A 115,343-nucleotide genomic window follows, 5' to 3' on the forward strand; every position below is an offset into this window, starting at 1 on the left:
AGTATCTTTGTCGATTACAGAGTGCACACTACTCCAACCTGGCTCCGCCAATGGCAGTACGGTAAGACTTCTTAAAACGGGTAATATTTTACCAATTTCTTCAATTTTATTGTTAGGAACGTTCATCAAAATGTATTTTGACTTTCTGGCTCTCAAAACAGATTCAATTCTGAATTGAAGTGTATTGATTATTTTTTGAATTTCCGGAGTAACTTTAGGAGAAACAGCCAAAACTGCTTCACTTTTTAAAATTACCTCTACTTCTTTAAGGTTGTTTTTAAATAAAGTACTTCCACTTGAAACGATATCAACAATCGCATCTGCTAACCCAATGTTTGGAGCAATTTCTACCGATCCTGAAATTTGGTGAATATCTACTGTTAATCCGAAAGAATTAAAATATTGATTAACGGTATTAGGGTAAGAAGTAGCGATTCGCATACCGTCTAAATCCTGAATTGATTTGTAATTAAATGTTTTTGGTACCGCAACCGATACTTTACATTTGGAAAAGCCTAGTTTTTGGGCTACTATGATATTTTTTCCTTTTTCGACCAGAAGATTATCACCAACAATAGCAATATCTACAACTCCATCGATTAAATATTGAGGAATATCAGAGTTTCTAAGGTATAAAACCTCTAATGGGAAATTAGTCGCTTCGGCTTTAAGTTGATCGTTTCCGTTGTTGATAGAAATACCACAATCTTTAAGTATTTGGATGCTTTCTTCGTTTAAGCGTCCTGATTTTTGAATTGCAATTTTTAAAGTACTCATTTTTTAGTTTTTTTGTTTAAGTTGTTTTGGTTTGAGTACAACGGATAAGTAACAAAAAACCCGTTTGATGTACTCAAACGGGTTTTAAAATATGATGATTTACATGCATACCATTAACACATCGCTTGAGAGCAATAATGAGAATGATGGTGATGTAATTGAATTGATAACATAATTTTTATTTTGATAATCCCTTGATTTCGTTTGCAAAGATAGGGGATATTTTCATTAAAATGCAATTTTTAATTTAACTTATCGCTGCGAAATTGTTAAAAAACGATTTAAAAATTAAACATCTTCCACTAATGTTATGAGGACATTAGTAAAAGATGCTTAAACCAACATAATATTTGAATCTAACTTAAAACAGCTTCTAAAGAAGGTCCTGCAGCAACTAAGCGTTTTCCTTCTTCAGTATCTGTATATTGTTCAAAGTTTTTGATATATCTCGCTGATAAATCTCTTGCTTTTACTTCCCATTCTTTGTCATCTTTATAAGTGTCTCTTGGATCAAGAATTCCATCACTTACATTTGGTAAAATGGTAGGAATTGTCAAATTCAAGTAAGGAATAGTTCTAGTAGGAGCTTCATCTATTTCACTACTGATGATTGCATCAATAATCGCTCTTGTGTTTTTAAGCGAAATTCTTTTTCCTGTTCCGTTCCAACCTGTATTAACCAAGTACGCTTTTGCACCATGTTCTTTCATTTTACCGATTAGCGTTTGTGAGTATCTAGTTGGGTGTAAAGTCAAGAAAGCTTCACCAAACGCTGGAGAAAATGATGGTTCTGGAGATGTAATTCCTCTTTCAGTACCAGCTAATTTAGAAGTATATCCGCAAAGGAAGTGGTATTGTGCCTGATCTTCATCTAAGATTGATACTGGAGGCAATACACCAAATGCATCAGCAGAAAGATAGATAATCTTTTTAGCATGTCCCGCTTTAGAAGGCAATACAATTTTGTTGATATGATATATTGGATAAGAAACTCTAGAGTTTTCAGTGATAGAATGGTCAAAGTAATTGATTTCACCATATTCATCCACAATAACATTTTCCAATAAAGCATCTCTTTTGATTGCTCTCCAAATGTCTGGTTCATTTTCTTCTGTTAAATCGATAACTTTTGCATAGCAACCACCTTCGTAATTGAATACTCCATTGTCATCCCAACCGTGTTCATCATCACCAATTAAGTATCTTTTTGGATCTGCAGAAAGTGTTGTTTTTCCTGTTCCAGAAAGACCAAAGAATACAGCAACATCTCCTTTTTCACCCACATTTGCAGAACAGTGCATAGATGCCATTCCTTTTAATGGTAAGTAGTAGTTCATCATTGAGAACATCCCTTTTTTCATCTCTCCACCATACCAGGTTCCACCGATGATTTGAATTTTTTCAGTAAGGTTGAATAATACGAAGTTTTCTGAATTTAATCCGTGCTCTTTCCAATCTGGATTAGTAGCTTTTGATCCATTCATAACAATAAAGTCAGGCTCTCCAAAGTTTTCCAATTCATAAATAGAAGGTCTGATAAACATATTGGTTACAAAATGTGCTTGCCAAGCCACTTCCATTACAAAACGAACTTTTAATCTTGTATCTGCATTGGTTCCACAAAATGCATCTACTACATATAATTTAGGAGAAGTAGAAAGTTGTTTTAAAACCAATTTTTTTAAATCATGCCAAACCTCTTTTGTAGTTGGGAAATTTACTTTATCATCCCAATAGATTGTATCTCTTGTAATATCGTCTTTAACAATATATCTGTCTTTAGGTGAACGTCCTGTGAAAACACCAGTTTTTACAGCAACAGCACCGGTATCAGTTAATGCACCTTTTTCATATCCTTTTCTTTTATGAGAAACTTCTGCTTGGTATAGTTCTTCGTAAGAAGGATTATATGATACTTCGTGATAACCTGTAATTCCTAAATCATGTAATTCCTGGATAATTTTAATGTTTTTCATCGTATTTAATTTTAAAAATTCTTGTTATTTAATTCTATTCAAATTTATGTTTGTTAATTAAAAAAAAACCTGACTTTTATCATGAAAAAGAAAAAGTTGCGCAAACGTTTTCGTTGTTTTACAGGGGTTTACGCGTTTTTTTTTAATTTTAAAAAGAATAAGAATTCCATTTTTATAATTTAAATTTACAAACAAATTTACCTGATTTTTATCATATAAAAGTAATAAACTATTTTAGTAATTTGTTATCAAATTTTAACAATATTAATTTAACTACTAAATTGTAACATTATGTTTGATTGGTTTAACACATTATTTTCGCCCAATAGTGAGCCTGACATTACTCAGTCTTTAATTGTACTTTTAATTGCTATAAGTGTAGGTTTTTTTGTGGGAAGAGTTCGTTTGGGCAGCATTTCACTCGGAGTTTCAGCAGTTATGTTTGTGGGGCTTTTTTTAGGACATTACGGATATCGTGTAGATGAAAGTATATTGCATTTTGTGCGTGATTTCGGTTTAATTCTTTTTGTTTATGGAATCGGAATTCAAGTGGGGCCTTCATTCTTTTCATCCTTCAAAAAAGATGGCTTAACCTTTAATTTACTTGCTGTTGGTGCAGTTCTTTTAGGAGGTACAATTACTTATTTGATTCATTTTATTACTAAAATTGATATAGAAAATGCAGTAGGTTTAATGTCAGGTTCAGTTACGAATACTCCTGGACTTGGAGCTGCTAAATCAACATTGCAAGAGATTCAGAACCAATTTCCTGAAAAAGTTTTCAGCGATCCGACCGTTGCTTATGCCATTACATATCCTTTGGGTGTTTTTGGTATCATTTTAACCATTATTGTTTTGAGAACAGTTTTGAAAATTGATTTAGTTAAAGAAAGCCTTTCCCTTAAAATGAAAGCCACCGACAAGGAGAATGTAATTATTCATGAAAAATGTAGAATTACAAATCCGGATTTGTTTGGAAAAAGCATTTATCAGATTTATAAAGAGTTAGGTATTCATGATATTATTATTTCCCGCTTAAAAAACAGCGGTTCCAAAGTAGTTTATTCCCCTTCCCTAGACACAAAAATTAATAATAAGGACGTTTTAATGGTGGTTGGGAATCAAAAAGATGTAGCTCATTTTATTGGACTTGTAGGGAAAGTTTCTACTGATTTATTTATCGAATCAGAAGAGGATGTGGTTTCAAAATACATTTTTGTGACTACCAAATCCGCTACTCACAAAACATTGGCAGAACTTGATTTACACAACAAATTTGACTTAAAAGTGACTCGTGTTATTCGTTCCGGATTAGAATTATTGGCCCAACCATCCTTAGAACTTTTTTATGGGGATAAATTGTTGATCGTTGGTAATAAAGAAGCCATTTCTGAGGTAGAAAAAATCATTGGAAACTCAGAAAAACATTTGTTAGAGCCTGATTTCTTATCGCTTTTTGGAGGCCTGATAATTGGTATCATCATTGGCTCTATACCGATTTTCATTCCTTCCTTGCCGGTTCCTTTGAAATTAGGATTTGCTGCTGGCCCTCTACTTACTGCCTTGTTTATCAGTAGATATGGTGGTGTTGGAGCTATTCATTCTTATATAAATAATGGTGCCATTTATTTCATGAAAGATCTCGGGATTTGCTTGTTCTTTGCAGCGGTAGGGATTCATGCAGGTGCTGCTTTTTATGAAAATTTCATCAAATTTAATGGCTGGCTTTGGATTTATTATGGTTGTTATATCACTTTCATTCCGTTGATTGTTATGGCATTATTGGGTAGATTCGTTTTCAAATTGAATTTCTATCAACTGGTTGGGGTAATGAGTGGCGCTTATACTGATCCTGCTGCATTGGCATTTAGTACTAAATATTTAGATTCTGAAATACCTAATCAATCCTATGCAACGGTTTATCCTATGGTAACGATTTCCAGAATATTTATCGCTCAGTTACTTATTTTGTTATTTGCCAGTTAGTTAGCAAATAGGTTTTAGACCAAAAAAAAGAGGATACTATTGGATATATCCTCTTTTTTTTGGTCTAAAATACAACTAATCACCATGTTCTTCTCCCGCTTTTTCAGTACCAACAGGAGCTGTTGCGGTTGCATTAGCCCTGATTTCTGTATGACGAATTTCGCCTCCGGATGTACCTACTTTTTGTATTAAAAAAAGACCGGCAGTTGCAAGACCAACGACTAAAAAAGAAACTACTTTTTCTTTCGAATTCTTTTTAAAATTTAAAAATAAAGCCAGCAGAGAAAAAGCACCTAAAACGTACAATAATAAAGCTAATTTTTCTGCCAATTCTTCATGTTCATGGATGATTTGTTTTCCAATATTAGGCATGTCTTCTACTAATTCCTCTGCTCCTTCTCCAGTTGCCATGCTAAATGCTCCAAAAATAGCAGCAACAATAAATAAAACATAAGCAGTACTTTTTACGGAATTATTTTTTAAAATCAATCCCGTAATTAAAATTCCAAGAGCCAAAATTGTTCCAATAATAGGAAAATGGTTCACAATCATGTGTAAATGTGCATCGTTCATAATTTTTTTGTTTTAGGGACAAGTTTGTGATTTGTCCGTTCGATTAATAATAATATTTATATTTAGTATTTATTTTTAATTATCCGGCTAATGAAACACCGATTAAAGAACCAATGCCATAGGTTACAGCTGCGGCAGCTAATCCGAAAGCAACTTGTCTAAAGCCGGAAAACAAAATACTTTTCCCGGTTAACAAAGTAATTGCAGCACCAATTCCAAAAAGTCCAATGATACTGCTGCCTACACTCAGCAAAATGGCTTTATTTCCATCTAAAAACATAAATGGATACAAAGGAATGATAGCTCCGATGGCAAAAAGCACGAAAGATGCTATTGCCGCTTCCCAAGCAGAACCGCCTAGTTCTTCTTTATCTATACCTAATTCTTCAGTTATTATAGCATCTATTGCAGTCTCGTGGTTTTCAAACGCTTTATCAGCCAATTTTTGCGCTTCTAAAGCATTCATTCCTTTTGCTTGGTACAAGAGTACTAATTCCTTTTTTTCTTCTTCAGGAGACGCTTGTAATTCTTCTGTTTCCAAGTCAATTTGGCGTTGGTTTAATTCTCTTGAACTTTGTACCGAAAGCCATTCACCCAAAGCCATTGAAATCGCTCCGGCCAAAAGTCCCGCAATTCCAGTCAAAAGAATGGTGTCATTAGAAACTGCAGCACCGGCAACTCCCATTACCAAACTCATATTTGAAACCAATCCGTCATTAGAACCCAGAACGGAGGCACGTAACGCATTTCCGCCAACAGATTTATGGCGACTTTCAAATTTTGATAAAAATCCGCCAGAAACATTTAAAGCGGCATTGTTGTTTACGGCTTCAATGATATTAAGATGATTGTGTTCAAATCCTGTTGGTTTCCCCCCACTTTCAATTTTGTTTTTTATTGCATTGAGGGCAAATTGTTTCTCTGTATTCGCAAGGCTGCTGATAATGGAACCATATCCAAAAAACTTACCCAGTTTTAATTGAAATTTAGCCCTAGATGAAGGCAAAGGCATTTTGTAATTACTTTCGAGGGTCAATATTTTATCAAGCATATGTTTAGCATGTCCTTTTTCAATATCAGCTAAACTTTTTAAAACTCTTGATAAATTTTCATCAGACTGTATGACTGCAATATTATCGTACAAAAAGGCTGTGTCAACCTCAGTCTGCAACTGGTTTTTTAATTTGTATAAATCCATGTTTCATCTAATTAGTTACATCAAATACGCCTTTTGTTAGTATCTTGGAAGAAGTATTTATTTCACTGTTAGGCTTTACTTCTACAATTTTTTCCGACTTTTCAACGATTTCAACTGCCGCTTTTTTGAAAGTATAGACATTGTTTTTGTTTTGGTGTAATAAAAGTACAAAAGTTTTATTGTCTTCCGTAATTAAAGCATCCAGCGGAATAGCCAAGCCTTTTTTAGAGCCAATAATAATTTCTGCTTCTACAAACATTCCTGTTAACAATTTTTGTTTAATAGCGTCGTCTAAATGCCCGTGAACATTGATGGTGCGATCATTTCCTTCAATTGATTTTCCTACTAAATGCACTTCGGCATTGAAAATTTCTTTTGAAGCTTCGGGGACTTTGAAATTAATTTTCTGACCTATTTTTACTTTTAAGATATCTTTTTCAAAGACCGCTAATTCCAAATGCAAATGATCGGTATCCACAATCTCCAAAATGACGTCAGAAGGAGCGATATGCATTCCCACATTGGCATTCATGATAACTATATCACCGCTAATAGGCGAATAAATAGTAATAACAGATGTTAATTTTCCTTTTTCAACATTGGTTGGATTAATATTTAGCATCATTAATTTTTCTTTTAAACTTTGATGCGTTGCTTTTGCTCTTCGGTAATCACTTTCTGCTTTTAAGTAGTTTTTTTGCGAAGTAATTTTTTCATTATAAAGGGTTTTTTGGCGCTCATATTCAGATTTTAAATAGCTAATCTGCTCCGCTACCTCAAGATAATCTTTTTGAATATCAAGGAATTCTGTGTTTTCTAATGTTAACAATGGCTGGCCTTTGGATACCCTATCTCCAACTAAGAGTTTCGTGGATTTTACATAGCCGCCGATAAAAGTGGTTACTTTGGCTCTGTTTTGAGGAGGAACATCAATTTTTCCTGAAGTTTTAATAGTTATATCAAAATCCTCTTCTTTAGGACTGGAAATTTCCATTCCTGAAGATTGAAATTGTGTGCTCGTAACCGAAATTAGACCATCATCTTTTGGAGCAGTTTCTTCTGTTTTAGTGTCTTTGCATGATAAAAACAAGAAAGAGAAAGCTACTGTATATAGAAAATTTTTCATTTGTAACGTGTTAAAAATTAATGTATTGTAAGTCTAATTGAACTTTGTTAAACTCGAGAACTGTATCTAAATGCTCTACTTGAATAGTTGTGGCATTTTCTAAACTTTGAATATATTGAAAAAAATCAATTTCGCCATTTTTGTAACTACTGTTCGCTACTTTTATAATTTCTTCGGATAGTTTTTTTCCGTATTGATTATAGTAGTTAATAGCTTCTTGATTTTTAGCTAATTCATTATTTTTTTGGGTAATATATTTGTCTATTTTTTGCTCTTCATTTTGTTTTTGTTGTTCCCAACTTTGTAATTCGAGTTCAGCTACTTTTGTTTTTGAAACATTTCCTGAAAACAATATTGGAACTGCCAATCCTACCTGAAATCCATACAAGGATTCTGATAATCCGGTATTTTTTCCTTGAAAATAATCTAGATTCACATCAGGTAACCAATGTTGTTTTTGTAATGAAATTTGTGATTTGTAATTTTTAGTAATACTCTCTAAATAAGTATTATATAATAATCTACTTGAGGTATTTGTTAAGTTGTTAAGTGGTTCGATTTGAATCTTTTTTACTTCGATTTTTTCTTCTGATTGTACTAAAGAATTTAAAATTTCATACTGCGATTTTTTCTCCATATCGATCTGTGAAAGCTTCGATCTGATTTGTCTGAATTTAGATTGCGCGGTAATTTTTTCTAAGTAATTAGTCTCACCTAATTCAAATCGTCTGTCGCTTGCCTTGGAGAAATTTTGGTACAAACTATCCAAATAATGATACAGTTTTTCTTGATGTTGCAAATAGACAATATGCTCATATACTTTTGACACTTCTAATGAAAGTTTATTTTTTTGAATATCATAATTCGCTTTTTCTCTTTCATATTCAGAGGCGTATACATTCTTTTGGGCTCCATACACTGTGGGGAAAGCAAATCGCTGCTGTACACCAAATACTTTTAAAGGGACATTATTTGTGGCAAGATTATTTTGATCATAACTGTAATAAATATTGGTTTTATCAAATGTATTGGCCGTTTTTATGGTTGCTTTTACTTTTTCAGTCTGCAGTTGAGCTGCTTTGATTCCTTTATTGTTTTCTAAAGCTTTTGTAATCAAACTTTCCAGTTCCGGATTTGTATTTTGTGAAAAAGAAAAGGACGTACTTAACAGGAACAAAATGATATAAGATGATTTCTTACGCGATTTGAATTTTGGTTTTTTGAATTCTTTTTCGGCCAAAACTTTAAATAGAATGGGTAGAACAATCATGGTTAATATAGTTGCTGTGAATAATCCCCCGATGACAACGGTTGCCAGTGGTCTTTGCACTTCAGCTCCAGCCGAAGAAGAAATAGCCATTGGTAAAAATCCCAAAGCTGCTGCTGCCGCTGTTAATAAAACAGGACGTAATCTGTCTGTCGTTCCTTTTAAAATTAATTCATCCATATCTGTCATCCCTTGATGTTTGAGTTCTTTAAAATGTTCGATTAGCACAATTCCATTTAGAACTGCGATTCCGAAAAGAGCAATAAATCCAACACCTGCCGAAATACTGAATGGTAAATCTCGTATCCATAAAAACAATACACCACCAACTGCTGAAAGTGGTATGGCAGAGTACACCATCAAAGCTTCTTTAATAGAGCCAAAGGCAAAATGCAATAAGATGAATATCAAAAATAAAGCAATTGGAACAGCTATCATTAAACGGGCTTTGGCACTTTGAAGGTTTTCAAACTGGCCACCATATTTCACGTAATAACCTGCAGGAAGTTTAATTTTTGTATCTACAATATTTTGGATGTCGGTAACAACACTTTGTAAATCACGGTTTCTTACATTGATTCCAACAACAATTCTTCTATTGGTGTTGTCCCTTGATATTTTGGCAGGTCCTTCTGTGTACTCAATTTTAGCCAATTCACTTAACGGAATTTGTTCCCCATTTGGAACTGAAACATATAAATTTTGAAGGTCTTCAATATCACGTCGGTTCGTTTCATTCAAACGAATAACCATATCAAAACGTTTTTCCCCTTCAAAAACATTTCCAACAGTCTTGCCGGCAAAACTAAGTGCAATCATTTCGTTTAAATCAGCAATATTAAGTCCATATCGCGCTATTTTGGAACGGTCGTATTGAACAAACATTTGTGGCAGTCCTTCCGTTTTTTCAATAATAATATCTGAAGCACCTGGTACATTTTTTATTGCTTCTTCTATTTCGTGTGCTTTTCGGGCTAAAACATCCAAATCTTCTCCAAAGATCTTAACGGCTACATCTGAACGGGTTCCGGATATCAATTCGTTGAAACGCATTTCAATGGGCTGCGTAAACTCAATTTCCATATTTGGAATCTGGGCTTCAATTGCAGCCTTGATTTTATCTGCTAATTCGTCTTTGCTGGCCGCCGAAACCCATTCGGATTTTGGTTTAAGTTTCACAATAATATCACTTTCTTCCATTGACATAGGATCTGTTGGCACCTCCGCTGCACCTATTCTGCTGACAACCTGTTCAACTTCAGGGAAATTTTTCAGGATAATTTTCTCAATTTTGGTGGTTGTAGCGATAGTTTTAGATAATGAAGTCCCTGTTTTAAGAACGGGCTGGATAACAAAATCCCCTTCATCAAGTGTTGGGATAAATTCACCCCCCATAGTGGTAAATAATCCAACAGCCAGTAGTAATAATCCCAAGGCACCGTATAGTACTTTTTTTGTGTTTTTTAATGCCCAGGAAATTATAGGCAAATAGAAATTATTAAGTTTATTGATTAGCTTGCTTGAAATTGAATTTGGATTTTCCGCCTTTGGTTTCAAAAATAGAGACGAAACAACAGGGACATATGTAAAACAGAAAATCATGGCTCCGACCAAAGCAAAACTAAATGTCATAGCCATTGGTTTGAACATTTTTCCTTCGATTCCCGTTAGAGAAAGAATCGGAATAAAAACAATCAAAATAATCAATTGGCCAAAAATAGCCGAATTCATCATTTTAGAAGCACTTTTATAAGTGATCTGGTCAATTTCCAGCTGACGTTCCTCTTTGGGAAGATCGACTAAATGATCCGATTTACTGGCAATCTGAAAAGCGATAAACTCCACGATAATTACAGCACCATCAATGATAATCCCAAAATCGATAGCTCCCAAACTCATTAAATTAGCATCGATGCCTAAAATATTCATAAACGAAATCGCAAACAACAAACACAGCGGAATGACAGAAGCGACTACCAATCCTGAACGCCAGTTTCCTAATAATAAAACGACTACGAAAATTACGATTAAACAACCTAAAATTAAGTTTTCGGCCACTGTGAAAGTAGTTTTTCCAACTAATTCGCTGCGTTCCAGAAATCCATTGATATAAACACCTTCAGGAAGTGTTTTTTGAATTTCGGCTACCCTGTCTTTAACGTCATTAATTACTTGTTTCGAATTTCCCCCTTTAAGCATCATAACTTGACCAAGCACTTTTTCTCCTTCACCATTTCCGGTAATTGCGCCAAAACGATTGGCATGTCCATAACGAACTTGAGCTACATTTTTGACATAAACAGGTAATCCGTTGGTGTTTTTAACTACAATGTTTTCAATGTCTTGCAGTGAATTAACTTTTCCTTCCCCACGAATGAAATAACTTTGATTTACTTTTTCGATATAAGCCCCGCCGGCAATACTATTATTTTTTTCCAAAGCGGTGAAAACGTCGGTCATAGTGATGTTCATCGCTTTCAAACCAGAAGGATTGATGGCGATTTCATATTGTTTTAAATAACCGCCCCAAGTATTGATTTCTACTACGCCTTTTATTCCTGATAATTGACGTTTTACCACCCAATCCTGGATGGTTCGCAAATCGGTTACGGAATAATTATTTTTAAATGCAGGTTTGACCTCTAATGTATACTGATAGATTTCTCCCAATCCAGTTGTAATCGGACCCATTTCAGGTGTACCAAAACCCTGTGGTATCTTCTCAGAAGCTGCCTTTATTTTTTCGGCGATAAGTTGTCGTGGTAAATAAGTTCCCAGATTTTCGTCAAAAACAATGGTTACCACTGATAATCCAAATTTAGAAACAGATCTAATTTCTTGTACTCCTGGTAAATTGGCCATTTCAATTTCAACAGGATAGGTAATAAATTGCTCAATGTCCTGTGTAGAAAGATTACGGGAAGTAGTAATAACTTGAACTTGATTGTTCGTCACATCAGGAACGGCTCCAATCGAAATTTGGAACACTGAAAACAAACCAAAAACCAATACTCCAAGAGTGAAAAGCAATATGATAAGTTTGTTTTTTAAACTGAAAGCGATGATTTTTTCGAGCATTTTGACCTTATTTTGTTTATACCAAAAGTAAAGTATAAATATAAGGATTATCTTAAGAACTCCTTAAGGTGTGCTTAATCAAAGCTTAAAATAATTGTTGTGCCCTTATTGATTTCGCTATGAATTTCAAATTTAGTATTAAGCAATTGTGCTAATCGTTTTACTATTGATAAGCCCAAACCGGAACCTTTAATTTCAGGATGATTGGTCGCGTTGGAACGATAGAATGGATTAAATATTTTATCTAAATCATCTTTTGAAATCCCGATTCCGTTGTCTGATATGGTGCAGATGGTTTTGTCGTTTTTATGGGAAAGAGTGATCGAAATTTTGCCATTTTCATTAGTATATTTTATGGCATTGGAAATAATATTGCTGATAATAATCGATACCAGATAATTATCAGAGTTAATGTAATAATTATCCGAAAAAGAATGCTTTAAATTTATTTTTTTTGCATTTAATTTTCCGGAATAAAGTGTTAGAATATCTAAAATTAAGGCATTCAAATATACTTTTTCAATCTTTAAACTTTGCTTTTGGTTTTCGAACCTGGCTAATAACAATAATTGATCAACGAGATTATTTAATCGGTTGACTTCAGAGATACAAAAGTTGATTTTATCTTCGTATTCCGATTGGCTACGGGGTTTTCTAATCAGTACTTCAAGTGTTCCCTTCAGAACGGTCAGTGGTGTTCTAAGCTCATGGGAAGCATCTGAAGTAAACTGTTTTTCTCGCTCAACTGCGTTTTCAATACGATCCAATAAATCATTTATTGTTTTGGAAAGCACATACAATTCGTCTTTATTTTGAGGTAAAACAATCCGGTCTTTGAGATTATCCCTAGTTATTCTGCCTGAAGTTTCAGTTATTATGGCTACAGGTCTGATACTTCGGCCTGCAATTAATCGAGCAATCAAAAACAAAACAATCAGAATTAAAGGAAAAGCAACAAAAAGAGTGTTTCTCAGATTCGTTAGAATCATGGTCGCATCATCCAGAGACATAGCTACAAAAAGATGGCCTACTACTTTTTTATTATCAAAAAGAGGAACTTGTATTTGACGGATTGGTTTACTGTTTAAGTAGGTGTCAATAAATGAATTATCTAATTTTTCATCATACATTTTGAGCTGAAGCCCTTTAAGATTTGGGGATTTATCAATCAGTTTATTATCAATATCAAAAAACTGGACAAAAACCGGATTCACATTTACGGTATTATGTTCTCTCGCCCGCCATTGATCTACCTGAATCAAATAGGTATTGTTTCTGTCGATTTCAATTTCTTCAAGGTGTTTTTCAACTTCCGCTTGGATATCATCATTGATATGTGTGTTGACACTGAAATCAATTATTTGATAAATTACAAAAAAGACCACAGAAATCAATAATCCTGTGCTCAGGATGTAATTGAAAGCGATTCTGTTTTTGTATGAAAATGAGAACATATCTTAGTTTAAGTCATTAGCAATATACCCGACTCCTCGAATAGTCTTGATAAGCTCTACTTCCTTATTGAGGTTTAGTTTTTTTCGAATGGCATTCATAAAAACATCAATTACGCCAGTATCATATTCGAAATGAATGTCCCAAACATCCTCTATAATTTGGTTTCGAGTACAAACTTTCCCCTTGTTTTTTATGAGGTAGACTAATAATTCGAACTCTCTTTGCGTAAATGTTATTTCTTGATTATCAACAAGAATTTGGTGTTTCGATTTAATGATTTTGATATTTCCAAGACTCAACTCATCGTTTTCATTTTCATTTCTGAAATGAATTTTAATGCGCTCCACCAATTCATCAAAACTGAAAGGTTTTTTCATATAATCATTGGCCCCTGCTTTCAAACCTTCAATTGTTTCCTGAACCGTATCTTTTGCGGTAAGAAAGATAATTGGAGTTTTTGAATCTGTTTTTCGGATTGATTTACATACTTCAATTCCTGTCATTTCTGGTAAAATCCAATCCAGAAGAATTATATTTACTTTTTGGCTTAAAGCCAATTCATAACCGGTTTTACCATCGTTGGCAACCAAAACCTCATAACCTTCTTCTTCTAAACCTTGTTTAAGAAAATTAGCGATTCCTATTTCGTCTTCAACTATTAGAATTTTCATTATTTATTGCATTATAAACTTGAAGCCAATAGTGGCAATGTTTGCAGTTAAATTATCGCTTCTTTGGTAGTGGTTGAATCTGAAATCAACATTTTTCAAGCCAAATTTCCAAACTTTTCCTCCAGTAAAAATATCCGTATAACTGACTCCAAAACCATACTGATTGGCATCAAATTCAGCTAAATCAGAGTCGGATGTGTAAAATTCTTCCGTTGATAAATGGGTTTCATAAGGCGCATAATATTTTGATGCGATTTGAGTGTAATAGCGATACATTGGAAAAATGGTAAATCTGTCCGATATCTTTACCGGGAGTTCTATACTGGCTGTATGCGATTGAACATCCCAATTATCTGAATAAAAGCGATAATAGGTTCTTAATACGACTCTTTCGTTCATATAATAATTCAATCTTGCCCCCAAAGGTATTTTAAAACGGGTATCCGGTAATCTTTCGATATCATCCGCCAGTTTATAAACCCCTGTATTACTTGGACTTTCATAATTGTCTATATATTGTGGTTGTCCGATATAGTAATTTTCTTTGTCGGCAAAATAAATTCGATGATAGGGTGTGGACAATAATCCTTGTTGCTGTAAGACATCAAAAAATACTGAAAATTGTAGTTTTTTTGTCAGCACTTGCGAAAGACCAAATGAAGCGGAATAGGAATTTCTATTTACTTTAGAAACGGTTTCGAACGCAGAGGGTAAATAATTGGTTGTTGATTGTCCGTTTTGATTCCAAACGGTCACGCCATTAAAATATCCCTGATTCAGGAAATCAGAACCATAAATGGAATACTCATGTAGTTCAGTTGGATAAATGGGTCTCCATTGATCTAAATATACATTAGCTTTTACACTCAATTCGGTGTTTTTATCATTGAAAAGAGAAGCGATTCCACCACCAAAACCTACTGATGTATAATCGTATTCATTTGAAAAAGAAACATCAGCATTCCAGATAAAATTTCTCGAATCACTGCTGTGGCTGTAATTGGCCGTCAGAGCCACTAGCTGATCACTTTTGGATGCGCCGGAAGATGCCTGCCACGGAGTTCCATAAGGTTCTGTTGAGCCATTTTGTCCTGGATCATCATCTTCTCCGCTGCCAGATGCGCCTGTAGCATTAAATGGATTTATATTACTAGAAGAAGCAGATGAATAAGCGGATATACCCAAATCTATTGTCAATACATCATCATCATTCATAGGCATGGCTACCACTATGTTTGAAGTGATATCCGTCAGTTCTTCAGAACCAATTCCACCCGAAACCGCAGAATGATCTCCATCCTGTTTGTAATAACTGGCCAAAAAATCAACTTCGGTACTTTCTAAGACTCTTTTTTTAAAACCTGCTAAAGAATCACCCTCTTGGGCAAAAGCCATAGCGCTGAAGAGTAACGAAAGCAATGCAATTTTTATTTTCATTTTAAATGTAATTGGTATTAGATTTTAATTTTTTGGTTGCCGATAACTTAATTACAACCGCATCCCCCACCCGATTTTCCTCCATTGGCACCAGCAGCCGCTTCTCTGTATACTTGAAAAGCAGTTTCATATCTTTCGGTGGTTCTGGCAGACAGTTTCATGTCAGGATCATTAATGGCGACTTTTTCGTATTCTTTTACTGAATTGCAAGATTGTAAGGACAACAGTATCAAAAACACAAAAGCTATTTTTTGTATCATTTTAGTAATGGTTTTATTGTTCATATTTCTTAACGTCTATTCCTTTTGAAGAATGAATTTTGCCTTTGTCATCAACTATAATGCATTCAATTCCTTTTAATTGATTTACCAAATCCAAACCAACATCGACTCCCAGTACAAAAATACCGGTAGCTAAGGCATCGGCAATCTCAGTTTGTTTAGCAAAAACAGATACACTGGCAACACCGGTAGCCGGATATCCTGTTCGGGTATCAATAATATGAGAATAGCGTATTCCATTAAAAACAACAAATTTTTCGTAATTGCCGGATGTTTCAACAGAGCTGTTTTCTAATGGAAATGTGGCGAATATTTTATTTTTGTTCAATGGATTTACAATACCTACTGTCCAAGGTTTTCCATCAGGTTGTTTTCCCCATGCATTAATATCCCCTGAAACATTTATTATTCCGGATGTGCAGCCTTTAGCAGCCAATAGTTCCTTTACTTTATCAGCAATAAATCCCTGACCAATACCGCCAAGCCCTAATTTCATCCCTTCTAATTTAAGGAAAATGGTTTGTTCTTTTTTGTCTAAAATGATATTCTTATAACCAATCTTGGCAACTGATTTTTTGATGGCTTCTTCTGTTGGCATTGCTTTCATACTTCCGTCAAATTTCCAGATTTTGTCCATTGATGCATAAGAAATATCAAAAGCACCGGAGGTAATTTCGGAAATCTTAATGGAGCGTCCAACCAAGTCAAAAACTTCGGCATCTACTTTGACTGGTTTTATACCTGCGTTTCGGTTGACTTCTGAAATTTGTGTGGTAGGAATCCAATCAGAAATTAAGTTTTCTATTCTTTTTACTTCAGCTACAGCCAAATCTATATATTCATTTGCCTTTACGGTGTCATTTGCGACAACGGTAACCTCAAATGGACTGCCTAACATGGACAATTTTCTTTTATGGGCAATTTGTCCAAACGAGTTGAATGTGATTAGCAGAAGGCCAATTAGTGCCGCTTTTTTCATTATTTCTCGAATGAATGAATGAGTTGAATATATTCTGCCGCAGAAACATTTTTAAATCCCGTCATACCGATTACTTTTCCTGTTTTGTCCAAAAGAACAACTAATGGGAAACTACCGTTTTTATTGTATTTTTCAGCTAACTTCTTATTGCTCTCGGTTAGTTCAGCAGATAATTGATTGGCTTTCTTTTTTGGAAAATCAGCTTTATAAATAACCCATTTTTTTTCAGATTCTATTTTGAATTCTTCTGATTTCCAAACGTTTTTATCTAATTTCATGCAAGGTGCACACCAGTCTGAACCTGAAAAGACCAGAAGGATGTTTTTATTTTCTTTGATTGCTTCTGCTTTTGCATCATCAAAATTAACTTTCCAGTTTTGGGAATAAGAAAATGTTGCTATAAAGAGAAACAGGACAATTATTGATTTTTTCATGGAAACTTTAGTATTTAAAACATTCGGGTAAAATTATTCATTTATTCCCTAAACTAAGAATTCATCAATATATTTTAAGCGAATTTTAATTTTGGTTTAAATTAAGCAAATCTTAAAAAACAATTGTGAATAATGCAGTTACATTTGTCCTCCAATAAAAGAAATATGCAGTTGTTTAAGAAAATCTCTCCTTTTTATAATCTTACCCTTTTTTACATTTCGGTTAGTCTGATTCTTAGAGTTGTTCTACTCTTCCATCCTATTACACAATCGTCATTTGTTTGGACAGATACAATTAAAATTTTTGTATTTGGAGTGCTATCCGATTTCTTTGTTTTCATGGTGGTTAGCGGTTTTCTATGGCTGTATCTTATTTTTATATCCGATTCAAAGTACCTGAAGCCGACGGGCTATATAATTTTCGGACTGTTAGTGGCTTTACTGTTATATGTTTCTTTTGGGAATACTATTCTCAATGAGTATGGAGGCGCTTTACCGAAAATTGGAACGATTTTTATCTCTGTAAAAACACTTCTCTTTGGTTTGTTACTATTTCTTCCAAAATACCGAGCCAAGATTAGATCTTGGTTATTCACTTTCGTCATTTTCCTTTTTGTTGTTCTTATTTTGCAAAATGCAATAAGTGAATATCTTTTCTGGAACGAGTTTGGTGTGAAATATAATTTTATTGCGGTGAACTATTTGGTTTATTCCAATGAAGTTATTGGAAATATTATGCAATCTTATCCGGTAATCCCTTTATTTTCAGGCTTATTTATTATTGCCGCTTTTGTAACTTATTTTATTGTAAAACAATCAAAAAATTATATCGAGAACATTCCTTCTATTGTTGAAAAAATTAAAATTTCGGGAATTTATTTGACTCTATTCGCAGTTTCTTTTTTGGCGATTCCTTTTTTAGCAGACAAAGAAAATTCACAAAATAGTTTCGCTAATGAATTACAATCCAACGGTGTTTACAGATTCTATTTCGCATTTATCCATAGTGAGTTGGATTATTTTAAATTTTATAAAACGATTCCCAATACTGAAGCTTACGCTGTGCTAAGGCATCAAATACCGGCTATTTCGGGAGAAAACACGACAAGAGAAATAAACTATGATGGTGCCGAAAACCACAAAAATGTAGTGTTGATTACGATTGAAAGTTTCAGTGCCGATTTTATGAAAATGTATGGAAACGAGAAAAATCTAACTCCTTTTTTAGATAGTTTAGCGACAAAAAGTTTACAGTTTACTAATTTTTATGCTGTAGGTAATCGGACTGTCCGAGGCCTTGAGGCGGTCACTTTATGCTTGCCTCCTACCGCAGGTGAAAGCGTAGTGAAAAGAGAGGATAATAAAAACAAATGCTCTACCGGGAATGTATTTAGACAAAAAGGATACAATGTGAAATTTTTATATGGTGGAGATGCTTTCTTTGATAATATGGAGGATTTCTTTTCCGGAAATGGATATGATATCGTTGATAAGAAAACGTTTCAACCAAACGAAATTACTTTTGATAATGTTTGGGGTGTTTGTGATGAAGACATGTATAATAAAGCCATCAGGGTGATGAATCAAGAATCAAAAGAAAACAAGCCTTTCTTCAATCATATTATGACGGTAAGCAATCACAGGCCTTTTACATATCCTAATGGGAAGATAGATATTCCGGGTGATATCAAATCCCGTGATGGCGGTGTAAAATATACTGATTTTGCGATTCGAAAATTCTTTGAAATGGCCAAAAAACAACCTTGGTTTTCTAACACTGTTTTTGTTATTCTTGCTGATCATTGTGCTTCCAGCGCTGGAAAATCAAAGCTTCCTGTTGATAAGTACAGAATTCCTGCCTTAATTTACAGCCCAGGTTTTGTAACGCCTCAAAAATACAATACACTTATGTCACAAATAGATATTATGCCTACCTTATTTGGACTATTACATTTTGATTATCGAACTAAATTTTACGGTCAGGATGTTTTTAAAACAGATTATAAACCAAGGGCATTAATAGCTACTTATCAGGATTTGGGATTGATAAAAGATAATGTTTTAACGGTTATTTCGCCAAAACAACAAGTGAAACAATTTCAATTGAGCATGAAACCAGATGTGGCTAAAAATAATGATTTTCAGATTTATTACGATCAAAATCTTTTACTGCACGAAAGACCTGATTTAGTGAAGGAAACTATATCCTATTATGAAACGGCTTCAGATATGTTAAAAAGAAAGAAAGATCAAATGTAATAATCCTTTTTGTATATGGTTTTTAGTACATAATATGTTGTAAATTTGATTTATAAATTATTGCTATGTTTCGCCATCAAGGAAAAAACAGGACTTTTATTCATAATTTACGATTAGCAACTTTGTTATCCTTTGTGGCAGGTATTGTTAATGTGACCGGAGTTTTATCTATAAAAACATTAACGACCAATGTTACTGGTCACTTTGCTTACTTTGCCGAAGAAATAATAAAAAAAGATTATGCGGCGGCCATCACTTTTTTTGTATTTACCATTTTCTTTTTGATCGGTTCTTTTACGTCTAATTTTTTGGCGGAATTAATTTCAAAAAAGCATTCCGATTTATCACATGTTATTCCGATTTCATTGGAAATTTTGATTTTGATTGGTGTTGGTTTCTTTGGAACCCAGTCGGAATTATCAAGTTTTGAAGGCAAAAGTATTGCTTTTTCGATGCTTTTTTCGATGGGAATCCAAAACTCATTGGTGACAAAAATTTCGCAATCAACAGTTCGAACAACACATTTAACGGGACTTTTTACCGATTTAGGAATAGAATTATCACAACTGTTTTTTTATAAAAAGCCTGAAGAGACCAAAAAACTAAAAACCAGTATTTATTTGAGATTGTCCATTATTACCTTCTTTTTTGTTGGCTGTTTCTCGGGAGGTTTTCTCTATGGGATATTAGAAATCAAAACGCTTTTTATTGCCGCCTTTTTTCTGTTGATTGCTCTTTTATACGATTATATTCGGTTACAATTTCACGTTATCAAAAGAAAACAATGGAAACGTTTATCAAGAACTCCTGATAAATGGATTTAATTATAAAGATAAAAGATTGAAACCAAAGTGAGGCCAGCAATAAGCAGCCAAAGTAAACTGCCTTGAAATAAAGGTTTGATTCCAATAGATTTCAGAACATTTCTATTTAGCCCCGCCCCTATTAAGAACAAAGTAAGACTCAGACCAATTTTAGCAATGCCAACTAAATACGGTGCCACAATAGCGGTTTGCGGGACAAACGTATTCAAGACCATCGCCAAAATAAATAAGCCAATGAAATAAGGAATTTTTATTTTACTGGATTTATTTTTAAAAAGAAAAGCAGTAATCAGCGCCACCGGAATAATCCATAATGCTCGCGCCAGTTTTACAGTTGTGGCGACTTGTAATGCCTCCGGTCCATATTTACTGGCTGCACCAACCACTGAACTGGTATCGTGAATCGCAATGGCACACCATAATCCGAATTGGTTTTGCGATAAATTCAAATAATGCCCGATTACCGGAAACAAAAACAAAGCAACTGAATTCAGAATAAATATAACTCCCAAAGCAACTGAGGTTTGATTTTCATTCGATTTGACTACAGGCGCAATAGCAGCAATGGCACTTCCTCCACAAATAGCGGTTCCGCAAGAAATCAAATGGGATGTTTTTTTCTCGATTTTTAACCATTTGCCTAAAAAAGCTCCCAAAACCAAAGTACTGATTATGGATGCAACGGTAAACAGAAAGCCGTCTTTTCCTGCTGAAATAGCACTATAGACATTCATTCCAAAGCCCAATCCAACCACAGAAATTTGTAAAAGGACATTCGTTGCTTTGTGATTCAAATGCAAAAAAGGATGCCCGAAAAGATTGGCTATAATTAATCCCATCAATAAGGCTACCGGTGGGAAAACATAAGAACTCATGCAAAACAATATAAGCGCTATAAAAATGATTTGTTGTCCACTTTTATTTATTTCGAAAAGGGTAAATGGGCTTTTCTGAAGTATTTTTTGATTTGGTTCCAATGTATAGTCGTTGAATTATTACTATACAAAGGTCAGTTTATAAATTGATTTTAACCAATTGTAAAATATAATCTACTATAACTTTAGGTTATAATAACTAGATATGTTTCTAATGAACAATTCTGAAAGGGCATCTGCTTTTCCTTGCAAAGTTATGATGTAAAAAAAACGTTCCATACTTAAATCATTGACATCAAGAATAATCATTTCCTGATTTTTCAGTTCTTTTTCTATGGCATGAATTGAAATAAACGCCACACAATCAGAGTTCATTAAATAGGATTTAATACTTTCGGTACTTCCCAATTGCATTTCAATTTTTAATTGAGAAAGTTTAATATCAAAAGGTTTCAAAGCATATTCAATAACTTCAAGTGTTCCAGACCCTTGTTCTCTTAGTACAAATGACATGGATTTAAGATCTTCGGGACTAATTTCTTCTTTATGGGCTAATGGATTTTTACTGCTGCAGACCAAAACCAATTCATCTTTTAAAAACTCTGTGTATTTAATAGCTGGGTTTTTGGATTGCCCTTCCACAATTCCTATTTCAATTTCTTTCTTTAATAAAGCGTTTTCAATTTGTTCCGTATTCCCGTTAAGAAGATTCACCTTGATATCTTGCAGTTTTTGGTGAAAACGTGCCAAAAGAGGCGGAATGATATATTGTGAAATAGTTGTACTGGCACCTAAGCGCAAGAGCCCTTGTTGTTGATTGATTAGTGCACTCATATCAAAATCAATCTCCCGATAAATTTCAAATATGTTTTTAGTATGTTTTAGTAAAACTTCGCCAGCGTTTGTCAAAGCAATTCGAGAACCATTTCTTTCAAAAAGTTTGATTTTGTATTGCTCTTCCAATTCTTGAATGTGTTTTGAAACAGCCGGTTGTGTGATAAACAATTCTGTCGCAGCTTTTGTAAAACTTAATCGGGCGGCTACGGTGTAAAACACTTTAAGTCTAAAATCCATAGGTGTGATTTTTGTATGAAATGGAATTTAAATTTACAACAATCCATTGTATTTTCGGATAAACCACTCTGTTGAAAGTAAAACAGCAATAAAAATTAGTAGCCAAACCCAATCTATTAATGGTGTTTTGGTAACAATATCTTTTTGAATGGCTTTGTATTCTTCGTTTTCCACAAGTGTTTTTATCAAAGCATCCACTTGGTCCGGATAATATGCTTTTCCCATTGTTTGGTCTGCCAATTGCGTCAATTTTTCTCTGTCCGGATTTACAAATTGTTTTTCAATATCAAAATCCAAAATTTCAAAATGCCCGGAATAAGTGGTTTTTGAATTCAATTCTTTTACATAAAAATTATAACTTCCTGCTGCGAGTCCGTCTAAATTAACTTTATAAGAATTTGTTCCTCTAAGTAGATCGTAATTTTTAGTCTGCTTGGTTTTGATGTTGGTTAAGGCAATCGTTAAACGTGCTTTGTCGTCAAACTCGTAATTTTTGTTAAAATATTGCGCCAGAATTTCGATTGCTTCTCCTGAATTATAAAAGTTTTCATGTTCAACAATCAAAGACTTTTTAGAACTGTTGGAAGCCAAAAACTGAATAGTTTTATCCATGAATACATCAAACTTTACAAAAGACTGATTATCGATATGGCTTTGCAAACGCCATTTCCAACTATTCTCACCTAAAAGAAAAGCAGTCCGTTTGCCTTTATTTTCGGTAAAAGCCAGCAAAGGAGCATTCGTATCTATATTTCTGATTTTTGACGAAAGTAAAACAGATACATCACCATTCGTACTTACCGTACCAAAAGCATTCTGTAAAGGAGGTAAATTTTCAAAACCGATATTGTCAATTGCAAAGAGATTAAATTGGGGATTAAATCCAGCTAAATAATCTTCTTTTTGCCCACTCATTTTAAAAACCAAATTATTTTGCTGTTGGTTTAAAAATGTAAAATCAGTATTGGTTCCAGTGATGATAAAGGTGTTAATCCCTGCTGTTGCGGCATTTTCAAAAACGGATTTAAAAGCAGCTGTTGGTTGATAGAATACAAGAATATTATAATCTTCTAACGAACTGATTGATTCGGGTTTAACTATCGTTACTTTTCGTTGAACATTAGATTCTATGGATCGCTTCAAAGCACCAATATCGGGGTGATTTATTGCCGATACAATAGCTATATTTGTCTTTTGATCAATTACTTCAACCGCAAAATTTTTGGTATTATTATAGGTATTTTTCTCTTTTTCATTAGATGAAACAGTTGCCTTAAACAGTTGCAATCCTATTTGATCTGCTGGTAAAAGAGTATTGATGATTACTGATTTTTTTGCCGGTGATAATGCAACACTTTGCTTACTCAAAACAGAATTCCCTTGTGAAATACTAAAATTAGCTGTTATGTTTTTGTTTCCGGAGTACTGAATAAATATTTCTGCAGGGAATTTATTTTTGTGGAATGCATATTTATTGACATTTATTTGATCAATTTTTAAATCCAGTACCGTTGCGGTATCGCCTACAATAATCGGATAGACTTTATTATTAGAATCAAAACTGTACACATAATCATTACCGGTTGTTTGGTTTCCGTCTGTAATGATTACCGTAGGGAAAGCTACATTTTTGTTGATTTTTTTTAAATCTTGTCCAATTTTATCCAGATTGGTTTGTGTTCCTTTAAAATCAAATTGCTCTGATTGTTGAAATTCACTGTCAAATCGATAGGATTGAATATCAAATTTTTCTTGTAAAGCTTTATTAGAAGAGAGCTTTTCATAAAGTTCCAATGTCTTTTCTTTCGCATTCAAAAAAGCTATCGAGCTCGAATTATCCATTACTAAAGGTAAAGGAGTTTTGATAGTTTCAAATGTGTTTCTATTGATTATTGGATTAATTAAAAGTAATAAAATTCCAAAAATGAATAAAAAACGTAAAAAAGCCAAAAACAAATTGAGTTTCGATTTGTTTTTGGCTTTATAAAAATATTGATAAAATGACAAACCACCTGATACTAACAAAGAAAGTAGAATTAATAGAATGGTGTTTGTTGTCATTTATTTTTGATTGAAATATTTAAAAATTAAAGGATTAAAAGACTGATAAACTGTTCAGAAATCTTTAAATCTTTGAATTTTTAATTCCTTTAATTAAATATTAAGTAAGCATTCCTCCACAAACATTTAGAACTTGACCGGTAACGTATGCACTCATATCTGAAGCGAAGAAAAGACAAGCGTTAGCAACATCATCTGTCGTTCCGCCACGTTTTAATGGAATTCCATCTCTCCATCCTTTCACGACATCTTCGTTTAATTTGGCTGTCATTTCAGTTTCAATAAACCCTGGAGCAATAACATTACAACGGATATTACGGGAACCTAATTCAAGTGCCACTGATTTAGAGAAACCAATAACTCCAGCTTTAGAAGCAGCATAATTAGTTTGTCCAGCATTACCTTTTACACCCACAACACTACTCATGTTGATGATAGAACCCGCACGTTGCTTCAAGAAGGTTTTTTGAATCGCTTTGGTCATATTGAAAACCGATTTCAAATTCACATCAATTACTTGATCAAAATCAGCCTCAGACATTCTCATTAATAGATTGTCTTTAGTAATTCCGGCGTTGTTGATTAGGATGTCAACTGTTCCGAATTCAGCTAAAACAGCATCCACGAATGTTTGTGCTTCATTGAAATCAGCTGCGTTGGATTGGTATCCTTTGGCTTTAATTCCAAGAGCATTCAATTCATTTTCCAATGCCAAAGCTGATTCTACTGATGAGCTATAAGTAAAGGCAATATTTGCTCCGTGTTTTGCAAAAACTTCCGCAACACCTTTTCCGATTCCGCGACTTGCGCCTGTTATGATGGCTACTTTTCCTTCTAGTAATTTCATGTTTAAATAATATTTTTTTTATGGTTATATGTATTTTGCATAAAACTGAATTGGTTCTTACATCCATTTTCAGTGATGCTCATTTCATATTATTGTTTGGGCTTGTTCATTTTCTGAGGTACAAATATAGATTATTTAGGCGTTTTATAAAATTTGTAGTATAAAAAAAGCCTTACCAAAGTAAAGCTCTTATATAGTTTATTCTAAAATTTATTTAGAAAGCCACATTCCATCTTGGCAATCTTCCATTGTCATCCAAAGAATTTTGTAAAACTTGTCCTGTCAAAATTGCTTCTTATAACTTGATTTTTTTATAAAGGCTAAATGAAAAAAATTGTATCTTTAGTTTCACTTTGCTCAAAACAATGTCTTTTGACTTAAAAATATTATTCAATATTTAATTGCTATATCTCATTTATTCTTTGTTTACCAGTATTTTAAAAATACTAAGTGTAATTAATAATGTGAATTATGAAGCAAATAGAAGATTACGAAGTAAAAAATGTGAGAGCAATTGCCAGTGCTTTTTCTAGGCACCCATGGCAAATTAATAATTTTCTTGAGTCTGATGCTGAAATAATTGAGTTTAATAATAAGTCAATTCAATATTTAGTATTAAAAATTGATGGTATCCATGAAGAAATAAATAAAAAACTTTATGTTGACCCATTTCTTATTGGATGGATGTCTATTACCGTAACTATAAGTGATTTGGCAGCTGTTGGAGCTTTACCTTTTGGAATTTTACTTTCAATACAAATACCTTATGAAATTGATAAGGTATGGTTTAGACATTTTCAAAAAGGGATTAATAATGCCTGTAAAATCTATCAGGTAAATATTCTTGGTGGAGATACAAATTATGATTCTTCAATAGCAATTGTCACGACAGGGATTGGTACAATCGCGGATAGAGAAAAAACTTTGTTTAGAAAAAAAATGACGGCCGGCGAGATGTTATACTCAACGGGAAAGTTAGGTTTAGGAAATGCATTTGCTTATGCCCAATATTTTGATAATTCAATTAAAATAAAATATCAACCAACCGCCAGACTCAGAGAAAGCAAGTTAATAAGCGATTATGCGACCGCATGTATGGATACAAGCGACGGTTTATTTCCAGCACTTTCCGTTTTATCCGAAATTAACCATGTTGGGTTTAATTTGGTTGGATCCTTACAAAACATTGTGCATGATGAAGTCTTAAAAATAGAAAAAGCATCAAAATTGCCACTTTGGATATTCCTCGCTGGTCCACATGGAGAATATGAATTGTTATTTTCTATACCGGTAAGCAAACAAAAAGAATTTGAGGATGCATGTAGGGCTGATAATTGGACACCTATTTTTATTGGCGAAATTGTATCAAATAAAAAAATTCAATTTATTTCAAATAATAAAACGATCAAATGTCAACCAGCTGTAATACCAAATCTATTTCATAAATGTAATAGTAACATTCAATTGTATTTTGATTTGTTAATGAAACAAGATGCTAATTGGTAAGTAAACATTTTTATTATGTTAGAACAAAATCAAAATCGTCAACGGATTCAATTATTGGAAAGAAACCAAAAATTGGAGGATAGGGTTTCTAATTTTAATGAGTTATTGGTAACAGAAAAACTTACCTATTTGAGAAGCATTCTTTCAGCATCTGATAGAGAAGTGACTATAAAGGATCCATTTACAGGTAAACAACGTAAGATGCTTATGTTTGCTTCTAATAATTATTTGGGCTTAGCAAATCACATTCATGTAAAATTAAGAGTAAAAAAAGCTGTTGATGAGTACGGTTGCGGAATTGGGGGTCCCCCTCTTTTAAACGGGTATGTAAAATTAATAGAGGAAACAGAAACACAATTATCCTTATTTAAAAATCAAGAAGCGACGATGTTATTTTCTTCAGGGTTCATGGCTAATTTGGCTCTTGTTGGTACTTTGGCGCAACAACATGATTTAATACTTTATGATGAATTAAGTCATATTTCATTTTATGACGGTCTTAAACTCACAAAAGCAAAATCAGTAAAATTTTCACACAACAATATTCATGAATTAGAATTGGAGCTTATTCAAAATTATCAAAAAATAATAGGTGATATTTATGTTTGTGTTGAAGGTGTTTATTCTATGGATGGTGATTTGGCTAAGTTAGATGAAATAGCAAATTTATGTCAAAAATACAATGCGAAACTTATTGTTGACGATGCCCATGGAACAGGGGTTTTGGGTAAAAATGGAAGTGGGACTGCCTCACTTTTTGATTGCAGTGATTCTGTGTTTTTGAACATGGGGACTTTCAGTAAAGTGTTTTCAGTTTGTGGAGGCTTTCTGACCGGAGCTCAAGATGTAATAAATTACCTTCGATTTCATGCACATCCGTATGTGTTTTCGGCATCTATTCCTCCGACTGTTGCGGCTGCAGTATTAGGAGGATTAGAAGTCATGAAAAAAGAACCACATCTACAATTACAGCTATTGGACAATGTAAAATATGCTGTTGAAAAATTAAAAGATTATGAGTTTTGTGCCCAACCAGAGGCTGCGATAATTACGCTAAAATTACCAGTTAAAATGAATATACGAAAAGCAGCATATTTATTTCATCAAAAGAATATTTTCATAAACGCAATCGAATACCCGGCAGTAGCAATAAATAATCAGCGTTTCAGGATAAGTTTTATGGCAACACATACAAAAAAAGACATTGATAAATTAATCATGACTATTATGGAAGTTTGGAATAACAAGGAATGTTATCTTTAATTTATTATGATATATTATTCTCATGTAAACGAAGATAATTCTATAGAAAGACAATTACTACAACAAGAAAATTACCCTACGGTAATAGCCATTGCTGGAAGTGGTGAACGTGTATTGGCTTTATTAGATAATGTTTTTGTTAAAAAAATGATCATTGTAGATTCAAACATTGAAGCGATCTTCCTATTACAATTAAAATTAGCAGTGTTAACCAAATATTCAACCGATGATTATTTAAAATTTATAGGCCATGATAAGGTTCAAAATAATATTAGGAATACTTATTTTGAATCTATAAAAAATGAATTAACAAGTAGTTGTAGATTGTATTGGGAGAACAATAAATCCATTATTGAAGAAGGAATTTTAAATGTAGGGCATTTTGAAAAATTTTTGAATCGAATTAGACCAATTCTAACCTTTTTTTTAGGTGAAAAATTTTATTTAATTTTTAAAAATGAAAATTTTCAATCAAGACATTTTCCAAAATTACTATGGAAAATGATTGCCTATTTTTTTTCTCAAAAATGGATCTATCGATTATTTGGCAATAGAGATTCCGCATTTATTAGTGCAGATGCCAGAAACAAAAAGATACCTGAAGCAATAACAAAAATAATAATGGAAGGAAAGGTCGCTTCAAATTTTATGATGCATCTTATTTTTAAAGGAAGTTTAAAGGAAATGAAAGAAGAACATCTACCTCCTTCATTGCAAAAAAAAATAATAAATAATATTCAAAATCGTATAGTAAATGAAGAAATCGAAATTGAATATTGGCATGGTGATTTGCTTGAATTGATTAAAAGTAATAATAAAAAATTGGAGTGTCCAATTTTTTATTCCGTTTCCGATATTTTAAGTTTTGAATCATTTCTATATCTAGAGAAATTAATTGAATATTGTATGGAAGACAAAAGCAATAATATTGTTTTTCGCAGTTTTTTACGAAACTCATTGACCAATGAGGAGCTTGTGAAATTATCAAAAAAAGATTGGGAAATTAAACTGTATGATGAGCGGGAATCTACTAAAATGTATCATGTTTTTTCAGTAAGAAAGTTGTAGAAAAGGGAAATTAAAATAGTTTTTTATGAATATAAAAATTATTCCATACGATGAAATTTATGATGAAAACGTCAATCAATTAGAAAGGATTGTTTTTCAAGGAAAAAGTATTCAGTTAAGAATTTTAAAAAAACATTTTTTAGATAGAGCTATTGTTTTCAAAAAATATTATCCCATTTTGACAATTGATGAAAGGGGGATCGTTTTAGGAACTTGTATAGCAGCACAAACTACTTTAAAAGTAAATGATGATATTTTTTTTGCAGGAATTGGTTTTGATGTGAAAGTACACCCAAATTATCGTAGTTCAGGAATTGGTAGAATGATGGCAAAATTCGTTTATAAAAATTTCTTTAAGCCGGAAAACTTAATTAAAAACTTCATAACACTTAAAAACAATAATAATCCCGTAATACGTTTACTCTCAAAAGTTAATGATGAAATTAACTTATATGATTTTGTCTACCTTACGATTTCTACAAAATCACGAATAGAGTTTTCAAGTGATTTAAAAGTTTGTCAACAACTGTTCTATGTAAAACTTTATGACAGAGAAGAAATAGATTCATCTTATTATAAAGTATTTACCAATGGTCTTGGTTATTTCAATACTCATAAGATGTATCAACTTGAAATTTTAAAGATTAGTTGGATTTACAAGTTAGGATTTGCTTTTTTTAGAAAAATTAAATCTAAAAGAAAAATCCATTTACCTGAAGAAGGTGAAAAAATAACATTTTCAACTCTTTTCAATCATACAGCTGAGAATATAACACATATAAATGATGTTTTGAAGGAATTAGAAGATGCTGGCATAAAATATCTGATGGTTTGTTGCAAAAAAAATGATATGGTTTTTAATGCTTTAAAAAAAAACGCAATAAATTGTACTGATTATTATATACTTAGCGATTTTACTTTAAATAAAACGGACAGGATCACAATTGATGTACGTTGTCTTTAAACAAGGATTATGTTCGGCAAATGGATATCAAAATATAATTCACTTATCCTCTTAATCACATTTTTTTTATGTGGTTGGGCCATTTTTTTGTTTCCTACATTAAAGACTGATGTTGACTTCAAACAGTTTTTTCCAAAAGGAGAACCTGCCTTAGCAAATTATGAAAAATTTACAAAAACAATGGGATCATCAGAGAATATACTCGTGATTGCCATTGAGAATAAGGCTTCAATTTTTGATTCTCTTTTTTTAAAAAAAATTGTCTTATTGCAAAATGGTATTGATGAATTTAAAGAAATCAAAAACTCTGTTTCAATTCTTTCTCTGAAAAAATATAAAAGTTATGGTCAGGGGTTTATTGAAAAAAGATCTTATATCGAATCCTATGAACCCCAAAAAATGCGATATGACAGCATTCAAATATTTCGTGATTTTGAAGTTACACAGCATTTCATTACAAAAGATGCTAAAAGCATAAAAATAATACTTCAACTTTCAGATAACCTTTCTCTGATTCAAATGGATGCCCTGGTAAAAAAAGTTGATAATTTAGTGAATAAGCTAATGTTGCAAGACCAGCATTATTTTGGGCGGAAATATTTAGAATCAGAATATAAAAAATTAGTAAATGAGGAATTAAAAATATCTTTGATTCTTAGTTTTACTTTCGTTTTTTTTATTTTATTCTTGATTCATCGATCAATAATTGGAGCTCTATTACCTTTAATTTGCATGGCTGTTTCATTAATCATGTTATATGGTTATATGGCTTTGTTTAATAGATCTTTAACAATAATGTCAAATCTTTTTCCCACTATTGTTTTAATTGTGGGGATTTCAGATGTGATTCATATTAGCAATAAATTCGCATACGAATCAATCAAGAATGATTCTGTTTTTGCAATAAATAAAACAGTAACTGAAATTGGTCTTACTACTTTTATCAATTCTTTCACGACAGCAATAGGATTTCTTACTTTGTTAACAATGAGCATGGAAACTATGCAATCCTTTGGAGTTGATGCCGCTGTTGGACTGATGATTTGTTGGGTAAATTCTATCATTCTATTTCCAGCTATTTTACTGAAATTTAATCTTGCAAAATCCTTCCGAAAACCTGTTATGTCACATGAATGGAATACAATTTTAACTAGAGTTTTAGAATTTACTTATTTGCATTCGAAAAAAATTATTCTTGCTTTTTTGATTATAACACTTGTTTCAATATATGGCATATTTAAGGTAAACACAAATAATTATATTCTATCCAGTCTTCCAAAAAATAATAGATTATTTAATGATTTTAGGTTTTTTGATAATAATATGGGAGGTGGTAGAACTTTTGAATTAATTATAAATACAAAAAATAACCATTCCTTACATGATAAAAAAGTAATTCAAAATATTGAAAAACTGGAAAATTATCTTAAACATGATATTGGGGTTTCAGAAATTATTTCGCCTGTCCTGATGTATAAATGGATAAACGAGTCTACCAGCAGAAATTCTAATTGGCAGCTCCCAACATCACAAAAGGATTTTGATAGATTGTATTTATATTCAACCGCGAGAGAAAATGATTTTCCTATAGCAATTATTGACAGTACCAACAAAACAGGCAGGTTGATTGGTCGTATCAAAGATATTGGTCGAAATAAAATGGAAAAGAAAGAAGAGCTAATAAAAAAATGGGTAACTCGAAATATTGATTCTTCAAATGTAAGTTTTGAATTTACTGGACCGGATTATATGACGGATATTGGTCACCAGTTAAGGATTAACAATACTTTAGATAGCTTTATGTTCGAAATACTGATAGTATCACTTATTATTGGTTTAATATATAGGTCATTGATTATGATCATTATTTCGTTTGTGTCTAATATTATACCTATAATAATAATTGGAGGTTTTTTGGGGTATTCAGGTATAGAATTTAGAGGAGCGACCACAATAATATTTGCAATCGGTTATGTAATTGCTGTTGACGATACTTTACATTTCATCAATAGGTTTCAATTGGAAAAAAGGAATGGTTTGACAACTCAATTTGCTTTAGAGAAAACCTATCTCCATACCGGAAGAGCAATGATTATGACTTCTTTAATTCTCTTGGGAGGTTTTATTATATTATTGCATTCTTCTTTCAATGATGTTTTCATCCATGGATTATTAATGAGTCTGATCATAATAGTTGCATTAGTAACGGAATTTCTTATTACTCCAATATTGATAACTTCTTTTTATAAAAATAAACTATGAATAATCAAGTCATTATTATTATCAATCCTTATTGTCATCAAGGTCGAGGGTGGCAAAGATGGCTTAGTATAAAAGAAGATGTGCTAAAAATTTTACCCGATAACACAATTATAATTGTCATAAGCAAAGATATTCAACTCAAAGAAGTTTTAGCTCCATTGTTCAACAAGACACAGAAAAATTATATTATTTCTGCAGGAGGTGATGGCAGTATTAATTACATTTTAACCATTTTATTGCAAAATCATGAGATTGATTTAAGTAATATTACCCTTGGTGCTATAGGATTGGGTTCAAGTAATGATTTCCTGAAACCAAATGGTCAATCAATTAAAGGGATTCCAATTCGAATTAATTATTTAGGTAATGAACTAGCAAGTGATGTTGGCTTAGTAAAATATTTAGATGAAAATAATGAAGTTAAAATCCGGTATTTTATTGTGAATTCAAGTTTTGGAGTTACTGCACAGGCGAATTTCAATTTTAATAATCCAGATAAAATTTTACGCTTTTTAAAATCAAAGTTTGTTTCTGGAGCGATTCTATACGCGGCCATTTCAACAATTTTTAGATATAAAAATATTCTATGTCAGATACATTTCAATGAAGAATATAAAACTATTATGGTTTCAAATATTAATATTTTAAAAATCCCATATGTATCCGGAAGTTTCCATTATAAACAAGAAATATTGCCGGATGATGGTAAATTAGCATTGAATATTTGCTTGAATATGACAAAGTTAGAACTTATTTCTACTTTAATCCAACTTGCAACAGGCAAATTTAAGTATAGTAATAAGCGTATATCCTACTTTATTACTGATTTTAATCTTAGTTCAAAAGATCATTTTGTTTTTGAATATGATGGTGAAACTATAAAAACAAAACAGGTTGGAATAACATTACTTTCAAGGAAAATAAATGTACTTACAAATTAATATAAATCATGAATAAGCTAAATCCATATCCTATTTATTCATTAAAATTTTGGAAAGCATACATAATACAAATGAGGCCCTATCTATTGTTTGTTTCTAGTATCGCAGGAACTACGGGAATAGCGATGGCTAGTCAGTTTAATACAGATTATTTAAGGATTGGTGTATCATCAGTTATTTTTTTTATGGGATATGGTTTTGGTCAGGCACTTACCGATTGTTTTCAAACGGATACTGATAAATTATCAGCCCCATATCGTCCATTATCAAAAGGGATTATAACTATCAATGCTACTTTAACAGTTAGTATTATTGGATTATTGTGTAGCGCAATAGTCTTGCTTCTAGTAAGTCCAATAAGTTTTGTACTAAGCCTATTCGCCGTTTTTGGATTAGCTACCTACTCTATCATTAAAAAAAAGTTTTGGTTTGCCGGCCCTCTTTATAACGCATGGATTGTAGCATTATTACCAATTATGGGTTTTTTTGCTATTATTCCGAATGGCATAACTTATTTCTTTGCTCATTTTGGCAATTATATCGCAATTAGTTTTTTTTCATATGCAAATTTTGTACTAATAGGCTATTTAAAAGATATTGATGCGGACAGAGTAACGGGATATAAAACATTTCCGGTAGTTTTGGGTTGGAAAAAAACCGTATTATTAGGAGACATATTTGCTGTAATAGTCTTTGTTTTATTTTGGACTAGAAACGAAATGAATGAAATTGAAATTTTATTTGGATTACTTGGAACTATCTTGTTGATTTTGGGTTTGATAAAAGGGCATTTAAATAAAACCGAAAATGTAGAAGAAGCTATTTTTCCAATTTTGTCAACAGTTAGAAGTTTTATTTTATTTCACATTGCCATAGTATTACATTATCAACTGAAATGGTGGATCCAAATGTCTATTTTTTATTTCATATTTGAAATAGCTTTACACTTTAGACCTTGCCGATACCAAGTCTAAAAGTTTTTTAATTAAAGCAAAAAAAAATGTCTCAGAATAAACTGAGACACTTTTAAATTATTTATAGATTCTTAGAAAGCCACATTCCATCTTGGCAATCTTCCATTCTCATCCAAGAAGTTTTGTAAAACCTGTCCTTCTACGGCGGTTGGAATTGCTTTTACATCTGAATTGAAAGTTTCATACCAAACTACTTCTAATTTGTCGATATTTTCTAATTTCATTTGTGCTGGCCAAGAATATTTTCTTCCTGTTTTTGCAAATTGATGTCCTTCTACTATTTTATCAGCCAGACCACCATTTTTAGTTTTCAAAGTTCCGTCATTTTGAACAGTTCCTGTAGAACCAACCATAATTAACTCTTTTTCGTCCCCTACAGAATAAACCAAGAATACTCCAGATCCTTCTGAAGCATTACAAACTTCTTCTAAACTATCGTCTGTTGTAAATGAAAACTGGTTGCTAACTTTGAATTTTTTTAACTCTTTGTACATGTTATTTTATTTTTATTTGAATTGGCTTTGGCAAAAAAATACCCCACAAAATCGTGAGGTCCACTAAAAACCATTCGTTTATGTTTACTCTTATTATAATTTAGTCTGTTAAAACAGATACATTTAATAAAGTGCAAAGATATTTCTTTAATTCAATTATTAATAAAAAAGCCTCACAAATTGTGAGGCTTTTAAAATATTTAATTTAGGTTAGATTATCCTAAAACTTCTTTTACTTTTTTTCCAATTTCAGCAGGAGAATCCACAACGTGAATACCGTTCTCTCTCATGATTTGTTTTTTAGCTTCTGCAGTATCATCAGATCCACCAACGATTGCACCTGCATGTCCCATTGTTCTTCCAGCTGGAGCTGTAACTCCTGCTATAAATCCAACAACTGGTTTACGGTTACCATCAGCTTTGATCCATTTAGCAGCATCTGCTTCTAATTGACCTCCGATTTCACCGATCATAACGATACATTCTGTTTCTGGGTCATTCATCAATAATTCTACAGCTTCTTTTGTTGTAGTTCCAATGATTGGATCTCCACCAATTCCAATTGCAGTAGTGATTCCTAATCCTTGTTTTACTACTTGGTCAGCAGCTTCATAAGTTAATGTTCCTGATTTTGAAACAATACCAACAGTTCCTTTTTTGAAAACAAAACCTGGCATGATACCTACTTTTGCTTCTCCTGGAGTAATTACACCAGGGCAGTTTGGACCAATCAATCTTGCGTTTCTGTCTTTAACATAACTATTTGCTTTAATCATGTCTGCTACAGGGATTCCTTCAGTAATTGCAATAATTACTTTAATTCCAGCATCAGCAGCTTCCATAATTGCATCAGCAGCAAAAGCCGGTGGTACAAAGATAATAGTTGTATCTGCTCCAGCTTGATCTACAGCATCTTTAACTGTATTAAAAACAGGTCTGTCTAAATGTGTCGTTCCTCCTTTTCCTGGAGTTACACCACCAACAACGTTTGTACCGTATTCAATCATTTGTGAAGCATGGAACGTTCCTTCGCTTCCTGTAAATCCTTGAACAATTATTTTGGAATCTTTATTAACTAAAACACTCATGATATATTTTTTATGTTGTTTTTAAAATTGTGATGCAAAAGTATAAAATAGTAAGCAGTAATTGGTATTCAAAATTCAGTTTTTTACTGCTTAATTTATGATATTTGACTCATTTGATAACCTCTGTATAATTTATTGTCTTTTATTTGCCAAATTGCTATAAAATGTGCCAAAAGCATTTCTTCTCTTGGGTTTTCAATTGTTTTGACAAAATGGGAATAACGAACAGAAATCAAGTCGTTTTCAGAAACAATGTGGCTAATTCTAACTTTTGAACGAACATAGGCTTTGTGCAATTGATCTGTCAAATTCATTAACGAATCATAATTTAACTGAATAAAACCTGTAGTGCTATTCCAATCTACAATAATATCCGGGTGCAGAAATTCTTTCATGACTTCGCAATCAATTAGTGCATCCGATTTGTAAAATTTTTGGACAATTTCTTTTGGAGACATCTTACTTGAGTTTATTTAGAATTTCAGGAATTTTTTTGATATTGGCCAGTTGTTTCAGTTTTTCGCGGGATTCTTCTATTGGTGTGCCAAAATAAGATTTACCTCCCTCCACGGATTTAGTAACTCCTGTTTGTCCTAGAATGACAGCCTTTGCTCCTATCGTGATTCCACTCGTGGTTCCTACTTGCCCCCAAATGGTAACTTCATCTTCGATAATTACACAACCAGCTATTCCTGTTTGAGAAGCAATCAGACATTTTTTACCGATTACCGTATCGTGACCTACATGTACCTGATTGTCTATTTTTGTTCCCTCTCCGATAGTCGTATCGCCGGTAACGCCTTTATCAATCGTACAAAGAGCACCAATGCCAACATTGTTTTCAATGACAACTCTTCCTCCTGAAATTAACTGATCAAAACCGTCAGGGCGTTTTTTGTAATAAAAAGCATCAGCTCCCAGAACAGTACCTGCGTGAATAATTACATTATCACCAATTACAGTATAATCATAAATTGAGACATTAGAATGGATCAAGCAATTTTTTCCAATGACTACATGATTACCGATAAATGTATTTGGCTGTATTATGGTACCTTCTCCTATTGAAGCAGAAGGAGCTATTGATACGTTTGAAAATTGAAAAGGCTTGAAATGATTTGTCAATTTATTAAAATCCCTGAAAGGATCGTCAGAAATTAATAATGCTTTTTCATCAGGACAATCTACGTTTTTATTGATTAAAACAATAGTCGCAGCTGAATTTAGTGCCTTGTCGTAATATTTAGGATGGTCTACAAAAACAATATCGCCAGGTTCAACAACATGAATCTCGTTCATGCCGGATACTGGAAAATTTTCATCACCAACATATTCACAGTTGATTAGGTCAGCAATCTCTTTTAAGGTATGTGTTTTTGGAAATTTCATTTGGTATTTTTAGTTGTTGGTTGATGGTTGATGGTTATGAAACGATCAACCATCAACCATTAACTAAATCTATTCTTTTACTCGCTCCATGTAAGAGCCTGTAGTGGTATCAATTTTAATTTTATCACCTTCATTGATAAATAAAGGAACATTTACAGTTGCTCCGGTTTCAACAGTAGCTGATTTGGTTGCATTGGTAGCTGTATTTCCTTTAACTCCCGGTTCTGCATAAGTAACTTCCAATACTACAGAAGCAGGCATATCCACAGAAAGAGGCAAGTCAGTTTCAGTATTAATACTGATCATTACGTTTTCACCTTCTTTTAATAATTCAGGAGAATCCAAAACATTTTTGTTTAAAGAAATTTGTTCAAAAGATTCCACATTCATAAAGTGAAATAAGTCACCTTCTGGGTATAAAAATTGAAATTTATGGTTTTCAACACGAACTTCTTCAATTTTATGTCCAGCTGAAAAAGTATTGTCTAATACCTTTCCATTAGTTAAACTTTTTAGTTTTGTTCTTACAAAAGCAGGTCCTTTCCCAGGTTTTACGTGAAGAAATTCGATGATTTTATAAATATCATTGTTGTATTTAATACACAATCCGTTTTTAATATCTGATGTAGATGCCATTTTAATGTTTGTTTGTTGATTCGTTTTATTTGTTGATTCGTTATATTTTGTTAAATCGGTTAACCGATTTAACAAATAAACGATTAACCGACTTATTTTTAGTAATTTCCAGTGTAACCTTTCATTACTCCTCTTGATGAATTTCTGATAAAATCCAAAATTTCGTCGCGCTCTGGTGTTGCTTCCATTTCGGCTTCTATAATACCGATAGCTTGAGTTGTATTGTAATTTTTTTGATAAAGAATTCTGTATATATCTTGGATTTCTTTGATTTTTTCAGTTGTAAAACCTCTTCTTCGTAATCCGATTGAATTAATCCCTACATAAGACAAAGGCTCTTTAGCTGCTTTTGTAAATGGCGGAACGTCTTTTCTAACTAAAGATCCACCAGATATCATGGCGTGATCACCGATATGAATGAATTGATGAATTGCTGCCAGACCACCAATAATGGCGTACTTACCAACAGTAACATGACCGGCTAATGCCACTCCGTTTACTATAATGGCATTATCTCCAATATGACAATCATGTGCAATATGTGCTGTAGCCATAACAAGACAGTTGTTTCCAAGTGTAGTTTGGCCAGAAGCAATAGTTCCTCTGTTAATGGTTACGCATTCTCTAATGGTGCAATTGTCTCCAATTATAGCCAAAGAATCTTCCCCTCCAAACTTTAAATCTTGTGGAACTGCTGAGATTACTGCCCCAGGAAAAATGTTGCAGTTTTTTCCAATTCTTGCGCCTTCCATAATGGTGACATTTGAACCTATCCAAGTTCCATCGCCAATCACAACATTGTTATGAATGGTTGTAAAAGGTTCTATGACAACATTTTTGGCGATTTTTGCGCCGGGATGAACATATGCTAACGGTTGATTCATCTGTTTTTTTTTATTGTTTTTGTTAATTAGAAACAGACTATAGATATAAGTTCTACAGTCTGATTTCTAAATCTATTGTTTTTTTGCAATCTGAGCCATTAATTCTGCTTCAGCCACCAGTTTACCATTGGCATAAGCGTTGGCCTGCATATGGCAGATTCCTCTTCTGATTGGTGTAATCAAATCACATTTGAAAATTAATGTATCACCAGGAAGTACTTTTTGTTTGAACTTAACTTTGTCAATTTTCATAAAGAAAGTCAAATAATTATCTGGGTCAGGAACTGTACTCAACACCAAAATCCCTCCTGTTTGAGCCATCGCTTCAACAATTAAAACACCTGGCATAACTGGAGCATTCGGGAAATGTCCAACAAAGAAATTTTCATTCATTGTCACATTTTTCATTCCCACTACATGACTATCAGACATTTCTATGATTCTGTCAATCAATAAAAAAGGAGGTCTGTGAGGAAGAACAGCCATGATTTTATGAATGTCCATCAAAGGCTCTTGATTCAAATCATAAACAGGAACATAATTACGTTGTTCAATTTTTATGATTTTTGACATTTTTTTTGCAAACTGGGTATTTACAAAATGACCTGGTTTATTGGCGATAACCTTACCTTGAATTCGGGTTCCGATTAAAGCTAAATCACCCACAACATCAAGTAATTTATGTCTTGCAGCTTCATTTGGATAATGTAGAGTAAGATTATCCAAAATTCCGTTTGGTGTAACTGTAATTTTTTCTTTACCGAAAGCGACTTTTAAATTTTCCATCGTCGCATCGGATATGTCTTTATCTACATAAACGATAGCGTTGTTTAAATCGCCTCCTTTGATTAAACCATTTTCCAACAATGCTTCTAATTCATGTAGAAAACTAAATGTTCTGGATTCAGAGATTTCAGTTTTAAAATCCGCAAGATTTTTCATGTTTGCGTTTTGTGTGCCTAAAATTTTAGTCCCAAAATCAACCATTGCAGTAACGCAATAATTATCGTGTGGCATTACCAATATTTCACTGCCTGTAGCCTCATCTGTAAAAGAAATTACTTCTTTAACCACATAAACATTTCGCTTAGCATCTTGTTCTTCAACTCCTGCTTTTTCGATAGCTTCAACAAAATACTTTGACGAACCATCCATTATAGGAAGTTCCGATGCATTTAATTCAATAATTATATTGTCTAAATCGCAACCAACCAATGCCGCTAAAACATGCTCAGGTGTCTGAATTTTAACGCCCAGTTTTTCTAAATTGGTTCCTCTTTGTGTGTTTACAACATAATTAGCATCAGCTTCAACTATAGGTTGCCCTTCCAGATCTACTCGAACAAAAGTAAAGCCATTATTGACTGGCGCAGGTTTGAAAGTCATTGTTACTTCTTTTCCTGTGTGTAATCCAACTCCTGTTAGCGAGATTTCTGTTTTGATGGTCTTCTGTTTAACCATTGTTTCTGTTTTTTTGGTTTAATATTTCTTTTTTCAATTCTTCTAATTCTGCAACAATTTTAGGCAAATTCTTAAAATGAACGTATGATTTACTAAAATCATTGTATCCAAATGTTGGACTTCCTTGTAAAGTCTCATCATCTTTTATATTTCTTCCCACTCCCGATTGTGCCTGTATACGGACATTATCGCCAATTATCAAATGACCCGAAATACCAACTTGGCCACCAATCATTCCGTTCTTTCCTATTTTTGTAGAACCGGCGACACCTGTTTGCGCTGCAATCACGGTATTTTCTCCAATTTCTACATTGTGGGCAATTTGAATCTGATTGTCCAGCTTTACTCCTTTTCGTATAATGGTTGATCCCATTGTAGCCCTGTCAATTGTTGTACAGGAACCCACATCTACATTATCTTCTATTACTACATTTCCAATTTGTGGAATTTTATTATAAGTTCCGTCTGAATTTGGTGCATAACCAAAACCATCAGCACCTATTATTGCTCCGGAGTGAATGGTACAATTATTACCTATAACAGTCTCCGAATAAATTTTGGCACCAGCAAAAATAATCACATTATCGCCTAAAACAACATTGTCACCCAAGAAAGAATTAGGATAAATTTTCACATTGTTTCCGATGACTACATTTTGCCCCACATAACTGAAACTACCTAAATATAAATTAGTTCCATGTTTAGCACTTGGCGAAATAAAAGAAGGTTGTTCAATACCGCTTTTATTTAATTTAACCTGATTGTAAAATTCTAATAATTTTGAAAAGGACGCGTAGGCATCATCCACTTTGATTAGTGTAGTGGTAATTGGTGATTCTGGAACAAAAGTAGTATTAACAATGGTTACAGATGCCTTGGTCGTATATATATAATTAAGATATTTAGGATTTGCTAAAAAAGTAAGCGATCCTTCATGCCCTTCTTCGATTTTAGATAACTGGAAAACTTCGACATTGGGATTACCAACTACTTCCCCGTCCAAAATTCCCGCTATTTGTTCTGCTGTAAATTTCATTGCGACAAAAATATAAAAAATAGATTTTAATATGGTGTTTTTATAATAGTTGTTTTGGGAAACAGATATAATATTTAGTAACCAATTTTGATAATGACTTCAAATTCAGTTGATCAGAGGCCTCAACCACATCTTCAATAGATCTGTCTTTTTTCAAAATCCGAATAGGTTCCGCTTCTTTACTATAGGCCTGATTTTTAATTTTACCTCTAAAAATAAAGTAATTTGTTTCCAATAACGTTATGTTGTTTTCGGTAGCAAAGCGTTCTTTCAGAGGAAGTAAGTCCTCTAATGCCACTTTATCACTGGTCAATTTTATTTTTAATAAATCACGATTTACAATCATTTTACTTAAAGAGGATAATATAAAATCATCTTGCTTTTGCCAAGCTTTTAAAGCGCTAATAATGTCAAAATCGTCCAGTTGTGAAAACAAATCCAAAGTTTCTGCATCAAAAAGATCCAAGGTGATTTTGTTTTGCATAAAAAACTGCAAAGGTTCACTACACGGTAATTGGACTCCTTTTAGCGTCAACTCTTTGGCGCGTTTTAAGACTTTCGTCAAAATCAACTCTGCCACTAGACTCGTTTTATGCAAATAGGCCTGCCAATACATTAACCGTCTGGACATCAGGAATTTTTCTACCGAATAAATTCCTTTTTCTTCAATTACCAACACATCATCCACTACATTCATCATTTGGATTAAACGCTCGGAATTGACATTTCCTTCTGCCACTCCCGAATAAAAACTGTCGCGTTTTAGATAATCCATACGGTCCATATCCAACTGACTGGAAATCAACTGCAACATGAATTTTCGGTCATATTCTCCTTTAAAAACCTGAATCGCCAAACTCAACTGTCCATTGAATTCTACGTTTAACTGGTTCATAAAAAGAAGTGATATGGCTTCGTGATGCACATCTTCAACAATACTTTTTTCCATAGCATGTGAAAACGGGCCATGACCTATATCGTGTAATAAAATAGCTATGTACAAAGCATTTTCTTCTTCAGGAGATATAGCAACTCCCTTAAAACGCAATACATCAACTGCCTTTTGCATCAGGTGCATACAACCTAAGGCATGGTGAAAACGGGTGTGATTGGCTCCAGGATAGACTAAATAAGATAGTCCCATTTGTGAAATACGGCGCAATCGTTGAAAATAAGAATGCTGAACTAAATCGTAAATTAAGGCATTGGGCAAGGTAATAAACCCATAAATAGGGTCATTGAATATTTTAAGCTTATTGATTTGACTCACAATAGATTTTTTGGTGAACAAATATAAGGAATTTAACATTTAGAATTAAAAACGATTCTCGATAACATTTTGGTTGTTTTTTATCACACAAAAAACAGTTGAATCGAAATATATAATTTTGCTATCCAAAGTTTGTAGTCAAAATGATGAAATAAAAAAGGAGCGTTTTGATCGCTCCCTTTTTAGTTTCTTATAGCTTTCTAATCCAGATATTTCTGAATTGATTTTTACAATCGTGATCTTGCAACGAAATAACATCTTCGCCATGGGCCGAAGGATAATTGTGCAAACCTATATAAAGAGTTAATCCATTGATAGTAGTGTTGTTTTGTACCAAAACACCATTGTGGAAAACAGTGATTCTTGCCGGGCTGTCTATTTTTCCATCTGCTTTGAAACGAGGAGCTGTATAAACCACATCATAAGAATTCCATTCAGCTGGACCATTCATCGCATTAACCAATGGTGGATGATCTTTGTAGATACTTCCTGCCTGTCCATTGCTGTAGGTTCTGTTGTTATAGGAATCTAATACTTGTAATTCATATCGGTTTTGGAAAAACACTCCACTGTTACCTCTCCATTGGCCTCCGTCTAGAACTTCGTCCGGTGCGCTCCATTCGATATGCAATTGGCAATCTCCAAATTGCATTTTAGTTTGAATAGCTCCTGTGCCGGGAACTACTTCCATATATTCTTTATTTACAATTTTCCAGCCTGCTGGTTTGCTGATATCTTTTTGACTCACCCACTGGTCCAAATTTTTACCGTCAAATAAAATAATGGCATCCGAAGGAGCATCTCCTGTTTTTTTAGCGGGTGTGACTACTTTTACTTGCGGTTCCCAAATCTCTGTCATTTCAGGTTTCATGGGCATTGGGGATACTTCGGGAGGCGTGTTGACATAATTATGTTGCGCCATGGCAACAGTAGCTGAAAATACAGCTATTGCTAAAAAAGATTTCTTAATGTTTTTGGATTTCATAGTTAAATAGTTTGGTTTGGAAAAGTATAAATTTATAATAAAATCGTTCTGTTTTACATTTCATTGCAAAAAAAATGCTTTTCAGGTTAGTAAAAAGCATTTGTAAATAATTTAATTAATTGATTTTAAGCACTATATGGTCATAATGAAATTGTGTTTAAATGACACATTTGTAATGGTTTTAGATTTGATTTGTTTTTATTATCGTAGGAACAACTCGCGCGTTGTCCGTACTGATATTGAAGAATCAATGTTCATTGCCTTGATAAATCCACATAGGTTCTGTTTTTCCGGCACGTTCGAATCCGTTTTTTCTATAAAATTCTATTGCTTTTCCATCTGCGGTTAACATTTGCATATGAAAATCACGATACTTCTCCTGCATTTTGTCAAAAATCATTTTACCAATGCCTTTTCCTTGATATTCGGGAAGCACTAATAAATGAGGATAGTAAACCGTTAAATAGCCATCAGAAATGGCGTTTCCCAAACCTATGAGTTTGCTACTGTCCCAAGCTGTAATTAAGGTTTCTGAATTCAGAAGACCATTGTATAATTGGTTTGGTTTATTGGCAGAACTCCATTCGTTTGCTTTATATAGTACTAATATCTCTTCAATGTTTATTTCCCGGGTTTCTGAAATTGTTATGTTCATTCTGTTATATTTTTATCCTTTCGATTTTATTTTGAAAGTTCAGTTTCAATTATTTTGTTCAACAAATTACTTCTTTCATTAGCTGTATACGAAGGTGTGTTCGGTTTTATATTTTATCAAATGTATTGATTTTTTCTTACAAATTTATATTGGTTTTTATTCTTGTAGGGACAATTTGCGAGTTGTCCCTACGAGCGAGTTGTCCGTACTATAGCGAGGGGAAATATTGCACGAAAAATTATCATAATTTTAGTAAGCATCCTTTGCAAAAAGCACTAAATTGGCACTTTTCTTTTTGTACTTTTGAACTCTTGCTTATAAAACTATGGATACTATAAAAATACTTTGGGTTGACGACGAAATTGATCTTTTGAAACCACATATTCTGTTTCTGGAAAAGAAAAACTACAGCGTCACCACCTGTAATAACGGTCGGGATGCGATAGACGTTTTTGAAGATAACAATTTTGATATTGTTTTTTTGGATGAAAATATGCCCGGTATGAGCGGCCTGGAAACCCTTTCGGAAATGAAGGAAAAGAAATCAGCTATTCCTATCATTATGATTACCAAAAGTGAGGAAGAATTTATCATGGAGGAAGCGATTGGTTCTAAAATTGCCGATTACCTTATTAAGCCCGTGAATCCAAATCAGATTTTATTAAGCCTGAAGAAAAACTTGGATCATTCCCGACTGGTTTCGCAAAAAACAACCTTAGATTACCAAAAAGAATTCCGAAAAATAACCATGGAAATGGGAATGGTGAACTCTTTTGAAGACTGGATTGAATTGTATAAAAAACTGATTTTTTGGGAACTGGAACTCGAAAACATCGATGATCAAAGTATGTTTGAAATTTTGGAATCCCAAAAAGTGGAAGCCAATTCGCAATTTGGAAAATATATTGAACGCAATTATGAGGATTGGTTTGAGCCCAAAGCAGACAAACCGATTCAGTCCCATACCCTATTCAAAGAATTAGTGGTACCCGAAATTAAGAAAAAAGACAAACCGATTCTTTTTATTGTAATTGACAACTTGCGTTACGACCAATGGAAAGCTTTTGAAAATGTGGTCAGCAATCACTATAAGCTGGAGAAAGAAGTACCCTATTATGCTATTTTACCAACGGCTACCCAATATGCCCGAAATGCAATTTTCTCAGGTTTAACGCCGCTTGAAATGGAAAAACAGTTTCCGCAATATTGGAAAAATGATCCTGAAGAAGGAGGAAAAAATCTGTATGAAGCCGAATTTTTAACCGCACAGTTGAAACGACTGGGATTGAATATCAAAGAAGATTATTTTAAAATTACCAATTTGGCCGGTGGGAAAAAGTTGGTAGAAAATTTCAAATCTTTAAAAAACAATGATTTGGTTACGGTTGTCTACAATTTTGTGGATATGCTTTCCCACGCCAAAACTGAAATGGATGTAGTTAAGGAATTGGCACCGGATGACAAGGCTTATCGTTCCTTGACTTTGAGCTGGTTCAAGAACTCTCCATTGTTGGAAATGATTCAGCAGGCACAAAAAATGGGTTTCAAATTGATTCTAACTACTGACCATGGAACCATAAATGTGAAAAATCCGTCGAAAGTGGTGGGTGACAAAAATACGAGTCTGAATTTGCGCTACAAAACAGGACGCAGTCTGACTTATGAGCAGAAAGATGTTTATGCAGTAAAAGAACCTAAAAAAATTGGTTTGCCTGCAATAAATATGAGTAGTTCGTATATTTTTGCAAAAAATGATTTGTTTTTGGCTTATGTCAATAACTACAATCATTATGTGAGTTATTATAAAAACACGTATCAGCACGGTGGTATTTCGTTGGAAGAAATGATTGTGCCGTTTTTAGTTTTTAATCCAAAATAAAAAAAGTGGTCAGTTTACAGTGGTCTGTTTACGGAAATCCGAGATAACTGAACACTATCCCTGAACACTGAATATTTAAATTATGAATGTTATTTTTTCACTGAATCAACTCGAAGAAGTTGCCCAAAAAATTATAGACCAAAACCCAAAAAAAGTGATTCTTTTTCATGGCGAAATGGGGGTTGGAAAAACTACTTTAATCAAACAATTGTGTAAAAGTTTGGGTGTTACAGAAGCGACAAGCAGTCCGACTTTTTCGTTAGTTAATGAATATCAAGCCAAAGACAATCAGCTAGTTTATCATTTTGATTTCTATAGATTAAATCGAGAGACTGAAGCTTTGGATATGGGGGTCGATGATTATTTGTATTCCGGTAATTGGTGTTTTATCGAATGGGCAGAAAAAATCCCAAACCTGATTCCCGAATCCCATTCTGTCATCACTATTGAGCTGCTTCCTGACGGAAAACGTTCTCTTGAATTAAGTTAATCAGTCAACAGATGCATTTAGAAAATACCGTAGAAATAATTCCTTTTTCGGCCGATTTAAAGGAGCCTATAAAAACATTGAATATTGAATGGCTCAAAAAATATTTTAAAGTAGAGCCCAAAGATGAGCTAGTGCTTTCCAATCCACAGAGTGAAATTATAGACAAAGGGGGATTTATTTTTTATGCTAGGTATAATAATGAAATTGTTGGTACGATTTCATTATTAAAAATAGACAATACGACCTACGAATTAAGCAAAATGGCTGTTACCGATAGTGTTCAGGGGCTTGGAGTTGGTAAAAAAATGATTGAATATTGTTTTGATGTTGCCCGAGAGAAAAACATTAAAAGACTTTTTTTATACTCGAACAGAAGTTTGCTTTCGGCAATTCATCTGTATGAGAAATACGGATTTGTAGAGATTCCTTTAGAAGAAGGAGTTTATGAACGAGCCGATATAAAAATGGAAAAAATTATGGATTGATTTATCTCCAATCGTTAATGCGCTTATCTACAAGCTAATTACTTATTTTTTAAAACTTTTTGCGTAAATTGTGCCACTAATTTCAAAAGACCAATGCCAATATCTTTAAGTCCATTCACAAAACAACAGCTTTTGCCTCAAGAAGAAAAACTTGAGATAGGGAGACAAAAAAGCGAGCTTTTTATTGGTATTCCAAAAGAAACCAGTTATCAGGAACGTCGCATTTGCCTTACTCCTGATGCAGTCAATTCCTTGACTTACCATGGGCATAGAGTAATGATTGAGTCGGGTGCTGGAGAAAGTTCAAGTTATTCGGATAAAGAATATAGTGACGCTGGAGCTGAAGTGACTAAGGATACTAAAAAAGTCTTTGGCTGTCCGATGATTTTGAAAGTAGAGCCTCCAAGTATTGCTGAAATTGGAATGATGAATCCCAAAACGATTCTGATATCGGCAATCCAAATAAAAACCAGAAAAAAAGCCTATTTTGAAGCTTTAGCCAAGAAGAAAATTACCTCATTGGCCTTTGAATACATTAAAGATGAAGACGGATCTTATCCAGCGGTTAAGTCCTTGAGCGAAATTGCGGGTACAGCATCGATTTTAATTGCTGCCGAATTGATGATTGCCAATGAATTTGGGAAAGGGCTCTTATTTGGAAACATTACGGGAGTCCCTCCTACTGATGTTGTTATTCTTGGCGCGGGAACAGTTGGTGAATTTGCTGCAAAAACAGCCATTGGTTTGGGAGCAAATGTGAAAGTTTTTGATAATTCGATTACTAAACTACGTCGTTTACAAAATAAATTAAGCCAGCGTATTTTTACATCTACCATACAGCCTAAATCTTTATTAAAGGCTCTCAGACGTTGTGATGTAGCTATCGGAGCCATGCACGGCCAGGATCGTTGCCCTGTTGTAGTTACAGAAACTATGGTGGAGCACATGAAAAAAGGGGCTGTAATTGTTGATGTCAGTATTGATACAGGCGGTTGTTTTGAAACTTCGGAAGTGACTTCCCATGAAAGACCGACTTTCATTAAGAGTAATGTTTTGCATTATTGTGTTCCCAATATTCCCTCCCGATATTCAAAAACCGCTTCTCTTTCCATTAGTAATATTATCACTCCCTATCTGATGCAAATCGCTGAAGATGGCGGTATTGAAAGTGCCATCCGTTGTGATAAAGGGTTGAAAAACGGAGTGTATATGTATCACGGAATCCTAACTAATAAAGCCATTGGGGAATGGTTCGATTTACCGGACAGTGATATTAATTTAATTGTTTTTTAACTAAACTTTCATTTACCTTTGCCAAAAAATTAATTCATGAAGTTTGTACATCGTTTTGCCTATTATTTTGTTGGTTTAATCATAGGAATGTTTTTTGTGGCTATGGTTTTCAGTGGAAAAGATACTCGTTGCAATTATTTTCCAAATGCCCGAGTTTTGAATGATTTAAGAAACAAGCCTTTCAATTATTCTGACAAAGCTTCTAAAATATTAGCCGAAAGCTGGATTGACACCACAGATATAAAAAATACCCTGAAATTTGGTGATGTTGATTTTGATCAAAGTAATGTTGAATTTGAAAAAGGCAAGCTATATGTAATTGAAGGAAAAACGGTAAAGAACCAGGAAATCACTCTTAAAGTGATTAATTATTCGGATAAGGCTGTTTTACATGATATTATAAAAAAACAGTAATTTATTTGTCACGTATTTTAAATGCTTTTTAGCGTAAAAAATACGGATTTTGAGTGGTTTCTTTTTATGTTGTTGAAAATCCGTGTGACTCTATCTGGTTTATTAGCTTTTAAGTTTAAATTACTTTCTCAATCCATTCTATAGGCTGTAAACCATTGTTTTTCAGATACGCATTTGTTTTGCTGAAATGTTTGTTTCCAAACCATTTTCCCTGATTAGCACTCATTGGTGATGGATGTCCGGATTCCAGAACTAAATGTTTGTTTCTGTCGATTTTAAGTCCTTTTTTATGGGCAAAACTGCCCCAAAGCAAGAATACGACATGCTCTTTTTTATCTGAAATTTTCTGAATTACGGCATCGGTAAAAACATTCCACTTTAAGTGTTTGTGACTATTTGGATTGTCTGCTCTTACAGTTAAGGATGCGTTTAGAAGTAAGACGCCTTGCTTAGCCCAGGCTTCAAGATTTCCAGAGGTTGGAAAAAAAAGAGTTTCCAAATCATCACACATTTCACGAAAAATATTTCGCAATGATGGAGGAATTCGAACGCCATCATTTACGGAAAAACACAAACCATTGGCCTCGCCTTTTCCGTGATACGGATCCTGACCAATGATAACAACCTTTATATCGTTGAAACTACAATAATTAAAGGCTGAGAAAATCAATTCTTTTGGAGGATAGCAAGTATGGTTCCGGTATTCTTCATCAACCGATTCTATTAGATCCTGAAAATAGGGTTTCTGAATTTCATCTAATAAAATGGATTGCCATTCCGAATTGAGATTGATTTGCATAGTATATATTTTATCGCAAAGTTCGCAAAGTTTTTCGCAAAGTCCGCTAAAAAAAAATTATCGTATTTCACTCTGAAACTTTGTAACTTTGAACCTTTACAATTTAGATTAAAAAATGATATCAATCACCGAAAAAACATTACAAGATTTACAATTTCCAACCGTTCTTGAAACCATTTCGGCAATTTGCAATACCGATATTGGTAAGCAAAAAGCATTAGAAATTACCCCTTTTAAAGACAAGGAAAGTTTGATGGAAGCCTTAATGCAAACATCAGAGTATGTTTCTTCTTTTCAAAATAACAATGCCATTCCTAATCATGGTTTTGATGCCATCACTCACGAAATTAAGTTTCTGGCTATAGAGGACAGTTTTCTTGAAGTGGGAAGTTTCAGAAAAATAGCGACCATATCTGAAACGACTAATTTTTTGTTGAATTACTTCAAGAAATTTGATGATTATTATCCGAATCTGAATGTGAAAGCATCTGCAATTCCTTTCACCAAGGAAATTAGCAGTTTAGTTGATGCTGTAGTGGATAAATATGGTGAGATAAAAGATAATGCTTCTCCGGATTTACAGAATATCCGTCGTGATATGAATTTGGTTCGCGGTAAAGTAAACCAAAGCTTTGGAGTGGCACTGACTCAATACAATTCGCTTGGTTATTTAGATGATATCAAAGAAAGTTTTGTGCAAAACCGTAGGGTTTTAGCGGTTTTAGCAATGTACCGCCGCAAGGTCAAAGGATCAATTTTAGGCAGTTCCAAAACAGGGAGTATTGCTTATATAGAGCCAGAAACCACCTTAAAATACTCAAGAGAACTGAGTAATTTAGAATACGAGGAAAAAGAGGAAATTACCCGTATTTTAAAACAGTTGTCAAATCAGATTCGTCCTTTTTTACCTTTGCTGGTTCAATATCAGGATTTTTTGAGTGATATTGACGTAATAGCCGCAAAAGCTAAATATGCCAACAGGATAAATGGAATTTTACCAACAATTACGGAGAACCGCCGACTTTATTTTAGAGATGCTTACCATCCTATTTTGTATCTGAATAACAAACAAAAAAACGAAGTTACACATCCGCAGACGATTGAATTAGGTCAGGAAAACAGAATTATTGTAATTTCGGGACCTAATGCAGGAGGAAAAACGATCTCCTTAAAAACGGTCGGTTTGCTGCAATTAATGTTGCAATCCGGCATGCTGATTCCGGTACATGAACGTAGCGAAACCTTTTTGTTTGATCGTATTCTTACTGATATAGGTGATAATCAGTCAATAGAAAATCATTTAAGCACATACAGTTATCGTTTAAAGAACATGAATTATTTTCTGAAGAAATGTAACAGAAAAACCATGTTCCTGATTGATGAGTTTGGTACGGGATCAGATCCTGAGTTGGGTGGTGCTTTGGCAGAAATTTTTCTGGAAGAATTCTACCATAGAGAAGCTTTTGGAATTATTACAACACATTATTCCAATTTGAAAATATTAGCAAATGAATTGCCTTTTGCGACCAACGCCAACATGCTTTTTGATGAAAAGACATTGGAACCCATGTATAAATTGGTTTTGGGACAAGCCGGTAGTTCCTTTACTTTTGAGGTAGCTCTTAAAAACGGTATACCTTTTAGTTTAATCAACCGGGCGAAAAAGAAAATTGAAGTAGGAAAAGTTCGTTTTGATAAAACGATTGCTACTCTTCAGAAAGAGCGTTCCAAACTGGAAAAAACTTCGCAAACCTTGAAAGAAGAAGAATCCAGAGCGCGTGAGGAAGGCAAGAAAATGGAAAACATCAATGTAAAGATTAAGCAAAAATTGGAAAGCTATCAGGAATTGTATGACAGCAATCAGAAAACAATTTACATTGGTCAAAAAATAGAAGACATCGCGGAGAAATATTTTAATAATAAAAACAAGAAAGACCTGATTGGAGAATTTTTGAAAATTATTGAAATTGAAAATTCGAAACGAAAAAAAGCAACCCCAAAGGAGACAAAAGCTCAGGTCGAAAAGAAAAAGGAAATTATTCAGGAGGTTACTGTCAAAGTGGAAGAAATCCGCAAGGAAAAGAAAGAGAAAAAATTAAAGGTAGTTGTTGAAAAACCTAAACCGATATTAAAAGTGGGTGATCGCGTACGAATGGCTGATGGTAAAGCTGTGGGAAGCATTGACAGTATTGAAAAAAATAAAGCAACAGTCAATTATGGTATGTTTACTTCAAAAGTCAGTTTAGATGTCTTGGAACTAGTGGAAGCGGTTAAGAAGTAATCGGTTTTCAATCTCAGCTCAGTTGTGCAGTTTTAAACTTTAAATATTTTCAAACCCGAATCGTAAAATGCTAAATTTACCCAAAGACAAAAAAATCGTTCTCTTTGACGGAGTTTGTAATTTATGCAACACTTCCATTCAATGGATCATTGAGCATGACAAAAAAGATGTTTTCAGATTTGTAGCACTTCAATCTGATTTGGGACAGGAAATTATTAAGTACATAGGTATTGATATCAAAACCACAGACAGTATTGTTCTTTATCAGCCCGGAATTGCTTATTATTATAAGTCGGAAGCTGTATTCGAAATTTCAAAAGAATTGGGAGGTCTTTTTTATTTTGTAAGTTTGTTTTCTATTTTACCTGATTCGTTCACCAATTCCATTTATGATTTTGTTGCTAAGAACCGTTACAAATGGTATGGAAGAAAAGAAAGCTGCATGATTCCAACAGATGCATTAAAATTAAAATTTTTGCAATAAATTGAGCAATCATGATATTTATCATGTACTATTCTTTACAGTAGTGTTAAATTTGACTAATCTTAAAATCTTAATTATATGAGTAATTTATCACTATACTCTTGGGGAAACGGTTCGTTTATAATGATAGTTGTTTTTGGTTTGGTAATAATTGGTTTGGTAGCCGCCGTTTTAATGATGATGAATTCTGATAAGAAGAAATAAGAGCATAAAAAAAAGAGGATGATACAGACATCCTCTTTTTTATTTTAATTAATAATCAAATTATTGGATGATTATTAACTTCTGATTAATTTTCTGTATTTAAGACGTTTTGGAGTCAAATCACCACCCAAACGTTTCTTTTTGTTTTCTTCGTAATCAGAGAAACCACCTTCAAAATAATATACTTCAGAGTTTCCTTCAAAGGCCAAGATGTGTGTACAAATTCTGTCTAAGAACCATCTGTCGTGAGAAATAACAACAGCACAACCTGCAAAATTTTCCAAACCTTCTTCTAAAGCTCTTAGGGTATTGATATCCAAATCATTCGTAGGCTCATCCAGTAGAAGTACGTTACCTTCTTCTTTCAAAGTCATTGCTAAGTGCAAACGGTTTCTTTCTCCACCGGAAAGCATTGAAACTTTTTTGTTTTGGTCGCTTCCACCAAAGTTAAAACGAGACAAATAGGCTCTTGAATTTACTTGTCTTCCTCCCATCATAATTAATTCCTGACCGTCGGCAAAGTTTTCCCAAATAGATTTATTTGGATCAATATTCGAATGGGATTGGTCAACATAAGCTATTTTAACGGTTTCCCCAATTAAAAATTCCCCTGCATCTGGTTTTTCTTCGCCCATAATCATCTTGAAAATAGTTGATTTACCAGCACCATTTGGTCCAATAATTCCAACGATTCCCGCTTGAGGCAATTTAAAATTCAAGTTATCATATAATAATTTTTCTCCAAATGCTTTGGCAACATTTTTAGCTTCAATAACATTAGTTCCTAAACGAGGTCCATTAGGAATATAAATTTCCAGATTTTCGTCTAATTGTTTTTGATCTTCATTTAACAATTTATCGTAGTTCTGTAAACGTGCCTTTTGTTTGGTTTGACGCCCTTTGGCACCTTGACGAACCCAGTCCAACTCTCGTTCCAAGGTTTTTCTGCGTTTTGAAGCTGTTTTTTCTTCCAGGGCCATACGACCTGATTTTTGTTCTAACCAAGAAGAATAGTTTCCTTTCCAAGGAATACCCTCTCCTCTATCCAATTCTAGAATCCAACCTGCTACATTATCCAAGAAATAACGGTCGTGCGTTACAGCAATTACAGTTCCGGCATATTGTGCTAAATGTTGCTCTAACCAAAGTACACTTTCTGCATCCAAGTGATTCGTAGGCTCATCCAAAAGTAAAACGTCTGGTTGTTGTAATAACAAACGACATAAAGCTACTCGACGACGTTCTCCTCCAGATAAATTTTTGATTGGTGTATCACCTTCAGGAGTTCTTAAGGCATCCATTGCAATTTCCAGTTTGGTATCAATTTCCCAAGCTCCAAGTGCATCAATTTTATCCTGTAAATCGGCTTGGCGATCCATTAATTGTTGCATTTTGTCTGCATCTTCATAGACTTCCGGCAAACCAAACATATCATTGATTTTGTTGAACTCATCCAACACAGCCATAGTTTCAGCCACACCTTCCTTTACAATCTCAATAACAGTTTTGCTGTCATCTAAAATAGGGTCTTGTTCTAAATATCCTACCGTATAGCCCGGAGCAAAAACAACATCACCTTGATAGTTTTTATCAACACCGGCAATAATCCTTAAAAGAGATGATTTACCCGAACCGTTTAAACCTAGAATACCAATTTTAGCTCCATAAAAGAAACTCAAATAAATATCTTTTAATACTTGTTTATTACTGCTTGAGTAGGTTTTACTCAGTTTTGACATTGAGAAGATTACTTTTTTATCGTCAGCCATATAACTATGAATTTATTTTATTAATGAACACAAAGATAGTATTAAATAAAAAGAATAGAAATCATCACTACTGAATAATTATAAACGAAAGTCCAATTTTAAATGAAAAGTAATCGGTTTAAGAATGAAGGCAATTTATTTCTGGTATTCTGTGTCTGTCAAAGTTTTCATAAATGCGATTAATGCTTTTTTCTCTTTTTGGGTTAAGTTTAATTTTTCCGCAGGTAATGTTTGGTTTTCTATGGCAATTCCAAGACCGATCCCACCACCTGTATCGTAGAAATCGATAACTTCTTCTAAAGTCGAAAATACACCGTTATGCATATAAGGCGCAGTTATAGCAACATTTCTTAACGATGGTGTTTTGAAAGCATTTCTTAATTGTGGCATTTGGTATTGTTTATACCTTCCTAAATCAGGGCTAATTTTGTTTCCCTTCTTTTTATCTGGCGTTCCAATCACCTCTTGCTCTGTTTTTTGAAAGTTAGGTGGTACTGTTCCGTTAAACAAAGGAATAAAATGACAAGTAGCGCATTTAGCTTTTCCTGCAAAGAGGTTAAATCCCAGTTTTTCTTCGATACTAAAATTTTCCAAATCACTTTGCATATAAATATCAAATTTACTGTCGAATGCATTCAGGGAACGAATGTAACTTGCCAGAGAATTTTGAATTTGCCACTCTTCTATCTTTTTTGATTGTGGAAATGCCAATTGAAACAATTTCTGGTATGCCTTATCTCTATCTAGTATTTGGATAGCATTCGAAATATTACCATGCATTTCATCTTTATTTTGAATGACATCCAAACTTTGTTTTTCTAAATCTAATTGTCGCATATCCCAAAATTGTGCATTTTGTAAAGAGGCATAGGTTAAAGTTGGGGTATTTCTATTCAATTGATCACCGTCTAAAGATTGATTTGTTTTCAAATTATCAGTAAATGCTTTATCTGGATTATGACAGGATGAGCAACTTCTGGTTTTATTTTTGGAAAATGAAGTCTCATAAAACAATTTCTTTCCCAACGCGACTTTTTCCTTAGTATATAGGTATTCATCCGATGGAATAAATGCATTTACATTAAAAGCTTTTTTTTCAAAAATTGTGGCAGTATTTGGATTTATGACACTATTTGTATTTGCATTTTTAATCGTATTCGCTTTTTGAAAGACCAGTAGATTTTTACTAATAGGATTTAAATATTTTTTAATAAAGTAAGCTCTGTCGAAAGTATTAAAATCAGGATGTGACTGACAGTACTGTTCTCCTCGATTGATTAAATCCAATATTTTTTTTTCGGATACATTCGATTCATTAGTATTGTTACTCATTTTTGGGAGTAAAAATTTTAAAGATCCAAGACTAATTTTTGCTTCAGGAACTGCATGTAAGGCTATTGGAGAATCAAAACCCGTTATTCCAAGAGCGAGAATTCTGTTTATTTCCATTTTAGAAGCGTCTAAAACATAGTTATTTGAAATAGTAATAGCACTCAAATGTTGTTTTACCTGATTCAAATTGCCTTTGAGTATTTTGATTTCCCTAATTAGATTTGTTTTATTTTCAATAGAATAATTAGGAAAAAGAAGTTCTTCGATTACTTGAAAACCATTAGGAGAAAAAAATGTATTTTCTGCTACTTCTAATTCATCCAAAGCGGGACCATTAATAAATCGTGCTGGATCAGGTGTGAAATATTCAACTGCCCATTCTATTTTTTTATAAGATAATCGTGTGGACTTGAATGCATCCTGTATTTTTTTTTCATTATTGCTTTCTTCTACAATAGTTTGAAAATCATTTATTTTTTGATTTAACACTTCAATATCAGAAATAAGCTCCTGTTGTATTGTTATTTGACTGTATTTGTTTTCACATCCAAATAATAAAATAATAAAAGTAAAATTCAGAATCAGGAAAGTCTTTTTACTATAATTGCTTTTGAAAAATTTCATTTTTTTAGTAGATAAAAACAAAAAACAACCCTGATTAGGGCTGTCTTTGTTTATTAGTGTCAGAAATTATTTTTGTACATTTCTTATTATGACGGTTTGCCCTCCTTCTTTATTCGTGTTAACGCCACTTCCATCTGCATTTAAGAAAGCATCTTTTTGCCAAGTGTGAGGATGAACATTGAGTATAAATGTATTTGGTACCCCAATAATTTCAGAGATATCTTCCATAGCACCGTATTCCCAACTTCCAAAACGTGTCTCGCCGGTTTGGTTATAAGTTGCATTCCAAGTAGCATCAGTTCGTTTATGATTCATGGTCATCCAAGGTTTATTACTTTTGGCTGCAATATTGTATTGCCAGATATAAGAATCATGTTTAGCCGCCGTATAGTAGGAATCACCATCTTCTTGAATGTAAACATAGTTTTCAGTCACACATATGTTATCCGGATTTATGATACCGGTACCTGGAGTAGAGTCTCCTTCAACTACTAGTTCTAATTTACCAAGTAAAGGGTTGTTATCGTTTAAAACTAATTTATAAACTCTTCCCCACATGGTGTATCCAGTTACTGGTGCATTGTTGCTTGCTTGACCTGTTGCTGTAAAATAAATCTCTTTGTTGTTTTTAGAAGAGCCTTTTCTGTAGTCTACATCTTCTACTCTAGAAAAACGGATTGCCCCTAAATTATTTACCGTTGTATTTATTTCTTTTCCAGTCAAATTTTTTGCATTTGGAATTTCAACAAAAGATACATCAAAGGAAGTCCCAACAGTCATAGTAGTCTCAACTTGTACTCCATCATTTCTTTTAAGAGCGTACAACTTACCATTAGTAAGATCTCCAACAACATCACTTACATACATAATTACTTGTCCGGCACTAATATGTGAGGTTGAATACGATTGATCTTCACCAATTAAAATTACTGTTTTACCTGAATAGGCTGCTTTTGGGAGCGGAACAGCGTTTTCCATACTCGCTTTTCCTAAAGCAGGTAAAACTCTATCAGTTCTGCTTTTTTGGCTTGTAAGGCTAAAAGGATCGATTCCGTGAACCATACTTTCTTCACCACTTTCCCCTGCTGTTAAAAACATCGGACCAAATCCGTGAGTACCCGGAGTAGCCAAAGTTGCAGAGCATAATCTGGTTAAACCTCCTATACCGTCAACAATGTATTCTCCTTTTGTAGCTTTTAATGTTTTGTCAAAATAAACTCTTGAAACAGATTTCAAGATTTCATGGTTTGTAATCATTATATACCCATCACTATTCGGATCTTTCATGAATCCGGCGCCATCCGGTTGCGCACCATAAACAAAACTCGGAGATTGTGGCAATACATCTGGACTACTGATTAATGAAGTAATCATCAAATTTTCAAAACCTTCTTTAGCCGTCACTAAAGCCGGAACTGAGGAGGTATTATTAAAATCGATTTCAGGATTTACTTTGTCCCCATTGTCATCATTTTGACAGCTGATAATTGCTAAGCCCAAAACGGATAATAGACCTGCTTTTTTTAAGTAATTCAATTTCATGATTTTTTTTTAAGATTATATTCACAAAATTATGTTCAAAAAGTTTTAGGGAGGTTAACTGATTTTATTGAAATGATGACTAATTGGTTAAGAGTTTTTAACCAAAAACGGTAAAAGTTAATTTTGAGTAAAGTTTATTACAGATGTTTTGGAATGTTTTTTTTGATTGTATTTTTAGGAATAATCGTACTTAAAATTAATATAAAAAAAGAAAAGGCCACTGTTTTTACAGTGACCTTTTTATAAATTAACTATTATTTCTAAAGTGTTTTTTATTACTATACTCTACCTTTAAGGGAACTAAAAACCCAAGCATTGGCTAAAAACCCAACGCCTACAGCTGCGAATCCCCATCCTGCTACGTCATCGTATCTAAAAGCGCCTAATCCGATAAGCAATAATCCCATTAGAATCATTATTAAAGTGGCCCATCCTAAGATTGTATTTTTATTCATTCCCATAATTGTGGTATTTTTATATTTTAGAGCTGCAAATATCGGAAATTTAGCTACTAATTAAATATTTTATAAAGCATTTCTCTTAATAAATCCGATTGAGATAAGGCATTTGCTCCAACACCTTTACTTTTTACGTCAATATCTCGTAAGGAAGCTACGATTTGGCTCACTTTTTTCATCGGATAATTCTTTAAAGCCACATCATAATCTTTTAAGAAAAAGGGATTAACACCCAGGACAGCAGCAACATTTTTTGGGTTACGGTCTTTTAATCCATGATATTTCAGCAATTGAATGAAAAATCCAAAAACCAAACCTGTTGTTACAACCATTGGATTGTCTTTTGGATTTTGCGCAAAGTTTTCGGCTATGGTATAAGCTTTTAATTGGTTGCGTTCTCCAAGTGCTTTTCGTAATTCAAAGACATTAAAATCTTTACTGAATCCAATATTTTCCTCAATATGTTTGGGATTGATTGTACTTCCTACCGGTAAAATAATTTGTAATTTTTCGAGTTCATTGTTTATTTTACTCAAATCGGTTCCCAGAAATTCAACCAGCATAGAAGCTGCTTTGGGTTCAATCGAGTATTTTTTACCGGATAAAACACGTTTGATCCAATCCCCTACTTGGTTTTCATATAGTTTTTTGCTTTCGTAAACAAGACCGTTTTTAGCTAATAGTTTGGTTACTTTTTTACGTTTGTCCAAGGTTTTGTATTTATAACAAAAAACCAAAACCGTTGATGGCATCGGGTTTTCGGCATAACTTTCGAGTTTGTCAATGGTACGGGTCAATTCTTGCGCTTCCTTTATAATAACGACCTGACGATCCGCCATCATTGGGTACCGTTTGGCTGTTGAGACAATGTCTTCTATAGTAACATCTCTACCATATAAAACTGTCTGATTAAAGCCTTTCTCTTCTTCCGATAGTATATTTTGTTCAATATATTCGGATAATTTGTCAATATAATATGGCTCTTCCCCCATCAGGAAATAGATAGGTTTGATTGTGCCACTTTTTATATCATTAACAATTTTTACTACTTCGTCCATGTTTTTTGGTTTAAAGTTTAAGGTTTAAAGTTTGTCGCATCGTGTGCAACTTTAAACCTTAAACTTTAAACTAAATAACTATTTTTGCTTCATGCAAAAACTCAATTTTCAAGCCTATAACTTTCGCTTCAAAAATAGCGAAAATAAAGTCTCAATTTTTGATGAAATCAGGAAAAAATTTATCATTCTCACTCCTGAGGAATGGGTAAGACAACATGTGGTCCAATTTCTTTTGGCTGAAAAAAAGTATCCGAAGTCATTAATAAATGTAGAAAAAGTTTTAAAAGTCAACGGTTTACGAAAACGTTATGATGCAGTAGTGTATAACCCAGATGGTTCGATTTTTATTTTAATTGAATGTAAAGCACCTGAAGTTAAAATTACACAGGCCACCTTTGATCAAATTGCCCGTTATAATATGACGATGAAGTCCCAATTTTTGATGGTGACCAATGGTTTGAATCATTACTTTTGCCAAATGGATTTTGAAAATGAAAAATACCAATTCCTGCAAGAATTACCGGATTACAGCTTAAATAATCAATATATATAATAGTCAGAAATGAAATTAGCAGTTGTCATACTCAATTGGAATGGAATAAAATTATTAGAACAATTTTTACCTTCGGTGGTAAAATACTCTCCGGAATCGACAGTATATATTGCTGATAATGCTTCGACAGATGACTCTATTTCATATATCAGAACATTTTTTCCTTCGGTAAAAATTGTAAAAAACGACTCAAATCTGGGTTTTGCCGGGGGCTATAATGAAGCTTTGCAGCATATTGATGCTGATATTTATGCTTTGGTCAATTCTGATATTGAAGTGACCGAAAACTGGTTGCAACCTATTATTAAAACTTTTGAAAGTGAACCAAAAACGGCCATCATCCAACCTAAAATATTAGATTATAAAAACAAGGAATACTTTGAGTATGCTGGCGCTGCCGGAGGATTTATAGATCAGTACGGATATCCGTTTTGTCGAGGCCGCTTATTTGATACTTTAGAAAAGGATTATGGACAATACGATGATAATTGCGAGATCTTTTGGGCTTCGGGTGCCTGTTTTTTTATTCGAACTGCCGTTTACAAGGAATTAGAGGGGTTTGATGGAGGATTTTTTGCTCATCAGGAAGAAATTGATTTGTGCTGGCGCGCTTTTAATAAAGGGTATACAATAAAGTACAATTCAGGGTCAGTTGTGTATCATGTTGGCGGGGCAACTTTACACCAAGGACATCCCAAAAAAACATTTTTGAATTTTCGAAATTCATTATTGATGCTTACTAAAAATCTTCCAAAAGATAAATTGTATTGGATTTTATTCTGCAGAATGATTTTGGATGGAATCGCCGGACTTCAATTTCTTTTAAAAGGAAAACTAAACCATTTTTTGGCAATAGTAAAAGCACATGGTTCCTTCTACAAATTTTATAGTGTTAATTTTAAGAAAAGAGGAGAATTTCAAGTAGCCAAATACTATACCGTGAAAAGTATCGTTTATCTATACTTTATCAAGAAGGTTAAGACATTTAAGAATATTTTGACATTCTTGTAAACTATAATAAACTAAATTTGTAATTCACGTTTAATTAAAATTAATATTTATGAAAAAAGTAGTAATTGCTTTATCAGTCCTGGCACTTTTGACTTCTTGTGTTTCTAAAAAGAAATACGCGGATTTAGAAGCCAAAAACAAAGAAACACAAGATTTATTGAATACTGCAACAGTAAAATTAAATTCTTGTTTGGAAGAAAAAGCAGGACTTACAGCTACTGTCGCCGGTTTAAAAGAGCACAACCAATCTTTGATAAATACTTCCAAAGATATGACTGTGTTAACAACTAAGGGAGCTGAAAATATTGAAAAAGCCCTGGAAACAATCAAAGAGAAAGATTTGAAAATAACTAGAATGCAAGATGCTTTAACCAAAAAAGACAGTGTAACACTTGCTTTGGTTACCAGTTTGAAAAGCTCTGTAGGGATTTCTGATCCGGATATTGAAATAAATGTTGAAAAAGGAGTAGTATTTATCTCTATTGCAGATAAATTATTATTCAAAAGCGGTAGCTATGAGGTAACTGACAAAGCAAAAGGAGTTTTGGCAAAAGTTGCAAAAGTGGTAAATGACAAGCCAGACTTCGAATGTATGGTTGAAGGACATACAGATACTGATCCATTAAAAGGAAATGCTGTTTTACTTGACAATTGGGATTTGAGTGTTAAACGTTCTACTGCAATTATCAGAGTATTGACTAAAGATTTAGCAGTAAATCCAGCACAGTTAATCGCTGCGGGTAGAAGTTCATACATTCCATTAGTTCCTAATGACACTGCTGAAAATAAAGCAAGAAACAGAAGAACACGTATTGTTGTTTTACCAAAAATCGATCAATTCTATGATATGATTGAGAAAGAAATGAAAAAACCACAACAATAAATCGTCTTTGGTTTTAGATTATATGAAAAACGTCTTGAGTAATCAAGACGTTTTTTTATGGATTATAATGAAATGAAAATTAATCTAAAGAATATCCAAGCTTCCTTTACCTTCTCTGACAACGATAGGCTCATCGCCCGACAGGTCAATAATGGTGGATCCTATATTATCGCCATACCCCCCATCAATAACCACATCAACAAGATTTTGCCATTTCTCAAAAATGAGTTCTGGGTCGGTAGTATATTCTATCACATCATCTTCGTCACGAATGGAAGTAGAAACAATAGGGTTGCCTAATTGACGAACGAGCTCTAATATTATTGAATTATCCGGTACACGAATACCAACAGTCGTTTTCTTTTTGAATTCTTTAGGTAAGTTGTTGTTTCCTGGCAAGATAAAAGTGTATGGACCCGGTAATGCTCTTTTCAAAATTTTAAAGGTCGCTGTGTCAATTTGTTTGACATAATCAGATAAATTGCTCAAATCATGACAAATGAACGAAAAGTTAGCTTTATCCAGTTTTACACCTTTGATTTTGGCAACGCGTTCTAATGCTTTTGTGTTCGTAATATCACAGCCCAAACCATAAACAGTATCTGTTGGATAAATAACCAATCCTCCGTCTTTTAATACCTTTACTACTTTGGCAATAGCCGCTTCGTTGGGTTTGTCTTCGTATATTTTTATAAATTGTGCCATTTTATATTTAGTCTAAAGTTTTAAAGTTCAAAGTTCGCGGCATAAACAACTTTAAACTTTAAATAAATTTTTACCCGATTACATTTAATTTTGCAAAGCGCAACAGCAATTTTTTGATTCCGCCTACTTCAAAACGAATTTCCGCTTTCTTGTCTGCTCCGGCTCCCTCTAAGTTAATGATTTCTCCTTTACCAAAGCGCTCATGCATAACAATATTTCCGGCAACTAATTTATTATCGAACAAATTAGCACCAGCAGAAGCCACTGAATTACTGGAAACGGGTTTTAATTTACGTAAATTAATATCCGGTTTAGGTTCACTGTCTGTTATGTATTTTGGTGGTGTTCCTGCAGCAGGTTTTGCTAAACGTAATTTGGATTTATCCACATCGCCAAAAATATCACTGTCAATCTGTGGTTTATAACGGTAATTCGTTTCTGCCGGAGTTAAATATTCCAAATATTGACTGTCGATTTCCTCAATAAAACGCGAAGGCTCACTGTCAGTCAATTTTCCCCAACGGTAACGTGATTGCGCGTAAGTCAGATAGGCCTGATGTTCTGCACGTGTCAATGCCACATAAAACAAACGACGTTCTTCTTCTAATTCAGATCGGGTACTCATACTCATGGCACTCGGAAATAAATCTTCTTCCATTCCGACCACAAAAACATGGGGGAACTCTAGTCCTTTTGCCAAATGTATCGTCATCAACGCCACGCGATCTTCATCACTGGTATCTTTGTCTAAATCAGTTGCCAAAGCCACGTCTTCCATGAATTCTGAAAGAGCACCTCGAGCACCATCAATTTCTTTTTGGCCTTCGGTGAAATCCTTGATACCGTTTAATAATTCCTCGATATTTTGAATTTTTGCCATTCCTTCCGGTGTAGCATCTTTTTTCAATTCCTGAACCAACCCTGTCTTTTTAGAAACATGATCAGTAATATAAAAAGCATCCTGGTTTTCATTAATTACCTGAAAACTTTGAATCATAGTCACAAAATCATTCAGTTTTTGCTTGGTTCCCGAATTCAGTTTCAAGTCAATTTTGTCAATATTCTGCATGACTTCCCATATGGAACGCTTGTAATGATTGGCTGCAATTGTCAATTTTTCGACAGTTGTATCTCCAATACCACGTGCTGGATAATTTATCACACGAATCAATGCTTCCTCGTCTTTTGGATTAATCACTAATCGCAAATAGCATAAAACATCCTTGATTTCTTTCCTTTGATAAAATGACAAACCACCATAAATTCGGTACGGAATATCTCTTTTTCTCAAGGCATCTTCCATGGCTCGGGACTGTGCATTGGTACGATACAAAATAGCAAATTGACCATTCATCATTTGGTTTTGCATCTTTTGTTCGAAAATGGTGCTGGCAACAAAACGACCTTCTTCGGCATCCGTTAAACTGCGGTGCACTTTTATTTTTGGACCAAAATCATTGGCTGTCCAAACGATTTTATCGAGTTTGGTTTTGTTTTTATCGATGATGGTATTAGCCGCTTCCACAATGTTTCTTGTTGAACGGTAATTTTGTTCCAATCGAAAGGTTTTTACCCCGTCATAATCTTTTTGGAAATTCAGGATATTATTGATATTGGCTCCGCGGAAAGCATAAATACTTTGCGCATCATCACCTACCACACATATATTCTGAAACTTATCTGATAAAGCCCTAACAATCAAATACTGTGAATGATTGGTATCTTGGTACTCATCCACCAAAATATAACGGAAACGGTTTTGGTATTTAGCCAAAACTTCCGGAAAACGAGTAAGTAATTCGTTGGTTTTTAGCAATAAATCATCAAAATCCATGGCTCCGGCTTTGAAACAACGATCGACATACTGTTGATAGATTTCGCCTAAACGTGGCTTTTTGGCCATTGCATCCGCTTCTTGTAATTCCGGATTATTGAAATAGGCTTTAACCGTTATCAAACTATTTTTATAACTTGAAATTCGGCTTAAAACCTGTTTGGGTTTATAGACATCCCTATCCAATTGCATTTCTTTAATAATTGAAGAAATTAATCGGACAGAATCTTGTGAATCGTAAATGGTAAAATTGGAAGGATAGCCCAAATGGTCTGACTCCGAACGTAATATACGGGCAAAAACCGAGTGAAAGGTCCCCATCCAAAGATTTTTGGCTTCACTTGCTCCTACGATTTGCGAAATTCGGTGTTTCATTTCGCGTGCCGCCTTGTTGGTAAATGTAAGCGACAAAATATTGAATGAATCAATTCCCTGACTCATTAAATAGGCAATTCTTATGGTCAACACACGTGTTTTACCGGAGCCTGCACCTGCAATAATAATCATAGGTCCGTCTTTTTGGAGAACGGGTTCGCGTTGGGCTTCGTTGAGTTGATCGATATACTTCTGCATGTAATTTTTAAATTATTGTATGCAAAAATAAGGATTTAAGAATGAAATCCGAACCCCCATAGTTATTTTACCAGACACAAATTCTGTTATTTAGACTAAAGTAAGAAATCGCTATTAGTAATAGTATTTAATTTTGATTTTATCATACACAAACCATTGTTTCAAATTACCTAAAGGTCCGTAATAAGGGTCTTTATATACCAGAAACATTTGTTCAATAATCAGATGTTATGCTGTTTGATAAAAAAAATTCTGTGGATTTGTGAAGTTTTACTCCTGCTTATCCAATAGAAAAACTTGTTTCAGGTGTAAATCCGGTTGACTCTGTACTTTATGCAAACCAAAACTATAAATCACCTTTATCTCCTTCTAGCCATCTCTTCATCATAACTCTTTCGGACGGAGGCTGATGTGTTCCACCGGCTAAAATATCTAGAAACTTGTCCCAAAGATCTTTTTTCTGACTAAATTCTTTTTTAAAATCCTTAAAAGCTTTCATATAGTCTTTTTCGTATGAATCGGCTTGTTCAAAGTCAAAATTTTCCGGGATATGATCTAGGATAATTTGAGTGATATCATGAATCTCTTTAGGCGTATATTTTTCCATCATTTGAAGTTCTATTTTACAAGCTTTAGCGTGCGAAACAATTAATGGTAAAATAGTGTCTTCAAAATTGCATACATCTTTTTTCCAATGTATATGTTGGCTTTCAGGAAGTATTTCGAATCCAAAATCTTCCAAACTTTTGTTCATTTTTTTCAAATTACTCAAATGCAAGTTGAAGTTCTTCCATAACGCAGATGAATCAGATCTGTCATGGTTTTTCACTTTTTCTTTTACAGAATTGAGTACTTCGTTTATAGCTTTCAAGGAACTATTCATTTTCTTCAGGCCGTCCTTCCATTTTTCCTGTGATTCAACTGAACTATGAGCTTCAATTATTGCTAAAGCATTTTTATGGAACTCTTCCAATTTTTTCTCTATTTCCAGCATTTGTGAATAATGCTTTTCCAAAGCGCTATTAAAATTTCTTATTGACAGTAGGGCTCTGAGTTCTGAGTGATAATCTTCATTTTTCATGGGTTCCTCCGCTTTTAATATTTTGCTAACTGATTTTTGTTTCAACTATCAAAGATACGCAGAAAATAAAAAATAAACTCCTGATTATTAGAATATTATGGTGTATTTGCTCGATTTTTTACGACAAAATTTGTTATAGAAATAGATACTTAGCTGGTCTCTCCTTTTACTGTTTTTTATTTGTAAAACACATCATAAGCAAAGCGGATTAAGGTTCCGATAACAACCACCAAAAAGAATATTCGAATAAAACTGTTTCCTTTGTTGATCGCTAATTTTGCGCCGATCCAACCTCCCAATGCATTACTGGCCGCCATTGGTAAAGCAATTGCCCAAATGATTTTTCCTTTCAAAACAAACAAACAGATAGAACCAAAATTAGTCGCAAGATTCACCATTTTTGCATTGGCGGAAGCATGAAGAAAATCAAATCCCATCAAAGCAATGAACGCAACCACTAAAAAACTGCCTGTGCCGGGACCAATAAATCCATCATACAAACCAACCACAAAACTGATGGTGATGGCATTGACGATTTGTCTTCTGTGGGTCATGTTTTTTTCAATATGTTGTCCAAAATTCTTCTTGGCGTAGGTATAAATAACTAGAAAGGAAAGTACCACAAGCAATAAGGGTTTCATAAAATCATTACTCACATAAGTCAGCAAGGTAGAACCTAAAAAGGCCGATGGAAATGCCAGAGCCATCATGATAGCCAATAGTTTCCAGTTCATATCTACTTTTTTGAGGTATTGATAAGCTGCAAATGAAGTCCCACTAAACGCTGGAACTTTTAACGTACCAATTACAGTAGAAACCGGAAGATTAGGAAGTAAAATCAATCCCATGGGAGTTTGAATTAATCCACCTCCGCCAACAATAGCATCAATAAATCCTGCGGCAAAAGCGGCTAAACAAAGTAAAATTAATATATAAGTTTCCATAGCAATCAACAATTTGAAATATTCCAGTTTGGATGGGCAAAAATACTATTCGAATTGATTTATTGCTATTAAATTGGAATTGATTTGTTATTAAAAAAGTATATTTTTGCCTTTTATAAATCGAAATCAAGGATGGACGGAATAAAAATACTAGAATTAGCCAGTTATACTTTACCGGCAATAATTACAGGACTTGTAGCTTATAATTTTTTTAATCTGCATACTAAAAACGAAGAAGGAAGACGTCGTTATTTACTAAATAAAGAAGCCCAAAAAGAGGCACTGCCATTACGATTGCAAGCCTATGAACGAATGACTTTGTATTTGGAACGTATTAGTTTGACCAAATTATTAATACGCATTATCCCTGTTTCCAATGATAAAAATGATTACGAAAATTTACTCATTACCCAAATTGAGCAAGAGTTTGAGCATAATTTAACACAGCAGATTTATATGTCTGATGAATGTTGGACCATCATCACAACCTCTAAAAACGCAACTATTCAAATGATTCGAAAAGCGAATATGAGTGAGCGTGTGGATAGTGCCGACAAATTACGCGAAGTGCTTTTAAATGATTTATTGGAGAAACATGCTCCGACTAATGCTGCATTGGCATACATCAAAGATGAAGTAGGCCAGTTATGGTAAATATTTAGTTATGTGAATTACGAATTATGAATTAGGATTGCAAAATCTGAAATGCTTCGCCAGCTGGCTAGGCAAAATTGTAATTCGTAATTCGTAACTTAATTAAGTTTTTATTCTTTTAACAATCGATTCAATTGGAATTGCTCTCCACCATTTAGATCCAAAAGAATTCTTTCGAATGAGGTTCTCATTTCAGGACTTTTCAATAATTTTCTAATATTATCTCTTCCAAATTTAGAAAATTGCCACATATGATGTGTGGTTGCCTTTACTAAATTCTTTAAAACAGCATCATTTATTAATTGAAAACCGATGAGTTTTTCTAAGGCATTTTGACGGGTTGTTGCCTCGTAATTAACAGATGAATATTGGATTAATTCATTGATTAAAGATTCTTTATCTATCGGATAATCGGGTGTTGATAAGGCAAGTGATAACCACATCGTTCTCAAATTATAATCATTGAAGCCAATCCAATTCCTTGATTGATCCAGATATTGGGTGCGATTCTGAGGAAAATTATTCCACAAATGATACAAAGCTATTTCCTGGGTCTGATAGGATTTGTCTTTTAATAACGTTTCGTATTGGGGTCTAAAATCTTCTGAAATGGCTGTTATTGTGGCAGAAACTGCTTGTCGAACCTGTATATTGTTGGTTTCCAAGGCTAAAATCAATAGTGGTACCTGATCTTCAGATTTTTCATTTTTTAATTGATTTACAATTGCTTCTTTCACAGAAAAATGTACCTCAGATTGTAGTGTTTTGGCGAAGAAATCTTTCTTTTCAGAAAGTGGTTTGCTTTTTAATTTTTCGATTTCAAACAGTACTTGCAAAGATTTATTTTTATTCAGTAAAATATTGGCTTGCGGCGTATTGAAAACACTGGTTTCGAGCCATGTTTTACTAAAATTGTCTAAGTCATAATCGGTTACTTTCTTTATTTCATTAAAGAAATCCTGAGTATTTACAGTTTGATAAGCATATTTTTTTAAATAATTTTTCACTGCTTTTTTAAAGGCAGCGTCCCCTATTCCTTCATGTAAAACAAACAGCGCCCATGCACCTTTTTGATAAAAAGTCAGCGAACTCGCTTTGGCGTTCAAAACCGGAATAGTATCAGTCCTTGAAGCGAACTTCAGTTGTTGTGCAGATTCATATAATTTAGAATAAAAATAATCTTCTCCATAAATTTCCTTTTCAGCCAACAAAGCATAATAGGTTGCAAAACCTTCCTGAAGCCAATGGTGTTTTCCGCTTTCGGCTGTGATTAAATTCCCAAACCAATGATGCGCCAGTTCATGGGCATTGACATTGGTGTAACTTCTGTCTTCGAATCCGATGGAATCCACAACGTAACGAGTACTAAAAAGTGTTGCAGAAGTATTTTCCATTCCGGCATATAAGAAATCCCGAACCGGAATTTGTTTATAAATTTTCCACGGATACTTCACTTCTATTTCGTTTTCCAAAAAATCAAACATTTGCTTCGAATATCGATACGTCGGTTCAAATTTCTTGATATCCTCCGGTTGGTAGTACATTTCTAAAGGAATTCCAGACTTTGATTTTTGAACATTTTTTGCAAATTTTCCAATGGCAAGCATTAGTAAATAAGAACTCATTGGTTTTTCCATTCGGTATTGCCAGTAAGTCAAGCCGCTATTTTCTATTTTTTGTTTTAAACTACCATTTGAAATTACCTGATAATTCGAATCGTATGCAATTCCTAAATTGAATTTGACTTTTTCATTTACATCATCAAAACTAGGGAACCAATGGCTGGTATATTTTCCCTGTCCCTGTGTCCAAATTTGCTCATCAACGAAATACAGGGTTTGCTTTGGCTTTGCCGAATAATCAAAACGGAGTTCATTTTTGCCTTTGTGAAACGGAAAAACAATTTGTAACTCCTTACCAGTAGTAACATAAGCAATAGTTTTATCATTCAATGATAAATTTGAAAATGTCATATTTTGTGCGTCTATTTTTAGAGTGTCAATAGGTTTTAAAACAGAAAACCAATAGGTTACAGATCCAGAAACAGTCTTTTCTTTCGGATTAATCGTTATTTGACCATTAACAGATTTGAAATCAACAAATTGAGTTTGCTGGGCGAATGTGAAAGCAGAAATAAAAAAAAACAGGTATTTCATTTATTCTAAAGTTTTAAACTGAAAAATTCAAAGTTACAAAGGTTTGCCATACTAATAAGACTAATTTTGTAAGTTTACTTCCGAAAATATACAAGAAAATCGCATTGAAAAAGAAAGCCCTATTTAACTGGAGCAGCGGAAAAGATTCTGCTTTGGCATTATATAAAATTCTAAAAAATCCTGAATTTGAAATCAGCTGTTTGCTTACGAGTGTAAACCAACAATACCAACGAATTTCTATGCATGGTGTCCGTATAGAATTATTAGTACAGCAAGCAGAAAGCATCGGATTACCGCTTGAAATCATGCAAATTCCCGAAATGCCAACCATGGAAGTTTATGAAAATGTAATGCGAAATACATTAGACAAATTAAAAGGTCAAGGTGTTACGCATTCTGTTTTTGGGGATATATTTCTCGAAGATTTACGTAAATACCGAGAAGATAAATTAGCAGAAATTGGATTTGAAGGTATCTTCCCGCTTTGGAAAACCCCGACACAAGATTTGATTCAGGAATTTATTGGTTTAGGATTTAAAACCATTGTTGTTTGTGTTAACGAACGTTTCTTGGACAAAAGTTTTGTTGGAAGAATAATAGATCAGGATTTTATAAATGATTTACCGGAGAATGTTGATGTTTGTGGGGAAAATGGCGAATTCCACACGTTTACTTTTGATGGACCGATCTTTTCTAAACCTATTGATTTCGAAATTGGTGAAGTTGTTTATCGAAAATATGAAAAACCAAAAGAACAAGATTCCTCTGATAATGCTTGTGATACGAGTGCCACCGATGCATTTGATTTTGGATTCTGGTATTGTGATTTGGTCCAGAAATAACCTTTAATAAAAAACTCCGTATTCCAGAAGAGTACGGAGTTTTAATTTTATTGTTTGGTTAAAGTGACAAAACTGACTAATCTAAATTTGGTAAATTAAAATTATCCAGTACACTTTTTTCATTCATAAGAGCTTCGATTTCATCTGATTTTCTTGGCGCTTCTGCAGATAAATTGATTGGACCGTTTGCTGTAACCAAAATATCATCTTCAATTCGCACTGCAATTCCCCACCATTTTTTATCACAATCGCTTCCTTTAGGGATATAAATTCCTGGTTCTACTGTAAGTACCATATTCTCTTCAAAAGTATTGTATAATCCGGGATCATGAACATCTAATCCTATGTGATGAGAAGTTCCGTGAGGAAAATATTTTCTGGACTCCTCCTTGTTTTTAATAATTCCTAATTTAACCAAACCTTCACTGATTACATTTCGCGCCGCAACATCTGGAGAACCGAAGCTATTTCCTTTTTTTACAGTTGCTATCCCCGCCTCTTGCGCCTCATAAACTAAATCATAGATTAATTTCTGCTCTGTTGTAAATTTTCCGTTAGCGGGAATGGTTCGTGTTACATCAGCGGTATAGCCATGATATTCAGCCCCTAAATCCATTAATACCAAATCATTTTCAACTTTCATTTTGCTGTTTTCGATATAATGTAAAACACAACCATTATTACCGGCTCCCACTATTGAAGGATAGCCTTCAAACTCGCTGCCGTATTTTTTGTAGACAAACTCATGTATTCCTTGTATTTCGGTTTCGGACATTCCAGGATGCATAGCCTTCATTATCTCTCTTTGTCCCATAGCAGAAATTCGAACTGCCTTTGTCAATAAAACCATTTCCTCTTTGGATTTAATCTCGCGCAAACTAGCCATATATGTTAAAATCGATTTGGTATCGATATTCGCTTTTTTTGCCGTTATATTTTTTTTGAGACCAATTTCATTTTGCAGATTTGAATCTGTTTGTTTTTCTGTTTTTGCAGCATAGCCAATTTGGGTTTTGAACGCAGAAATTAATTTGTACAAATCAGCTTTGTCTCTTTTTGAGTTTCTGATATCGTCTTCAAATTCCTTAAATAGAACAGAATCAAAACTTAAATAGTTAATGTCAGAATTGAGAAACTCCTTTCCATTGAAAGCATTGGTAAAACCTAAACTGTTTTTCGCGCCTTCTGTTCCCAATCGGATTCCAGTCCATTGCTCCGCTCTTGGATTTTTTTCCTGAACGTAAAGTAATTCGTTATATGTTTTTCCTTCTTTATTGGTTTGATTATCAGAAAAAATAACCAAAACACAATCAGGTTCTTTGTAGCCGCTTAGGTAATAGAAATCAGGATCTTGATGATAAATATAATCAACATCATTTGCTCGGTTTCGTATTGGATTACCAAAAAATACTGCCACACTATTCTTAGGCATTTTGGCACGCAAGGCTTCTCTTCGCTCTTTGTGAAATTGAGCTGACAAATAATCGGTTGGATTTCCGTCTTGTGCTATCGCGGTACAAACAAAGAAAATACTGAGAATAAAAGAAAGTTTAAAATTCATATTTTACGGGTTAAGGATTTAGATGCGAAATACTTTTGTTAAAAACTAATTATTGGTAAATATAAATATTTTTATGGCTGTATTAATGCTAACAAAAAAAGGAACCCAAAAGTCAGTAAACTTTTAAGCTCCCTTTTCAAGAAGTATCACATAATTCACAAATTAACCCAAAACCAAATCAGATGAAAAATGCTGCAAGCGATACTTAATTAGTTAATTTTTTATATTCTAATCCGGGACCATCACAATTTCTCCAAGTGCTTGATAAAGTGTTTTGTGATGTAAAATAAAGCTCTTCTTTTAGGTTTCCGTAACAGCTTCCGATCATCTCACTGTCTGTGGCGTATGTTAATTCTAAATAGAGGTCGTCTGAATGATTTACTGCGGTGTAGGTTCCTGAAATAGTTGTTTCAGTATTGTTTTGAACTCTTGATTTTGTAAAAGTTCCATCATTGTTGAACAGGTAGTGTTCCTGCCAATCCATTGCGGCTCCCATAGTTTCGGAATTGAGCATAGATCCAGACATTTTAACTAATGTCCATTTTCCATGATAATCAATTGAGGCAGTAGTTGTAGCCTCTGCAGTATCATTTGTACAGGAATAAAAAATAGAAAGAAAAGCAACAATAATCGTAAGATGTCTCATTTTTTAACTTTTATAGTTAAATAATAGATGGAGACATTTGTGAATGGTTGCGTTAGTGTATAATTTTTTTTTAAAAATTTTAAAAAAAGCATTAATTGGTTTTATTCGGAAGCTAATTTTATAAATAGAGTTTTAGCGTTCCTCATATATTTTCAGCAACTGCGTCACGGTATTCCAGTTTCTGATGGTAGCGATTACATTTAGTTTTTTCTCAATGTATTTTTGATCAAATCTTGTTTTCCCTGCTCCAACAGCATATTTGATGTAAATTCTGTTGGCATCGATAGTCGCTTCATCGGGTTTTACCTGACTCATTTTTAAGTCGTTGATGTTGTCGCCTCGCAAAGCTATAGAAACAAAAGCCACATATAATTTTTTAATATCCATATCTTTTTCTTTCAAAAAAGAATTGTTCCTGAAGCAGGCTACTAAATCGTCTTTACCAATTACAACAACAGGTATTTCATGACCGAAAACTTTGAAAATTTCCTGTTTGATAAGGAATCCTACTTTGGCAGGACTTTCTTCTTCTGTTTCCACAAAAACATTTCCGGATTGGATATAGGTTTGCACATTTTGAAAGCCAATATTTTCTAAAGTTGTTTTCAAAGCGTCCATTTTTATCATGTTGTGACCGGAAACATTGATGCCGCGAAGCAAAGCTAGATGGGTTGTCATTTTAAAGTGTTTTATTTTTTCAAAGATATTACGTTTAAAGTGGATTTCACAACTTTACTTTTAACAGAACCATTTTCTCAAATGTCGCTTGTGACATGGGTGTAACCGTTACATCTTATTAAAGATTTTGATATTGTGACTTGATGGAAAAATAATGAATGAATAAACGTGCTTCGAAGAGTAAAATCAATAAATTTTTTAAATTTTATAATCTATTTCAATCACTTTTTCATTAACCATAAGAAAATTTGCTTTTTCTTCTTTAGGAAATAAAAAAACAAGTTTTCTTTTTTTAGTATCACCTTTTTGAATACTGGAATCTACTTTGCCCCACAGATTTATCAAACCTGTTAACATTGCCCATTCTACTTTATGTTTTGTTCTGTCTTTAGGATTAAGGAGATAAAAATTATCAAAGTCTAATTTTTGCTTTTGATCAACGCTATTCTTTAAGGTCACGTAAATAAAAACAAATTTACTTCCTCTGCTTGCATTCCAAGAACCATTTCCAGTAGCAATACTTTTTCCTTCTTCAACTTTGTCAATAACAAAATTTATGTTTTCGCTATAATCATAGTTTTGAGGAATGACTTCGTATGTTGTTATACAAGAATTCAATGAAAATGCTAAAAAAGCAATGATTATAATTTTTTTCATATTCAATTTAATTTTCTTTATTTTAAGATTAGGAGTTTTAAAGTTATGTTTAAAAAAGATGTACGCTTTTTTTTTACTTGCGAATAACAAATTTTTACTTTTCAAATATATAAATTTTCTTACACCATTTCCAAGCGTCCCATTTCCAAATTTCCAAACAATAAACTATCTTCGCTTTTTCTTTTTTGAAAAATTGAAAGATTAAAGAATTTAATGATTGTTTAGCTTTATTAATCTCTAACAATCCAATAATCTACAATCCATAAGTCCAAAAATCTAAAATGTCCAATAACCTACTACAAACTCCCATCGAATATCTCAAAGGCGTTGGTCCCAATCGAGGCGAATTACTGCGCAAGGAATTGGGAATCCATAAGTATGGGGATTTGGTTAATTTTTTTCCGAATCGGTATATAGACCGAACACGTTATTACAAGATTAACGAGTTGCAAAATAATGCTGCCGAGGTTCAGATTATTGGAAAAATCATCAATATAAAAACGGTTGAATTTGCCAAAGGGAGAAAACGTTTGGTGGCCACTTTTGTAGATGATACGGGACAAATGGAACTGGTTTGGTTTCAAGGACACAAATGGATTCGGGAAAGTTTAAAACTGAATGAAGTCAGCGTGATTTTTGGAAAATGCACCTCATTTAATGGGTTGTTCAACATGGCACATCCAGAAATCGAACTGTTAAAAGAGCATGAACAAAGCTTGCGTTCGGCCATGCAACCGGTGTATCCTTCAACAGAAACCTTGACAAACCGAGGGATTAGTAATAGGGTAATTAATAAAATGATGCAACAATTGTTTCTGGAAACACAAGCCTTGTTTACCGAAACATTACCCGATTACTTGATTAGCGAACTCAAACTGATTCCCAAAAGAGCAGCTTTATTCAATATTCATTTTCCGAAAAGCAGCGATGCTTTGGCGAAAGCCCAATTCCGATTAAAATTTGAAGAGTTATTCTTTATTCAGTTGCAATTAATTACTAAAAATCTGATTCGAAAGCATAAAATAAAAGGACATCCATTTACCAAAGTGGGAGAATATTTCAATGAATTTTATCAAAATCACCTTCCTTTTGAACTAACAAATGCACAAAAAAGAGTCATAAAGGAAATCAGAACAGACATAGGTAGTAACGCCCAAATGAATCGATTGCTACAAGGAGACGTTGGTTCCGGAAAAACTATTGTAGCTTTTATGAGTATGCTTTTGGCTATTGATAATGGGTTTCAAGCCTGTCTAATGGCACCTACTGAAATTCTTGCGAATCAACATTTTATTGGATTGTCGGAATTGGCTAAAACCCTCGATATAAAAATTCAAATACTGACAGGTTCGACTAAAACTGCAGCTCGAAAAATAATTCATGAAGAGCTGGAAAATGGTAGTTTGCACATTCTTATCGGGACCCATGCCTTATTGGAAGACAAAGTGAAATTTAAAAATTTAGGATTAGCCGTCATAGATGAGCAACACCGTTTTGGAGTGGAACAACGTTCGAAACTATGGAAGAAAAATACGATTCCACCACACATTTTGGTCATGACCGCTACCCCTATTCCAAGGACTTTGGCAATGAGTCTGTATGGTGATTTAGATATTTCGGTGATTGATGAATTGCCTCCGGGACGAAAACCGATTCAAACGGTTCATCGTTTTGACAGCAATCGCTTGAAAGTTTGGAAATTCCTCCGGGATGAAATTGCTTTGGGCAGACAGATTTATATTGTGTACCCGTTGATTCAGGAATCTGAAAAAATGGATTTCAAGGATTTAATGGATGGGTACGAAAGTATTTCCCGAGATTTTCCGCTTCCTCAATATTCCATTTCTATTCTGCACGGCAAGATGAAACCCGCCGAAAAAGATTCGGAGATGAAGCGATTTTCGGAAGGAAAAACCAATATTATGGTAGCTACAACCGTAATTGAAGTTGGGGTGAACGTTCCTAATGCCAGTGTAATGATTATTGAAAGTGCCGAACGTTTTGGATTGTCGCAATTGCATCAGCTACGAGGCCGTGTAGGTCGTGGAGCCGAACAAAGTTATTGCATCCTGATGACAAGCCACAAATTGAGTGCTGACAGTAAAACCCGTATGGAGACTATGGTGGGTACCAATGATGGTTTTGAAATTGCAGAAGTTGATTTGAAACTTCGCGGTCCCGGTGATTTGATGGGAACTCAACAAAGCGGCGTTTTAAATTTGCAAATTGCTGATATAGTTCGAGATCGTGACATTTTGATGTTAGCCCGAAATTATGCCCTAAAAATACTTCGCGATGATGCACCATTACAAAGAACAGAGCATGCTACTTTACGAGCTGTCTTTATAGAGTTGACTAAAAAGAAGAATATCTGGAATTACATTAGTTAATCTCTTTAAGTGCTTTAAAATCATTTGTTTAAGTAATTTATTTGTAAATTTACAGATGCTAACTTTAAACATTTATTCTTATGTTTGGAAAACCAACTTTTACAAAATGCGCGGAAGAAGACCGGTATTTTATTCAATTAAAAGAAACGGTTAAACAACGCTTGAATTTAGAAGATAAGAATTATCAAAACCAGATTAAGGCCTTTTTACTGCCTTTTCTGTATTTCCTTTCTTGGTTGGCGGCAATGGAATTTAGATCGGTACCATTTCTGTTTTATCTGTTTTATGGTTTCATGGGTATTTTGATAATTTTAATCTTTGTGAATCTTATTCATGAGGCTTGCCATCAGACTTTATTTGAAAAGAAATGGAAGAATAAAGCAATGATGTATCTTTTCGATTGTGTTGGCGCCAATAGTTTTATCTGGGTTAACAGGCACATCAGAATGCATCACAACTATCCGAACACTATCGGTTGGGACACTGATATAGAACAAGGTGGTCCTATAAAACTCTTTCCTTCTGATAAACATTCTTTTATTCAAAAATACCAGCATTATTGGGTGTTTTTTCTCTATCCATTATTCATGTTAAATTGGCTGTTGATTAGGGATTTTAAAGATTTTTATGATTCTGGAAGATATATCAAAAAGGTTATTAGAATTCCGCTAAATGAACATTTTAAATTATGGTTTTTTAAATTACTATACATTTCTTATCTCGTTGTCATTCCTATTTTGGTCTTTAAAGTTGGTATAGGCCAAGTCTTAGTAGGGGTTTTAATAAAAATGATTTGTGGTGGTTTATTAGGGATGATCATTTTGCTGCCACCGCATGCTAATGTTGGTAACGAATTCCCGGTACCAGATGTCAATGGCAAACTTCCAACAACTTGGATAAGACACCAGTTTATTTCGGGTAATGATGTGAATGGGTATAATTTCATATCAAAACATGCAATGAATAATTTCAATTTTCATGTAGCGCATCATTTGTTTCCAAATATCAGTTCGCTGTATGCAGACCAACTTACCGGAATTATAAAAGATTTTGCGAACGAATATAACTATCCGTATAAAAGTCATTCCTTGTTCAAAGCTTTGCGACTTCATTATGATTTGATTAAAAAAAATGCGATTGACCCACGAAGTTTTTTTGAGGAAACTATGTAATTGAAAATCAAGATAATTTTTAATGCGCCTCCTCCTATCTTTATCGAAAGGCAATTTTAATTTTTTTTATTCTAATTAGGTTAAACCTTTTAAACTTTTTTGCGTCTAATTTCCCGTCTGTTAAAATGTTAATTTTTTTTCTTTAAATTTTGATATTTTGTTTTTTATAAGTTGTACTATTACTATTTGTATATACAAATGTTAAATAAAAATTAACATACTATTTTTTTGAATTCATTAACATAACTTTGTTGGTTGTGTTAAAATGACACATTAATAATACTTTAGCCCTAAAATATGAAGATAAAAAACTTAGTTTACGCCCTTTTAGCCATTGGAATAGTTGGATTTATTGTTTACCGTATTAACGAAAATAAAAGTGAATCGGGAGATTCTAAAGGTCCAAACGGAAAAAACAAATCCATAAATGTCAGTGGAATCGTTGTGAAAACGCAAACTTTCGATAACAATCTATCTTTGTCAGGTTCAATTGAAGCCAATGAGCAGGTAGAAATCAGATCAGAAGTTTCTGGTATCGTTGAAGGGATTTATTTTAATGAAGGGAGCAATGTAACTAAGGGACAAGTTCTTTTTAAAGTAAATGATATTGAGTTAAGAGCGCAATTGATTCAAGCGCAAACAAAAGAAGGTTTGGCATCTGAAAATGAAAGACGCGCCAAACTTTTACTGCAAAAAGAAGCCATAAGTCAAGAAGAATATGATGTGGCAAGAGCAGATTATAAATCGGCACAAGCTCAAAGTCAATTAATAAAAGCGCAAATTGCAAAAACTTCGGTTAGAGCACCATTTTCAGGAAAAATTGGATTGCGTTCTATATCTCCCGGAACTTACATCACCCCTACTGTTTTAGTGGCAAAATTAGTTAATATCGCTAAGCTGAAAATCACATTTTCAATTCCTGAAAAATATGCTAATCAAGTCAGAATAAATTCAGTTTTAACTTTTAAAGTATCCGGATCTTCTCAAAATTATTCTGCTAAAGTATATGCAATAGAACCTGAAGTTGAAATTTCGACACGTACATTGAAGGTTCGTGCCATAGCTGAAAACAAAGATGGAAAACTATTGCCAGGAACTTTTGCCAATGTAGAATTGCCATTGGATATTATTAAAGATGCCATCGTGGTTCCAACTGAAGCGATCATTCCGGTACAAAACGGGAAAAAAGTTTTCATTAGCAGCAATGGAATGGCCAAAGAAGTGATGATTGAAACAGCTACCCGCACAGACGCTTCTGTCTTGGTTCTTTCTGGTTTAAAAGCAGGAGATACTGTTTTAACCAGTGGAGTTATGTCCTTAAAAAATGAAACTCCGGTGAAGGTAAAGTTATGAGTTATAAATGATGGGTTGTATTTTTTTCGAACTTAAAAAAATATAATCCATAGGCAACAATTCATAATTCATAACTACTAATTTATAATTCAAAAAAATGAGTTTATCTACCACAAGTATAAGAAGACCCGTATTCACCATAGTTATCAATTTGGCCATTGTTTTATTTGGTGTAATTGGTTATAGTTTTCTTGGAGTCAGGGAATTTCCATCTATTGATCCGGCACAAGTTTCCATTCGTACGAACTATACTGGAGCGAATTCGGATATTATTGAATCTCAAATTACAGAACCTTTAGAAAAAGCCATTAACTCGATTGATGGAATTCGAAATGTAACTTCATCGAGTATCCAGGGAAGTAGTAACATTACTGTCGAATTTAATTTAGATAAAAATCTGGAAGAAGCAGCCAATGATGTGCGTGACAAAGTATCTCAAGCGATACGTAATTTACCGCAGGATATTGATGCCCCGCCGGTTGTTTCTAAGGCTGATGCCAATGGAGATGCTATTATTTCTATGACAGTTCAAAGTGATTCCAGAAGTGCATTAGAACTGAGTGATTATGCCGAAAATGTGATCGGACAACGATTAGAAACTATTCCGGGCGTGAGTGGAATTCAGATTTGGGGACAAAAACGATATGCTATGCGTTTGTGGATTGATCCGGTCAAATTAGCATCTTATGGTTGTACGGTTTCGGAGGTTCGCGATGCTTTAAACAAACAAAACGTAGAATTACCTTCCGGAAAAATAACGGGAGCCAACACAGAATTAACGGTAAAAACAGTTGGTAATCTTTCTAGTGCAGAGGAATTTAACAATATAATTATTCGCTCCGAAGGAGAAAAAATCGTTCGTTTTAGTGATATCGGATATGCTACATTAGATGCCGAAAACATTGAAACTAAAATGACACAGTCAGGAACTCCTTTAGTTGGTGTTGCGATTGTTCCACTTCCGGGAGCCAATTATTTAGATATTTCAAAGGAATTTTATAAAGAATTCGATAAACTGAAAAAGGATTTACCGAAAGACATTCATTTAAATATAGCCATTGATACTACTGTTTTTGTAAAGAAATCGGTGATTGAAGTAGCTGAAACTTTAGGGATTTCTATTGTTTTGGTAATATTGATTATCTATTTATTCTTTAGGGACTGGGCCATTGCATTCCGACCGTTAATTGATATTCCGGTTTCGTTGATTGCGACTTTCTTTATCATGTGGCTTTTTGGATTCTCTATTAATGTACTGACTTTACTTGCTATTGTTTTGGCAACAGGATTAGTTGTTGATGACGGAATTGTGGTTACTGAGAATATTTTCAAAAAAGTTGAAGAAGGTATGACTCCTATTGAGGCCGCCATCAAAGGGTCTAACGAAATATTTTTTGCTGTAATATCCATTTCTATTACTTTGGCTGCTGTATTTCTTCCTGTGATTTTCCTCGAAGGATTTGTTGGACGATTGTTTAGGGAATTTGGCGTCGTCATTGGTGCAGCGGTATTAATTTCTGCTTTTGTATCCTTGACTTTGACACCAATGTTGAATGCGTATTTGATGAAAGGTGGAGAACAGAAAAAATCGAACTTCTATATTAGAACAGAACCATATTTTCTAAAACTAAATTCGGGTTATGCAGATGCACTAACTCGTTTCATGAAAAAGAAATGGTTGAGTTTCCCAATCCTGATTGCCTGTTTTGGCTTGATTTATTTATTTTTTAATCTCCTGCAAAAAGAAACAGCTCCTTACGATGATCGTAGTGGAATGGTACTGAGAATGACAACTGCAGAAGGTTCTTCTTATGAGTACACTGATCGTTTTATGCAGGAAATTTCAAAACTTGTAGACGATTCTATTCCTGAAAAACAGGTGAGTTTGGTTATTACTGCTCCTGGTTTTGGAGCCTCCACTGTGAATAGTGGTTTCATAAGAATTTCTTTGGTAGAACCTGATAAAAGAACCATTTCCCAAAAAGAGATTGCTGAGAAATTAACCAAATGGACCAGTCAATATCCGGAAGCGAAAACATCTGTGATTGAACAGCCTACGATTGCGGTAAACAGACGTGGTGGTCTGCCTATTCAGTACATTATTCAGGCACCTAATTTTGAGAAATTGCGTGAAAAAATTCCGCAGTTCATGGATGAGGCGTCGAAAAATGAAACTTTTTCTATGACTGATGTCAATTTGAAATTCAATAAACCGGAAATCAACGTGACTATTAATCGTGAGAAAGCGGAAAGTTTGGGAATTTCGGTTATTGATATTGCGCAAACTTTACAACTTTCTTTGAGTGGTCAGCGTTTTGGTTATTTCATGAGAAACGGAAAACAGTACCAAGTCATAGGACAATTTGATCAAAAAGACCGTTCGAAACCATTGGATTTAACATCCATGTTTGTTAAAAACAATAAAGGAGAATTAATTCAGATGGATAATGTGGTAACCATTGAAGAACAAAGTAATCCTCCACAATTGTATCATAATAACAGGTATATGTCTGCTACGGTTTCTGCAGCACTTGCTCCAGGCAAAAGTATCAGCGACGGAATTGAAGCTATGGATGAAATAAAAACCAAAGTTTTAGACGATACATTTACAACTGATTTAGGTGGAGAATCCCGCGACTTTGTGGAAAGTAGTTCTAATACTTCTTTTGCCTTTGGATTGGCTTTGTTATTAATATTCTTAATTCTGGCAGCACAATTTGAAAGTTTTATTGATCCTTTAATTATTATTTTAACAGTACCAATGGCCGTTGCAGGAGCTTTATTCTCTTTATGGTTATTTGACCAGACATGGAATATCTTCAGCCAGATTGGAACGGTTATGTTGATTGGTTTGGTAACCAAGAACGGAATCCTGATTGTTGAATTTGCAAATCAGCTACGCGAACAAGGAAAACCAAAACTAGAAGCTATTTTAGAGGCTTCTGAAGCGCGTCTTAGACCTATCCTAATGACGAGTTTAGCCATCTCATTGGGAGCCTTGCCTATTGCCATGTCTCTTGGTGCGGCTTCTACCAGTAGAATCGGAATGGGAGTTGTTATTGTAGGCGGTACTATTTTTTCTTTGGTTTTAACCTTATTTGTGATTCCGGCAATGTATTTAATGTGGTCGAAAGCACGAAAACATTATCCTGAATTTGACCATATTGATGAATATGAGAAAGAAGGTAAATAGGTAGATTTTATTTGCAAATTTAAAGGGAACACAGATGACACGGATTAAACAGATTTACACGGATTTTTTAAATTAAATACGGTAATGTAAATTCGATAAAAATCAATTCGTGTCAAAATAAATATAATTATGATGAACATTAAAATACTATTTCGAAGTTTGATTTTGATATTCTTTTGCATCACTGAGAGTAATGCGCAAGAAATCTTGACTATTGAAGATGCAGTGAAAGCAGCATTAGAAAATAATTACGAAATTAAAATTGCCTCCAATAATTTAGACATTGATAAAACAAATGTGGCCACTGGAAATGCAGGAATGCTACCTGTTGTTACTGCTTCGGTAGTAGATAACAAGCGAGTTCAAAATACATCACAAACCTTGGCAAGCGGAACAGTTAATGAACTTGATAATGCGAAGAACAATAGTTTGACTTATGGTGTTGGTTTAGATTGGACCATTTTTGACGGTTTTAAAATGTTTGCCAAATACGATCAATTAAAAGAATTGCAAAAATTAGGCGAAGAACAATTAAAATTTACTGTTTTGACCAAAGTTTGGGAGGTCAATAACGCATATTATGATTTGGTTCAGCAACAACAGCAATTGGCAGCGATAGATAGTACGATTATAATTTCAACACAACGATTGGCTTTGGCACAGAATCGTTTTACTATTGGGAAAGCATCCAAATTGGAAGTATTGAATGCACAAGTGGATTTGAATACTGACAAAGTAACACTTTTGAGAAGAAAAGAAGCGTATGCAAATACCAAAATTCTTTTGAACCAAATTCTTGCCCGAGATACTAAAATCGATTTTAGAGTCGTGGATGTGATTACTGTTGATTCTAAATTAGTACTTGCTGAATTAACTGCTTTGGCTGAAAAACAAAATCCACAATTGCAATCTCAGATTATAGCCAAAAAAGTTTCGGAATTACAATTGAAACAAATAAAAGGAGAGCGTTATCCAACAGTGAGACTCAATACAGGATATAATTTTGCAGAAACAGAATCAAGCCTTGGTTTTACCACACAGTCATCTGCAAAAGGATTTAACTATGGTTTTACGGCTTCTTTGAATGTATTTGATGGATTTTCGCAAAATAGAAACGAAAAGATTGCAAAAATTGAAATTGAGAATTCTAAAATAGCCATTGAACAACAAAGTTTAGCATTGAATTCTCAATTGGCCACAGCGTTTCAAACCTATCTGACTAATTTGGAATTGATTGATTTAGAAGAAAAAAATGAAGCAATTGCCAAACAAAATTTAGATATCACTTTAGATAAATTCCGAATTGGGACGATCACTACCTTGGAATTCCGTACAGCACAACTGAATTATGTAACGGCAACAGTACGTTATACTAATGCTCAATATGAAGCTAAATTATCGGAACTTGCGTTAAAAGAATTGGCAGGAAGTATTACTTTTGAATAAATTTTAAAATATCGTATGACTTCTTATAACCCAAAAGACTGGATTAGCTTTATCTTTTTTCTAAGTAAGGGCGATACCTTTCGTAAATTGATTCCAATGATGTTTATTATCGGAATTTATTCTGGAGCTGTTGCTTATTTAGAACTTGAATATTGGAATTTACCAGAAGACAGTCATGTTAAGAATATCTCTGTCATGCATAGCATGTTAGGATTTGTGATTTCGTTATTATTAGCTTATCGCACGAATACCGCTTACGACCGTTGGTGGGAAGGACGAAAAATGTGGGGAGGTTTAGTGAACGGGAGTCGCAATTTAGCTATCAAATTATCAGCTATTTTAACGGATGAAAAAGACAAAGCTTTTTTCCGAAAAATGCTTCCGGGTTATGCATCTATTTTGCATAAGCATTTAAAAGACAGTGATACGGGAAAACAATTGTTTGATGATGTGGATTTAGAGATTGATCATCATAAACACAGACCCAATCAGGTGGCCCAAATGTTATTTCAGAAAGTAAATGATTTATATGTATCAAAAAAAATCACGGGGGACCAACTCATTATTATAAATAATGAGTTGCAATCTTTCACCGATATTTGCGGTGCCTGTGAACGAATCAAAAACACTCCAATACCCTACTCCTACAGCGCATTTATAAAGAAATTTATTTTTATTTATGTACTTACTTTGCCTTTTGGTTATGTTTTTAGTTTGGGGTATTATGTGATTCCGGTTGTTGTTTTTATTTTTTATGTATTGGCCAGTTTAGAGTTAATCGCTGAGGAAATTGAAGATCCTTTTGGCTCCGATGCGAATGATTTACCAACAAAAAAAATAGCGGAGAATATCAAAAAACATGTCGAGGAATTGATTTGATATTTTTTATAACGATTTGTTATTCCGATAGTTATTTTTATTAAATTTAAAATTCTCTTTTTTAGAAAATTAACTCATGAACTCGAAACGTGCTTTTATAAATCCCCCTCAGTTGACGAATGAAAAATCGTTAAAAACGCTCGTGGAAAATAGAACCGTTTATTCGTTAAATCATTGCGAACTCAATTTATTTGAAACCTACGAATCTTCACAGTTGGTTCCGTTGAAATTCAATGATCTGGTGGTGACAAGCATGCTAAGAGGGAAAAAAGTAATGCACCTTTTTGATGATCCTGGATTTGATTATTTACCGGGAGAAACAGTTGTTATTCCTTCGAATGTGGAAATGAAAATAGATTTTCCGGAAGCTTCAAAAAATAATCCTACTCAATGTTTGGCATTGGCGATAGACCAGACCAAAATTAAGGAAACCTTACATTTTTTAAATGAGCGATATCCAAAAGAAGGTAATTCCCAATTTTGGCATTTAAACTATCAAAATTATTTCTTTTATAATAATGTCGAGTTGGCGACAACTATCAATAAATTGATAAAAGAGTGTATGAGCACTTCGATTACCAAAGATGCTTTGGCTGATTTGACTTTGCAGGAATTGTTAATTCGTATTATTCAGACGCAGACCGCAAAAGCGATTGATGACGGCTTGTTTACAGATCCTAATAATCCTATTACACAAGTGGTTGAGTTTATCCGGATGAACTTGAAGGAAAATATTAGTTTAAAACGGTTGAGTGAGAAATCATGTATGAGCACTACTTCGTTCTACAGACTTTTCAAAAGAGAATTAGGTATGAGCCCGATAGAGTTTGTGTTGCATGAGAAAATAAGATGTGCCAAACGTTTGCTCCAAAATCCGACAATCCAAATTAATGAAGTATGCTATTTATCTGGATTTGAGGATAGTAATTACTTTATCCGTTTGTTTAAAAAATACGAAGGGATTACTCCAAAGCAGTACCAATTATTACATGTAAATTAGATTATTCGATAATTTTAACGGGTTCGAGCGATTGCTCTTCTTCTGGGGTAAAAATTCGGTATTCAATTCGGAATGTTTTTTTTAAGGGTGTTTCCAAAGAAAATCCTCCTACTCCAAAAGCATCAATTACATCTAAGGTGAAATGGGCGTGTTTCCAATACTCGAATAAATCTTTGTCGACCCAAAATTCAGTATTTTCTACTGAGCCTATACAGACATCTCCCATTCTCTGGTAAAATCCCCCTTTTTCAAAACATTGCGGTTGCGTTCCTTCACAACACCCTCCTGCCTGATAAAACATCAAATCACCATGTTTTTCCTGCAAGATTCGGATTAATTCGATTGCTTTTTCTGTTGCATTAATTCGTTGTATCATCTTTTATATTTTATAGTAAAACCTGGCAAATTATTGCAATCTGCCAGATTTAAGATTAACCAATAATCTGAACATTATTAAAAGAAACCTAATTTTTTCTTATCGTAAGAAATCAACATGTTTTTGGTCTGACGATAATGTCCCAGCATCATTTTATGATTTTCACGACCAATACCTGATTGTTTGTATCCTCCAAAAGGAGCGCCAGCAGGATAAGCATGGTATTGATTAATCCATACACGACCAGCTTGTATAGCTCTTGGAACCTGATAAATTTCGTGAGCATCACGTGTCCATACTCCTGCTCCTAAGCCATACATGGTGTCATTGGCGATTTCTATTGCTTCTTCGGTAGTTTTGAAAGTAGTAACCGCTAATACCGGCCCAAAGATTTCTTCTTGGAAAATACGCATTTTGTTATGTCCCTTAAATATGGTCGGTTTAATATAGTAACCACCGTCAAAACTTCCTCCCATTTTGTTTTCTTCACCGCCAATAAGTAGATCAGCCCCTTCCTCTTTTCCTAATTTAATATAAGAAAGAATTTTTTCTTTTTGAACTAATGAAGCCTGTGCTCCCATCATTGTTGTTTTGTCTAATGGATTCCCCAATTTGATCGCTGCCGTTCTTTCGATTACTTTAGCGATGAACTGCTCATAAATATCTTCGTGAACCAATAGTCTGGATGGGCAGGTACAGATTTCGCCTTGATTTAAGGCAAACATAACAGCGCCTTCTACAGCTTTGTCAAAAAAATCATCGTCAGCGTCTGCCACTGATTTTAGGAAGATATTAGGTGATTTTCCACCCAATTCCAATGTAACCGGAATAATGTTTTCTGTAGCATATTGCATTACCAAACGCCCGGTTGTGGTTGAACCGGTAAAGGCTGCCTTGGAGACTTTTTTATTGGTTACCAAAGCTCTTCCCAATTCGGCACCAAAACCGTTGACTATGTTTACAACTCCTGGAGGAAGAATGTCACCAATCAGTTCCATCAATACCATAATAGAAATGGGTGTGCTTTCTGCTGGTTTTAAAACAACCGTATTTCCTGCAGCCAATGCTGGAGCTAGTTTCCAGACCGCCATGAGAATAGGGAAATTCCATGGAATAATTTGTGCAATGACCCCCAAAGGTTCGCTTAAGGCTATGGAAACAGTCTGTGAATCCAGTTCGGCTATAGAACTTTCTTCTGCACGAATTACACTTGCAAAATACCTGAAATGATCTATTGCCAAAGGAATATCAGCCGCTAAAGTTTCACGAATAGCCTTTCCATTATCAATAGTTTCAACCGCTGCTATATATTCCAGATTGTCTTCAATTACTTGCGCTATTTTATTTAGTAATATACTGCGTTCCGTAACAGAGGTTTTTCCCCAGGTTTGAAAAGCCTCATGTGCTGCATCGACAGCTACAGCCAAGTCTTCCTTGGTAGAATGTGCAGCTCGGGTAAATACTTTTCCGTCAATGGGAGAAACTACATCAAAATATTGCCCACCAATTGGTGCAACAAATTTTCCTCCGATATAATTATCATACGTTGCCTTAAATTCAGGTCTTTGTGCTATGTTGCTCATCTTTTTTATTTTTAATTTATTCAAAAGTAGCCTGATAAAAATCACCATAATAGCACTATTGTTGCAACTAATAGCATTAAATTTTCATATGTGTTTTTTTACTGTTATTTTATTATATAATTAACAAATATTTTGAGTTAAAATTGAAAAATTAATATTTTTAATTAATCGTAAATGCTCTAAATCGCTCAGAAAAAACAAAAAAAATTGTTTCTTACTCCAAACTGCAATCCTTATATTTGCAGTCTCATTAAAATTGACAGATGAAAATATCTTACAACTGGTTAAAACAATTCATTAAAATAGACTGGAAATCAGAAGAAACTGCTGCTTTACTAACCGATTTGGGTTTGGAAGTGGAAGTTGTTGAAAAATATCAATCGGTAAAAGGTGGTTTAGAAGGTATTGTAGTAGGACATGTTCTTACCTGTGTGCCTCATCCCGATGCTGACCGGTTAAAGGTTACAACTGTAGATTTGGGAGACGGAACTCCTGTTCAGATTGTTTGTGGGGCCAGTAATGTTGCTGCAGGGCAAAAAGTACCTGTCGCTACAATTGGTACTACATTATATGATAAAGAAGGAGTTGCATTTTCTATTAAAAAAGGAAAAATACGTGGACAGGAAAGCCACGGAATGATTTGTGCCGAAGATGAATTAGGTCTTGGTGAAAGTCATGATGGAATTATGATTCTTGACAATGAAATAGTTGCCGGAACTCCTGCAGCAAAAGTTTTCAAAATTGAGAATGATGAAGTTTTCGAAATTGGATTAACCCCCAATCGTGCCGATGCGATGAGTCATTTAGGGACTGCCCGTGATTTGAGAGCCGGAATGTTGCAAAGTGGAGTTAACGTAGAATTGATTACCCCTTCGGTAAGTAATTTCAGGGTTGATAAAAGAATTTTGAAAATTGATGTCGATGTTAAAGAGTCTAAACTGGCTCCAAGATATTGCGGTGTAACTATTTCTGGAATCACGGTAAAACCATCTCCGGCTTGGTTGCAAAACAGATTGAAAGCGATTGGATTAAATCCAAAAAATAATATTGTGGATGTTACTAATTATGTTTTACACGAATTAGGTCAGCCACTTCATGCATTTGATGCTTCAAAAATAAACGGAAAAGTTATTGTTAAAACACTTCCTACAGGTACAAAATTCACTACTCTTGATGATATCGAAAGAAACTTACACGAGGAAGATTTAATGATTTGTGATGAAAAAGGACCGTTATGTATTGCGGGTGTTTTTGGAGGAAAAAAATCAGGAGTTTCAGAGAATACAAATGCCATTTTCCTTGAAAGTGCTTATTTTAACCCTGTAAGTATTCGTAAAACAGCCAAAAGACATCAATTAAATACAGATGCTTCTTTCCGTTTTGAAAGAGGAATTGATCCTACAATCACGGAATATGCATTAAAACGTGCTGCTCTATTAATTCAGGAAGTAGCGGGAGGAGAAATTACTTCGGATGTTATTGATGTATATCCAAAGAAAATTGAAGATTTTAGTGTGTTGTTGCATTTTAGCAAAGTAGCTAAAATTATTGGTCAGGAAATTCCAAAAGATACCATTAAAAAAATATTGGTTTCATTAGATATTAAAGTAAACAGTGTATCTGATTCCGGATTAGGTTTGATAATTCCAGCCTACCGCGTTGATGTTCAAAGAGAAATTGATGTTATCGAAGAAATCCTTAGGGTTTATGGATATAACAATATCAATTTCTCAAATAAATTGAATGCAACAGTTTCTAATTCTCCAAGAACAGAAGATTATAAGGTACAAAACAGTGTAGCTGCACAGCTGAATTCGCAAGGATTTCACGAAATAATGGCTAATTCATTGACAACTGCCTCTTATGTTCAACTTTCGGAGGTACTTAAAGAAGAGCATAATGTGACCATGCTCAATCCATTGAGTAATGATTTGGCCACAATGCGTCAGTCAATGTTGTTTTCAGGATTGGAAGCAATCTCATATAATATCAATCGAAAAAATGCTGATTTAAAATTATTTGAATTTGGTAAAACGTATCATAAATTCTTGTCAGGATACGAAGAACACAAACATTTGACTTTGTTTTTAACTGGAAACAGAAATCAGGAAAGTTGGACTAGTGCTCAAAAAACATCTGATTTCTTCTTGTTTAAAGGATATGTTGAAGCTATTCTTTCCAGACTGGGTATTCAAAAAACGCAAAATACACCTGTGACTTCAGATGTTTTTTCAGAAGGAATTGCTGTTAGCTGTGGTCATAACTCATTGGTTGAATTTGGAGTGGTAAAAAAATCAATCTTAAAACATTTTGGAATCAAACAAGAAGTGTTTTTCGCTGATTTTAATTGGGCAGTAATCTTGAAAATGATTTCAAACAAAATTAAGTATACCGAAATACCAAAATATCCAGAAGTACGTCGAGATTTAGCGTTGCTTATAGATCAAAGTGTTACTTATGACAGTATTTATAGCATTGCTAGACAAACTGAAAAAGCACTTTTGAAAGACATTAATTTATTTGATGTATACGAAGGAAAAAATCTTCCGGAAGGCAAAAAATCATACGCTTTGAGTTTCACAATTCAGGATAATTCAAAAACTTTGACAGATGCTCAAATTGATAAAATTATGGAGAAACTGCAAAAGAATTTTGAGACAGAACTTGGGGCGAGTTTAAGATAAGCCCTTTTTTATAAAAATTAAAAATCCCAATACTAATTTAAGTATTGGGATTTTTTTTTAAACCATGTTAACTAGATAGGGCAATATCTTCAGTATTTATTTTTCCAGGTACAATGATGGGTTAGGATAGTCTTCCGGGTTTTTAGATTTTCTGGTTTCGATTTAATTTTCTTCGTTTAATTGTGTTTGATTTTAAAAAATGAAATTAGTTTTAATAGATGAATATTTTACTGTAACCTAAAATGAGTTAAATGTTTAAAATGGATTTACAACTGTCTTTGTGTTATGAATTTTCTTATATTTAACATATTGATTCACATAAATAGTAATTTCTTAAATGCATTTAAATTATGAGAGAGTATAAAAATGAGTTTAGAAGAAAAATGGGAAAAGTTAGAAGTAAAAAATTAAATTCAAGAGTTGATTTAACTGCCATGGTAAGTGTCTCTTTTTTGTTGATTGTATTTTTTATGCTAACAAGTGAATTATCCAGGCCAAAAATAATAGACTTATCATTGCCAAATAATGATTTTACTTGTCGGTGGTCTGGTTGTGGTGGTGAGAATCGTTCTTTAACCATACTACTAGGTGAAAATAACAAATTGATAACTTATATGGGATTATTAGCTGTTCCAATACAAGCTCCAAAAGAAGTGAAATATGGCAAGGAAGGAATTCGTAAAGAATTATTAAATCAAAATAAAACAATGCTTGAATATTCTGCTGAAATGGGAAAACCTGGAAGAGGAGTTGTTGTAATTATAAAACCAAGTAAAAAATGTAATTATAAAAATTTAGTTGATATTCTAGATGAAATGGCAATTACAGATATAAGTTCTTATGTAATTGTAAATGATTTTACTCCTGAGGAATCAAAATTGTTAGCTGTAAAATAAATTAGTTTTTTGTGAAAACGGATACTTAGCCCTGATAGCAATGGAAATCCTTTATGGTTTTTTCTTTAAAACCATAAAGATTGCAATGGATAGCAGGAAACAGCTCTTAAAAATCTTAAGTATAAAAAAAGCCTCACATTGCTGTGAGGCTTTCTATATTCAAAAAATCTAAGAATTATTTTTTCTCTGATTTTTCCATTTTAGCTTTTAATGCAGCTAATACATCATTGTTATCTCCTAAAGTTGCAGCTGGTGCATTAGTAGTAGAAGCAGATGAAGTATTTTCAACAGCAGCTTTCACATTTTTCTCTTCTTCTTCACGGAAGATAGCAGTGTGAGAAGCAACTACTCTTTTGAATTCTTTGTTGAATTCAATTACTTTGAAATCAGCAGTTTCTCCTTTTTTCAATTTTTTACCGTCTTCTTTTTCAAGGTGACGTGTAGGAATGAAAGCAACGATATCATCACCGAATTCTACAGTAGCTCCTTTGTCAACGATTTCAGAAATTTCACCTGTGTGGATAGTTCCAACTGCGAAAGAATCTTCGTATTGATCCCAAGGATTAGCAGTAGTTTGTTTGTGACCTAAAGATAATTTACGTCCTTCAACATCTAATTCTAATACAACTACGTCTAATTTTTCACCAACATTTACAAATTCAGATGGGTGTTTGATTTTCTTAGTCCAAGAAAGGTCAGAGATGTAGATTAATCCATCGATTCCTTCTTCTAATTCTACGAAAATTCCAAAGTTTGTAAAGTTTCTAACGATACCTGTATGTTTAGAACCTACTGGGTATTTAGCAGTGATGTCAGTCCAAGGATCTTGAGTCAATTGTTTGATACCTAATGACATTTTACGGTCATCTCTGTCAAGAGTTAAGATAACAGCTTCAACAACATCTCCTACTTTTACGAAATCTTGAGCAGAACGTAAATGAGTAGACCAAGACATTTCAGAAACGTGGATTAAACCTTCTACACCTTCAGCAACTTCGATAAATGCACCGTAATCAGCGATTACAACTACTTTACCTTTTACTTTATCACCAATTTTTAAGTTAGCATCTAAAGCATCCCATGGGTGAGCGTTTAATTGTTTCAATCCTAATTGAATTCTTGTTTTCTCATCATCGAAATCAAGGATTACAACGTTTAATTTTTGGTCTAATTCAAGAACTTCACTTGGGTGGTTGATTCTACTCCAAGAAAGGTCAGTAATGTGAATTAATCCGTCAACACCACCTAAGTCAATGAACACACCATAAGAAGTAATGTTTTTAACAACACCTTCTAATACTTGTCCTTTTTGTAATTGACCGATAATTTCTTTTTTCTGTACTTCAATATCCGCTTCGATAAGCGCTTTATGAGAAACAACAACATTTTTGAATTCGTGGTTGATTTTTACCACTTTGAATTCCATCATTTTGTTTACATATACATCGTAGTCTCTAATTGGTTTAACATCAATTTGAGATCCAGGTAAGAAAGCTTCAATACCGAAAACGTCAACGATCATACCACCTTTAGTTCTGCATTTTACAAAACCATTAACGATTTCTCCTGTTTCATTCGCAGCAATAACTCTATCCCATGATTTGATAGTACGTGCTTTTCTGTGAGATAATACTAATTGACCTGTTTTGTCCTCACGGATGTCGATTAATACTTCTACTTTGTCACCTACTTTTAAGTTTGGGTTGTAACGGAATTCGTTTAAAGAAATAACACCTTCCGATTTTGCGTTGATATCAACGATAACGTCTCTATCAGTGATTCTAACAACTACACCTTCAACTACTTCTTCTTGATCTGTAGCGATGAAAGTTTTTGAAACTAGTTCTTCGAATTCTTGTAAGTTTTTCTCATCTACTGCATCAATTCCTTCTTGGAAGTTATGCCAGTTAAAATTTGCTAAAAACTCTTCTTGTGATTTTAATAATTCAGACATGCTGATTGAAAATTTGTATTCTGTGTTTTCTCGAGTTTCTTCATGCGATAGAAAATACAGAAGTTGTTTTACATAAATAGTTGATACCTAAAGGAAACTCTTCTCTACCAAAAGGTGTGCAAAAGTAACACATAAATCTTAATTGGCAAAATATTTAAAGAGAGATATTTACGAGTAATTCCAAAAGAAGCAAAAAAAGGTTTCGGAGCGAATGATTGGGCATTTTTGGGAGCGTAATTCCCGCTATCCGTTATATCCACGCCAAAAAGCGTGGGATATCACTTCTATCGGGGCTAAAGAGGTTATATTGTGATTTGTCAGCAAAAAAAAATCCCAACAAGTTTGTAAACCTGTTAGGATTGGTTTTGTATATTTTTTCGAATAGATTTTTATTAATGGCTAAAATTCTCTAATTCTTTCGGATTATGGTTATACTTAAATAATATAGTGAATAAAACCAAAATCACAAAGGCATATCCAGCAAAAGAAAACCAAACCTCTGGCCACTGAACTTTATTTTCAATAGTAAAGTAGCTTACGGTTCTTCCTGCAAATTCACCACCTAAGATAGCACCAATTCCATTAGTCATTAACATAAACAATCCCTGCGCACTGGATCTAATTTTACTGTCTGTCTCTCTTTCAACAAATAGAGAACCCGAGATATTAAAAAAGTCAAAAGCCATTCCGTACACAATCATTGATAAAATAAGGAAAATTACCCCAGAGCCAGGATTCCCTATTCCAAATAATGCAAAACGCAATACCCATGCAATCATACTAAATATCATTACTTGCTTAATACCAAACCTTTTTAAGAAAAATGGAATTGTTAAAATAAATAATGTTTCAGAAATCTGCGATAAGGAAATAATAAACACAGAATGTTCAACTCCAAATGTACCTTGATATTCGGGATTAGAACCAAAATCTCTAATAAATGTATCACCAAACATATTTGTAACTTGCAAAGCCGCACCTAATAGCATTGCAAAAACAAAAAAGACAGCCATCTTTTTTTGTTTAAACAATACAAAACTATCTAAGCCAAATTTACTAGATAAAGATTGATTCGTGTTTTTATTTTCTGCTGGAACATCAGGCATAGTAAAAGAAAACAAACCGGTAATAATCAAAGCAACAGAAGCGAAAATAAATTGATTTGAATTCGATTTCCAATCTGTTAAATCGGTTATCCACATTGCTAATATAAAGCCAACTGTCCCCCAAACACGAATTGGGGTAAATGCTTTTTGAACATCAAAATTAAACTTATTTAAAATCGCATAACTAACAGAATTATTTAACGCTATAGTCGGCATATAAAAACAACTTGTAGCAAAAATTACCCAATACATTTCAGTTGAGTTAGTAGCTTTCGTAGCAAAAAAAATAGCAATTCCAGCAATTATATGAGAGATTCCTAAAACTTTTTGTGCACTAAAATATTTATCTGCAATTATACCAAGTAAGGCTGGCATAAACAAACTAGCCCAACCCATAGATCCATAAGTTCTTCCTATAGACAAACCAACACTTCCTCCCTCAATCGGACCAAAAACTTGACCCATATAACCACCTAATGAAATCAACCATACTCCCCAAACAAAAAATTGGAGGAAATTCATAATTGTTAGTCTTAATTTAATGCCCATGAAATGTAATTATATTTAAATAAATAAAAGACGGTAAATCTAATATTAATAATGATATCTGCAAAAGTTTACTACTCTTTAATAATTTCATTAACCAAATCTAAAACAACTTCAAATTGTTCTTCGCGATTGAGGTATGAATTGTCAACTTCAATCGAATCATCAGCCATAACTAAAGGAGAATCTTTACGGTGGGTATCGATATAATCGCGTTCCTCCACATTTTTCAGTACCTCTTCATAAGAAACAGAATCACCTTTTTGCTGTAATTCGTCAAAACGTCTTTGTGCTCTGGTCGCAGCACTTGCAGTCATGAATATTTTGAGCTCAGCATCCGGAAATACAACTGTACCAATATCTCTTCCGTCCATAACAATTGCCTTGTTTTTACCCATCTCTTTTTGTTGTTCGACTAATTTGGCACGAACTTCAGAAACTTCAGCTACTTTGCTTACAAATGCAGACACTTCGATGGTTCGGATGGCAGTCTCTACATTGTCGTCATTTAAATACATTTCTGCAAAACCCAAATCAGGATTAAATTTAAAATCCAATTTAATGAATGATAAATTGTTAATCAGACTTTCTTTGTCAAACCCAGTAGGGCTTATGTAACCGTTTTGCATGGCAAATAAAGCTACCGCGCGATACATGGCTCCAGTATCTACATAAACATATCCCAAATGTTTAGCTAATTGCTTCGCCAATGTACTTTTTCCAGTGGACGAAAATCCGTCTATTGCTATGGTAATTTTTTTCATGTTTCTTCTTTATGATTTTAATGAAATTAGAGGTCAAAATGCTATTTTTTATTCTCTTTTTTCGGTACTTTATTTACTAATCAATCACTCCTGAAAATTGATGGTTAGTCCAAATAGACTCGTATTTCCTGCCAATGTGTATCTTGAATAGGAATAATTGAATTTTAATTTATTTAATTTTAATCCGAAGCCAAGAGAAATTCCTGAGAAATTCCGTTGCTCCAAAATCCGTAATTCTTCCGCTCTGCGAAAATTATACCCAAATCTAAGATTAAAAGCTCTTTCTGGGAAAAGCTCGACACCAAAAATAGTATGTCGCAATGCATTATTTACAAATGAAACTTCTTCTTCAGTCTCACTTCCATCAATAGTCGTTTCTGATCGTACAGGATTTGAAAAAGAAATATTCCACTGTTGTAAATTCTCCAGAGTCAGATGCCATCGGATGGGAACATTCTCCAGCTGTTGGGAAACACCTGCGATTATTTCAAGAGGTAATTTTTCGTTTATTTCATTATAGCTTTTGAACTGCGTTCCTATATTTCGAATGACCAATCCCCAATTCACATCGTTTTTCTCATCGATGTAAAGAGCCCCGATATCTATTGCTCCTCCAAATGAATTGTAACTTTCGAGCGTGGAAGTAATCAATTTGGCATTGGCGCCAATATGAAGAGCAGTATTTGGAATATTATAGGCATAGCCAAATGACAATGCAATTTCACTTCCGGTGAAGGAAGCTGTCGGTTGTCCATTTTCATCATAACCATCAAAATTCCCGTAGTTTACATAATTTACTCCTGCTTGAAAAGTTTGTAAATGACGGTCGTAGGTATAGGCATACGAAGCGGTTCCATAGGTTACTTCCTTAAAATAACTTCCATAATTTAAAGCCAAATGATTGTCCATATCTGCATTTAAAGTGGCGGGATTAAAATGAACCTGATTGACATCATTGTCATAAATACTTATTGTTTTTCCTCCCAATGCGGCTTGTCTGGGCGAAGTAACCAGATTTAAAAACTGATAGGTATACTTCCCTCCGATTTGACTGTATGAAACAGCATAAAATAATAAGGTAAGGAAGAATAAAAGTTTTCTGAGCATGCTTTATGTAGCTATTTATCTGTGTTAAAAACGCAAATGCGAAGATAAAATTATAAATACAATAAATCACGAATTCCTAGAAAAACAAATTCCAAATTCCGTACTCGGTAAATCGAGTTTTGGAATTTGGAATTTAATAGTTGTCCTTTGATATCTCGCTGGGCAAAATATAATTTGCTATTTTAGATCTTTAGCATTTTTGACTTTTTGATTGGTCAAGGCAATCTGTAGAACTTCACTCATCTCTTTTACATAATGAAACGTAAGTCCTTCCAGATATTCAGGCTTGATTTCATCAATATCACTTTTGTTGTCTTGACATAAAATGATTTCCTTGATATTAGCTCTTTTGGCTGCCAATATCTTTTCTTTGATTCCCCCAACCGGCAATACTTTTCCTCGCAAGGTTATCTCTCCTGTCATGGCCAGGTTTTTCTTAATTCTTTTTTGCGTTAATAAAGAAACCAATGAAGTCAGCATGGCAATACCGGCACTTGGACCATCTTTGGGAGTAGCTCCTTCAGGAACGTGCAAATGAATATTGTATTTAGTCAATATTTCAGGATTTAATCCCAGTAATTCCGCATTTGCTTTGATGTATTCTAAAGCAATTGTAGCAGACTCTTTCATTACGGTTCCTAAATTACCGGTCAGAGTCATCGAGCCTTTTCCAGGAGAAAGTAACGATTCAATAAATAGTATATCTCCTCCTACACTCGTCCAAGCCAGACCTGTCACAACACCTGCAACATCATTGCTCTCGTATTTGTCTCTTTCTAATCTTGGAACACCAAGAACTTTTACAATATCTTCGTCAGTTACCTTTTTATTATATTCTTCTTCCATTGCAACAGATTTTGCTGCATTACGAATTACTTGAGCAATTTTGGCTTCCAAACCACGAACACCAGATTCACGTGTATATCCTTCGACAATTTTTTCTAATTGTTTTTTTCCAATGGTTAAGTCTTTAGAAGTCAAACCATGTTCTTTTAATTGTCTTGGAAACAAGTGCTGACGGGCAATTTCTACTTTTTCTTCAATAGTATAACCTGACATTTTGATTACTTCCATTCGGTCAATAAGTGCAGGTTGAATTGCCGCCATATTATTAGACGTAGCAATAAACATCACTTTAGACAAATCATATCCCATTTCAAGGAAATTATCATAGAAAGAATTGTTTTGTTCAGGATCTAAAACTTCCAATAAGGCAGATGATGGATCACCGCTATGACTATTGGACAATTTATCTATTTCATCCAAAACAAAAACAGGATTTGATGTCCCGGCTTTTTTCAAACTTTGAATGATTCTTCCAGGCATAGCACCGATATACGTTTTTCTGTGTCCACGAATTTCTGCTTCATCACGTAAACCACCTAAGGAAATTCGAACATATTTTCTGCCCAATGCTTCTGCAACCGATCTCCCGATTGAAGTTTTTCCAACTCCCGGAGGTCCTGTCAAACAAATAATTGGTGATTTCATGTCATTTCGCAATTTCAAAACTGCCAAATGTTCAATCATTCTTTTCTTAACATCTTCTAAACCAAAATGATCTCTATCTAAGATTTTTTGCGCTCTTTTTAAATCGAAATTATCTTTAGAATATTCATTCCAAGGTAAATCTAAAAACAATTCAAGATAATTTCTTTGAATACCAAAATCAGGTGCCTGCGGATTCATTCTGCGCAATTTCGATAATTCTTTTTCGAAATGTTTCTGGGTTTTCTCGTCCCATTTTTTGGTTTTGGCTTTAACGCTCATTTCATCCATTTCCTCTTCCTGAGAAACACCGCCCAATTCTTCCTGAATGGTTTTCATTTGTTGGTGGAGGAAATATTCACGCTGCTGTTGGTCTAAATCAAAACGGACTTTAGATTGGATATCATTTTTTAATTCCAGTTTTTGCAACTCGATGTTCATGAATCGAAGTGTTTCGAGTGCACGGTCTTTCAATCCGTTTATTGTCAGTAAATCTTGCTTCTCATTTACGGATAAATTCATATTAGAAGAAACAAAATTCACAAGGAACGATTTGCTTTCTATATTTTTTATGGCAAAAGTTGCCTCCGAAGGAAGATTTGGACTTTCCTGAATAATTTTGATAGCCAATTCTTTTAATGAATCAATGATTGCATTGAACTCGGTATCGTTTTTCTTTGGTCTTTTCTCAGTAACTTCTTTGACTTTGGCAGTAAGGTACGGTTCTTCTGAAACGACATCAGTGATTTGGAATCGTTTTTTTCCTTGAAGAATTACTGTAACATTACCATCCGGCATTTTTAAAACACGTAGAATTCGGGCTACAGTTCCTATTTTATGAATGTCCTCGATAGAAGGATCTTCGTCTTGTTCGTTTTTCTGCGCAACAACACCAATGTTTTTACCGGCTGCATTTGCGTCATTAATCAACTTTATAGATTTATCTCGTCCGGCAGTAATTGGAATAACAACTCCTGGGAATAAGACCATATTTCGCAACGGTAAAATAGGTAATGAATCTGGTAATTCTTCATTATTCATCTCCTCCTCGTCTTCGGGAGTCAATAATGGAATTAATTCAGCATCAGAATCAAATTCTTGAAGTGACAGATTGTCAATAGTAAGTATTTTATGATTTGACATAGTAATATATAAGTCGTTTTGTCATTAAATGTTTTGTCCCAATCCTAAATATACCCTTATAAAGTATGGTTTTTAATAAAACTATGCTATGAATAGTATTTATGATATAGGGCATAAAATTAGACAATCATTGTGCCAAAAGCAAAAGCTTCGGTTTGATTATTAGTAAGAGTATTATTTATTTTTATAATTCAAAAATAAAGGGAAGTAAGTGTCTCCGATTATATTTTCGGAAGCAAAGATTTTTATTATGACATCTATACCATTTTGATTTAAAACTAAATGGTTATCTATGTGTTTGGTATATTTGTTAGAATAAACTCACGAAGCATTACAATCTTACGTTTAAATGCTAAAAAAAATATTTTTTTAAAATGAATAGGAAAATATACAAAACTGTAACAAATAAAAAAAACTTAAGTCTTTACTATAAATTACATTCAGCTGTTTGAAATTAACCAACCAAAATATCGAAGAATTAATATCGCTTTGTAAGCAACAAAACCAGAAAGCCCAATTTGAGGTTTACAATCGGTATTGTAAAGCAATGTATAATGTTGCCTTCCGGATAGTGAAAGACGTACATTTTGCCGAAGATGTTATGCAGGAAGGTTTTTTGAAGGCATTTACAAAAATCGATAATTATAAACAGGAAGTACCATTTGGTGCTTGGTTGAAACGAATTATTGTGAATTCCAGTATTGATTTTTATAAAAAAAACAATCCTTTCCAACTGGAAGAAATAGAAAGAGTACTTTATAAGGTAGAAGAAACAGAATCTAATAGTACAGAAAGTATCGATTTTAATAATCTAAAAGTAAAACAAATTTTAGATGCGATACAATGCTTAAAAGATAATTATAGGATGGTGTTGACCCTGTTTTATATTGAAGGATATGATCAGGAAGAAATTAGCGAAATTTTAAAAATCAGTTATGCTAATTGTAGAACAACACTCAGTCGGGCAAAAGACAGTTTAAGAAAAAAAATAGAGGAAATATGAAAAAGAAGAATGATCAATTAGACCAATTATTTGAAAAATACGAGAATCAATGGGATATTCAGGAAATAAGCAGTAATCATGAAGAGCGTTTTCTGAATAAATTGAACTCCAAAAAAACAAAGAAGAATTATTTTATTCCTATTGCTGTTGCTGCTTCAATTATACTAATGCTGGGAATTTCATTGTTTTATAATGGAAATTCGGATACAAATCAATTGAAGTTTGCTTCTAAGGAAACCAAACAAACCGATTCCATTTTTAGTGTTATAATTGAAAATGAATTAGAAAAAATTCATGAAAAAAGTTCACCTGAAAATGAACAAATAATTGCCGATGCACTCCAGCAAATGAAAGTTTTAGATCGCGATTATGAGAAAATCATTAATGAATTAGAAAAGAACGGTGAAAATAGGCAGATCATTTATGCTATGATCAGTAATCTGCAAACCCGAATATCATTTTTGCAAACCGTTTTGCAACGAATTGAAGAAAACGAAAAATTAAAAAATACCACCAATGAAAAAACACTGTAACCTTCTGATTTTATTTGTTTTAATTCCTTTTTTAGGATTTTCAAATGAAGATACTTTTATTTCGAAACAAAAAAGTATCAAAAAAACGTATATCGTAAACGCTAATGCCGGAATTGATATCGATAATAAATATGGAAATATTTCAATATCTACTTGGGATGAAGATAAGATTGACCTTGATATCACAATAAAAGTTACCGGCGGAAACGAAAATTGGGTACATCAAAAGCTAAATAGCATCGATGTTGATATTACAGCATTAAAATCAATGGTGACAGCTGTCACTAACATTGGAAATTCAACCTATAAAAGTAAAGGAAGCAACAACAGTTTTGAGATTAATTATATAATTAAAATTCCAAAAAACGGAACTGTAAAACTGAATAATAAATATGGGAATATCACTTCTTTAAATTTAGAATCTACGGTTGATATTTCTTGTAAATATGGCAAAATTAACCTTGCAAAATTGAATGGAAATGCCAGTAACATTCGAATAGAATATTGTCAAAACTCCACTATAGAATATATTAAAAGCGGAAATATCGAAGCCCGGTATTCGGGATTAAAAATCGATGAGGCCGGTAAGATTGCTTTGGAAACAAATTACACTGACGTCACTATTTTAGAAGGTCAAAACATCAAATATGACTGTAATTATGGAGTTTTTAAGTTTCAAAAAATTAATTCGTTTGTTGGTTCTGGAAACTATCTAACCATTACCATTGCCGAAATTTTTAATACTTTGAATTTAGATGTTAACTACAGTAAAATTAACATTGGAACTATTAATGAAAAAGCCAATAATATCAATATTAATTCGGGATACTCTGATATTGTATTAGGTTATGATACTAATTATGCCTTTGATTTTGAGATTTCGACAAAATATTCAGGGATAAAAAATGATGGTAATCTACAAATTTTAAGTAGTGAGGAAAAAACCAATTCCAAAAGAATAAGTGGATTTTACAAGAAGAAAGCTTTAAATAAAGTCGTTATTACTTCAAATTACGGCAATGTATCACTAATAAGAAAACAATAATTTAAAAACTGTACCAATGAAAAAAACAATTCAATTATTCCTTTGTGGTATTTTATTTCTTACCGCAATTGCAAGTGCACAAGATCGAGTTAAAGGAAATGGAAAGATCGTAACCGAAAAAAGAAATACCAGAGCTTATCAGGATATAAAAGTAACCGGTTCATTTGATGTTGATTTAGTTTCGGGAAATGAAGGAAGCATTACTATTCAAGGAGAAGAGAATATATTGCCTTTTGTCAAAGTTGAAGTGGAAGATAATGTATTAAAAGTTTCTACTGAAAAAGGAAAGAATATCAGTCCAAGCTTGGGAAAAAAAATTCAGATCACAATTCCATTTGAATCAATTTCATCAGTAACACTCTCAGGTTCGGGAGAAATAAAAACAAAAAATACTATAAAAGCGGCTGATTTTAATGCGAATTTATCTGGTTCTGGTGACTTGGTTTTAGATGTTGATACAAGCAAATTTGAAATCAATCTGAGCGGTTCCGGTGATGTTGTGTTGACAGGAACGACAAACGATTTTACCAGTAAATTGTCTGGTTCGGGAGACATTGACGCCTCCGGTTTAAAAGCCAAAAATGTTGATGTAGCCGTGTCCGGATCTGGAGATAGCAAAGTCTTTTGCAGTGAAAGTTTGTATGCAAGGGTTTCAGGATCCGGTGATATTGAATATAAAGGCAATCCAATTAAAAAGGATACGAAAGTTAATGGTTCGGGAGAGATTTCAAATGATTAGTTTTCAGATTACCTAAGATTAAGGTTTATTTAAGGTGTTTTATTAATTTAAAACACCTTTTTTTGGAACTCTTCTCAATAGAAAAACTGCCGTTATAAAGAATATTGCCAGGAATACAATTGCAAATCGTGGACTTCCGGTAATTTGATCGATAAGTCCGTACACACTCATTCCGATTACGATTCCAATTTTTTCAGCTACATCATAAAAGCTAAAAAATGAAGTAGTATCCTCAGTTTCGGGTAATAATTTTGAATAAGTAGAACGGGATAAGGCTTGAATTCCTCCCATTATAAGTCCCGCTATGGTTGCCATAACGTAAAAATGTATTGGTAGGGTAATGAAAAAGGCAAATGCACAAAATAGTGCCCATATACAATTTATCACAATCAAGGTCGGAATATTGCCAAATTTTTTAGACGCTCTTGAAGTTAAAACAGCACCTAAAACCGCTACTAATTGTATTAGTAAAATACAAATAATTAAACCAGTCGTACCTTCTTCTTTTGATGACCAGGTAATTTCTTGCGCTCCAAAATAAGTAGCTACAAGCATTACGGTCTGTACCGCCATACTGGAAACGAAAAAACTTCCTAAATAACGTTTTAATGCAATATTATGTTTCAGTAAAGTCCAAACTTTCTCTAATTCTTTGAAACCATTAAATATAATTCTTTTCGATAACTTTTCGTCAGCATGTTTATTTCCTTTAGGTAAAAAATAATAGGAATACTGACTGAATAATATCCACCATACTCCTACCATAACAAACGAATATCGCATGGCTTTCATAGCAGCTTCACCTTCTGTACCTGCGATTCCGAAAAACTTTGGTTTCATAATCATCGCTAAATTGATAATCAACAAAATAACACTTCCAATGTAACCCAATGAATACCCTTTTGCACTAATTTTATCTTGTTGTTCCACAAAAGCAATGTCTGGTAAATAGGAATTATAAAAAACTAAACTTCCCCAATAGCCAATGAGGCCAAGAAAATAAAACGCTAACCCAACATAGATACTTTCGAGATTAAACCAATATAATCCCATACAGGATAAAGCTCCCATATAACAAAAGAATTTCATAAACGACTTTTTATTCCCCACATAATCAGCTATCCCAGATAATAATGGTGATATAAAAGCTACCAATAAAAATGCTATGGCGGTAACAAAGCTTATTAAGGCTGAATTTTTAAGATGCAAACCGAAAACATCAATGTAATGATCTCGCTCTGAAAATAAAGCTTCATAAAAAATAGGAAATACCGCAGATGCAATGGTAAGGGTATATACTGAATTTGCCCAATCGTAAAAAGCCCAAGCATTTAATAATTTTTTACTTCCTTTTTCTAAATCTGCCATGTTTGTTTTTTTATTTTGCGAATTTATTTATTTTTTAGTTTGCTAAGCGAAAATTATAACTAAATTCTGTATTAATAAATTATCAACATAATTAGGCTTTATATCGTTCAAAAAAAAGGGCTATCCTTAAAAGAATAGCCCAAATAGTTCTAAAAATTGATTTAATTACGGTCCATAATTATTTATAAATAATACCAACTTTAGCTGCAGTTGCTTTTGCTTCGGGAATAAGTGCTTTCAAATTGGCAATTCTGGTTGCATCAGATGGGTGTGTACTCAGAAATTCTGGTGGAGATTGCCCTCCTGATTGCGCAGCCATTCTTTGCCAGAAAACAATGGCCTCATCAGGATTATAACCGGCAATCGCCATTAAAGTCAAGCCTATTTTATCTGCTTCACTTTCATGACTTCTACTAAATGGAAGCATCACTCCCACTTGTGAGCCAATACCATAGTATTGTTGCCACATTTGTTGTTTTTCAGTGCTTTGTCCACCAGTTGCAACAGCGACTCCTACGGCTCCTAATTCTTGTAATTGAGCAGCACTCATCCTTTGTGCTCCATGATTTGACAATGCATGAGAAACTTCATGCCCCATAACTGTCGCCAACCCGGTTTCATCTTTAGTAACAGGTAAAATACCTGAATAAACTACTATTTTTCCTCCAGGCATGCACCAGGCATTAACTTCTTTGTTGTCAATTAATTTATACTCCCATTGGTAGCCGTTTAAATATTGTGTTTGCCCCAAATAGGATAAATATTTCTCGGCAGCAAGTTTAATTTTCATCCCAACTGTTTCTACTCTTTTAGCATCCGCAGTTCCAGAAATCACCTTGTTTTCTTTTAAAAAAGTTCCGTATTGTTGAAAAGAAGAAGGAAATAATTCACTGTTTGAAACAAAGTTTAACTCTTTTTTCCCCGTCAAAGGATTGGTGGCACAGGAATAAAATAATCCAATCACACCCATTCCTATTAATAAATACTTTTTCATGATGTAGCGTTTAAATATCATTCAAAAATACAACTTTTTTGGGCTTTGTATTTATATAATTATATTCAAATGTATCAATATTGCTATTATTCTCCAATGATATGCAACTCAGTAAATTCTTTGTCAACAATCAGATAATTGTCAAGTTCGAAAACCTTTTTATCGAATGAAAATTTTTCATTATCTATTTCAATCCTTTTAATTTTAAAGGGCAATCCGATAAGATTGATTTTATATTTAGAATAATTGGTATCGTATTTACCTTCTTTATGCAATTGGATGATTAAATCTTTTTCTTTACCAATAGATTGGAAAGATAAAAGGCTGTATCTTCCTTTTCTATGATCATAACCGTCCTGTGAATCTTCATATACGACCGATTTTTCTTTGCCTTCTTTATAATAGATGTCTAAGGTCAATTCGTCAAATTCTAATTCACCGACATACTGTTGCACAGGATATTTTGGAATTATCGCCCCCGCTTTTACAAAGACGGGAATTTCGTCATATTGTGTATCCACCCAAACCTCTTTACCACCCGAAATCAGTTCATTGGTCCAGTAATTATACCACTTTCCTCTTGGTATATACATTCGTCTTCCCAAAGAGTTTGGTTCCAGAATTGGACAAACCAAAATTTGATTTCCAAAAATAAACTCATCATTTCTATAATGGGTCTGAATATCATCTTGGTCAAAGCATACCAAAGGTTTTAACATCGGAATACCCTCTTCAATATATTGCCAGAACATCGTATACAGATAGGGTAACAGTTGATAACGTAAGTTGACGAATTTTCGGGTAATGTCAATAACTTCTTCGTCAAATGACCAAGGCTCCTGATCTCCATGATCTCCAGAGGAATGGGTTCTGCAGAACGGATGAAAAACACCTAGTTGAATCCAACGCGCATATAGTTCGCCAGTTGGTTGCTCAGCAAAACCACCAATATCAGAGCCGGTAAATCCCATTCCGCAAATATTCATACGTTGCACCTGTATATTGGCTACCCATAAATGTTCCCAAGTCGCTACATTATCTCCTGTCCAGGACGAGGTATAACGTTGAGCACCAGAATAGGCAGATCTTGTTATCACAAATGGCCGTTTTGGATAAGCAAAACGTTTTACTCCGTGATAAGTTGCTCTTGCCATCTGCATTCCGTAAATATTGTGTGCCTTTCTATGACTACAAGGATGCCCATCATAATCATGGCGTACATCTATTGGGAAAGTTTTATTGGGAACCTCCATAACTGCGGGTTCATTCATATCATTCCACACTCCTTTTACTCCAAAATCTGCAATTAATTCTTTGAATAGCCCTGCCCACCATTCTCTCACAGTTGGATTGGTATAATCGGGGAAATTGCATTCTCCTGGCCAAACTTTTCCTTTCATATAAGGGCCATCGGCTCTCTTACAGAAATAGTCTTTCTCTAATGCTTCTTTATAAATATCGTATTCTCTATCTATTTTAATTCCAGGATCAATGATGACTACCGTTTTAAAACCGTCTTCTGCTAATTCGGTTACCATCCTTTTTGGATCAGGGAAATATTCTTTGTTCCAAGTGAAACAACGAAACCCTTCCATGTAATCAATATCTAAATAAATAGCATCACAAGGAATCTTTAACTCTCTAAATTTAGAGGTAATTTCTTTGACCTTACTTTCCGGATAATAGCTCCATTTACATTGATGGTATCCTAATGCCCAAAGCGGCGGTAATTCTGGTTTGCCTGTTAAATCGGTATAAGTTGTAACAACATCCTGCATTTGAGGACCATAAATGAAGTAATAGTTCATTTCTCCTCCTTCTGCCCAAAAACTGGTTACATTTCTACGTTCATGACAAAAATCAAAAAATGTTCTAAAACTGTTATCGAAAAAAATACCGTACGATTGTTTATTATGTAATCCTATATAAAAAGGAACTACTTTGTACAATGGATCTTGTTCTTTGTGAAATGCATATTGGTCGGTGGCAAAATTTTCCAATCTTTTGCCTTTCAAATTCATTTGAGTAGCCTTATCCCCAAGGCCGTAAAAACACTCTCCATCTCTCGAGGATTTACTCATTTTTACAATATTGCCACCAAATTCAAAACTTTCTTCCCAATGGAATCCAAGCTCATCTTCCAAAATAAGATGATCATTCAAATCGTAAATAGACAATCTTAAATCTTCTTTCTGAATTCGGCATTTTATTTTACTGGTAGTTATCTGGTAAAAATTTGGATTTTCAGAAACCACAAGATTATTGTATCCGTGCGCATGACTTTTGTCAATCGCATAAGAAAAATCACTATTAAAATATCCCTTGGTTGTAAATCTAAAACGGATTAAACTATCTCTTAATACAGTTACTTTTAGTACGACACTATTAATTGTATGAAAATATACCGAATCCACCTCATGCTCAAAAGAAATTATTTTTGACGGATATAAATCGCCTTTATATTCTAGTTCTGTGTTGGTAATCATATCTTCTATAATTAATTATACACTCGTTCATTTCATTTCAAACATACAAAAAATGTTTGTAAACAATTGAAAATTAGTGTTATATTCACGAAAACGATATACCGCTATTTTGTTGAAAATTAACAAAATAGCGGTATACGTAAATATTATGATATAATTTTTATGATTCTTTAAAATAGTGCTTCCAGCGCTATCCCAATTTAAGAAATTTTAAAAACGGTTACACCAAGCGGTGGTAATTCTAATGCAGCAGAATAATCTCGACCGTCATAAGGTAAGGCTTCGATGAGTAGTTTATTCGAATTCATTACTCCGCTTCCACCATAAATTAGCTCATCACTATTAAAAATTTGGGTTAATTTCCCTTTTTTAGGTAGACCGATACGGTAATTTTTACGAACTACTGGTGTAAAATTACAAACTACAATAACATCGTCTTTTGGTTTATTTCCTTTTCGGATGAATGACATAACGGCATTTTGATGATCAGAATAATTAATCCATTCAAATCCTTCCGGACTGAATTGTTTTTCATGTAAAGCTGGTTGTGTTTTATACAATTCATTTAAATCACTGATCAATTTTCTAACGCCTTCATGAAAAGGGTATTGCAATAAATGCCAATCTAAACTGCCTTCAAAATTCCATTCACTACTTTGACCAAATTCAGACCCCATAAACAATAGCTTTGTTCCGGGATGTGTAAACATATAGCTATACAGCAATCTCAAATTAGCAAATTTTTGCCATTCGTCACCAGGCATTCTTCCTGCGATTGATTGTTTACCATAGACCACTTCATCATGGGACAATGGTAACATAAAGTTTTCAGAAAAAGCATAGGTCATGGAAAATGTCAAATCATTTTGATGGTATTTTCTATAAACTGTTTCTTTTTTGAAATATTCTAATGTGTCGTGCATCCAGCCCATCATCCATTTCATACCAAATCCCAACCCACCGGCATAGGTAGGTCGTGAAACCATTGGGAAAGAAGTACTTTCTTCTGCAATCGTTTGTACCCCTTCAAAATTAGAATAGACAGCCTCATTAAAATCCTTTAAAAAACTTATAGTGTCTAAATTTTCCCTTCCACCATAAATATTTGGTTCCCATTCTCCGTCCTTTCTGGAATAGTCTAAATATAACATTGATGCTACAGCATCTACGCGAAGACCATCAGCATGGTAATGTTGTAGCCAAAATATAGCATTACTGATCAAAAAGGAACGAACTTCATTCCTACCATAATTAAAGACTAGACTTTTCCAATCCGGATGATATCCTTTTCTGCGATCCGGATGTTCAAAAAGATTGGAACCATCAAAGAATCCAAGTCCGTGCGCATCATCAGGGAAATGGGAAGGAACCCAGTCCAATATTACCCCAATTCCTGCCTGATGTAATTTATCAACCAAAACCATGAAATCCTGTGGTTTTCCAAAACGGGAAGTCGGTGCAAAATAACCCACTAACTGATATCCCCAAGATGGATCATACGGATATTCCATGATAGGCATAAACTCTACGTGGGTAAAACCGGTTTCTTTTACATACTTAACTAAATCTTCAGCAAATTCAAGATAAGTCAAAAATCTATTTTCAGTAGCATGTCTTTTCCAGGAACCTAAGTGAACTTCATAAACAGAATAAGGCTTGTCCAGACCATTATGGTCTTTACGGGTTTCCATCCATTTGGAATCTTTCCATTTGTACTCTAAGTCCCAGATTACAGAGGCTGTATGTGGTGGTTTTTCACAATAAAAAGCAAATGGATCCGCTTTTTCGGTTATGATGCCACCATTATTGGATTGTATTTTATATTTATAAGTAGTTCCTTTTTCAACGCCAGGAATAAAACCCTCCCATATACCGGATGAATCCCAACGCACTTGTAAAGGATGCTCCCCTTGAATCCAATAATTAAAATCGCCTATTACGGATACAGACCTTGCAGATGGAGCCCATACAGCAAAATAAACACCTTTTACACCATCAACTTCTATAAGGTGTGCACCTAATTTTTCGTATAGTCTGAAATGTTTTCCAGCTTTAAATAAATCGATATCAAAATCTGTAAACAGGGAATGTGATTGTACTTTGTTCATTTTTTTGGTGTTGTTGCTTTGGTTTTAAGTATAAACTATACTTGTAAATCTTATTTGTGTTTTTCAAACTCCATAATACTTGCAATCCCCGTTAATGGGATTACGGACCAGCGTGGTCGGGAATTAAGTTCATATCCCAACTCATAAACTGCCTTTTCGAGTAAACAATATTTTAAAAGAAAATCAATTTCCTTGCTGTATCCAATGTTCAGATTTCCAGCTTGAGCTACTTCTATGTAAGTTTGCAAAAATACTCCGACAAAATATTTGAATAAAATTTCTCCTGCCTGAAAAAGGGTTGACTGTTCAAAAGGATATTTTTCTTTATTGTTGAAAATTGTCGCATAAATCGAATAGTGAAAAGATCGGAACATACCCGCAACGTCTTTCAATGGCGGCTGTTTTACTTTTCGATCTCTAATAGTGCTTTCTGGCTCTCCTTCAAAATCCAATATATAAAAATCGTCTCCGTTTACTAAAACCTGACCTAAATGATAATCCCCGTGGATGCGTATTCGCTCTGATTTCATTTTAGTCCAATCAAAATCAAGGAATAATTTTCTGATTTCTTTTTTATGATCTAAAAACTGATTAGCTAATTCTAAGGCCAGACCATCCAGTTTATGCAAATTATTTTCCAAAATATTCAATCTGTTTTGGAACTGATAAGTCAATCGATTTTTTAGCCAAACGGTATAATCTCCATTATAAGTAGTTGGCGTAAAAGCGGTTTCATGAATATCGCTTCCTAACGCAATATGCATTTCTGCCGTCCTTGTTGCAAGTGTTTGGATGCGTAAAAAAATACTCAAACCTGCCCAATCAATAATTTCATGAGGAATTTCATTAATTCTTAAACGCTTGAATAATTCAATATTGGGTAATTTATCAATTTTTATTTTTTTGTGGTTTAAATTATCAAAAATCCTATCCACTTCTTCCAACATGAACTTCCAAGCATCTCCTTGATTGGGAACCAATTCCTGCATCAAACCGAGGGTTATATTTCCTTCGGTCAGTATGACACTTATACTTCCTGTATATGTCGGTGAACTTTTGAAATGCATTCTTTCAGTAAGGAAACGACTAATTTCATAATCAGGGTTCATACTGATGTAAATTCTCCTGAAAATCTTTAATACCAAGGTATTATTATAAATAATTGAAGTATTACTTTGCTCAACACCCATGAACTTTGAAGAAATATATTCTTTCTCAGTCAGTTTGCTTCCCTTGTGAAACCTCACTTTTGAAGAATCTGTTTCTTTGGAATTGACAATTTTATCAAATAATAATTTTCTAAAATCTTCCTGATGTAAAGCGTCAACAAGAAAACCTTCCTGCGTATTCATTTTTACCGGAGCAATGATAGTATTGGTATCTAATTCCTCTTCAGACATGAACGCAAGCGGCATAAAATAATGCTGATAGAAAGCTTCTTTAAAATTGACTTCAAGTAAAACACCAAAATAAGTATTGTCTTTGGAGGTAATTTTAAACCAGTCAACAACCTCAATATATTTTAAGGTGCTGGACTTTCCCCCATACCAACGTTTGTTAATGATATAGTTCTCTAAAATATCTGAAGAAAAAATCTTTACAAAGTCTTCATCCTCAAATGCATCTTTCCAATCTGTTTTAAAAACAAACGGCTCTTGGAATTCGTCTTCATTAATTTTACTGTCTATCATTATCGGTGAATTTTAAATAAATGAAAAGGTAATTCTGGTGAAAGTTCTACAAAATTCCATTCCTTATCCCAAAAATAACTGTTGCCCGTAATTAAATCGGTTATATGAACGGGTTGATTTCCTAATTGTTCCAAAGGGAGTTTTATCATTGCTCTACTTACATTATGTTGATCCAAACTTACTACCATTAAGGTTTCACTTAGTTTAGCATCGTCAAATTTGTAATACGCCATCACCTCATCATTGTTGGTATCACAAAAAATAATGTTATTGGTTTGCTGCAATGAAACCTGCTCTTTTCTAATCGAATTTATTTTTGTGATCAGAGTTGTAATTTTGTTTTCTTGATCCCAATTCCATTTAAAATATTCATATTTTTCAGAATTCAAATACTCTTCTTTTCCAGGAGCCATAGGTTCACAAATTCTGTATTCAAAAACTGGCCCGTATATGCCGACACTTGAACTCAGTGTTGCAGCAAGAAAATATTTTTGTAAATGCACTGATTCACTTCCGCTTTGTAAGGGAAATGGATTGATATCGGGTGTGTTAGGCCAAAAATTAGGACGATAAAATTCTTTTTGTTCTGATTGTGTCAATTCTTGAACATACTCGGTCAATTCTTTTTTAGAATTTCTCCACGTAAAATAGGTATATGACTGGCTGAACCCTTGTTTGGCCAACTCATTCATGATTTTTGGACGCGTAAATGCTTCTGCTAAGAACAGTACATCAGGATGTATTTTCTTAATTTCTCCAATCAGCCAACCCCAGAAATAAAATGGTTTTGTATGCGGATTATCTACTCTGAAAACTCGAATATTACATTCTTCGACCCAAAACAAAGCCACATCCAGTAGTTCTTTCCAAAGATTTTTCCAGTCATTGCTTTCAAAATATATTGGAAGAATATCTTGGTATTTTTTTGGCGGATTTTCTGCATATTGTACAGTTCCATCCGGTCTCCACTTGAACCACTGTGGAAAATTTTTTACATAGGGATGATCCGGAGCAGCTTGTAAAGCATAATCCATGGCTACTTCAATGCCTAACTCCTGTGCTTTTCTGACTAATTCCTTAAAATCATCAATAGAACCTAGTTCGGGATGAGTCGATTTATGACCTCCGTACTGGGAACCAATTCCCCAAGGTGATCCGACATCGCCAGGTTGTGCATTTGTGGCATTATTTTTTCCTTTACGATTTACTTCACCGATAGGATGAATCGGCGGAAAGTATAACGTATCAAATCCCATTTCGGCTACTCTGGGTAAAAGTCTTTCACAATCTTTGAAAGTACCATGTTTTCCTTCTTCCTGTGATGCTGAACGGGGAAAAAATTCATACCAAGTACTGAACAAAGCTTTTTTCCTGTCAACATATACTTTTAATTCTAAGGATTTGTTTGCTAAGAAACGAGTCGGATATTTTTTGAATATTCGCTTAAGTTCATGGGAAGTTGCCTCAATAACTGCATTTTCATATTCAGATTCTGTGGAAAAAAAATAAACTAATTTATTTAAATAATCATTCTCTGAATCGTCTGCAAACTGTTGAACTGCTTTTACATATTCGGCTCCTTCCAAAAGCTCAGACTTTACATACTGATTATCCTGAATCTTTCTTTCTGTACCGTGCTGCCAATTTAGGGCATAATCGACCCATCCCTCAATAAAATAAGTATAGAAACCTTGTTTTTCAACTTTAAATTCACAAAACCATTCATCATTGAAAGTTGGAATCATTCTTACCTCATCCCAATTCTCATCGCTTTCATGCTTGAACTTAACGCAACTTTCAATAACGTCATGACCATCAGAAAAAATGGCTGCAGTAACGTGTACGTTTTGGCCAACAATTCTCTTAATTGGGAAAACACCTCCATCTAATTGAGGTAAAATATTTTCTATTATAATTCGGGTTTGATTCTGCATTGTATACATTTAAATGAATTTGAAAAGTAATAAAAATTATATATTGTAGAAACTTTAATAAAAAAATTATTGATATGTTAAAGATCAGAACATATCACAATCATTCATTGAAAATAAATAAATCAATTCAAGGAACTATTACATATATCTTTTGTGTTTTGTAAAAAATAGCCATCTGAATTGTAATTAGAAAGGCTCAAATTCCATAACAAAAATAAAATTTTCAATTTTAATTGTTAAAATGTCATACTATTTTTACTAAAAGTAGTCTTTGTCCCATTTTTAAAGTAGAGTCAAAAACTATTGAATTATTAAAACAGTCAAATTAAATCTTAAAATTGAAAACTTTATTTTTTGTGTCGAAAGATGCTTTAAGTTATATTTAAACTAATATATAAAAGCTCTTTCTAGATACTATTTTATCGTATAATTGCTTGGCACAATTGCACCTTTTTTGATAACCACAATTCCATCTTTGATTGCATACAATTCATTTGAAAAGTTTTCCAAATGTTTCCCTCCTTCAATATAAACATCATTTCCAATTCTGCAATTCTTATCTACTAAAGCATTGCTTATAAAACATCTTTCACCGATTCCCACTAATTGCTGGTTATTACTGATGTCTTCATTCATGTCTTCAATACTTTGATAGAAATCATTACCCATTACATAAGAATTTTTAATAACGGTTCCTTCCCCTATTCTGGAACGAATACCAATCACAGATTTGTTTATTTCTTTCGCATGGATGATGCAGCCTTCTGAAATCAGCGATTTTTCAATCATTGTTTTCTGAAATTTTGATGGAGGCAATAAACGTGGACGGGTGAAAATTTTGTTATCGTTATCGAACAAGTTAAATTCAGGAATATCGTTAGTCAAGCCAATATTTGCTTCAAAGAAAGAATCAATGTTTCCAATGTCTGTCCAATAACCTTCATATTGAAAGCTTAATATTTTTCTGTGACCAACAGCTTGAGGTATAATTTCTTTACCGAAATCTTTCGTGTCAGGATTTTTCATTAATTCAACTAATAGTTTTTTGTTGAATATATAAATCCCCATAGAAGCCAAATATTTTTTTCCTTGGCTCTTCATTTCTTCACTCACATCAGATTCCCACTGAGGTAAGAGTTCAGGAGCCGGTTTTTCTATAAAGGATTCGATTAGACTTTCCTTGTTAGTTTTTAATATTCCAAATTCCGGTGCATCTTTAGCGTTTACAGGCAAAGTAGCAATAGATATATCAGCTTCGGCATTGATGTGGGCTTCAATCATTTCGTTGAAATCCATTTGATACAATTGATCTCCAGAAAGAATCAATGCATAATCAAAATCATGATTTAAAAAATGAGGCATACATTGTCTTACAGCATCAGAAGTTCCCTGAAACCAAGTTGGATTATCAGGAGTTTGCTCTGCCGCAAGAATATCGACAAAGGCATGGCTGAAAATACTGAAACTATAAGTGTTCTTAATGTGTCTGTTTAAAGAGGCAGAATTGAATTGCGTTAATACAAACATTCTGTAAATGTCCGAATTCATACAGTTTGAGATAGGGATATCTACCAATCTGTATTTACCTCCTATCGGTACGGCAGGTTTTGATCTTGTTTCTGTAAGCGGATACAATCTGGATCCCTGACCTCCTCCTAAAATAATTGCAATTACATTTTTCTTGTTGCTCATTTCTTTTTAATAATTAAGTTGTATATCTCTATGTATTCTTTACAAACGCTGCCCCAGGAGTGATCTATTTTCATTCCCATTTTTCGTATTTCATTAAACCTTTTTTTATCATCGTACAACTGGATTGCCCTTTGAATAGAAGAACAAATATCTTCAGTAGTTGCCTGATCATGACATATCCCGTTTCCGTTATCTCCAATATCAATAACTGTATCCTTTAATCCGCCTGTTCTTCTTACTATAGGAATTGTTCCATAGCGCAAAGCATACATCTGATTTAATCCACAAGGCTCCACTCGGGAAGGCATCAATAAGAAATCAGAACCGGCATAAATTAAATGCGATAATTCTTCGTTATATCCAATGAATACATTGTAATTCCCTTTATAATCAGATAACAGTTCGTTTAATTCGTTTTCTATAGTTTCATTGCCTGAACCTAAAATAAGAATATTAATTGCTGCAAGATTTTCATCTAATGCTAGTGCTGATGCTTCTGGCAATAAATCTGCACCTTTCTCTGTCAATAATCGGCCAATAAAACTAAAAAGCGGTTTTGTTGGATCGAGATTGAAAAGTTTCGATAGCTTTTCTTTATTTTCTTGCTTTCCTTTTTCTACATTTTTTTCAGAATAATTGCTCATCAACATTTTGTCCTTTGCAGGATCCCAGACCTTTACGTCTATTCCGTTTAAAATTCCTTTTGACTTGTTACGAACTAAATTA

Annotated in this window: 93 protein-coding genes (2 of these 93 running past the window's edge); 36 read left to right on the forward strand and 57 right to left on the reverse strand. The window is 33.7% G+C overall.

Going from position 1 to position 115,343, the window contains the following annotated elements; genetic code table 11:
• On the reverse strand, nucleotides 1–777 hold the 5' portion of the coding sequence (gene hisG, locus ABEB23_RS10380; RefSeq protein ID WP_348812528.1) for an ATP phosphoribosyltransferase. 81 nt of this gene lie to the left of the window's left edge; the window shows 777 of its 858 coding nt (coding positions 1–777); the start codon lies at nucleotides 775–777; its stop codon lies beyond the left edge, outside the window.
• 356 nt (nucleotides 778–1,133) lie between these two features.
• Nucleotides 1,134–2,753 (reverse strand): phosphoenolpyruvate carboxykinase (ATP), encoded by a 1,620-nt coding sequence (pckA, locus tag ABEB23_RS10385; protein ID WP_348812529.1) that lies wholly within the window; start codon nucleotides 2,751–2,753, stop codon nucleotides 1,134–1,136.
• A 291-nt stretch (nucleotides 2,754–3,044) separates the two neighbouring features.
• Between pckA and ABEB23_RS10390 the strand changes: the two genes are divergently transcribed.
• A complete protein-coding gene (locus tag ABEB23_RS10390; RefSeq protein WP_348812530.1) occupies nucleotides 3,045–4,739 on the forward strand; it encodes a putative transporter in 1,695 nt (564 codons plus the stop codon).
• Between the two features lie 75 nt (nucleotides 4,740–4,814).
• Here the strand turns inward: ABEB23_RS10390 and ABEB23_RS10395 are convergent, their stop codons facing one another.
• From ABEB23_RS10395 to ABEB23_RS10440, 10 genes are all read right to left on the reverse strand, one after another.
• Entirely contained in the window at nucleotides 4,815–5,312 is a 498-nt protein-coding gene (locus tag ABEB23_RS10395) for a DUF2231 domain-containing protein (protein WP_348812531.1), read from the reverse strand.
• Nucleotides 5,313–5,391: 79 nt separating this feature from the next.
• Nucleotides 5,392–6,510, reverse strand: coding sequence for a VIT1/CCC1 transporter family protein (locus tag ABEB23_RS10400; protein ID WP_348812532.1), 1,119 nt, complete (start codon nucleotides 6,508–6,510; stop codon nucleotides 5,392–5,394).
• A gap of 7 nt (nucleotides 6,511–6,517) precedes the next feature.
• Complete coding sequence (locus ABEB23_RS10405) at nucleotides 6,518–7,636, reverse strand: efflux RND transporter periplasmic adaptor subunit (RefSeq protein WP_348812533.1); 1,119 nt, start codon at nucleotides 7,634–7,636, stop codon at nucleotides 6,518–6,520.
• Nucleotides 7,637–7,646: 10 nt separating this feature from the next.
• Nucleotides 7,647–11,981, reverse strand: a complete 4,335-nt coding sequence (locus ABEB23_RS10410; RefSeq protein ID WP_348812534.1) for a CusA/CzcA family heavy metal efflux RND transporter — start codon at nucleotides 11,979–11,981, stop codon at nucleotides 7,647–7,649.
• 74 nt (nucleotides 11,982–12,055) lie between these two features.
• Nucleotides 12,056–13,435, reverse strand: coding sequence for a sensor histidine kinase (locus ABEB23_RS10415; protein ID WP_348812535.1), 1,380 nt, complete (start codon nucleotides 13,433–13,435; stop codon nucleotides 12,056–12,058).
• A gap of 3 nt (nucleotides 13,436–13,438) precedes the next feature.
• Nucleotides 13,439–14,107 carry a response regulator transcription factor gene (locus ABEB23_RS10420; protein WP_348812536.1) on the reverse strand — a complete coding sequence of 223 codons (669 nt, stop codon included), beginning with the start codon at nucleotides 14,105–14,107 and terminating at the stop codon, nucleotides 13,439–13,441.
• Nucleotides 14,108–14,110: 3 nt separating this feature from the next.
• Entirely contained in the window at nucleotides 14,111–15,544 is a 1,434-nt protein-coding gene (locus ABEB23_RS10425; RefSeq protein ID WP_348812537.1) for a DUF3570 domain-containing protein, read from the reverse strand.
• A 47-nt stretch (nucleotides 15,545–15,591) separates the two neighbouring features.
• Nucleotides 15,592–15,804 (reverse strand): DUF4266 domain-containing protein, encoded by a 213-nt coding sequence (locus ABEB23_RS10430; RefSeq protein ID WP_348812538.1) that lies wholly within the window; start codon nucleotides 15,802–15,804, stop codon nucleotides 15,592–15,594.
• A gap of 13 nt (nucleotides 15,805–15,817) precedes the next feature.
• The gene (locus ABEB23_RS10435) at nucleotides 15,818–16,804 is read right to left on the reverse strand and encodes an FAD:protein FMN transferase (protein ID WP_348812539.1); all 987 of its coding nucleotides are present in this window, start codon (nucleotides 16,802–16,804) and stop codon (nucleotides 15,818–15,820) included.
• Nucleotides 16,804–17,238, reverse strand: a complete 435-nt coding sequence (locus ABEB23_RS10440) for a thioredoxin family protein (RefSeq protein WP_348812540.1) — start codon at nucleotides 17,236–17,238, stop codon at nucleotides 16,804–16,806. The genes ABEB23_RS10435 and ABEB23_RS10440 overlap by 1 nt, the downstream gene beginning before the upstream one ends.
• Before the next feature lie 165 nt (nucleotides 17,239–17,403).
• Here ABEB23_RS10440 and ABEB23_RS10445 point away from each other — a divergent pair, with 165 nt between their 5' ends.
• Complete coding sequence (locus ABEB23_RS10445; RefSeq protein WP_348812748.1) at nucleotides 17,404–19,497, forward strand: LTA synthase family protein; 2,094 nt, start codon at nucleotides 17,404–17,406, stop codon at nucleotides 19,495–19,497.
• Nucleotides 19,498–19,562: 65 nt separating this feature from the next.
• Nucleotides 19,563–20,321: a YoaK family protein gene (locus ABEB23_RS10450; protein WP_348812541.1), complete on the forward strand. Its 759-nt coding sequence runs from the start codon at nucleotides 19,563–19,565 to the stop codon at nucleotides 20,319–20,321.
• Here the strand turns inward: ABEB23_RS10450 and ABEB23_RS10455 are convergent.
• The 4 genes from ABEB23_RS10455 to fabG form a co-directional block, all read right to left on the reverse strand.
• Complete coding sequence (locus ABEB23_RS10455; RefSeq protein ID WP_348812542.1) at nucleotides 20,318–21,196, reverse strand: YeiH family protein; 879 nt, start codon at nucleotides 21,194–21,196, stop codon at nucleotides 20,318–20,320. The two genes, ABEB23_RS10450 and ABEB23_RS10455, sit on opposite strands and share 4 nt — an antisense overlap.
• A 177-nt stretch (nucleotides 21,197–21,373) precedes the next feature.
• The gene (locus ABEB23_RS10460; RefSeq protein WP_348812543.1) at nucleotides 21,374–22,270 is read right to left on the reverse strand and encodes a LysR family transcriptional regulator; all 897 of its coding nucleotides are present in this window, start codon (nucleotides 22,268–22,270) and stop codon (nucleotides 21,374–21,376) included.
• A 33-nt stretch (nucleotides 22,271–22,303) separates the two neighbouring features.
• A complete protein-coding gene (locus ABEB23_RS10465; protein WP_348812544.1) occupies nucleotides 22,304–24,331 on the reverse strand; it encodes a hypothetical protein in 2,028 nt (675 codons plus the stop codon).
• Nucleotides 24,332–24,431: 100 nt separating this feature from the next.
• Nucleotides 24,432–25,178: a 3-oxoacyl-[acyl-carrier-protein] reductase gene (gene fabG, locus ABEB23_RS10470; RefSeq protein ID WP_348812545.1), complete on the reverse strand. Its 747-nt coding sequence runs from the start codon at nucleotides 25,176–25,178 to the stop codon at nucleotides 24,432–24,434.
• Between the two features lie 471 nt (nucleotides 25,179–25,649).
• Between fabG and ABEB23_RS10475 the strand changes: the two genes are divergently transcribed.
• The 7 genes from ABEB23_RS10475 to ABEB23_RS10505 all read left to right on the forward strand — a co-directional run bounded on the left by ABEB23_RS10475 (nucleotide 25,650) and on the right by ABEB23_RS10505 (nucleotide 34,156).
• Complete coding sequence (locus tag ABEB23_RS10475; protein ID WP_348812546.1) at nucleotides 25,650–26,684, forward strand: thiamine-phosphate kinase; 1,035 nt, start codon at nucleotides 25,650–25,652, stop codon at nucleotides 26,682–26,684.
• A gap of 15 nt (nucleotides 26,685–26,699) precedes the next feature.
• Entirely contained in the window at nucleotides 26,700–27,947 is a 1,248-nt protein-coding gene (locus ABEB23_RS10480) for an aminotransferase class I/II-fold pyridoxal phosphate-dependent enzyme (RefSeq protein ID WP_348812547.1), read from the forward strand.
• Between the two features lie 6 nt (nucleotides 27,948–27,953).
• Nucleotides 27,954–29,015 carry a DUF3419 family protein gene (locus tag ABEB23_RS10485; RefSeq protein ID WP_348812548.1) on the forward strand — a complete coding sequence of 354 codons (1,062 nt, stop codon included), beginning with the start codon at nucleotides 27,954–27,956 and terminating at the stop codon, nucleotides 29,013–29,015.
• 25 nt (nucleotides 29,016–29,040) lie between these two features.
• Nucleotides 29,041–29,979 (forward strand): GNAT family protein, encoded by a 939-nt coding sequence (locus ABEB23_RS10490; RefSeq protein ID WP_348812549.1) that lies wholly within the window; start codon nucleotides 29,041–29,043, stop codon nucleotides 29,977–29,979.
• 180 nt (nucleotides 29,980–30,159) lie between these two features.
• Entirely contained in the window at nucleotides 30,160–32,241 is a 2,082-nt protein-coding gene (locus ABEB23_RS10495; RefSeq protein WP_348812550.1) for an efflux RND transporter permease subunit, read from the forward strand.
• Nucleotides 32,238–33,182 (forward strand): diacylglycerol/lipid kinase family protein, encoded by a 945-nt coding sequence (locus tag ABEB23_RS10500; protein ID WP_348812551.1) that lies wholly within the window; start codon nucleotides 32,238–32,240, stop codon nucleotides 33,180–33,182. Before ABEB23_RS10495 ends, ABEB23_RS10500 begins: the two co-directional genes overlap by 4 nt.
• Before the next feature lie 8 nt (nucleotides 33,183–33,190).
• On the forward strand, nucleotides 33,191–34,156 hold the full coding sequence (locus ABEB23_RS10505) for a UbiA family prenyltransferase (protein ID WP_348812552.1): 966 nt from the start codon (nucleotides 33,191–33,193) through the stop codon (nucleotides 34,154–34,156).
• Nucleotides 34,157–34,227: 71 nt separating this feature from the next.
• Here the strand turns inward: ABEB23_RS10505 and ABEB23_RS10510 are convergent, their stop codons facing one another.
• The 11 genes from ABEB23_RS10510 to ABEB23_RS10560 all read right to left on the reverse strand — a co-directional run bounded on the left by ABEB23_RS10510 (nucleotide 34,228) and on the right by ABEB23_RS10560 (nucleotide 44,054).
• Nucleotides 34,228–34,650: a hypothetical protein gene (locus tag ABEB23_RS10510; protein WP_348812553.1), complete on the reverse strand. Its 423-nt coding sequence runs from the start codon at nucleotides 34,648–34,650 to the stop codon at nucleotides 34,228–34,230.
• Between the two features lie 215 nt (nucleotides 34,651–34,865).
• Nucleotides 34,866–35,738 (reverse strand): succinate--CoA ligase subunit alpha, encoded by an 873-nt coding sequence (gene sucD, locus ABEB23_RS10515; protein ID WP_348812554.1) that lies wholly within the window; start codon nucleotides 35,736–35,738, stop codon nucleotides 34,866–34,868.
• Between the two features lie 95 nt (nucleotides 35,739–35,833).
• Nucleotides 35,834–36,196, reverse strand: coding sequence for a nuclear transport factor 2 family protein (locus ABEB23_RS10520; protein ID WP_348812555.1), 363 nt, complete (start codon nucleotides 36,194–36,196; stop codon nucleotides 35,834–35,836).
• 1 nt (nucleotide 36,197) lies between these two features.
• On the reverse strand, nucleotides 36,198–37,127 hold the full coding sequence (locus ABEB23_RS10525; RefSeq protein WP_348812556.1) for a UDP-3-O-(3-hydroxymyristoyl)glucosamine N-acyltransferase: 930 nt from the start codon (nucleotides 37,125–37,127) through the stop codon (nucleotides 36,198–36,200).
• Between the two features lie 69 nt (nucleotides 37,128–37,196).
• Nucleotides 37,197–37,763, reverse strand: a complete 567-nt coding sequence (gene efp / locus ABEB23_RS10530) for an elongation factor P (RefSeq protein ID WP_121338393.1) — start codon at nucleotides 37,761–37,763, stop codon at nucleotides 37,197–37,199.
• A gap of 98 nt (nucleotides 37,764–37,861) precedes the next feature.
• Nucleotides 37,862–38,647, reverse strand: a complete 786-nt coding sequence (gene lpxA, locus ABEB23_RS10535; protein WP_348812557.1) for an acyl-ACP--UDP-N-acetylglucosamine O-acyltransferase — start codon at nucleotides 38,645–38,647, stop codon at nucleotides 37,862–37,864.
• A 72-nt stretch (nucleotides 38,648–38,719) separates the two neighbouring features.
• Nucleotides 38,720–40,108, reverse strand: coding sequence for a bifunctional UDP-3-O-[3-hydroxymyristoyl] N-acetylglucosamine deacetylase/3-hydroxyacyl-ACP dehydratase (locus ABEB23_RS10540; RefSeq protein WP_348812558.1), 1,389 nt, complete (start codon nucleotides 40,106–40,108; stop codon nucleotides 38,720–38,722).
• Nucleotides 40,101–41,144 carry a UDP-3-O-(3-hydroxymyristoyl)glucosamine N-acyltransferase gene (gene lpxD, locus ABEB23_RS10545; protein WP_348812559.1) on the reverse strand — a complete coding sequence of 348 codons (1,044 nt, stop codon included), beginning with the start codon at nucleotides 41,142–41,144 and terminating at the stop codon, nucleotides 40,101–40,103. The genes ABEB23_RS10540 and lpxD overlap by 8 nt, the downstream gene beginning before the upstream one ends.
• 40 nt (nucleotides 41,145–41,184) lie before the next feature.
• Nucleotides 41,185–42,414: an HD domain-containing protein gene (locus ABEB23_RS10550; RefSeq protein WP_348812560.1), complete on the reverse strand. Its 1,230-nt coding sequence runs from the start codon at nucleotides 42,412–42,414 to the stop codon at nucleotides 41,185–41,187.
• A gap of 190 nt (nucleotides 42,415–42,604) precedes the next feature.
• On the reverse strand, nucleotides 42,605–43,399 hold the full coding sequence (locus ABEB23_RS10555) for a 3-keto-disaccharide hydrolase (protein ID WP_348812561.1): 795 nt from the start codon (nucleotides 43,397–43,399) through the stop codon (nucleotides 42,605–42,607).
• A gap of 247 nt (nucleotides 43,400–43,646) precedes the next feature.
• Nucleotides 43,647–44,054 (reverse strand): GNAT family N-acetyltransferase, encoded by a 408-nt coding sequence (locus tag ABEB23_RS10560; RefSeq protein ID WP_348812562.1) that lies wholly within the window; start codon nucleotides 44,052–44,054, stop codon nucleotides 43,647–43,649.
• 325 nt (nucleotides 44,055–44,379) lie between these two features.
• On the opposite strand from ABEB23_RS10560, the gene porX reads away from it, so the two are divergent.
• The 5 genes from porX to ABEB23_RS10585 all read left to right on the forward strand — a co-directional run bounded on the left by porX (nucleotide 44,380) and on the right by ABEB23_RS10585 (nucleotide 48,615).
• Nucleotides 44,380–45,933: a T9SS response regulator signal transducer PorX gene (porX, locus tag ABEB23_RS10565; RefSeq protein WP_348812563.1), complete on the forward strand. Its 1,554-nt coding sequence runs from the start codon at nucleotides 44,380–44,382 to the stop codon at nucleotides 45,931–45,933.
• 82 nt (nucleotides 45,934–46,015) lie between these two features.
• On the forward strand, nucleotides 46,016–46,423 hold the full coding sequence (gene tsaE, locus ABEB23_RS10570; RefSeq protein WP_348812564.1) for a tRNA (adenosine(37)-N6)-threonylcarbamoyltransferase complex ATPase subunit type 1 TsaE: 408 nt from the start codon (nucleotides 46,016–46,018) through the stop codon (nucleotides 46,421–46,423).
• A gap of 11 nt (nucleotides 46,424–46,434) precedes the next feature.
• Entirely contained in the window at nucleotides 46,435–46,908 is a 474-nt protein-coding gene (locus ABEB23_RS10575) for a GNAT family N-acetyltransferase (RefSeq protein ID WP_348812565.1), read from the forward strand.
• A gap of 93 nt (nucleotides 46,909–47,001) precedes the next feature.
• Complete coding sequence (locus tag ABEB23_RS10580) at nucleotides 47,002–48,201, forward strand: alanine dehydrogenase (protein ID WP_348812566.1); 1,200 nt, start codon at nucleotides 47,002–47,004, stop codon at nucleotides 48,199–48,201.
• A gap of 36 nt (nucleotides 48,202–48,237) precedes the next feature.
• A complete protein-coding gene (locus ABEB23_RS10585; protein WP_348812567.1) occupies nucleotides 48,238–48,615 on the forward strand; it encodes a DUF4258 domain-containing protein in 378 nt (125 codons plus the stop codon).
• A gap of 115 nt (nucleotides 48,616–48,730) precedes the next feature.
• Here ABEB23_RS10585 and ABEB23_RS10590 read toward each other — a convergent pair whose 3' ends face one another.
• Entirely contained in the window at nucleotides 48,731–49,414 is a 684-nt protein-coding gene (locus ABEB23_RS10590) for a uracil-DNA glycosylase (RefSeq protein ID WP_348812568.1), read from the reverse strand.
• A gap of 115 nt (nucleotides 49,415–49,529) precedes the next feature.
• On the opposite strand from ABEB23_RS10590, the gene ABEB23_RS10595 reads away from it, so the two are divergent.
• The 3 genes from ABEB23_RS10595 (at nucleotide 49,530) to ABEB23_RS10605 (ending at nucleotide 52,383) form a co-directional block, all read left to right on the forward strand.
• Entirely contained in the window at nucleotides 49,530–51,695 is a 2,166-nt protein-coding gene (locus tag ABEB23_RS10595) for an endonuclease MutS2 (protein WP_348812569.1), read from the forward strand.
• 67 nt (nucleotides 51,696–51,762) lie between these two features.
• The gene (locus ABEB23_RS10600; RefSeq protein WP_348812570.1) at nucleotides 51,763–52,179 is read left to right on the forward strand and encodes a thiol-disulfide oxidoreductase DCC family protein; all 417 of its coding nucleotides are present in this window, start codon (nucleotides 51,763–51,765) and stop codon (nucleotides 52,177–52,179) included.
• Between the two features lie 78 nt (nucleotides 52,180–52,257).
• Nucleotides 52,258–52,383 carry a hypothetical protein gene (locus ABEB23_RS10605; protein ID WP_348812571.1) on the forward strand — a complete coding sequence of 42 codons (126 nt, stop codon included), beginning with the start codon at nucleotides 52,258–52,260 and terminating at the stop codon, nucleotides 52,381–52,383.
• 74 nt (nucleotides 52,384–52,457) lie between these two features.
• On the opposite strand, the gene ettA is transcribed toward ABEB23_RS10605, so the two are convergent.
• The 5 genes from ettA to holA all read right to left on the reverse strand — a co-directional run bounded on the left by ettA (nucleotide 52,458) and on the right by holA (nucleotide 59,166).
• A complete protein-coding gene (gene ettA / locus ABEB23_RS10610) occupies nucleotides 52,458–54,152 on the reverse strand; it encodes an energy-dependent translational throttle protein EttA (protein ID WP_348812572.1) in 1,695 nt (564 codons plus the stop codon).
• 135 nt (nucleotides 54,153–54,287) lie between these two features.
• Nucleotides 54,288–56,108: a cytochrome-c peroxidase gene (locus tag ABEB23_RS10615; protein WP_348812573.1), complete on the reverse strand. Its 1,821-nt coding sequence runs from the start codon at nucleotides 56,106–56,108 to the stop codon at nucleotides 54,288–54,290.
• A gap of 66 nt (nucleotides 56,109–56,174) precedes the next feature.
• Nucleotides 56,175–57,650 (reverse strand): PhoX family protein, encoded by a 1,476-nt coding sequence (locus ABEB23_RS10620; RefSeq protein WP_348812574.1) that lies wholly within the window; start codon nucleotides 57,648–57,650, stop codon nucleotides 56,175–56,177.
• 278 nt (nucleotides 57,651–57,928) lie between these two features.
• A complete protein-coding gene (locus tag ABEB23_RS10625; RefSeq protein WP_103804836.1) occupies nucleotides 57,929–58,111 on the reverse strand; it encodes a CAL67264 family membrane protein in 183 nt (60 codons plus the stop codon).
• Nucleotides 58,112–58,161: 50 nt separating this feature from the next.
• A complete protein-coding gene (gene holA / locus ABEB23_RS10630; RefSeq protein WP_348812575.1) occupies nucleotides 58,162–59,166 on the reverse strand; it encodes a DNA polymerase III subunit delta in 1,005 nt (334 codons plus the stop codon).
• A gap of 91 nt (nucleotides 59,167–59,257) precedes the next feature.
• Between holA and ABEB23_RS10635 the strand changes: the two genes are divergently transcribed.
• From ABEB23_RS10635 to ABEB23_RS10645, 3 genes are read left to right on the forward strand one after another with little or no spacing between them, the layout of a single operon-like run.
• Entirely contained in the window at nucleotides 59,258–59,719 is a 462-nt protein-coding gene (locus ABEB23_RS10635; RefSeq protein WP_348812576.1) for a type I restriction enzyme HsdR N-terminal domain-containing protein, read from the forward strand.
• 9 nt (nucleotides 59,720–59,728) lie between these two features.
• Entirely contained in the window at nucleotides 59,729–60,730 is a 1,002-nt protein-coding gene (locus tag ABEB23_RS10640; RefSeq protein ID WP_348812577.1) for a glycosyltransferase family 2 protein, read from the forward strand.
• Between the two features lie 49 nt (nucleotides 60,731–60,779).
• Nucleotides 60,780–61,613: an OmpA/MotB family protein gene (locus ABEB23_RS10645; RefSeq protein WP_348812578.1), complete on the forward strand. Its 834-nt coding sequence runs from the start codon at nucleotides 60,780–60,782 to the stop codon at nucleotides 61,611–61,613.
• Between the two features lie 84 nt (nucleotides 61,614–61,697).
• Here ABEB23_RS10645 and ABEB23_RS10650 read toward each other — a convergent pair whose 3' ends face one another.
• The 4 genes from ABEB23_RS10650 to ABEB23_RS10665 form a co-directional block, all read right to left on the reverse strand.
• Entirely contained in the window at nucleotides 61,698–62,318 is a 621-nt protein-coding gene (locus tag ABEB23_RS10650) for an L-threonylcarbamoyladenylate synthase (protein WP_348812579.1), read from the reverse strand.
• Nucleotides 62,319–62,388: 70 nt separating this feature from the next.
• Entirely contained in the window at nucleotides 62,389–64,725 is a 2,337-nt protein-coding gene (locus tag ABEB23_RS10655) for an ATP-dependent helicase (RefSeq protein WP_348812580.1), read from the reverse strand.
• Nucleotides 64,726–65,071: 346 nt separating this feature from the next.
• The gene (locus ABEB23_RS10660; protein ID WP_348812581.1) at nucleotides 65,072–65,806 is read right to left on the reverse strand and encodes a hypothetical protein; all 735 of its coding nucleotides are present in this window, start codon (nucleotides 65,804–65,806) and stop codon (nucleotides 65,072–65,074) included.
• Between the two features lie 176 nt (nucleotides 65,807–65,982).
• Entirely contained in the window at nucleotides 65,983–66,750 is a 768-nt protein-coding gene (locus ABEB23_RS10665; RefSeq protein WP_348812582.1) for a sulfite exporter TauE/SafE family protein, read from the reverse strand.
• Between the two features lie 132 nt (nucleotides 66,751–66,882).
• On the opposite strand from ABEB23_RS10665, the gene ABEB23_RS10670 reads away from it, so the two are divergent.
• Entirely contained in the window at nucleotides 66,883–67,404 is a 522-nt protein-coding gene (locus tag ABEB23_RS10670) for a DUF7935 family protein (protein ID WP_348812583.1), read from the forward strand.
• Nucleotides 67,405–67,514: 110 nt separating this feature from the next.
• Here ABEB23_RS10670 and ABEB23_RS10675 read toward each other — a convergent pair whose 3' ends face one another.
• Nucleotides 67,515–69,560 (reverse strand): M1 family metallopeptidase, encoded by a 2,046-nt coding sequence (locus ABEB23_RS10675; RefSeq protein ID WP_348812584.1) that lies wholly within the window; start codon nucleotides 69,558–69,560, stop codon nucleotides 67,515–67,517.
• Nucleotides 69,561–69,664: 104 nt separating this feature from the next.
• Between ABEB23_RS10675 and ABEB23_RS10680 the strand changes: the two genes are divergently transcribed.
• Nucleotides 69,665–70,402 (forward strand): Dph6-related ATP pyrophosphatase, encoded by a 738-nt coding sequence (locus ABEB23_RS10680; RefSeq protein WP_348812585.1) that lies wholly within the window; start codon nucleotides 69,665–69,667, stop codon nucleotides 70,400–70,402.
• Between the two features lie 76 nt (nucleotides 70,403–70,478).
• On the opposite strand, the gene ABEB23_RS10685 is transcribed toward ABEB23_RS10680, so the two are convergent.
• From ABEB23_RS10685 to ABEB23_RS10700, 4 genes are all read right to left on the reverse strand, one after another.
• Complete coding sequence (locus ABEB23_RS10685) at nucleotides 70,479–71,963, reverse strand: aminopeptidase P N-terminal domain-containing protein (RefSeq protein ID WP_348812586.1); 1,485 nt, start codon at nucleotides 71,961–71,963, stop codon at nucleotides 70,479–70,481.
• A gap of 205 nt (nucleotides 71,964–72,168) precedes the next feature.
• Nucleotides 72,169–72,609, reverse strand: coding sequence for a hypothetical protein (locus ABEB23_RS10690; protein WP_348812587.1), 441 nt, complete (start codon nucleotides 72,607–72,609; stop codon nucleotides 72,169–72,171).
• Between the two features lie 132 nt (nucleotides 72,610–72,741).
• Complete coding sequence (locus tag ABEB23_RS10695; RefSeq protein ID WP_348812588.1) at nucleotides 72,742–73,287, reverse strand: DUF1697 domain-containing protein; 546 nt, start codon at nucleotides 73,285–73,287, stop codon at nucleotides 72,742–72,744.
• A 198-nt stretch (nucleotides 73,288–73,485) separates the two neighbouring features.
• Nucleotides 73,486–73,944 (reverse strand): DUF4352 domain-containing protein, encoded by a 459-nt coding sequence (locus ABEB23_RS10700; RefSeq protein ID WP_348812589.1) that lies wholly within the window; start codon nucleotides 73,942–73,944, stop codon nucleotides 73,486–73,488.
• 281 nt (nucleotides 73,945–74,225) lie between these two features.
• On the opposite strand from ABEB23_RS10700, the gene recG reads away from it, so the two are divergent.
• The 7 genes from recG (at nucleotide 74,226) to ABEB23_RS10735 (ending at nucleotide 85,377) form a co-directional block, all read left to right on the forward strand.
• Nucleotides 74,226–76,334, forward strand: coding sequence for an ATP-dependent DNA helicase RecG (recG, locus tag ABEB23_RS10705; RefSeq protein WP_348812590.1), 2,109 nt, complete (start codon nucleotides 74,226–74,228; stop codon nucleotides 76,332–76,334).
• Nucleotides 76,335–76,414: 80 nt separating this feature from the next.
• Entirely contained in the window at nucleotides 76,415–77,506 is a 1,092-nt protein-coding gene (locus tag ABEB23_RS10710; RefSeq protein WP_348812591.1) for a fatty acid desaturase family protein, read from the forward strand.
• A gap of 297 nt (nucleotides 77,507–77,803) precedes the next feature.
• Nucleotides 77,804–78,859 (forward strand): efflux RND transporter periplasmic adaptor subunit, encoded by a 1,056-nt coding sequence (locus ABEB23_RS10715; protein WP_348812592.1) that lies wholly within the window; start codon nucleotides 77,804–77,806, stop codon nucleotides 78,857–78,859.
• Between the two features lie 97 nt (nucleotides 78,860–78,956).
• The gene (locus ABEB23_RS10720; RefSeq protein ID WP_348812593.1) at nucleotides 78,957–82,052 is read left to right on the forward strand and encodes an efflux RND transporter permease subunit; all 3,096 of its coding nucleotides are present in this window, start codon (nucleotides 78,957–78,959) and stop codon (nucleotides 82,050–82,052) included.
• A 132-nt stretch (nucleotides 82,053–82,184) separates the two neighbouring features.
• Nucleotides 82,185–83,498, forward strand: coding sequence for a TolC family protein (locus ABEB23_RS10725; RefSeq protein WP_348812749.1), 1,314 nt, complete (start codon nucleotides 82,185–82,187; stop codon nucleotides 83,496–83,498).
• 15 nt (nucleotides 83,499–83,513) lie between these two features.
• Nucleotides 83,514–84,377, forward strand: a complete 864-nt coding sequence (locus ABEB23_RS10730; protein WP_348812594.1) for a bestrophin family protein — start codon at nucleotides 83,514–83,516, stop codon at nucleotides 84,375–84,377.
• A 76-nt stretch (nucleotides 84,378–84,453) separates the two neighbouring features.
• Nucleotides 84,454–85,377, forward strand: a complete 924-nt coding sequence (locus ABEB23_RS10735) for an AraC family transcriptional regulator (RefSeq protein WP_348812595.1) — start codon at nucleotides 84,454–84,456, stop codon at nucleotides 85,375–85,377.
• A gap of 1 nt (nucleotide 85,378) precedes the next feature.
• Here ABEB23_RS10735 and ABEB23_RS10740 read toward each other — a convergent pair whose 3' ends face one another.
• Nucleotides 85,379–85,753, reverse strand: coding sequence for a DUF779 domain-containing protein (locus ABEB23_RS10740; protein WP_348812596.1), 375 nt, complete (start codon nucleotides 85,751–85,753; stop codon nucleotides 85,379–85,381).
• A 77-nt stretch (nucleotides 85,754–85,830) separates the two neighbouring features.
• Nucleotides 85,831–87,336, reverse strand: coding sequence for an aldehyde dehydrogenase family protein (locus tag ABEB23_RS10745; protein ID WP_348812597.1), 1,506 nt, complete (start codon nucleotides 87,334–87,336; stop codon nucleotides 85,831–85,833).
• A 263-nt stretch (nucleotides 87,337–87,599) separates the two neighbouring features.
• Between ABEB23_RS10745 and pheT the strand changes: the two genes are divergently transcribed.
• Together pheT and ABEB23_RS10755 are read left to right on the forward strand one after the other, a co-directional pair.
• Nucleotides 87,600–90,020, forward strand: a complete 2,421-nt coding sequence (gene pheT / locus ABEB23_RS10750) for a phenylalanine--tRNA ligase subunit beta (protein WP_348812598.1) — start codon at nucleotides 87,600–87,602, stop codon at nucleotides 90,018–90,020.
• A 350-nt stretch (nucleotides 90,021–90,370) separates the two neighbouring features.
• Nucleotides 90,371–90,916, forward strand: coding sequence for an ExbD/TolR family protein (locus ABEB23_RS10755; RefSeq protein WP_348812599.1), 546 nt, complete (start codon nucleotides 90,371–90,373; stop codon nucleotides 90,914–90,916).
• 175 nt (nucleotides 90,917–91,091) lie between these two features.
• Here the strand turns inward: ABEB23_RS10755 and rpsA are convergent, their stop codons facing one another.
• From rpsA to lon, 5 genes are all read right to left on the reverse strand, one after another.
• Nucleotides 91,092–92,870: a 30S ribosomal protein S1 gene (gene rpsA, locus ABEB23_RS10760; RefSeq protein ID WP_348812600.1), complete on the reverse strand. Its 1,779-nt coding sequence runs from the start codon at nucleotides 92,868–92,870 to the stop codon at nucleotides 91,092–91,094.
• Between the two features lie 392 nt (nucleotides 92,871–93,262).
• Nucleotides 93,263–94,525, reverse strand: a complete 1,263-nt coding sequence (locus ABEB23_RS10765) for a nucleoside permease (RefSeq protein ID WP_348812601.1) — start codon at nucleotides 94,523–94,525, stop codon at nucleotides 93,263–93,265.
• Nucleotides 94,526–94,596: 71 nt separating this feature from the next.
• Nucleotides 94,597–95,286 (reverse strand): (d)CMP kinase, encoded by a 690-nt coding sequence (gene cmk, locus ABEB23_RS10770; RefSeq protein WP_348812602.1) that lies wholly within the window; start codon nucleotides 95,284–95,286, stop codon nucleotides 94,597–94,599.
• A gap of 84 nt (nucleotides 95,287–95,370) precedes the next feature.
• A complete protein-coding gene (gene porQ, locus ABEB23_RS10775; protein ID WP_348812603.1) occupies nucleotides 95,371–96,393 on the reverse strand; it encodes a type IX secretion system protein PorQ in 1,023 nt (340 codons plus the stop codon).
• Between the two features lie 177 nt (nucleotides 96,394–96,570).
• Nucleotides 96,571–99,024: an endopeptidase La gene (lon, locus tag ABEB23_RS10780; protein ID WP_348812604.1), complete on the reverse strand. Its 2,454-nt coding sequence runs from the start codon at nucleotides 99,022–99,024 to the stop codon at nucleotides 96,571–96,573.
• 448 nt (nucleotides 99,025–99,472) lie between these two features.
• Here lon and ABEB23_RS10785 point away from each other — a divergent pair, with 448 nt between their 5' ends.
• From ABEB23_RS10785 to ABEB23_RS10800, 4 genes are read left to right on the forward strand one after another with little or no spacing between them, the layout of a single operon-like run.
• The gene (locus ABEB23_RS10785) at nucleotides 99,473–100,027 is read left to right on the forward strand and encodes an RNA polymerase sigma factor (protein WP_348812605.1); all 555 of its coding nucleotides are present in this window, start codon (nucleotides 99,473–99,475) and stop codon (nucleotides 100,025–100,027) included.
• Nucleotides 100,024–100,560: an anti-sigma factor gene (locus tag ABEB23_RS10790; RefSeq protein WP_348812606.1), complete on the forward strand. Its 537-nt coding sequence runs from the start codon at nucleotides 100,024–100,026 to the stop codon at nucleotides 100,558–100,560. Before ABEB23_RS10785 ends, ABEB23_RS10790 begins: the two co-directional genes overlap by 4 nt.
• Nucleotides 100,544–101,605: a DUF4097 family beta strand repeat-containing protein gene (locus tag ABEB23_RS10795; RefSeq protein ID WP_348812607.1), complete on the forward strand. Its 1,062-nt coding sequence runs from the start codon at nucleotides 100,544–100,546 to the stop codon at nucleotides 101,603–101,605. Before ABEB23_RS10790 ends, ABEB23_RS10795 begins: the two co-directional genes overlap by 17 nt.
• A 16-nt stretch (nucleotides 101,606–101,621) precedes the next feature.
• On the forward strand, nucleotides 101,622–102,344 hold the full coding sequence (locus ABEB23_RS10800) for a head GIN domain-containing protein (protein ID WP_348812608.1): 723 nt from the start codon (nucleotides 101,622–101,624) through the stop codon (nucleotides 102,342–102,344).
• A gap of 42 nt (nucleotides 102,345–102,386) precedes the next feature.
• Here ABEB23_RS10800 and ABEB23_RS10805 read toward each other — a convergent pair whose 3' ends face one another.
• The 8 genes from ABEB23_RS10805 to ABEB23_RS10840 all read right to left on the reverse strand — a co-directional run.
• On the reverse strand, nucleotides 102,387–103,712 hold the full coding sequence (locus tag ABEB23_RS10805; RefSeq protein ID WP_348812609.1) for an MFS transporter: 1,326 nt from the start codon (nucleotides 103,710–103,712) through the stop codon (nucleotides 102,387–102,389).
• A gap of 178 nt (nucleotides 103,713–103,890) precedes the next feature.
• Entirely contained in the window at nucleotides 103,891–104,706 is an 816-nt protein-coding gene (locus tag ABEB23_RS10810; RefSeq protein ID WP_348812610.1) for a M48 family metallopeptidase, read from the reverse strand.
• A gap of 86 nt (nucleotides 104,707–104,792) precedes the next feature.
• Complete coding sequence (locus ABEB23_RS10815; RefSeq protein ID WP_348812611.1) at nucleotides 104,793–107,192, reverse strand: glycoside hydrolase family 31 protein; 2,400 nt, start codon at nucleotides 107,190–107,192, stop codon at nucleotides 104,793–104,795.
• A 200-nt stretch (nucleotides 107,193–107,392) separates the two neighbouring features.
• A complete protein-coding gene (gene glgB / locus ABEB23_RS10820; RefSeq protein WP_348812612.1) occupies nucleotides 107,393–109,300 on the reverse strand; it encodes a 1,4-alpha-glucan branching protein GlgB in 1,908 nt (635 codons plus the stop codon).
• A 50-nt stretch (nucleotides 109,301–109,350) separates the two neighbouring features.
• Nucleotides 109,351–110,991, reverse strand: coding sequence for a maltokinase N-terminal cap-like domain-containing protein (locus tag ABEB23_RS10825; protein WP_348812613.1), 1,641 nt, complete (start codon nucleotides 110,989–110,991; stop codon nucleotides 109,351–109,353).
• Nucleotides 110,991–112,925 (reverse strand): alpha-1,4-glucan--maltose-1-phosphate maltosyltransferase, encoded by a 1,935-nt coding sequence (locus ABEB23_RS10830; protein ID WP_348812614.1) that lies wholly within the window; start codon nucleotides 112,923–112,925, stop codon nucleotides 110,991–110,993. Before ABEB23_RS10830 ends, ABEB23_RS10825 begins: the two co-directional genes overlap by 1 nt.
• Before the next feature lie 414 nt (nucleotides 112,926–113,339).
• On the reverse strand, nucleotides 113,340–114,617 hold the full coding sequence (locus tag ABEB23_RS10835; protein ID WP_348812615.1) for a glucose-1-phosphate adenylyltransferase: 1,278 nt from the start codon (nucleotides 114,615–114,617) through the stop codon (nucleotides 113,340–113,342).
• Nucleotides 114,614–115,343, reverse strand: the 3' portion of a protein-coding gene (locus ABEB23_RS10840; protein WP_348812616.1) for a glycogen synthase. It continues 692 nt past the right edge of the window; 730 of the gene's 1,422 nt are visible here — the last part of the coding sequence; its start codon lies beyond the right edge, outside the window — the gene reads right to left on this strand; the stop codon is at nucleotides 114,614–114,616. The genes ABEB23_RS10835 and ABEB23_RS10840 overlap by 4 nt, the downstream gene beginning before the upstream one ends.

Source organism: Flavobacterium maritimum (assembly GCF_040049085.1).
GTDB classification, from domain to species: Bacteria; Bacteroidota; Bacteroidia; order Flavobacteriales; family Flavobacteriaceae; genus Flavobacterium; species Flavobacterium maritimum.

Bases quoted from the DNA above. Each gene is read 5' to 3' on its own strand.
- ABEB23_RS10580 (WP_348812566.1), top strand. From the start codon at position 47,002: ATGCCAATATCTTTAAGTCCATTCACAAAACAACAGCTTTTGCCTCAA.
- ABEB23_RS10455 (WP_348812542.1), bottom strand. From the start codon at position 21,196: ATGAGTTCTTATGTTTTCCCACCGGTAGCCTTATTGATGGGATTAATT.
- ABEB23_RS10815 (WP_348812611.1), bottom strand. From the start codon at position 107,192: ATGATTACCAACACAGAACTAGAATATAAAGGCGATTTATATCCGTCA.
- ABEB23_RS10675 (WP_348812584.1), bottom strand. From the start codon at position 69,560: ATGAAATACCTGTTTTTTTTTATTTCTGCTTTCACATTCGCCCAGCAA.
- ABEB23_RS10505 (WP_348812552.1), top strand. From the start codon at position 33,191: ATGAATAAGCTAAATCCATATCCTATTTATTCATTAAAATTTTGGAAA.
- ABEB23_RS10585 (WP_348812567.1), top strand. From the start codon at position 48,238: ATGAAGTTTGTACATCGTTTTGCCTATTATTTTGTTGGTTTAATCATA.
- lon (WP_348812604.1), bottom strand. From the start codon at position 99,024: ATGTCAAATCATAAAATACTTACTATTGACAATCTGTCACTTCAAGAA.
- ABEB23_RS10465 (WP_348812544.1), bottom strand. From the start codon at position 24,331: ATGACAACAAACACCATTCTATTAATTCTACTTTCTTTGTTAGTATCA.
- ABEB23_RS10490 (WP_348812549.1), top strand. From the start codon at position 29,041: ATGAATATAAAAATTATTCCATACGATGAAATTTATGATGAAAACGTC.
- holA (WP_348812575.1), bottom strand. From the start codon at position 59,166: ATGGACGAAGTAGTAAAAATTGTTAATGATATAAAAAGTGGCACAATC.
- ABEB23_RS10430 (WP_348812538.1), bottom strand. From the start codon at position 15,804: ATGATACAAAAAATAGCTTTTGTGTTTTTGATACTGTTGTCCTTACAA.
- ABEB23_RS10425 (WP_348812537.1), bottom strand. From the start codon at position 15,544: ATGAAAATAAAAATTGCATTGCTTTCGTTACTCTTCAGCGCTATGGCT.
- ABEB23_RS10485 (WP_348812548.1), top strand. From the start codon at position 27,954: ATGATATATTATTCTCATGTAAACGAAGATAATTCTATAGAAAGACAA.
- pckA (WP_348812529.1), bottom strand. From the start codon at position 2,753: ATGAAAAACATTAAAATTATCCAGGAATTACATGATTTAGGAATTACA.
- ABEB23_RS10560 (WP_348812562.1), bottom strand. From the start codon at position 44,054: ATGAACATAACAATTTCAGAAACCCGGGAAATAAACATTGAAGAGATA.
- ABEB23_RS10790 (WP_348812606.1), top strand. From the start codon at position 100,024: ATGAAAAAGAAGAATGATCAATTAGACCAATTATTTGAAAAATACGAG.
- ABEB23_RS10620 (WP_348812574.1), bottom strand. From the start codon at position 57,650: ATGAAATTGAATTACTTAAAAAAAGCAGGTCTATTATCCGTTTTGGGC.
- sucD (WP_348812554.1), bottom strand. From the start codon at position 35,738: ATGAGTGTTTTAGTTAATAAAGATTCCAAAATAATTGTTCAAGGATTT.
- cmk (WP_348812602.1), bottom strand. From the start codon at position 95,286: ATGAAAAAAATTACCATAGCAATAGACGGATTTTCGTCCACTGGAAAA.
- ABEB23_RS10690 (WP_348812587.1), bottom strand. From the start codon at position 72,609: ATGAGACATCTTACGATTATTGTTGCTTTTCTTTCTATTTTTTATTCC.
- ABEB23_RS10670 (WP_348812583.1), top strand. From the start codon at position 66,883: ATGGACGGAATAAAAATACTAGAATTAGCCAGTTATACTTTACCGGCA.
- ABEB23_RS10525 (WP_348812556.1), bottom strand. From the start codon at position 37,127: ATGAAATTTCCAAAAACACATACCTTAAAAGAGATTGCTGACCTAATC.
- ABEB23_RS10835 (WP_348812615.1), bottom strand. From the start codon at position 114,617: ATGAGCAACAAGAAAAATGTAATTGCAATTATTTTAGGAGGAGGTCAG.
- rpsA (WP_348812600.1), bottom strand. From the start codon at position 92,870: ATGTCTGAATTATTAAAATCACAAGAAGAGTTTTTAGCAAATTTTAAC.
- ABEB23_RS10575 (WP_348812565.1), top strand. From the start codon at position 46,435: ATGCATTTAGAAAATACCGTAGAAATAATTCCTTTTTCGGCCGATTTA.
- lpxD (WP_348812559.1), bottom strand. From the start codon at position 41,144: ATGAAATTTACAGCAGAACAAATAGCGGGAATTTTGGACGGGGAAGTA.
- ABEB23_RS10725 (WP_348812749.1), top strand. From the start codon at position 82,185: ATGAACATTAAAATACTATTTCGAAGTTTGATTTTGATATTCTTTTGC.
- ABEB23_RS10390 (WP_348812530.1), top strand. From the start codon at position 3,045: ATGTTTGATTGGTTTAACACATTATTTTCGCCCAATAGTGAGCCTGAC.
- ABEB23_RS10730 (WP_348812594.1), top strand. From the start codon at position 83,514: ATGACTTCTTATAACCCAAAAGACTGGATTAGCTTTATCTTTTTTCTA.
- ABEB23_RS10640 (WP_348812577.1), top strand. From the start codon at position 59,729: ATGAAATTAGCAGTTGTCATACTCAATTGGAATGGAATAAAATTATTA.
- ABEB23_RS10800 (WP_348812608.1), top strand. From the start codon at position 101,622: ATGAAAAAAACAATTCAATTATTCCTTTGTGGTATTTTATTTCTTACC.
- ABEB23_RS10665 (WP_348812582.1), bottom strand. From the start codon at position 66,750: ATGGAAACTTATATATTAATTTTACTTTGTTTAGCCGCTTTTGCCGCA.
- ABEB23_RS10740 (WP_348812596.1), bottom strand. From the start codon at position 85,753: ATGATACAACGAATTAATGCAACAGAAAAAGCAATCGAATTAATCCGA.
- ABEB23_RS10625 (WP_103804836.1), bottom strand. From the start codon at position 58,111: ATGGGAATGAATAAAAATACAATCTTAGGATGGGCCACTTTAATAATG.
- ABEB23_RS10645 (WP_348812578.1), top strand. From the start codon at position 60,780: ATGAAAAAAGTAGTAATTGCTTTATCAGTCCTGGCACTTTTGACTTCT.
- ettA (WP_348812572.1), bottom strand. From the start codon at position 54,152: ATGGCTGACGATAAAAAAGTAATCTTCTCAATGTCAAAACTGAGTAAA.
- ABEB23_RS10480 (WP_348812547.1), top strand. From the start codon at position 26,700: ATGTTAGAACAAAATCAAAATCGTCAACGGATTCAATTATTGGAAAGA.
- ABEB23_RS10655 (WP_348812580.1), bottom strand. From the start codon at position 64,725: ATGCAGAAGTATATCGATCAACTCAACGAAGCCCAACGCGAACCCGTT.
- ABEB23_RS10735 (WP_348812595.1), top strand. From the start codon at position 84,454: ATGAACTCGAAACGTGCTTTTATAAATCCCCCTCAGTTGACGAATGAA.
- ABEB23_RS10660 (WP_348812581.1), bottom strand. From the start codon at position 65,806: ATGAAAAATGAAGATTATCACTCAGAACTCAGAGCCCTACTGTCAATA.
- ABEB23_RS10500 (WP_348812551.1), top strand. From the start codon at position 32,238: ATGAATAATCAAGTCATTATTATTATCAATCCTTATTGTCATCAAGGT.
- ABEB23_RS10825 (WP_348812613.1), bottom strand. From the start codon at position 110,991: ATGATAGACAGTAAAATTAATGAAGACGAATTCCAAGAGCCGTTTGTT.
- ABEB23_RS10595 (WP_348812569.1), top strand. From the start codon at position 49,530: ATGATATCAATCACCGAAAAAACATTACAAGATTTACAATTTCCAACC.
- ABEB23_RS10405 (WP_348812533.1), bottom strand. From the start codon at position 7,636: ATGAAAAATTTTCTATATACAGTAGCTTTCTCTTTCTTGTTTTTATCA.
- ABEB23_RS10715 (WP_348812592.1), top strand. From the start codon at position 77,804: ATGAAGATAAAAAACTTAGTTTACGCCCTTTTAGCCATTGGAATAGTT.
- efp (WP_121338393.1), bottom strand. From the start codon at position 37,763: ATGGCATCTACATCAGATATTAAAAACGGATTGTGTATTAAATACAAC.
- ABEB23_RS10795 (WP_348812607.1), top strand. From the start codon at position 100,544: ATGAAAAAACACTGTAACCTTCTGATTTTATTTGTTTTAATTCCTTTT.
- pheT (WP_348812598.1), top strand. From the start codon at position 87,600: ATGAAAATATCTTACAACTGGTTAAAACAATTCATTAAAATAGACTGG.
- ABEB23_RS10395 (WP_348812531.1), bottom strand. From the start codon at position 5,312: ATGAACGATGCACATTTACACATGATTGTGAACCATTTTCCTATTATT.
- ABEB23_RS10460 (WP_348812543.1), bottom strand. From the start codon at position 22,270: ATGGATTTTAGACTTAAAGTGTTTTACACCGTAGCCGCCCGATTAAGT.
- ABEB23_RS10450 (WP_348812541.1), top strand. From the start codon at position 19,563: ATGTTTCGCCATCAAGGAAAAAACAGGACTTTTATTCATAATTTACGA.
- ABEB23_RS10435 (WP_348812539.1), bottom strand. From the start codon at position 16,804: ATGAAAAAAGCGGCACTAATTGGCCTTCTGCTAATCACATTCAACTCG.
- ABEB23_RS10830 (WP_348812614.1), bottom strand. From the start codon at position 112,925: ATGCAGAATCAAACCCGAATTATAATAGAAAATATTTTACCTCAATTA.
- ABEB23_RS10540 (WP_348812558.1), bottom strand. From the start codon at position 40,108: ATGGTTAAACAGAAGACCATCAAAACAGAAATCTCGCTAACAGGAGTT.
- ABEB23_RS10475 (WP_348812546.1), top strand. From the start codon at position 25,650: ATGAAGCAAATAGAAGATTACGAAGTAAAAAATGTGAGAGCAATTGCC.
- ABEB23_RS10440 (WP_348812540.1), bottom strand. From the start codon at position 17,238: ATGAAAAAATCAATAATTGTCCTGTTTCTCTTTATAGCAACATTTTCT.
- ABEB23_RS10695 (WP_348812588.1), bottom strand. From the start codon at position 73,287: ATGACAACCCATCTAGCTTTGCTTCGCGGCATCAATGTTTCCGGTCAC.
- ABEB23_RS10650 (WP_348812579.1), bottom strand. From the start codon at position 62,318: ATGGCACAATTTATAAAAATATACGAAGACAAACCCAACGAAGCGGCT.
- ABEB23_RS10615 (WP_348812573.1), bottom strand. From the start codon at position 56,108: ATGAAATTTTTCAAAAGCAATTATAGTAAAAAGACTTTCCTGATTCTG.
- ABEB23_RS10805 (WP_348812609.1), bottom strand. From the start codon at position 103,712: ATGGCAGATTTAGAAAAAGGAAGTAAAAAATTATTAAATGCTTGGGCT.
- ABEB23_RS10635 (WP_348812576.1), top strand. From the start codon at position 59,258: ATGCAAAAACTCAATTTTCAAGCCTATAACTTTCGCTTCAAAAATAGC.
- ABEB23_RS10495 (WP_348812550.1), top strand. From the start codon at position 30,160: ATGGGATCATCAGAGAATATACTCGTGATTGCCATTGAGAATAAGGCT.
- ABEB23_RS10710 (WP_348812591.1), top strand. From the start codon at position 76,415: ATGTTTGGAAAACCAACTTTTACAAAATGCGCGGAAGAAGACCGGTAT.
- ABEB23_RS10555 (WP_348812561.1), bottom strand. From the start codon at position 43,399: ATGAAATCCAAAAACATTAAGAAATCTTTTTTAGCAATAGCTGTATTT.
- ABEB23_RS10420 (WP_348812536.1), bottom strand. From the start codon at position 14,107: ATGAAAATTCTAATAGTTGAAGACGAAATAGGAATCGCTAATTTTCTT.
- tsaE (WP_348812564.1), top strand. From the start codon at position 46,016: ATGAATGTTATTTTTTCACTGAATCAACTCGAAGAAGTTGCCCAAAAA.
- ABEB23_RS10810 (WP_348812610.1), bottom strand. From the start codon at position 104,706: ATGAAAAAGTATTTATTAATAGGAATGGGTGTGATTGGATTATTTTAT.
- ABEB23_RS10410 (WP_348812534.1), bottom strand. From the start codon at position 11,981: ATGCTCGAAAAAATCATCGCTTTCAGTTTAAAAAACAAACTTATCATA.
- recG (WP_348812590.1), top strand. From the start codon at position 74,226: ATGTCCAATAACCTACTACAAACTCCCATCGAATATCTCAAAGGCGTT.
- ABEB23_RS10400 (WP_348812532.1), bottom strand. From the start codon at position 6,510: ATGGATTTATACAAATTAAAAAACCAGTTGCAGACTGAGGTTGACACA.
- porX (WP_348812563.1), top strand. From the start codon at position 44,380: ATGGATACTATAAAAATACTTTGGGTTGACGACGAAATTGATCTTTTG.
- ABEB23_RS10685 (WP_348812586.1), bottom strand. From the start codon at position 71,963: ATGAATTTTAAACTTTCTTTTATTCTCAGTATTTTCTTTGTTTGTACC.
- ABEB23_RS10700 (WP_348812589.1), bottom strand. From the start codon at position 73,944: ATGAAAAAAATTATAATCATTGCTTTTTTAGCATTTTCATTGAATTCT.
- porQ (WP_348812603.1), bottom strand. From the start codon at position 96,393: ATGCTCAGAAAACTTTTATTCTTCCTTACCTTATTATTTTATGCTGTT.
- ABEB23_RS10755 (WP_348812599.1), top strand. From the start codon at position 90,371: ATGAGAGAGTATAAAAATGAGTTTAGAAGAAAAATGGGAAAAGTTAGA.
- ABEB23_RS10745 (WP_348812597.1), bottom strand. From the start codon at position 87,336: ATGAGCAACATAGCACAAAGACCTGAATTTAAGGCAACGTATGATAAT.
- ABEB23_RS10765 (WP_348812601.1), bottom strand. From the start codon at position 94,525: ATGGGCATTAAATTAAGACTAACAATTATGAATTTCCTCCAATTTTTT.
- ABEB23_RS10600 (WP_348812570.1), top strand. From the start codon at position 51,763: ATGCTAAATTTACCCAAAGACAAAAAAATCGTTCTCTTTGACGGAGTT.
- ABEB23_RS10445 (WP_348812748.1), top strand. From the start codon at position 17,404: ATGCAGTTGTTTAAGAAAATCTCTCCTTTTTATAATCTTACCCTTTTT.
- ABEB23_RS10720 (WP_348812593.1), top strand. From the start codon at position 78,957: ATGAGTTTATCTACCACAAGTATAAGAAGACCCGTATTCACCATAGTT.
- glgB (WP_348812612.1), bottom strand. From the start codon at position 109,300: ATGAACAAAGTACAATCACATTCCCTGTTTACAGATTTTGATATCGAT.
- ABEB23_RS10510 (WP_348812553.1), bottom strand. From the start codon at position 34,650: ATGTACAAAGAGTTAAAAAAATTCAAAGTTAGCAACCAGTTTTCATTT.
- ABEB23_RS10605 (WP_348812571.1), top strand. From the start codon at position 52,258: ATGAGTAATTTATCACTATACTCTTGGGGAAACGGTTCGTTTATAATG.
- ABEB23_RS10415 (WP_348812535.1), bottom strand. From the start codon at position 13,435: ATGTTCTCATTTTCATACAAAAACAGAATCGCTTTCAATTACATCCTG.
- ABEB23_RS10520 (WP_348812555.1), bottom strand. From the start codon at position 36,196: ATGTCTCCAAAAGAAATTGTCCAAAAATTTTACAAATCGGATGCACTA.
- ABEB23_RS10590 (WP_348812568.1), bottom strand. From the start codon at position 49,414: ATGCAAATCAATCTCAATTCGGAATGGCAATCCATTTTATTAGATGAA.
- lpxA (WP_348812557.1), bottom strand. From the start codon at position 38,647: ATGAATCAACCGTTAGCATATGTTCATCCCGGCGCAAAAATCGCCAAA.
- fabG (WP_348812545.1), bottom strand. From the start codon at position 25,178: ATGAAATTACTAGAAGGAAAAGTAGCCATCATAACAGGCGCAAGTCGC.